Annotated in this window: 112 protein-coding genes, 3 tRNA genes and 4 pseudogenes (1 of these 119 cut by a window edge); 48 read left to right on the plus strand and 71 right to left on the minus strand. The window is 63.3% G+C overall.

What is annotated here, in order from left to right:
* Positions 1-634: 634 nt before the first annotated feature.
* The 15 genes from HNP00_RS18380 to HNP00_RS18450 form a co-directional block, all read right to left on the minus strand.
* Positions 635-2,083 carry an MDR family MFS transporter gene (locus HNP00_RS18380; RefSeq protein WP_184741172.1) on the minus strand — a complete coding sequence of 483 codons (1,449 nt, stop codon included), beginning with the start codon at positions 2,081-2,083 and terminating at the stop codon, positions 635-637.
* Between the two features lie 128 nt (positions 2,084-2,211).
* Positions 2,212-3,114 carry a pantoate--beta-alanine ligase gene (panC, locus tag HNP00_RS18385; protein WP_184741173.1) on the minus strand — a complete coding sequence of 301 codons (903 nt, stop codon included), beginning with the start codon at positions 3,112-3,114 and terminating at the stop codon, positions 2,212-2,214.
* A 2-nt stretch (positions 3,115-3,116) separates the two neighbouring features.
* Positions 3,117-4,067: a Rossmann-like and DUF2520 domain-containing protein gene (locus HNP00_RS18390; RefSeq protein WP_184741174.1), complete on the minus strand. Its 951-nt coding sequence runs from the start codon at positions 4,065-4,067 to the stop codon at positions 3,117-3,119.
* Entirely contained in the window at positions 4,060-5,562 is a 1,503-nt protein-coding gene (locus tag HNP00_RS18395) for a PH domain-containing protein (protein ID WP_184741175.1), read from the minus strand. The genes HNP00_RS18390 and HNP00_RS18395 overlap by 8 nt, the downstream gene beginning before the upstream one ends.
* On the minus strand, positions 5,559-6,071 hold the full coding sequence (locus tag HNP00_RS18400) for a PH domain-containing protein (protein WP_184741176.1): 513 nt from the start codon (positions 6,069-6,071) through the stop codon (positions 5,559-5,561). The genes HNP00_RS18395 and HNP00_RS18400 overlap by 4 nt, the downstream gene beginning before the upstream one ends.
* Positions 6,052-6,573 carry a DUF3180 domain-containing protein gene (locus HNP00_RS18405; protein WP_184741177.1) on the minus strand — a complete coding sequence of 174 codons (522 nt, stop codon included), beginning with the start codon at positions 6,571-6,573 and terminating at the stop codon, positions 6,052-6,054. Before HNP00_RS18405 ends, HNP00_RS18400 begins: the two co-directional genes overlap by 20 nt.
* Positions 6,574-6,576: 3 nt before the next feature.
* A complete protein-coding gene (folK, locus tag HNP00_RS18410) occupies positions 6,577-7,116 on the minus strand; it encodes a 2-amino-4-hydroxy-6-hydroxymethyldihydropteridine diphosphokinase (protein WP_184741178.1) in 540 nt (179 codons plus the stop codon).
* The gene (folB, locus tag HNP00_RS18415; protein ID WP_184741179.1) at positions 7,113-7,472 is read right to left on the minus strand and encodes a dihydroneopterin aldolase; all 360 of its coding nucleotides are present in this window, start codon (positions 7,470-7,472) and stop codon (positions 7,113-7,115) included. Before folB ends, folK begins: the two co-directional genes overlap by 4 nt.
* Positions 7,473-7,501: 29 nt before the next feature.
* The gene (folP, locus tag HNP00_RS18420) at positions 7,502-8,407 is read right to left on the minus strand and encodes a dihydropteroate synthase (RefSeq protein WP_184741180.1); all 906 of its coding nucleotides are present in this window, start codon (positions 8,405-8,407) and stop codon (positions 7,502-7,504) included.
* An 8-nt stretch (positions 8,408-8,415) separates the two neighbouring features.
* Positions 8,416-9,087: a GTP cyclohydrolase I FolE gene (gene folE, locus HNP00_RS18425; protein ID WP_184741181.1), complete on the minus strand. Its 672-nt coding sequence runs from the start codon at positions 9,085-9,087 to the stop codon at positions 8,416-8,418.
* A gap of 10 nt (positions 9,088-9,097) precedes the next feature.
* Positions 9,098-11,167, minus strand: a complete 2,070-nt coding sequence (ftsH, locus tag HNP00_RS18430) for an ATP-dependent zinc metalloprotease FtsH (RefSeq protein WP_184741182.1) — start codon at positions 11,165-11,167, stop codon at positions 9,098-9,100.
* Positions 11,168-11,335: 168 nt separating this feature from the next.
* Positions 11,336-11,884 (minus strand): hypothetical protein, encoded by a 549-nt coding sequence (locus HNP00_RS18435; RefSeq protein WP_184741183.1) that lies wholly within the window; start codon positions 11,882-11,884, stop codon positions 11,336-11,338.
* Positions 11,884-13,188 (minus strand): signal peptidase I, encoded by a 1,305-nt coding sequence (locus HNP00_RS18440; RefSeq protein ID WP_184741184.1) that lies wholly within the window; start codon positions 13,186-13,188, stop codon positions 11,884-11,886. Before HNP00_RS18440 ends, HNP00_RS18435 begins: the two co-directional genes overlap by 1 nt.
* Positions 13,185-13,820 (minus strand): SipW-dependent-type signal peptide-containing protein, encoded by a 636-nt coding sequence (locus HNP00_RS18445; RefSeq protein ID WP_184741185.1) that lies wholly within the window; start codon positions 13,818-13,820, stop codon positions 13,185-13,187. The genes HNP00_RS18440 and HNP00_RS18445 overlap by 4 nt, the downstream gene beginning before the upstream one ends.
* Positions 13,821-13,829: 9 nt before the next feature.
* Complete coding sequence (locus HNP00_RS18450) at positions 13,830-14,384, minus strand: SipW-dependent-type signal peptide-containing protein (protein ID WP_260405054.1); 555 nt, start codon at positions 14,382-14,384, stop codon at positions 13,830-13,832.
* A 163-nt stretch (positions 14,385-14,547) separates the two neighbouring features.
* Here HNP00_RS18450 and HNP00_RS23480 point away from each other — a divergent pair.
* Positions 14,548-15,193, plus strand: a pseudogene (locus tag HNP00_RS23480) (aldehyde dehydrogenase family protein).
* A 213-nt stretch (positions 15,194-15,406) separates the two neighbouring features.
* On the opposite strand, the gene HNP00_RS23485 reads toward HNP00_RS23480, so the two are convergent.
* The 3 genes from HNP00_RS23485 to HNP00_RS18470 all read right to left on the minus strand — a co-directional run bounded on the left by HNP00_RS23485 (position 15,407) and on the right by HNP00_RS18470 (position 18,011).
* The gene (locus HNP00_RS23485) at positions 15,407-15,667 is read right to left on the minus strand and encodes a hypothetical protein (protein ID WP_260405055.1); all 261 of its coding nucleotides are present in this window, start codon (positions 15,665-15,667) and stop codon (positions 15,407-15,409) included.
* A 198-nt stretch (positions 15,668-15,865) separates the two neighbouring features.
* Positions 15,866-16,654 carry an alpha/beta hydrolase gene (locus HNP00_RS18465; protein WP_184741187.1) on the minus strand — a complete coding sequence of 263 codons (789 nt, stop codon included), beginning with the start codon at positions 16,652-16,654 and terminating at the stop codon, positions 15,866-15,868.
* Positions 16,655-16,688: 34 nt separating this feature from the next.
* Complete coding sequence (locus tag HNP00_RS18470; protein ID WP_184741188.1) at positions 16,689-18,011, minus strand: MFS transporter; 1,323 nt, start codon at positions 18,009-18,011, stop codon at positions 16,689-16,691.
* A gap of 224 nt (positions 18,012-18,235) precedes the next feature.
* Here HNP00_RS18470 and HNP00_RS18475 point away from each other — a divergent pair, with 224 nt between their 5' ends.
* The 5 genes from HNP00_RS18475 to HNP00_RS23490 all read left to right on the plus strand — a co-directional run bounded on the left by HNP00_RS18475 (position 18,236) and on the right by HNP00_RS23490 (position 22,979).
* Positions 18,236-19,171: an SDR family NAD(P)-dependent oxidoreductase gene (locus HNP00_RS18475; protein ID WP_184741189.1), complete on the plus strand. Its 936-nt coding sequence runs from the start codon at positions 18,236-18,238 to the stop codon at positions 19,169-19,171.
* Between the two features lie 6 nt (positions 19,172-19,177).
* On the plus strand, positions 19,178-20,074 hold the full coding sequence (locus HNP00_RS18480) for an amidohydrolase family protein (protein WP_184741190.1): 897 nt from the start codon (positions 19,178-19,180) through the stop codon (positions 20,072-20,074).
* A gap of 40 nt (positions 20,075-20,114) precedes the next feature.
* Complete coding sequence (locus HNP00_RS18485; RefSeq protein WP_184741191.1) at positions 20,115-20,570, plus strand: MaoC family dehydratase; 456 nt, start codon at positions 20,115-20,117, stop codon at positions 20,568-20,570.
* Between the two features lie 81 nt (positions 20,571-20,651).
* Entirely contained in the window at positions 20,652-22,241 is a 1,590-nt protein-coding gene (locus tag HNP00_RS18490) for a long-chain fatty acid--CoA ligase (protein ID WP_184741192.1), read from the plus strand.
* 138 nt (positions 22,242-22,379) lie between these two features.
* Complete coding sequence (locus tag HNP00_RS23490) at positions 22,380-22,979, plus strand: hypothetical protein (protein WP_260405067.1); 600 nt, start codon at positions 22,380-22,382, stop codon at positions 22,977-22,979.
* An 18-nt stretch (positions 22,980-22,997) separates the two neighbouring features.
* Here HNP00_RS23490 and HNP00_RS23690 read toward each other — a convergent pair.
* From HNP00_RS23690 to HNP00_RS18510, 3 genes and pseudogenes are all read right to left on the minus strand, one after another.
* Positions 22,998-23,423 (minus strand): annotated as a pseudogene (locus HNP00_RS23690) (MarR family winged helix-turn-helix transcriptional regulator); the annotation flags it as partial.
* Positions 23,424-23,793: 370 nt separating this feature from the next.
* Positions 23,794-24,804 (minus strand): PDR/VanB family oxidoreductase, encoded by a 1,011-nt coding sequence (locus tag HNP00_RS18505; protein ID WP_184741195.1) that lies wholly within the window; start codon positions 24,802-24,804, stop codon positions 23,794-23,796.
* Positions 24,805-24,842: 38 nt separating this feature from the next.
* Entirely contained in the window at positions 24,843-25,937 is a 1,095-nt protein-coding gene (locus HNP00_RS18510) for an aromatic ring-hydroxylating dioxygenase subunit alpha (RefSeq protein WP_184741196.1), read from the minus strand.
* A gap of 132 nt (positions 25,938-26,069) precedes the next feature.
* Here HNP00_RS18510 and HNP00_RS18515 point away from each other — a divergent pair, with 132 nt between their 5' ends.
* The gene (locus HNP00_RS18515; protein ID WP_184741197.1) at positions 26,070-26,657 is read left to right on the plus strand and encodes a PadR family transcriptional regulator; all 588 of its coding nucleotides are present in this window, start codon (positions 26,070-26,072) and stop codon (positions 26,655-26,657) included.
* A 154-nt stretch (positions 26,658-26,811) separates the two neighbouring features.
* On the opposite strand, the gene HNP00_RS18520 is transcribed toward HNP00_RS18515, so the two are convergent.
* From HNP00_RS18520 to dacB, 5 genes are all read right to left on the minus strand, one after another.
* Positions 26,812-26,997, minus strand: a complete 186-nt coding sequence (locus tag HNP00_RS18520; RefSeq protein ID WP_184741198.1) for a hypothetical protein — start codon at positions 26,995-26,997, stop codon at positions 26,812-26,814.
* 252 nt (positions 26,998-27,249) lie between these two features.
* Positions 27,250-27,801, minus strand: coding sequence for a hypoxanthine phosphoribosyltransferase (gene hpt / locus HNP00_RS18525; protein ID WP_184741199.1), 552 nt, complete (start codon positions 27,799-27,801; stop codon positions 27,250-27,252).
* A 31-nt stretch (positions 27,802-27,832) separates the two neighbouring features.
* Positions 27,833-28,870 carry a tRNA lysidine(34) synthetase TilS gene (gene tilS, locus HNP00_RS18530; protein ID WP_184741200.1) on the minus strand — a complete coding sequence of 346 codons (1,038 nt, stop codon included), beginning with the start codon at positions 28,868-28,870 and terminating at the stop codon, positions 27,833-27,835.
* Between the two features lie 104 nt (positions 28,871-28,974).
* Positions 28,975-30,087 carry a zinc-dependent metalloprotease gene (locus HNP00_RS18535; RefSeq protein ID WP_184741201.1) on the minus strand — a complete coding sequence of 371 codons (1,113 nt, stop codon included), beginning with the start codon at positions 30,085-30,087 and terminating at the stop codon, positions 28,975-28,977.
* An 85-nt stretch (positions 30,088-30,172) separates the two neighbouring features.
* On the minus strand, positions 30,173-31,552 hold the full coding sequence (dacB, locus tag HNP00_RS18540; RefSeq protein ID WP_260405059.1) for a D-alanyl-D-alanine carboxypeptidase/D-alanyl-D-alanine-endopeptidase: 1,380 nt from the start codon (positions 31,550-31,552) through the stop codon (positions 30,173-30,175).
* A gap of 319 nt (positions 31,553-31,871) precedes the next feature.
* Between dacB and HNP00_RS18545 the strand changes: the two genes are divergently transcribed.
* The 6 genes from HNP00_RS18545 to HNP00_RS18570 all read left to right on the plus strand — a co-directional run bounded on the left by HNP00_RS18545 (position 31,872) and on the right by HNP00_RS18570 (position 36,274).
* Positions 31,872-32,360: an inorganic diphosphatase gene (locus HNP00_RS18545; RefSeq protein ID WP_059388921.1), complete on the plus strand. Its 489-nt coding sequence runs from the start codon at positions 31,872-31,874 to the stop codon at positions 32,358-32,360.
* Between the two features lie 150 nt (positions 32,361-32,510).
* Positions 32,511-33,488, plus strand: coding sequence for a hypothetical protein (locus HNP00_RS18550; protein ID WP_184741203.1), 978 nt, complete (start codon positions 32,511-32,513; stop codon positions 33,486-33,488).
* Positions 33,485-34,261: a hypothetical protein gene (locus tag HNP00_RS18555; protein ID WP_184741204.1), complete on the plus strand. Its 777-nt coding sequence runs from the start codon at positions 33,485-33,487 to the stop codon at positions 34,259-34,261. Before HNP00_RS18550 ends, HNP00_RS18555 begins: the two co-directional genes overlap by 4 nt.
* A 62-nt stretch (positions 34,262-34,323) precedes the next feature.
* The gene (locus tag HNP00_RS18560; protein WP_184741205.1) at positions 34,324-34,965 is read left to right on the plus strand and encodes an RDD family protein; all 642 of its coding nucleotides are present in this window, start codon (positions 34,324-34,326) and stop codon (positions 34,963-34,965) included.
* On the plus strand, positions 34,952-35,632 hold the full coding sequence (locus HNP00_RS18565) for a hypothetical protein (RefSeq protein ID WP_184741206.1): 681 nt from the start codon (positions 34,952-34,954) through the stop codon (positions 35,630-35,632). The genes HNP00_RS18560 and HNP00_RS18565 overlap by 14 nt, the downstream gene beginning before the upstream one ends.
* Before the next feature lie 42 nt (positions 35,633-35,674).
* Positions 35,675-36,274, plus strand: coding sequence for a MarR family transcriptional regulator (locus HNP00_RS18570; RefSeq protein WP_184741207.1), 600 nt, complete (start codon positions 35,675-35,677; stop codon positions 36,272-36,274).
* Positions 36,275-36,297: 23 nt separating this feature from the next.
* Here HNP00_RS18570 and HNP00_RS18575 read toward each other — a convergent pair whose 3' ends face one another.
* The 3 genes from HNP00_RS18575 to serS all read right to left on the minus strand — a co-directional run bounded on the left by HNP00_RS18575 (position 36,298) and on the right by serS (position 39,879).
* Positions 36,298-37,143, minus strand: a complete 846-nt coding sequence (locus HNP00_RS18575; protein ID WP_184741208.1) for an HAD family hydrolase — start codon at positions 37,141-37,143, stop codon at positions 36,298-36,300.
* Between the two features lie 218 nt (positions 37,144-37,361).
* On the minus strand, positions 37,362-38,390 hold the full coding sequence (locus HNP00_RS18580) for a hypothetical protein (protein ID WP_260405057.1): 1,029 nt from the start codon (positions 38,388-38,390) through the stop codon (positions 37,362-37,364).
* Positions 38,391-38,598: 208 nt separating this feature from the next.
* Positions 38,599-39,879: a serine--tRNA ligase gene (gene serS / locus HNP00_RS18585; protein WP_184741209.1), complete on the minus strand. Its 1,281-nt coding sequence runs from the start codon at positions 39,877-39,879 to the stop codon at positions 38,599-38,601.
* A gap of 111 nt (positions 39,880-39,990) precedes the next feature.
* Here serS and HNP00_RS18590 point away from each other — a divergent pair, with 111 nt between their 5' ends.
* Complete coding sequence (locus HNP00_RS18590; protein WP_184741210.1) at positions 39,991-41,037, plus strand: diacylglycerol kinase family protein; 1,047 nt, start codon at positions 39,991-39,993, stop codon at positions 41,035-41,037.
* A gap of 27 nt (positions 41,038-41,064) precedes the next feature.
* Here the strand turns inward: HNP00_RS18590 and HNP00_RS18595 are convergent, their stop codons facing one another.
* From HNP00_RS18595 to HNP00_RS18605, 3 genes are all read right to left on the minus strand, one after another.
* Entirely contained in the window at positions 41,065-41,283 is a 219-nt protein-coding gene (locus HNP00_RS18595) for a hypothetical protein (protein ID WP_184741211.1), read from the minus strand.
* Positions 41,284-41,378: 95 nt separating this feature from the next.
* On the minus strand, positions 41,379-42,338 hold the full coding sequence (gene pheA / locus HNP00_RS18600) for a prephenate dehydratase (RefSeq protein WP_184741212.1): 960 nt from the start codon (positions 42,336-42,338) through the stop codon (positions 41,379-41,381).
* 30 nt (positions 42,339-42,368) lie between these two features.
* Positions 42,369-42,695, minus strand: coding sequence for a rhodanese-like domain-containing protein (locus tag HNP00_RS18605; RefSeq protein WP_184741213.1), 327 nt, complete (start codon positions 42,693-42,695; stop codon positions 42,369-42,371).
* Between the two features lie 80 nt (positions 42,696-42,775).
* On the opposite strand from HNP00_RS18605, the gene HNP00_RS18610 reads away from it, so the two are divergent.
* The 3 genes from HNP00_RS18610 to HNP00_RS18620 all read left to right on the plus strand — a co-directional run bounded on the left by HNP00_RS18610 (position 42,776) and on the right by HNP00_RS18620 (position 46,497).
* The gene (locus tag HNP00_RS18610) at positions 42,776-43,519 is read left to right on the plus strand and encodes a peptidase E (protein ID WP_184741214.1); all 744 of its coding nucleotides are present in this window, start codon (positions 42,776-42,778) and stop codon (positions 43,517-43,519) included.
* Positions 43,512-44,966, plus strand: coding sequence for an amidase (locus HNP00_RS18615; RefSeq protein ID WP_184741215.1), 1,455 nt, complete (start codon positions 43,512-43,514; stop codon positions 44,964-44,966). Before HNP00_RS18610 ends, HNP00_RS18615 begins: the two co-directional genes overlap by 8 nt.
* A 61-nt stretch (positions 44,967-45,027) precedes the next feature.
* Positions 45,028-46,497 (plus strand): peptide MFS transporter, encoded by a 1,470-nt coding sequence (locus HNP00_RS18620; RefSeq protein ID WP_184741216.1) that lies wholly within the window; start codon positions 45,028-45,030, stop codon positions 46,495-46,497.
* Between the two features lie 83 nt (positions 46,498-46,580).
* On the opposite strand, the gene HNP00_RS18625 is transcribed toward HNP00_RS18620, so the two are convergent.
* The gene (locus HNP00_RS18625; RefSeq protein ID WP_184741217.1) at positions 46,581-47,201 is read right to left on the minus strand and encodes a DUF4190 domain-containing protein; all 621 of its coding nucleotides are present in this window, start codon (positions 47,199-47,201) and stop codon (positions 46,581-46,583) included.
* Between the two features lie 208 nt (positions 47,202-47,409).
* Between HNP00_RS18625 and pgm the strand changes: the two genes are divergently transcribed.
* A complete protein-coding gene (gene pgm / locus HNP00_RS18630) occupies positions 47,410-49,068 on the plus strand; it encodes a phosphoglucomutase (alpha-D-glucose-1,6-bisphosphate-dependent) (protein ID WP_184741218.1) in 1,659 nt (552 codons plus the stop codon).
* A gap of 15 nt (positions 49,069-49,083) precedes the next feature.
* Here pgm and HNP00_RS18635 read toward each other — a convergent pair whose 3' ends face one another.
* Positions 49,084-49,584, minus strand: a complete 501-nt coding sequence (locus HNP00_RS18635) for a 2'-5' RNA ligase family protein (RefSeq protein WP_184741219.1) — start codon at positions 49,582-49,584, stop codon at positions 49,084-49,086.
* 289 nt (positions 49,585-49,873) lie between these two features.
* The gene (locus HNP00_RS18640; protein ID WP_078107055.1) at positions 49,874-50,479 is read right to left on the minus strand and encodes a malonic semialdehyde reductase; all 606 of its coding nucleotides are present in this window, start codon (positions 50,477-50,479) and stop codon (positions 49,874-49,876) included.
* 188 nt (positions 50,480-50,667) lie between these two features.
* Between HNP00_RS18640 and HNP00_RS18645 the strand changes: the two genes are divergently transcribed.
* Positions 50,668-52,020 (plus strand): uracil-xanthine permease family protein, encoded by a 1,353-nt coding sequence (locus HNP00_RS18645; protein WP_184741220.1) that lies wholly within the window; start codon positions 50,668-50,670, stop codon positions 52,018-52,020.
* A 61-nt stretch (positions 52,021-52,081) separates the two neighbouring features.
* On the opposite strand, the gene HNP00_RS18650 is transcribed toward HNP00_RS18645, so the two are convergent.
* Both HNP00_RS18650 and HNP00_RS18655 read right to left on the minus strand, forming a co-directional pair.
* Positions 52,082-52,549, minus strand: a complete 468-nt coding sequence (locus tag HNP00_RS18650; RefSeq protein WP_311770614.1) for a GatB/YqeY domain-containing protein — start codon at positions 52,547-52,549, stop codon at positions 52,082-52,084.
* 259 nt (positions 52,550-52,808) lie between these two features.
* Positions 52,809-53,951 (minus strand): glycerate kinase, encoded by a 1,143-nt coding sequence (locus tag HNP00_RS18655; protein ID WP_184741221.1) that lies wholly within the window; start codon positions 53,949-53,951, stop codon positions 52,809-52,811.
* A 132-nt stretch (positions 53,952-54,083) separates the two neighbouring features.
* Here HNP00_RS18655 and HNP00_RS18660 point away from each other — a divergent pair, with 132 nt between their 5' ends.
* Together HNP00_RS18660 and HNP00_RS18665 are read left to right on the plus strand one after the other, a co-directional pair.
* On the plus strand, positions 54,084-54,434 hold the full coding sequence (locus tag HNP00_RS18660) for a YciI family protein (protein ID WP_184741222.1): 351 nt from the start codon (positions 54,084-54,086) through the stop codon (positions 54,432-54,434).
* Between the two features lie 7 nt (positions 54,435-54,441).
* Complete coding sequence (locus HNP00_RS18665) at positions 54,442-55,731, plus strand: RNA polymerase sigma factor (RefSeq protein ID WP_184741223.1); 1,290 nt, start codon at positions 54,442-54,444, stop codon at positions 55,729-55,731.
* On the opposite strand, the gene HNP00_RS18670 is transcribed toward HNP00_RS18665, so the two are convergent.
* The 4 genes from HNP00_RS18670 to hxlB all read right to left on the minus strand — a co-directional run bounded on the left by HNP00_RS18670 (position 55,673) and on the right by hxlB (position 58,301).
* Positions 55,673-56,452 carry a glycerophosphodiester phosphodiesterase family protein gene (locus HNP00_RS18670; RefSeq protein ID WP_184741312.1) on the minus strand — a complete coding sequence of 260 codons (780 nt, stop codon included), beginning with the start codon at positions 56,450-56,452 and terminating at the stop codon, positions 55,673-55,675. The two genes, HNP00_RS18665 and HNP00_RS18670, sit on opposite strands and share 59 nt — an antisense overlap.
* A 74-nt stretch (positions 56,453-56,526) precedes the next feature.
* On the minus strand, positions 56,527-56,775 hold the full coding sequence (locus tag HNP00_RS18675) for a hypothetical protein (RefSeq protein WP_184741224.1): 249 nt from the start codon (positions 56,773-56,775) through the stop codon (positions 56,527-56,529).
* Positions 56,776-56,960: 185 nt separating this feature from the next.
* The gene (gene hxlA, locus HNP00_RS18680; protein ID WP_184741225.1) at positions 56,961-57,584 is read right to left on the minus strand and encodes a 3-hexulose-6-phosphate synthase; all 624 of its coding nucleotides are present in this window, start codon (positions 57,582-57,584) and stop codon (positions 56,961-56,963) included.
* A gap of 63 nt (positions 57,585-57,647) precedes the next feature.
* Positions 57,648-58,301 carry a 6-phospho-3-hexuloisomerase gene (gene hxlB / locus HNP00_RS18685; protein ID WP_184741226.1) on the minus strand — a complete coding sequence of 218 codons (654 nt, stop codon included), beginning with the start codon at positions 58,299-58,301 and terminating at the stop codon, positions 57,648-57,650.
* Positions 58,302-58,440: 139 nt separating this feature from the next.
* Between hxlB and HNP00_RS18690 the strand changes: the two genes are divergently transcribed.
* Entirely contained in the window at positions 58,441-59,715 is a 1,275-nt protein-coding gene (locus tag HNP00_RS18690) for a response regulator transcription factor family protein (protein WP_184741227.1), read from the plus strand.
* Between the two features lie 30 nt (positions 59,716-59,745).
* Here HNP00_RS18690 and HNP00_RS18695 read toward each other — a convergent pair whose 3' ends face one another.
* From HNP00_RS18695 to HNP00_RS18710, 4 genes are all read right to left on the minus strand, one after another.
* Positions 59,746-60,633 (minus strand): HAD family hydrolase, encoded by an 888-nt coding sequence (locus HNP00_RS18695; RefSeq protein ID WP_184741228.1) that lies wholly within the window; start codon positions 60,631-60,633, stop codon positions 59,746-59,748.
* A 42-nt stretch (positions 60,634-60,675) separates the two neighbouring features.
* A complete protein-coding gene (locus HNP00_RS18700) occupies positions 60,676-61,200 on the minus strand; it encodes a YbhB/YbcL family Raf kinase inhibitor-like protein (RefSeq protein WP_184741229.1) in 525 nt (174 codons plus the stop codon).
* Complete coding sequence (locus HNP00_RS18705; RefSeq protein ID WP_184741230.1) at positions 61,197-62,168, minus strand: carbohydrate kinase; 972 nt, start codon at positions 62,166-62,168, stop codon at positions 61,197-61,199. The genes HNP00_RS18700 and HNP00_RS18705 overlap by 4 nt, the downstream gene beginning before the upstream one ends.
* Before the next feature lie 68 nt (positions 62,169-62,236).
* Positions 62,237-63,049, minus strand: a complete 813-nt coding sequence (locus tag HNP00_RS18710; protein WP_184741231.1) for an alpha/beta hydrolase — start codon at positions 63,047-63,049, stop codon at positions 62,237-62,239.
* 151 nt (positions 63,050-63,200) lie between these two features.
* Between HNP00_RS18710 and HNP00_RS18715 the strand changes: the two genes are divergently transcribed.
* The 3 genes and pseudogenes from HNP00_RS18715 (at position 63,201) to HNP00_RS18725 (ending at position 66,730) form a co-directional block, all read left to right on the plus strand.
* Positions 63,201-64,304 carry a GTP pyrophosphokinase family protein gene (locus HNP00_RS18715; protein WP_184741232.1) on the plus strand — a complete coding sequence of 368 codons (1,104 nt, stop codon included), beginning with the start codon at positions 63,201-63,203 and terminating at the stop codon, positions 64,302-64,304.
* Between the two features lie 6 nt (positions 64,305-64,310).
* Complete coding sequence (locus tag HNP00_RS18720) at positions 64,311-65,810, plus strand: SulP family inorganic anion transporter (RefSeq protein WP_184741233.1); 1,500 nt, start codon at positions 64,311-64,313, stop codon at positions 65,808-65,810.
* Positions 65,811-65,886: 76 nt separating this feature from the next.
* Positions 65,887-66,730 (plus strand): annotated as a pseudogene (locus HNP00_RS18725) (bile acid:sodium symporter family protein).
* A gap of 3 nt (positions 66,731-66,733) precedes the next feature.
* On the opposite strand, the gene HNP00_RS18730 reads toward HNP00_RS18725, so the two are convergent.
* Genes HNP00_RS18730 through HNP00_RS18755 form a run of 6 tightly spaced genes read right to left on the minus strand, consistent with a single transcriptional unit; the run spans position 66,734 to position 71,278 of the window.
* Positions 66,734-67,354: a LacI family DNA-binding transcriptional regulator gene (locus HNP00_RS18730; RefSeq protein WP_184741234.1), complete on the minus strand. Its 621-nt coding sequence runs from the start codon at positions 67,352-67,354 to the stop codon at positions 66,734-66,736.
* Between the two features lie 3 nt (positions 67,355-67,357).
* Entirely contained in the window at positions 67,358-68,104 is a 747-nt protein-coding gene (locus HNP00_RS18735; protein WP_395893837.1) for a LysR family transcriptional regulator substrate-binding protein, read from the minus strand.
* A 47-nt stretch (positions 68,105-68,151) separates the two neighbouring features.
* A complete protein-coding gene (locus HNP00_RS18740; RefSeq protein WP_184741235.1) occupies positions 68,152-69,234 on the minus strand; it encodes a sulfate/molybdate ABC transporter ATP-binding protein in 1,083 nt (360 codons plus the stop codon).
* The gene (locus HNP00_RS18745; RefSeq protein ID WP_184741236.1) at positions 69,231-70,034 is read right to left on the minus strand and encodes an ABC transporter permease; all 804 of its coding nucleotides are present in this window, start codon (positions 70,032-70,034) and stop codon (positions 69,231-69,233) included. The genes HNP00_RS18740 and HNP00_RS18745 overlap by 4 nt, the downstream gene beginning before the upstream one ends.
* Positions 70,035-70,040: 6 nt before the next feature.
* Positions 70,041-70,871: a molybdate ABC transporter substrate-binding protein gene (gene modA / locus HNP00_RS18750; protein ID WP_184741237.1), complete on the minus strand. Its 831-nt coding sequence runs from the start codon at positions 70,869-70,871 to the stop codon at positions 70,041-70,043.
* The gene (locus tag HNP00_RS18755) at positions 70,868-71,278 is read right to left on the minus strand and encodes a molybdopterin-binding protein (RefSeq protein ID WP_184741238.1); all 411 of its coding nucleotides are present in this window, start codon (positions 71,276-71,278) and stop codon (positions 70,868-70,870) included. The genes modA and HNP00_RS18755 overlap by 4 nt, the downstream gene beginning before the upstream one ends.
* A 168-nt stretch (positions 71,279-71,446) precedes the next feature.
* Between HNP00_RS18755 and HNP00_RS18760 the strand changes: the two genes are divergently transcribed.
* A complete protein-coding gene (locus tag HNP00_RS18760) occupies positions 71,447-71,896 on the plus strand; it encodes a DUF5997 family protein (protein ID WP_184741239.1) in 450 nt (149 codons plus the stop codon).
* 163 nt (positions 71,897-72,059) lie between these two features.
* Here the strand turns inward: HNP00_RS18760 and HNP00_RS18765 are convergent, their stop codons facing one another.
* Both HNP00_RS18765 and HNP00_RS18770 read right to left on the minus strand, forming a co-directional pair.
* Complete coding sequence (locus HNP00_RS18765; protein WP_184741240.1) at positions 72,060-72,596, minus strand: NUDIX hydrolase; 537 nt, start codon at positions 72,594-72,596, stop codon at positions 72,060-72,062.
* A complete protein-coding gene (locus tag HNP00_RS18770; protein WP_184741241.1) occupies positions 72,593-74,107 on the minus strand; it encodes a hypothetical protein in 1,515 nt (504 codons plus the stop codon). The genes HNP00_RS18765 and HNP00_RS18770 overlap by 4 nt, the downstream gene beginning before the upstream one ends.
* Positions 74,108-74,413: 306 nt before the next feature.
* Between HNP00_RS18770 and HNP00_RS18775 the strand changes: the two genes are divergently transcribed.
* Positions 74,414-75,055, plus strand: a complete 642-nt coding sequence (locus HNP00_RS18775) for a hypothetical protein (RefSeq protein WP_184741242.1) — start codon at positions 74,414-74,416, stop codon at positions 75,053-75,055.
* A 422-nt stretch (positions 75,056-75,477) separates the two neighbouring features.
* Here HNP00_RS18775 and HNP00_RS23500 read toward each other — a convergent pair whose 3' ends face one another.
* The 7 genes and pseudogenes from HNP00_RS23500 to HNP00_RS18805 form a co-directional block, all read right to left on the minus strand.
* Positions 75,478-75,723, minus strand: coding sequence for a transposase (locus HNP00_RS23500; protein WP_311770619.1), 246 nt, complete (start codon positions 75,721-75,723; stop codon positions 75,478-75,480).
* A gap of 334 nt (positions 75,724-76,057) precedes the next feature.
* A pseudogene (locus HNP00_RS23505) lies at positions 76,058-76,489 on the minus strand (transposase); the annotation flags it as partial.
* Positions 76,490-76,816: 327 nt separating this feature from the next.
* Positions 76,817-77,503 carry a GntR family transcriptional regulator gene (locus HNP00_RS18785; RefSeq protein ID WP_184741243.1) on the minus strand — a complete coding sequence of 229 codons (687 nt, stop codon included), beginning with the start codon at positions 77,501-77,503 and terminating at the stop codon, positions 76,817-76,819.
* A gap of 136 nt (positions 77,504-77,639) precedes the next feature.
* Positions 77,640-79,379 carry a biotin carboxylase N-terminal domain-containing protein gene (locus HNP00_RS18790; protein ID WP_184741244.1) on the minus strand — a complete coding sequence of 580 codons (1,740 nt, stop codon included), beginning with the start codon at positions 79,377-79,379 and terminating at the stop codon, positions 77,640-77,642.
* Complete coding sequence (locus HNP00_RS18795; protein ID WP_184741245.1) at positions 79,376-81,013, minus strand: 5-oxoprolinase/urea amidolyase family protein; 1,638 nt, start codon at positions 81,011-81,013, stop codon at positions 79,376-79,378. The genes HNP00_RS18790 and HNP00_RS18795 overlap by 4 nt, the downstream gene beginning before the upstream one ends.
* Positions 81,010-81,768 carry a LamB/YcsF family protein gene (locus tag HNP00_RS18800; RefSeq protein ID WP_184741246.1) on the minus strand — a complete coding sequence of 253 codons (759 nt, stop codon included), beginning with the start codon at positions 81,766-81,768 and terminating at the stop codon, positions 81,010-81,012. The genes HNP00_RS18795 and HNP00_RS18800 overlap by 4 nt, the downstream gene beginning before the upstream one ends.
* A 165-nt stretch (positions 81,769-81,933) precedes the next feature.
* Positions 81,934-83,325 carry an NAD(P)/FAD-dependent oxidoreductase gene (locus HNP00_RS18805; protein WP_184741247.1) on the minus strand — a complete coding sequence of 464 codons (1,392 nt, stop codon included), beginning with the start codon at positions 83,323-83,325 and terminating at the stop codon, positions 81,934-81,936.
* A gap of 139 nt (positions 83,326-83,464) precedes the next feature.
* On the opposite strand from HNP00_RS18805, the gene HNP00_RS18810 reads away from it, so the two are divergent.
* Positions 83,465-84,139, plus strand: coding sequence for a TetR/AcrR family transcriptional regulator (locus tag HNP00_RS18810; RefSeq protein WP_184741248.1), 675 nt, complete (start codon positions 83,465-83,467; stop codon positions 84,137-84,139).
* A gap of 185 nt (positions 84,140-84,324) precedes the next feature.
* Here the strand turns inward: HNP00_RS18810 and HNP00_RS18815 are convergent.
* Positions 84,325-84,407, minus strand: a tRNA-Leu gene (locus HNP00_RS18815).
* Between the two features lie 375 nt (positions 84,408-84,782).
* On the opposite strand from HNP00_RS18815, the gene HNP00_RS18820 reads away from it, so the two are divergent.
* The 7 genes from HNP00_RS18820 to pknB are packed head-to-tail and all read left to right on the plus strand — an operon-like array spanning position 84,783 to position 94,372.
* Positions 84,783-85,526 (plus strand): DUF3662 and FHA domain-containing protein, encoded by a 744-nt coding sequence (locus HNP00_RS18820; RefSeq protein WP_184741249.1) that lies wholly within the window; start codon positions 84,783-84,785, stop codon positions 85,524-85,526.
* A 5-nt stretch (positions 85,527-85,531) separates the two neighbouring features.
* The gene (locus tag HNP00_RS18825; RefSeq protein ID WP_184741314.1) at positions 85,532-86,014 is read left to right on the plus strand and encodes an FHA domain-containing protein; all 483 of its coding nucleotides are present in this window, start codon (positions 85,532-85,534) and stop codon (positions 86,012-86,014) included.
* A gap of 3 nt (positions 86,015-86,017) precedes the next feature.
* The gene (locus tag HNP00_RS18830; RefSeq protein ID WP_184741250.1) at positions 86,018-87,796 is read left to right on the plus strand and encodes a protein phosphatase 2C domain-containing protein; all 1,779 of its coding nucleotides are present in this window, start codon (positions 86,018-86,020) and stop codon (positions 87,794-87,796) included.
* Complete coding sequence (locus tag HNP00_RS18835; RefSeq protein ID WP_184741251.1) at positions 87,793-89,160, plus strand: FtsW/RodA/SpoVE family cell cycle protein; 1,368 nt, start codon at positions 87,793-87,795, stop codon at positions 89,158-89,160. The genes HNP00_RS18830 and HNP00_RS18835 overlap by 4 nt, the downstream gene beginning before the upstream one ends.
* On the plus strand, positions 89,157-90,614 hold the full coding sequence (locus HNP00_RS18840) for a penicillin-binding protein 2 (protein ID WP_184741252.1): 1,458 nt from the start codon (positions 89,157-89,159) through the stop codon (positions 90,612-90,614). Before HNP00_RS18835 ends, HNP00_RS18840 begins: the two co-directional genes overlap by 4 nt.
* Complete coding sequence (locus tag HNP00_RS18845; protein WP_184741253.1) at positions 90,611-92,407, plus strand: protein kinase domain-containing protein; 1,797 nt, start codon at positions 90,611-90,613, stop codon at positions 92,405-92,407. Before HNP00_RS18840 ends, HNP00_RS18845 begins: the two co-directional genes overlap by 4 nt.
* A 54-nt stretch (positions 92,408-92,461) precedes the next feature.
* Entirely contained in the window at positions 92,462-94,372 is a 1,911-nt protein-coding gene (pknB, locus tag HNP00_RS18850) for a Stk1 family PASTA domain-containing Ser/Thr kinase (RefSeq protein ID WP_184741254.1), read from the plus strand.
* 12 nt (positions 94,373-94,384) lie between these two features.
* On the opposite strand, the gene HNP00_RS18855 is transcribed toward pknB, so the two are convergent.
* Positions 94,385-95,026 (minus strand): aminodeoxychorismate/anthranilate synthase component II, encoded by a 642-nt coding sequence (locus HNP00_RS18855; RefSeq protein WP_184741255.1) that lies wholly within the window; start codon positions 95,024-95,026, stop codon positions 94,385-94,387.
* A 170-nt stretch (positions 95,027-95,196) separates the two neighbouring features.
* Positions 95,197-96,048, minus strand: a complete 852-nt coding sequence (locus HNP00_RS18860; protein ID WP_184741256.1) for a class E sortase — start codon at positions 96,046-96,048, stop codon at positions 95,197-95,199.
* A gap of 178 nt (positions 96,049-96,226) precedes the next feature.
* Here HNP00_RS18860 and HNP00_RS18865 point away from each other — a divergent pair, with 178 nt between their 5' ends.
* The 11 genes from HNP00_RS18865 (at position 96,227) to HNP00_RS18915 (ending at position 104,180) form a co-directional block, all read left to right on the plus strand.
* A complete protein-coding gene (locus HNP00_RS18865; RefSeq protein WP_184741257.1) occupies positions 96,227-96,478 on the plus strand; it encodes a cell division protein CrgA in 252 nt (83 codons plus the stop codon).
* 42 nt (positions 96,479-96,520) lie between these two features.
* Complete coding sequence (locus HNP00_RS18870) at positions 96,521-97,030, plus strand: methylated-DNA--[protein]-cysteine S-methyltransferase (RefSeq protein ID WP_184741258.1); 510 nt, start codon at positions 96,521-96,523, stop codon at positions 97,028-97,030.
* Entirely contained in the window at positions 97,030-97,536 is a 507-nt protein-coding gene (locus HNP00_RS18875; RefSeq protein ID WP_184741259.1) for an RNA polymerase sigma factor, read from the plus strand. Before HNP00_RS18870 ends, HNP00_RS18875 begins: the two co-directional genes overlap by 1 nt.
* Positions 97,533-98,147 carry a methylated-DNA--[protein]-cysteine S-methyltransferase gene (locus HNP00_RS18880; RefSeq protein WP_184741260.1) on the plus strand — a complete coding sequence of 205 codons (615 nt, stop codon included), beginning with the start codon at positions 97,533-97,535 and terminating at the stop codon, positions 98,145-98,147. Before HNP00_RS18875 ends, HNP00_RS18880 begins: the two co-directional genes overlap by 4 nt.
* Positions 98,144-98,839, plus strand: coding sequence for an alpha-ketoglutarate-dependent dioxygenase AlkB (locus HNP00_RS18885; RefSeq protein ID WP_184741261.1), 696 nt, complete (start codon positions 98,144-98,146; stop codon positions 98,837-98,839). The genes HNP00_RS18880 and HNP00_RS18885 overlap by 4 nt, the downstream gene beginning before the upstream one ends.
* A 56-nt stretch (positions 98,840-98,895) precedes the next feature.
* Positions 98,896-99,498, plus strand: a complete 603-nt coding sequence (locus HNP00_RS18890; RefSeq protein WP_184741262.1) for a DNA-3-methyladenine glycosylase I — start codon at positions 98,896-98,898, stop codon at positions 99,496-99,498.
* 310 nt (positions 99,499-99,808) lie between these two features.
* Positions 99,809-100,171 carry a metalloregulator ArsR/SmtB family transcription factor gene (locus tag HNP00_RS18895; RefSeq protein ID WP_184741263.1) on the plus strand — a complete coding sequence of 121 codons (363 nt, stop codon included), beginning with the start codon at positions 99,809-99,811 and terminating at the stop codon, positions 100,169-100,171.
* A complete protein-coding gene (locus HNP00_RS18900) occupies positions 100,168-101,190 on the plus strand; it encodes a cation diffusion facilitator family transporter (protein WP_184741264.1) in 1,023 nt (340 codons plus the stop codon). The genes HNP00_RS18895 and HNP00_RS18900 overlap by 4 nt, the downstream gene beginning before the upstream one ends.
* Before the next feature lie 118 nt (positions 101,191-101,308).
* Entirely contained in the window at positions 101,309-102,664 is a 1,356-nt protein-coding gene (locus HNP00_RS18905; RefSeq protein WP_184741265.1) for an FtsW/RodA/SpoVE family cell cycle protein, read from the plus strand.
* A gap of 623 nt (positions 102,665-103,287) precedes the next feature.
* Positions 103,288-103,665 (plus strand): helix-turn-helix transcriptional regulator, encoded by a 378-nt coding sequence (locus tag HNP00_RS18910; protein ID WP_184741266.1) that lies wholly within the window; start codon positions 103,288-103,290, stop codon positions 103,663-103,665.
* Between the two features lie 47 nt (positions 103,666-103,712).
* Entirely contained in the window at positions 103,713-104,180 is a 468-nt protein-coding gene (locus HNP00_RS18915; protein ID WP_184741267.1) for an SRPBCC family protein, read from the plus strand.
* Positions 104,181-104,198: 18 nt separating this feature from the next.
* Here HNP00_RS18915 and HNP00_RS18920 read toward each other — a convergent pair whose 3' ends face one another.
* Entirely contained in the window at positions 104,199-105,068 is an 870-nt protein-coding gene (locus HNP00_RS18920) for a rhomboid family intramembrane serine protease (protein WP_184741268.1), read from the minus strand.
* 21 nt (positions 105,069-105,089) lie between these two features.
* Positions 105,090-105,632, minus strand: coding sequence for a peptidylprolyl isomerase (locus HNP00_RS18925; RefSeq protein WP_184741269.1), 543 nt, complete (start codon positions 105,630-105,632; stop codon positions 105,090-105,092).
* Between the two features lie 153 nt (positions 105,633-105,785).
* Here HNP00_RS18925 and HNP00_RS18930 point away from each other — a divergent pair, with 153 nt between their 5' ends.
* On the plus strand, positions 105,786-106,733 hold the full coding sequence (locus HNP00_RS18930) for a hypothetical protein (RefSeq protein ID WP_184741270.1): 948 nt from the start codon (positions 105,786-105,788) through the stop codon (positions 106,731-106,733).
* 122 nt (positions 106,734-106,855) lie between these two features.
* Entirely contained in the window at positions 106,856-107,743 is an 888-nt protein-coding gene (locus HNP00_RS18935) for a glycosyltransferase family 2 protein (RefSeq protein ID WP_221451638.1), read from the plus strand.
* Positions 107,744-107,783: 40 nt separating this feature from the next.
* On the opposite strand, the gene HNP00_RS18940 is transcribed toward HNP00_RS18935, so the two are convergent.
* The 6 genes from HNP00_RS18940 to gyrA form a co-directional block, all read right to left on the minus strand.
* Positions 107,784-108,692, minus strand: a complete 909-nt coding sequence (locus HNP00_RS18940; protein ID WP_184741271.1) for a DMT family transporter — start codon at positions 108,690-108,692, stop codon at positions 107,784-107,786.
* A 66-nt stretch (positions 108,693-108,758) separates the two neighbouring features.
* Positions 108,759-108,834, minus strand: a tRNA-Ala gene (locus tag HNP00_RS18945).
* Between the two features lie 72 nt (positions 108,835-108,906).
* Positions 108,907-109,029: a DLW-39 family protein gene (locus HNP00_RS23020; protein ID WP_395893838.1), complete on the minus strand. Its 123-nt coding sequence runs from the start codon at positions 109,027-109,029 to the stop codon at positions 108,907-108,909.
* A gap of 51 nt (positions 109,030-109,080) precedes the next feature.
* Positions 109,081-109,154 (minus strand) — tRNA-Ile (locus tag HNP00_RS18950).
* Positions 109,155-109,267: 113 nt separating this feature from the next.
* Positions 109,268-109,963 (minus strand): DUF3566 domain-containing protein, encoded by a 696-nt coding sequence (locus tag HNP00_RS18955; protein ID WP_184741272.1) that lies wholly within the window; start codon positions 109,961-109,963, stop codon positions 109,268-109,270.
* Positions 109,960-111,220, minus strand: partial view of a DNA gyrase subunit A gene (gene gyrA, locus HNP00_RS18960; RefSeq protein ID WP_184741273.1) — the end only. The gene runs 1,481 nt beyond the window's last position; the window shows 1,261 of its 2,742 coding nt (coding positions 1,482-2,742); its start codon lies beyond the right edge, outside the window — the gene reads right to left on this strand; the stop codon is at positions 109,960-109,962. Before gyrA ends, HNP00_RS18955 begins: the two co-directional genes overlap by 4 nt.

Here is a 111,220-nt window from a genome sequence, read left to right on the forward strand (position 1 = left end):
GAGGTGACACAGGACCAGCCAAAACAACCAATTCATAAAAACAAATCGGTATCAACAAACTTGGCACACTATTGAGTTCTCAAACAACAGACACACCCGACACCACCCACACCCACAAAAGGTCCAGGATCGCTCCGGAGCAACTTTCCAAACTTACCAGACCAGCCCTCCCGGCACAACTCCCGAACCCGGGAACCACGCCGGACAAAACACCATCCGGGACCCCCGGAAACCGCACCGGAACACACAAAAGCGAACCAAGAACTGGTTTCCATTTGAAAGGGAGTCTGTCGCAATTTTTCCGCACCAGCGGCGGCGACTCGAACTACTCTACACACCACCAAGACCCCACGCAAATTCACCCAGATGTCACCTCCCGCGCCCCGAAACTCCGTAAAACACGCCGATTTCGGGCCCAGCGCTACCAGATTGAAGCCCTTTCGGACGGCAAACCACAAACATGCTGTGCGTCACATGAATCCCGGGCTTCACCGCCGCCACAGCGGCACAGGGCAGCGCACCAAACCGCCACCCGGCAAAACGGCGCCGCATCACGGAAAGTGATGCGGCGCCGTCGAACTCTAGCGGCCGTCGAACTCTAGCGAGCGTCGAACCCAGCAAATAGGCAAGCGATCTAATGCCCCGCTGCTCCGTCGGTCTTACGCATCATGGCAGAAAGCACCACGGCAACCACCGCAATAAAGGTGGCCGTCAGGAAGGCGGCCTGCATTCCGGCCACAAAACCGGACCCGGCGGACACCACGGCGAAGATCGAGACCAGGAGGGCTGTACCTGCGGCGCCGGCTACCTGCTGCAGCGTGCTCATGATGGCCGAGCCATGCGAGTAGAGGTGCGGCGGGAGCGGGTTGAGGCCCGTGGTGAACGCGGGCGTGAACAGCAAGGCCAGTCCCAAGCTGAGCACCGCGTAAAGGACGACGACCCACCACAACGGGCTGCCCGCCGTAAGCATCGAGAACTGCCAGAGAGCAAGGACCAGCAGCACGGAACCCGTCACGGTCAGAGGGAGCGGGCCGACTTTGTCGAACAGCCTGCCGACCACCGGGCCGAGCAAGCCCATCGCCAAGCCTCCCGGAAGGAGTGCCAGGCCCGTCTCCATCGGCTGCAAGTGGAGGACGTTCTGGAGGTAGAGCGGAAGCAGGATCACGCCGCCAAAGAGGGCCATCATGGCAACCACCATGAGGAGGACTGACACCGTGAACATGCGGAAGTTGAAAGCCCTCAGGTCAAGCAGAGGCGCGTCCGACTTCTGCAACTTGAGCTGGCGGAAAACGAACACCACCATGCACAAGACGCCCATCACCAGTGCAGCAATCGGCAAGGCCGTTGCACCGCTGTGGCCACCGATCTGGCTCAGTCCATAGACCAGACCACCGAAGGCCGGGACGGTCAGGACCACTGAGGCGAAGTCCAGCTTCACGTTGCCGCGTTCGCCCACGTTGGTCAGGAATCGGGCACCGATGGCCATCGCCAGCAAAGCGACGGGCAGCACGAAGACGAACATGAATCGCCACGAGAAGTGGTCCAGGATGATGCCGGAAACCGTGGGACCCAAAGCCGGCGCAACCGAGATCGCGATGGTTACGTTGCCCATCACCGCACCGCGGCGGGACAGGGGAACGAGCGTCAAGATGGTGGTCATCAGCAGCGGCAACATGATTGCCGTGCCACCCGCCTGGACGATTCGCGCCAAGAGGAGCACGCCGAACCCCGGGGCCAGGGCCGCGAGCAGTGTGCCACCGCTGAAGAGTCCGATCGCAAGGAGGAACGCAGCTCGAGTGGTGAGGCGCTGGAGGATGAAACCCGTGGTGGGTATGACCACGGCCATGGTCAGCATGAATCCCGTGGAGAGCCATTGGACCGTGGGTGCGTCAACGTTGAGGTCCGTCATGAGCCGCTGCAAGGCAACGTTCATGATGGTCTCGTTGAGGATCACCACGAAGGTGGCGACCAGAAGCGTGACGATAACGGTGACAGACTCCCGCGACATCTTGTCGCTGGCTTTTTGTGTCCCCGTTCCCGGCACGGGGTTGCCGTGCGCGTCTGACGTGACATCGGTAGACATGAGGATCCCTCAGCTTTGGGTGCGGTGGTATCCGGCGCTCGGCGCCGGTGAAGACTGCAACAGTCTAAGCCTCAACGGCATTCCCGTCAGCAGTTAATCCAAACGTTTGTGAGCCGACCACCGGAAGTTCAGGAATTCAGCGGCAAGTTGTCGATCAACCGCACAGGTCCTACCTTCGCCGCGATGATCGCGAGCCCTTCTCCCCGGAACGGAGTGTCCTGGCAGTTTTCGGCGAGCGGTTCCAGCGTGGCGGGATCGACGACGTCGAAATAGTCCAGCTTCACGAGGGGCTGCGATTCAACGAGTGCGACGGCGGAGTCAAGCCCCAGCGGTTCGTTCGCCAGCGCTCGGGACTCAAGAAGGCGAAGGGCGCGGGACAGCACCAAGGCCGCCTCCTGTTCTTCGTCGGAAAGGAAACGGTTCCGGCTGGAAAGCGCCAGTCCTTCCGCATTGCGCACGGTGGGCACTGCCACGATGTCCACCGGAAAACTGAGATCCGCCACCATCCGCTTCACGAGAGCCAACTGCTGGGCGTCTTTCTGGCCGAAGTACGCGCGGTACGCGGCAGCACCGCCGTCGACGGCTGGACCCCCGGGCAGGCCGTAGTGCAGCAGTTTGGCGACTACCGTGAGGGCGCCGTCGAAATGGCCGGGACGGGAAGCGCCCTCCCATTTCTCGCCGAGCGGCCCCGACGTCACACGGACCAGCGGCTCCCCGCCGGGGTAGACCTCGTCAACTGAAGGGGCGAAGACGAGGTCCACGCCCTCGGCGTCGAGGAGTGTCATATCCGCATCAAGGGTGCGCGGGTAGCGTTCAAGATCCGCGGCCTCTCCGAACTGCAAGGGATTCACGAAGATGGAGGCCACCACGACGTCGTTCTGTTCGACGGCGGCGCGGGCCAGCGCTGCATGCCCGGTGTGCAAAGCACCCATGGTAGGGACGAGGCCTTGCGAGTGGCCGCGCTTTTCTGCGAGCAACCGAGCGCTTTCGTTCCGCAGTTCCGATGCGGTGGTCACAAGTTTGATGGCCATTCTCAGTTTCCTTCCTGCATCCCGGCAGCGTCGCTGCCTGGACGGTCTTCGCCGTTGTCGGGCGTACTTGAGCCTTCCAAGGCGTTGTTGATCTCGCCGAGCTGGCCTTCCTTGAGCAGCCCACGGTTGACCGCTCGACGGGCAGTGGCCTGGGCCATGGCCTGGTAAGCGGCAAGGACATCGCCGCCGGCACCGGCGTCGTACTCCTTGAGGGCCTCGGTGTGAGCGGACACTGTTCCCACGTCTCCGCGGGCCACGGGCCCGGTCAACGCCGACTCGCCTGAGGCCAGCGCGTTCTCCAAGGTGGCGCGCAGCAAGGGGCCGAGCATTCGCTCGGGGGTATCGACGCCGATCTCGCGCAGCAGCTGGGAGGCCTGTGCAACGAGCGTGACCATATGGTTTGAACTGTGGGCAAGCGCTGCGTGGTAGAGCGTGCGATCGGCCTCGGCGATGGCCACCGGTTCGGCACCCATCTCCACCACGAGGGCCTGGGCGATGGGCAACATGGCGGCGTCGGCAGTAACGCCGAACGTGCAGTCCATGAGCCGGGTCAGGTCCAGGCTCATGCCCGTGAACGTCATGGCAGGGTGGAGGGCGAGTGGAATGGCACCGGCGGCGCGGACCGGCTTCAGTATTCCGACGCCGAAGCGGCCGGAAGTGTGCGCTACCAGTTGTCCGGGCTGCCACGCTCCGAGCTTCGCCAGTCCTTCCACGAGTTCGCCGAGGGCGTCGTCCGGGACGGCCAGCAGCACCAACTCTGCCCGTTCCACAATGTCCTGGATCTCCAGGACGGGGACCCCGGGAAGCAACGTTTCCGCCCGCTCCCGGCTCGCCTCCGAGACCGCGGAAACCCCGACGACGGCGTGTTCGGCTGCGCGCAAAGCCGCACCCAGGACGGCACCCACTTTGCCGGCGCCAATGATTCCAACGCCGAGTCGTCCTGGCCTAGCCATGGTGTGGTTCCTCCTGATTTGGTACGTGCTGTACTGAGACCGTGTTTGGCGGGGCTGGGAGCACCGGCAACGCCGCGGGCGGAAGCTGGGCCAGCCATTGCTCACTGCTCTGAAGCTTGCGAGCCGCCCGGGCACGGGCCGCCTGCTGGTCGAACAAGCCGACTGCTTCGTCGGTGGCTGCCTGGATGAGCCTGGGTGCCACCGGACCGGGGGTCGTGTGGAGTACGAGGTCGGCCACACCGAACAGCCGGGCCAACGGACCTTGGTGGAGGGCCATGGACTGTGTCCGCTGATGTGGAACCACTACCAACTTCCGCCACCAACGCCCGGAGCGCAGCAGCAAGGCCGTATCCGTGGCAAGGAAACCGTTTCGTCGCCAGCCCAACGGGGAAAGAATCCAGGCACGCCTTGGCGTGGTGATGAAACCGGCGTCGGAATCCAGGCCAGTCAAGCCGGCCGTGAACACGCGTTCCGGGTCGGTGATCCCGGGATCGGGCAGGACGAGCGAGAGCATCATCATCACTTCGAACTTCCGGCCGACGGGAAGCAGCATGGTGCGGTGCTCGGCTTCGCTGCGGTGGTGTTCACCGTAGCCGGCGACGTTGACGTGGATCCGATACCAGCCGAGGATGCGCCATAACGGGGGCTGCGTGACCTTGACCGCTTGGATCCGGCCCGGCGGCACAGTCTGGGCCTGGGTATCCAGGAGCCCGTAACGCAGGCGGATTCCGTCTGGGGAAATCGCCGCCGTGAAGTTGTAGCCCTTGTTGAACGAGCGCCAGTAAGCCGTACCCAGGCCGAGGATCGCCGGAATCAAGTAGAGGATGAACGCCCGGGACTCGGTCAGCACGGAAATCATCACGGACGCGATGGCGCTGAGCACGATGAAGAAGCTCTGCTCGCTCAGGATCAGCGAACCGACAAGCCTTCCGGGCGGGAGGTAAAGCACCACCTGTTCAGGAGCCTCAGGTACCTCGACCGTCTCGCTCCCGTCTGCAATGCCGGCCGCCCGGCCCAGAATCGTTGCACGGAGTTGCTTGGCCTGCGCGAGCTTGAGGTAAGAGAGCCGCACGGCCGAGTGGCCGGCGTCGGCGACCTCGAACTTCAGCTCGGCGAGGCCGAAAATACGGGCAAGCAGCGGCTGCACGATGTCGATGGCCTGGACCCGGTCCAGCCGGGCCTGGCGTTGCTGTTTGAACAGGAAACCGGTGTTGACCCTGACGTAGCCTTCCGCAAGCTGATAGCGCGTGAAGTACCAGCTGAGGACGAAGGATCCCAAGGCCAGCAACAGCACGAGGGCGCCCCCGGCCAAGAGCCAGAGCGTGCGCTCGTTGAAATTGTCGCCAATGGTTCCGCGGCCCTGGAGTGCCCGTTCGAAGGTGTCGCGGCCAAAGAAATAAACGATCGCGGCGAGTGCCACCCATCCCCGTACGAACGGCGACGCCGGGTGCACACGGTGCCAGTCGCCGTCGACGGCGGTCTGATCCTGGGTCACAGCCCGGCCAGCCTCGCTTCACCGCGGGCCGAAAGCTGCTCGCGCAGCCGTGCGCCTTCAGCGGCAGGGAGTCCGGGCAAATGGGCATTGGTTCCGGCCGCGGCGGTGTGGAGTTTGAGGGTGCACAGCCCGAGAAGGCGTTCGACGGGTCCAACGGCAACATCGACGTACTGCATCCGGCCGTAGGGAACCACCATGGTCCGCTGGAAGAAGATGCCGCGGCGGATCAAGAGGTCGTCGTCGCGTTCTGCATAGCCGATGGCTCTCACCTGCCGCGGAATCAACACGAGCCTCCACAGGGCAAGCAGCAGAAAGGCCGCTGGGACGGCGATGGCGAACCACAGCGGCGGCCACTTCCACCACCCCAGTTGCACGAAGAGCAAGGGCAGGCTGAAGACGGCGACCATGAGCACGTTGCCAAAGGCCCACTCGACGAGCCGCACGGTCACGTATCTGGGCGATACGCGCAGCCAGTGGATACCAGGAGGGTCAATCGCCGCGGTATGCATACTCGCCTTCGCCCTTGGCCTCGCCGCGGCGCTTATCCTGGACGCCGGCGCCGCCTTCGAGATCTTCCGGGGGGATCCGGCAGAACCGTTCCACCACGATCCCGACGATGGTCATGATAAGCCCGCCGCCGCCCATGATCAGCGCAAGCCAGAAGATGCCCTGATCACTGCGGAGGCTCCAGATCCGGAGTTGCTCCAACACGATTCCCACGTGCCAGCCGAGCAGCACGGTGCCCGCGTAAGCGCAGGCTTGGGCTAGGAGCAGGGTTCGCGCGGCCAGGATGGGGTTGAGCATCGTCTTCTTCTTGCCGCTGCGCCAGCGCAGGACGCGGATGCCCATGATCAACGTGAGCACGACGATGACACCCATGGTCACCAAGGCGGAAGGAGGAAGTACCGGCGTCGCCATGCTGTATCGGGTGGTGAGCACGGACGCCAGCCAGCCAACTGCGGCGAGAACGACGGTGATGATCGCCAACAAGAGCGGACGCATGGCCTTCATGGGCTATTCCACCGCTCCAGCGGCAGCGACGCTGCCGGACCCGTCGAAACCATCGAACGGTCGAAGCCCGGGAAAGTCCTCGGCTTTGGCGGCCAGTTCGGCGACACTCTCGCCGTTGAGCCGCGCGGCAGGGTCCAGGAGGGCCCATGGATACAGCACGAAGGCGCGCTCCGCAGCCCGAGGATGTGGCAGGGTCAGGGTTTCGTCGTCGCTGGTGAGGTCCCCGTAAACGATGATGTCCACGTCCAACGTGCGCGGACCCCAGCGAACTTCGCGGACCCGATGGTGCTTTTGCTCGACGTCGTGGCAGTGCTGCAGCAGGTCGAGCGGCGCAAGGGTGGTTTCAACGGCGATCACCATGTTGAGAAAGTCCGGCTGCCCCACGGGTCCGCCCACGGCCTTTGTCTGGACCACGGGAGAGACGCCAAGCATGCGGATTTCCGGGCGGTCCACAAGGTCTGCGACGGCGGTGGACAGGGTATCGTTCCGCTCGCCCAGATTGCTGCCGAGCGCCAGGATGGCTTTCGTGAAACGGGAGGTCATGCACGCTCCCTGTGGACACTGACGGTGACGTCGCCAAACGGCACTTCGATGGGAGCCTTGGGTTTGTGGACGGTTACATCGACGGCGGCGACGTTGAAGGCGGCCAAAATGCCTTCGGCGATGCGCACCGCGAGGGCCTCGATCAGGTTGAGTGGCTCGCCCGTAATGAGGGACGTAATGTACTCGGCCACTTCACCGTAGTGTGCCGTGTGCTGCAAGTCGTCGGTTTCCGCGGCCTTGCTGAAATCGGTATACAGCACCGCGTCAACGACGAACGGTTGTCCGTCCCGGCGCTCGAAGTCGAAGACGCCGTGATGCCCGACGGCGGTCACGCCGGTGAGTGTGATCTTGTCCAAACCGATTCCTCCCCCTTTGCTCACGAAGCTTAGTGTCTGACGCGCGCGGCAACCTTGACAGCGTCAAGGCTGGGGCCGACGTCGTGGACTCGCACGGCCCAGGCGCCGTTAGCAGCGCTGATTGCCGTGATGGCAGCCGTGGCATGGTCCCGTTCCTCCGGTGCCGCCGCCTTGCCGGCAACGGTCAGGAGCGTTCCGAGGAAGCGCTTGCGGGAAGCTCCTATCAGGACCCTGTGGCCAAGTTCATCAAGCTTGCCGATGTACTTGAGGAGTTGCCAGTTCTGGTCCTCGTCCTTGGAGAAGCCCAGGCCCGGATCCACAATGATCTGTTCCGGTGACACACCTGCCGCATAGAGCTTGTCGCGGACGCCCCTGAGCTCGTCGATGACCTCTTCCACTACATTGCCGTAGTCGGCAAGGCTGTTCATGGTCTCGGCGTCGCCCCGGCGATGCGTCAGGACATAGGGCACCTTGGAGCGTGCGACGAGCTCGGCCATCTCCGGTTCGATGCTCAACCCGGAAACGTCGTTGATGATCGCGGCCCCGGCGTCGACGGCCGCTGCGGCCGTCGACGCGTGCGTCGTGTCGATGCTGACGAGCGCTCCAGCCTTAACGAGGGCCTGGATCACCGGCAGGACGCGCCGCTGCTCTTCTTCGGGGGAGACAGGCTCGGCGCCCGGGCGGGTTGATTCGCCGCCGACGTCGATGATGTCCGCACCCGTGTACAACATGCGCAAGCCGTGCGCTATCGCCGTATCCGCCGTGGGGTGCTTACCGCCGTCGCTGAAGGAATCCGGAGTGACGTTGAGAATTCCCATGACAAGCGTACGGTCGGCCGGCAGGTCCGCAAAGCGGGCGGCTGGACGGGGTTTGCGGAGGATAGGCAGTGGGCTGGTTGCCGGGCCTGTTCCCGGTGCTGCTGCGAGGGAATCCATGGTCTTTGTTACCTTCCGAGTATGAGGCTCATGGCTTCGGCGCGGGTGGCCGGGTCATGAAGTTGCCCGCGCACTGCGCTGGTGACGGTCTTGGCGCCGGGCTTGCGGATGCCACGCATGGACATGCACATGTGTTCACATTCGATGACGACGATCGCTCCCCGGGGCTTGAGGTGGGTCACGAGCGCTTCGACGATCTGGGTGGTCAGGCGTTCCTGAACCTGGGGACGGCGGGCGTAAATGTCCACGAGGCGGGCCAGCTTGCTCAGGCCCGTCACCTTGCCATCGTGGGAAGGGATATACCCAACGTGCGCGACGCCGTGGAATGGTACCAAGTGGTGTTCGCACGTGGAGTAGAACGGGATGTCCTTGACCAACACGAGTTCCTCGTGGTCGAGGTCGAACGTCGTGGACAGAACATGCTCGGGATCCTGGTGCAGGCCCGCGAAGACCTCGGCATAAGCTTTGGCAACGCGCTTTGGCGTGTCCAGCAGTCCACCACGGTCCGGGTCCTCGCCCACCGCAATGAGGATCTCGCGGACAGCCGCCTCAATGCGCGGGCGGTCGACCTTGTGCGAGTGGTGTCCATGGCCGTGGCTGTCTGAGGATTTCCCCTCGCCCGAACCGCCGAAGGCATCACTTGCGGCACTGCTGAAGTCGTCGTCGTCGATGTGAGTCACAGCAGAAAGCTTAGCTGTGTTGCGAAACGTCGGTGCCCGCGTCAGGTCCGTGACCCGTGAATGACTCCTGGCTGCCGACGCCCTGCGGATGCGGCGGCTGTGCGTCCAGAGGTTCTTCGAGACGAGCATTCTTGGCTTGTTCTTGTGCCTCGCGCTCGGCCTTCTCCGCGCGGGACTCCACCGGCGGAATAGTCTGGACCGGACGGGATTCCTTGGAGAGCCATACCTCGCGGAAGTCCCGCTTCCGGATGTCCCGGAAGATGTAGGCGATCTCGGACTGATTCAGCGTTTCGCGCTCGAGCAGTTCGAGGGCCAACTGGTCCAGGACGTCGCGGTTCTCGGTCAGGATGGCATAGGCCTCGTCGTGGGCCTGGTCGATGAGGCGGCGCACTTCCTCGTCAACGATGTACGCCACGGAGTCCGAGTAGTTGCGTTCCTGTGCCATGTCCCGGCCGAGGAACGGCTCACCGCCACCAACACCAAGCTTCACGGCGCCGATGCGCTCACTCATGCCGAACTGGGTGACCATCTTGCGGGCTGTTCCGGTGGCTTTTTCGATGTCGTTCGAGGCGCCCGTGGAGGGGTCGTGGAAGACGATTTCCTCGGCGACGCGGCCACCCATCGCATAGGCCATCTGGTCAAGGAGTTCGTTACGGGTGATCGAGTACTTGTCGTCCTCGGGGACCACCATGGTGTAGCCGAGGGCGCGGCCGCGGGGCAGGATGGTGATCTTGGTGACCGGTGCGGAATTTCGAAGGGCTGCCGCCACCAAAGCGTGGCCACCTTCGTGGTAAGCGGTGATCTTCCGCTCCATTTCCTTCATGACGCGGCTGCGCTTCTGCGGACCGGCCATGACGCGGTCGATTGCCTCGTCCAGTGCACGGTCGTCAATCAGGTTGGCATTGGACCGGGCAGTGAGGAGGGCGGCCTCATTGAGCACGTTGGCGAGGTCTGCACCCGTGTAGCCAGGGGTCTTCTTGGCGACGCCCTTGAGGTCGACGCCGTGCGCCATCGGCTTGCCCTTGGCGTGGACATTCAGGATCTGTTCACGACCAACCAAGTCCGGGGCTTCCACGGTGATTTGCCGGTCAAAGCGGCCTGGCCGGAGCAAAGCGGGGTCCAAGACGTCCGGTCGGTTGGTCGCAGCGATCAAGATGACGTTGGTCTTGACGTCGAAGCCGTCCATTTCGACCAGGAGCTGGTTCAGGGTCTGCTCGCGTTCGTCGTTGCCGCCGCCAATGCCGGCACCGCGGTGACGGCCAACGGCGTCGATCTCGTCAACGAAAATGATGGCCGGCGCGTTGGCCTTCGCTTGCTCGAAGAGGTCCCGGACACGCGAAGCACCGACACCGACGAACATCTCCACGAAGTCCGAACCGGAGATGGAGAAGAATGGGACGCCGGCCTCACCAGCGACTGCGCGGGCCAGGAGGGTCTTGCCAGTGCCCGGAGGACCGTAGAGGAGCACGCCTTTGGGGATCTTTGCGCCGACTGCCTGGAACTTCGCTGGTTCCGCGAGGAATTCCTTGATTTCTTGGAGCTCTTCAACGGCTTCGTCCGCACCGGCGACATCCGAGAAGGTCACTTGTGGCATGTCCTTGTTGACGAGCTTGGCCTTGGACTTGCCGAACTGCATGACCTTGGAGCCGCCGCCCTGCATCCGCGAGAGCAGGAACCAGAAGAGGACGCCCAGAAGGAGCACCGGGACAAGGAGCGAGAACAGTCCGGAGAACCAGTTGTTCTCAACGGGCTGGTCAGTGAAGCCCTTGGCTGGCTGGGCGTTGGTGACAGCCTTGACGACGTCTCCGCCGCGAGGGGTGACATAGAAGAACTGGACGTTCTTGCCCTTATCCTGGCCGTCGATCACCAGGTTGTCTTTCAGCGTCAGATCAACGCGGTTCTCGGCGTCGTAGATCTTGGCTTGCTCCACTTTCCCGCTTTGTGCAAGAAGCGCAAGGCCCTTATCGGTGTCGATACGGGTTGATCCGCCGGGGGCAAGGGTTGCAAATGCCACCAGGAGCAAGCCGACTACGACAACAATCCAGATGCCCGGGCCCTTGAAGAAACTCTTAGCTTTCATCTGTTCGGGGGCTCCGCCCCGTCCCTCCTGGTAGTGCTGCACGGCGCAGCTTCTGCGCGCGTGTGGTGCTGCGTCAGTTTCTAGCTTTACACCGTTCGGAGTGATTCACGCATAGTAAGGGGCAAAAGTTCCCTCTAGGCGTACACAGACGTGTACTTGTGCAAGCTCCTAGCTCACCGTGCACACCGGATTGCTTCCGGCCAGTCCCATGGAAGCGTTTGCCGTGGCACGTGTGGAGACCCATCCCGTGCCGTCCTTCGTCTGCAGATAGACGCCGAATGTTCCGCCGAGCAATCCGCTCAGGACTCCCGATTTGAACTGCGTCGTGTACACCCCATTAACGGGGCCGGTGGTGGCCAGGCTGCTTCCCGGAGTCACGGCCGTCAGGTTTGAAAGCAATCCCCCGTTTGCTACGTAGTAATTGACGTTTGCCGGTACCCCATACCCTGTTCCCGCCGGGAATTGCCAGTTGACCGTGATCACCGGGTCGGTCCCGGCCGCGCCGGGGCTGAGTGTACAGGGGCTGATCATCACGGGAGGTGGAATGGTGGCCGCCGTCAGAGCGCCGGTGCCGAACTCTGAACTCGTCCAGCTCGCATCGCTTGCCGAGGTTCCGGCCGGAAGGCCCAGCAGGGCCGCCGCAACTCCGGCCACCGCGACGGCTGGCCTCAGGCCAGGAAAATGCGCGAACCCCCTTCGCCGTTCGGGTGTCTTCATCAGTCCTCACCCGGCCCACGGGCAGGCGTCGTGGCACCGGCTGCAACGGCTCGCGCACCGGCGAGCCTCGACGCGAAGGCTCCCGCCAGGACGGCACCCAGGCCAAGTAGCGCAAAAATGCCCAAGCGGAATCCCGTATCAGGGAGGCCGATCGTTGGAAACTCCTTCGCCGGTTCCGGCTCTCCGGCGGCATCCACCCGCGCGGCAATCCTCGTTGAAAGCCCTTGTACGCTGTTGCCGGCCGCAGGCGACAATGTGACGGTGAGCAGCAGCTCGACGCCGGCCGGGATTCCTCCGTCGGGATTTGCGAGACTGACCGTGCCCAAGTCACTGAGGGAAGAAAGCGTCGTCGCCGAAATGACGGTGTTTTCGCCAGACGGGCAGGCCCCCGACACCCACTCCGTGCGGCAACTGCGTACGTCCACGGTGACAAGTCGCGCCAAGGAGTCCGGTACGGCAAGTTGCCCAAGCGCGCCCTCAGCCCGCAGCCGCATCCGCAAATCGTGCAGCGTCACCGCCCTGCTCGTCACCCCGATGCTCCATCTGCTGGTGGACCCGGGTGCGAGGACTGCTGGCGGATTGTTGCCGCCGTGCCTCAATATCAAGTCCGGCCCGTCTGCCGTAGCGTATGCCGGTGCGGCGGTAAGCAGACCCAGCGACACCGCGACGGCTGCCGCGGCAGAGCGCCAGCGGCTCGCACGTCCAATCATGGACCCCCCCTTGTGCCGCGCCCGCCGGGCTCTCCCCGGCCGGGCGCCGTCCGGCCTGGCTCCCTCCGGCCTGGGCCACAGCGCCCAAGTCACCAATGCAGCGACGCCAAGCGTAGTGCCGCCCAGCACCCAAGGGTTCGATGCACCGGCAACAACGTAGGCAATTCCCGGCACCGAATAGAGCACTGTGCGGACTTTGGAGACGGTGTAGGGTGCAGGATCCTCCACATGGTTGGCGTCGCCCTTGAGCGTGAGGACGGCCATGCCGCCGGCGATCATGCGCGAAGAAGTGACCCGGTGGGTGACGGGCAGCTGCCCTGGACGGTCCACCGTGACGACGTCTCCAATCCGGACCTCCGACACCGGGACTTCCCGCACGACCGCGAGCGATCCAGTGGGGATGGTGGGCGACATCGAGCCGGTCTTGAACATGATGAGCGTGATGTGGAAAAAGACGGCGGCCAGCGTCAGGAGGATACAGATCGCGCCGCCGATCGCTGCGAGGTTAAGGAGCGTCTCCCGTACGACGTCGGCTGGGCGCCTGCTATTGCTGCGTTTCCTCTGCGGTCTTGCCGGCGCCAGGGTTACAGTCATGAGTCCGAGGTCCCCTTGATTTCCCACGTGACATTGACATTCGTGCCTTGCAGGGCGTTGTCTGCGGACGCTTTCATGGTGATTTCGAAGCATAGCTGCGTGGGGCTGGCCAAGCTCGCGGCCACCGCGGTTGCTGCCCCGGAGGTGGTTAGCGGCACCTTCGAAGCCGACGAACCCACGATGTAGCTTGCCCCGGCGGTGAATTGGCTGGAATCGCATGTTCCCGACGAGTAGCGCACCACCCTGTAATCCAAGGCAGCTGCCAAGGAGGCATTGCCGGTAGCGGTGGCGCCTTGGAGTGCCAAGGACCCGGAAAGCGATCCAGCCGTGGTGCGGACCCAGATAGGGGCGTAATTGACTGATGTTGGTGACATTCCCGCGGGATTGAAGGCCAGGATCGCGGCTGAGCCGGCAGCAGGGTGTGCCAGCCAAGTCCCCCCGGAATTGATGGAGGATTCGATCTGGAAGGAGCTGGCCGTGAAGGTTCCCGAAGCGAACTCGGAATCATTCCACGCAGCAAGGGTCAGACCACTTCCAACGCCCAGGACCAGTCCTCCGGCCAAGATGGCGCGCACACGGAGGAACGGCTGGCGGACCTTCCCTGGCTGACGAGCCGTCCTGCGTCCGGTCATGGTCGCTGATTAGGAAGTTGAAGCCCCGGCGAGCTGCCACGTGGCCGTGCCGCTTTGCCCCTGGACCAGCCCTGCCGCTGCGGTCACTTTGAAGCAAAGGAACACCGCGCCGCCGGGATTGCTCGTGGGGCTGCCGGCGTTGAGGTTGAAGGTGACACCGCTCAGTGCACCGTTGAGTGCGGTTCCCGCTGGCACCAGTTCGGTTCCCGTGGTGCCGCTAGAGCAGCCGAAGGACGTAGTTTCAAGGAGTTCGTAGCTCAGGTTAGCTACCGACCCGGTGGCAGTGGCGGTGTTCACCGTGACGGTGGACCCCGTGGTGGTATTGGCCGCCAGCCGCACCGCGAAGGGTGCGTAGACAGTGTCCCCAGGCGCCAGATTGGCTGGGTTGAGGGTGAATGGCAGGGTCGCTCCCGGAGAGGCCGCATGATCCGAGTAGGCCGTGCCGTCCGTGCTTCCCTGAAGATTGAAGGTACCCGCCGTGAAGGTTCCGGTGGCGAACTCGGAATCGTTCCAGGCAGCCAACACCACTGCGGCGCCGACCCCTAGAACCAAACCGCCAGCCAAAAGTGCCCGGACCTTCCCACGCCTTGACGATGAAACCGAATCCATATTCAAAATGCCCCCCCAGGTCAAGTCAAACGACTATTTGAGCTGAACGCTAACACGCAAATTGCCCCTTATCGACAGCCCTCCCCGAATGAGTTAAAAGAAGAAGTCGGCCTCCCCTTTGGGCGACCGACTTACCCGGACCACTCTCGAACTTGGCGGCAATGATGCTGCGATCTTCCTTGAGGACGCTGTCCTGGACGATGTCCGTTTAGCTCGGCTGTGTGTGGCAATCTTCGATTCCACGGGCCAGATCTGCATGAATGGCAAAAGAGTCTACGTGCACCGCTCGCGCCTGGATGAACTCGTTGCCGGGCTCTCTGCCCGGCTCGACAAGGTTGTCATCGGTTACGGTCTCGACGAAGGAACCACGATGGGTCCGTTGCACTCCCCCGCGCAAAAGGAATTTGTGGAAGAGCTGATCCCCGGAGCTGCGAGTGGTCACCCAGGAACAGTTCGGACCGGTTATTCCCCTCATCCCGTTCGACACCGAAGCCGAAGCGATCGCCGCCGCCAACAATTCCTGGGGCGGACTGGGAGGGTCCGTGTGGACCGCGGATGCAGACAGGGCGAACAGCGTTGGTGCACGGCTCGTCTGCGGCCATGTCTGGGTTAACGACCACGGCGCGACCCGCCTGGACCTCCGAGCACCCTTTGGCGGCATGAAACAGTCCGGGATGGGACGCGAACAGGGCATCGAAGGCATCCGGGCCTTCCAAGACAAGCGCTCGATCGCGCACCTGGACGAAGCGGCGGCCGCTCACTGAGATCAGGCGATCTTCGGGGATTGATTATCTCCCAAGGAGGGGGGCCACCTACCGAAAGATGGTAGGTGGCCCCTCCTTTTCGCTCGTCAGCTAATTTCCATGGTCACTATCGCCGGACCACTGGGGGAGGCCTCAGCAGCCAGGCCGGTCTTTGAGGTGACTGCCCCTGAGACGCAGCACGCCATTTTCTCCGTGGCGTTCTTCTGGCGTGAACTATAGAAGACGTCGCGATGGCCCCACAAGAACCTGTAGTCCCAGGCTCGGGACCTTGACGACGAATTCCTCCGGGTCATACCAACCGCTGTTGCCGAAAGTCTCAAAGCGGAGATTGGGATAGCTCAGCCCGCGCTCGGTCCAGCTGCGGCGGACGGCGTCCATGAGCCGGATGGTACCGCACATGTACAGCCCCGTGTCTTCCGTGGCGCCGGCCAACACGGGGGCGTCGCCGTCAACGTCGAGCACGTCGATGATCATGCCTTGCAGGAGAAACCCCGTGACTGCCTTCTCTCCCAAGGGCAGCGAACCGAACTCGACAAGTGACGAGTCGCTGCTCGCTGATGTACCGGGATTCGAACGGGGCGCACTCCGCCCGGTACGGATACTAGGCCGAGATGGCCCTCGAGACGGACACTCCGCTTTGTAGGGATAGGCCCTCCCCGCATCCCGTGTCCGTCATTCGCCCACCATCCGTGCCGCTTCCTGGCTGATGAAATCCACGGTGTGGGAGATCACCAGGTCACGTTGAGGGAACTGTGCCCAACCGTGGTCGGCGCCGTCCACGACGATCAGCTCGGCGCGGTCGCCATAGACCTGCAGGTAGCGCTCGGCGTAGGACAACGGAATGAAGTCCGCCGTTCCGTGAAGCAGACGGACCGGCCCGGCGTAGCCGGATGCGCGGCCGTAGACGTCGAACGATACTGCGTCCTCTCGCATCGCCGGACCCATCCGCATGCCGAGGAAGTCGAAGTATCCCTCGGAATCCAAGGTTTCCAACGATTGTCCCTGCAGGGTGCCGCCGCGGATCTCGTCCGCGAACATCGCCGCAGTCGACCACATAGTGACCGAGCGGAGCGGCAGCGCGGACTCCGCCGCGACGGTGGAAGCGATGACTGATCCCAGACTCATGCCGACCAGATGCAGATTGCCCGCATCGACGGCGTCGAGGTCAGCGATGGCCGCCAGGACCTGGTGCGCCTGACGGACGTCCAGAGAGACGGTGGTGTCGAAGAACTCTCCGTCGCTCTCGCCGTGGCCGGCGCGGTCATAGGCGATCACTCCGATGCCATTCGCTGCGAGTTGACGTGCAAGAGTGACGAACAGCCGGGTTGTTTCCACCCGCGAGTTCCCGAAACCGTGGAAGAGCACTGCGGTCGGGCCCGGCTGGTGGGGCGATGGTGAGTAGTGGGTGCCGCGCAAGCGGAGCCCGTCTACGGTGGTCTGAAACGGCCGAATCACGGTCATGATTGCTCCCTCGGAATGGATGGTCGCGCCGTGTTTAGGCGTTGACAGAATTAGGGGTGTCAGGTTCGGGTTCCACCTCCGGCGAGACAAGCGCCGACTCGAGGTCGAATTCGTTACGGGCGTTCCGGCGGAAACCGAGCCAGCCGATGAAGAACCCTGTTGCTGCGAGGACTGACACGCCGATGTAGAGTGCGCTCGGATTGAGCAAGACGAGCGCCGGCGTCACGATGTTCAGACCTGCGGTCGCGAACCGGGAGATTGCGTAGACAGTTCCTTGCGCCGTTGCCCGCAGCATTGTCGGAAACGATTCCTGGGTCCAGACCTTCATGATCGTCTCGAAGCAGAAGGCACTGAAGAACACTGTGGCCACCGTACTGACGATGAGCATGGGAAGGCTGAATCCGAAGACGACGGGAAGCAGGTTCGCGACGACAACTCCAAAGGAGCCCACCACGTAATAGGACATCCGAAGTTTCGTGTCCACGACGGCCATAAACCAGATCGCGGCGACGATTGCGGCGGGCATCGCGAGAGTGGTCCACGAGTTGTACTCCGCGATCGAGGCGCCTGTGACGTTGACCGCGACGAAGGTGCCGAAGCTTCCCGCTACGCTGGTGGCCATCGCGGCAAGCACGTAATAGCCGATCAGGGTCAAGAACGGACGACGGTACGGGGTCTGCCCGAAGTCGCGCAGACGGACAAGCTCAGCACGAACAGTGTGGATTCCAGCGCGGCGCTCGTTGCGCGCAGCTAGCCAGACCGCGGATTCAGGAATCGTCAGACGCAGCAGGAGTACACCGAGGGCCACCGCCGCGAAGGTACCGAAGATGACCAGTCCGCCTGTGGGGCCGGTGGCGCCGAAATTGATGGCCAGCAGCACAGCGAGGAGGATGCCGAAACCGCCCAGCAAGTTGGAGAAAACCAAGATCTTGCCGCGATTTCGGTCCGTCGCCGCCTCGGAGATCGTTGCCAGCGCGACCGGGAGATCCGCCCCCACGCCGATTCCGATCAAAGTGACGCCGATGAGGAGGGTCGGAAAGGTCGCATCGAGGAGAGGAATGGCGGCGCCGACGGCGGTGAGAGCCATTGTGGCGATGAAAACCGTGCGGCGGCCCCAGCGGTCGCCCAACCTGCCGCCCAACAGCGATCCGATCGCCACGCCCGCGGTGAGGGCGCCGGTGAGCAGACCGACGTCGTTTGGGGTGAGGCCCGGCATGTCGGGCTTGAGGGCCTGGAACAGCACCAGCGCGATCGGAATCCCGGTCGTGATGCCGGTGTCCACAAATGTCGCCAGGCCGCAGACGATACCGACCCACCATGCATTCGGTGCTGGCCTACCTTTGTCTGACTTGGACATGCGAATACTCCTTTGTAGTCGGATTGCCGAACGCGCAGAACGTACTGGTCGGCCTGTGTCGGCGTCCAGACATCGTGCTACATCGATTCTGTAACAGTCAAGATTAGAATAATTTTATTTCGAATGATTGACATGTTGAACTATATGGGCTGTCATTGAGGTCAGCCTGGTGCGCGACGGAGGTGTACGGAATCGCCGTGCACCGCAGAACCCCAAGGAGAGAGATGATCCTCGAAGGAAAAGTTGCAATCGTCACTGGCAGTGGCCGGGGATTGGGTTTGGCATATGCCCAGGAGCTTGCGCGGCAGGGCGCTGCCGTGGTGATTAATGATGTTGACGAGGCCGTTGCGGACGAAGCAGTGGCAAGTATTGTCGCTGCGGGCGGCAAGGCGGTTGCCGCCACGGGGGCCGTGGGCTCTGCGGCGACCGCCAAAGAGTTGGTGAGCACAGCCGTCGGGACTTTCGGACGCGTGGACATTCTGGTGACCAACGCAGGTGTGCTGCGGGACAAGTCTCTGCTGAAGATGACCGATGAAGACTTTGATCTGGTCATCAATGTTCACCTGCGCGGCACTTTTACCTGCGTCCGTGAGGCTTTCGGCTATTTCAAGGAAAAAGGTGTGGCGGGGCGCATTATTGCCATCGGGTCTCCCACCGGGCAGCGCGGCAACTTCGGCCAAACTAACTACGCCGCTGCCAAGGCGGGAATTGTGGGTATGGTGCGTACCTGGGCCCTTGAAATGAAGCGATCCAATGTGACCGCCAACGTGGTGATCCCCGTGGCAGCCACTGCGATGACGGAATCCATTCCCTTCTTTGAAAAGGCTGTCCAGGCTTCTGCCCGCGGCGAAGCGATGCCGGACTTTTTCCGGAAGGACCTCGGTTTTGGCACAGCGTCCGACGTCGCAGGGCTGGTGGCATTCCTCGCCTCCGACGCGGGCGGGAAGATTACCGGGCAGGCGATCGGCGTGGGCGGTGACCGTTTGCAGCTCTGGTCCCACCCCGAAGCCGTGGCTACCGAATACCACGACGGCGGCTGGAGCTGTGAGGAGCTCGCCTCCTCTTTTAACCGTCTTTTCGGCGATAGGCTTCAGGGTGTCGGCGAGACGTTCCCGGAGTTGCCCGCAGAGTTGCGTCCCGAACCGGCACCGGCTAGGTAAAGCGCCATGAGCTACGTATCCGCTTTGGACGTTGCTTCGCTGACGGCGATTGACATGCACGTCCACGTGGAAGTGGACGGCCGCGGGCACAACGCCCTGCCACAGGAACTCATCGACGCGGCAAGCAGGTACTTCAAGACGGACGGCCCCCGACCGGGTTTGGACGATATCGCCCGGATGTACCGTGAACGGAAGATGGCCGCCGTCGTCTTCACGGTGGATGCCCGCCGGGCATTGGGCCATTTGCCCAATAGCAGTGAAGAAATCGCGTTGGGCGCTGCCCGCAACAACGACGTGCTGATTCCTTTCGGTTCCGTGGATCCCACCACCGGCGCGGAAGCCCTTGAAAGGGCTCGGCTGCTGGCAAGGGATTACGGCGTACGCGGGTTTAAGTTCCACCCGACAGTGCAAAACTTCAATCCGTCGGATCAGCAGTTCTACCCGCTGTGGGAGCTATTGGAGTCCTTTGGTCTCCCAGCCGTCTTCCACACAGGCCAGGCAGGCATCGGTTCCGGGTTGCCAGGCGGATTCGGCTTCAAACTGGGTCTGTCCAATCCGATGCTGCTCGACGCCGTGGCGGCGGACTTTCCGGAGTTCCAGGTCATCATGGCGCACCCTTCAGTGCCATGGCAGGACGAGGCCATTGCCGTAGCCACACATAAGGCAAACGTGTGGATCGACCTTTCCGGCTGGTCACCGAAGTACTTCCCCGAGAAGCTGGTCCAACAGGCAAACTCAGTCCTGCAGAACAAGGTGCTGTTCGGTTCCGACTTCCCACTGATCACACCCGACCGCTGGATGAACGACTTCGCTTCCCTCGCGATCAAGGACGAGGTTCGGCCAAAGATCCTCAAGGACAACGCTGCGCGGCTGCTGGGATTAGACAAGCAATCCTCGCCATGACCGGCCCCTTCCCGGTCATCCCCAACACTCAAGGAGCATCATGAGCACCACAACTGTAACTTTCGAAGAACTGGCCGGCATGGAAGGCCACGACTTGGGCTATACCGGTTACATCGAAGTGACCCAGGAACAAATCGACACTTTCGCTGACGCCACGGGCGACCACCAGTGGATCCACACAGATCCGGAAAAGGCCAAGGACGGCCCTTTTGGCGCACCTATCGCGCACGGCTTCCTCACGCTATCCTTGGCCATCCCGTTCTGGACGGAGCTGCTGGACGTTACGGGAGTGAAGACCAAGGTCAACTATGGGTTGGAAAAGGTCCGCTTCCCGTCCCCGGTAAAAGTGGGCTCAAAGATCCGTATGGGCGCAACCATCGCGGATGTCAGCGAAATCGCCGGGTGCGTTCAGATCGGCGTGGACCAGATCATCGAAGTTGAAGGCGGCACCAAGCCAGCCGTCGTCGCACACTCGCTTTACCGCTTTTATGCCTAGGGAACGTTCGACGGCGGGCGTTCGGCAACGCCGGCCAACCGCCGTCGAACGATCCTCTCATCACAGGAAGGCCCGGTTCACATGGACAACCAAGGTGTGGGTTCGTGGATGCAACGACGCAGGCACAAATCCGCCACCAAGACCGCTTTAATCTTCTGCGACTCCGCCATCAGTTACGGTGAGCTGGCCGAACGGGTAGACCGGCTGGCCAATGCGTTGCGTTCCCGCGGCGTACAGCGCGGCGACCGCGTGGCCTATCTCGGCGAAAACCATCCCTCGTTCCTGGAGACTTTTTTCGCCGTAGGCACGCTCGGGGCCATTTTCGTACCCCTGAACACCAGGCTCGCTCTGCCGGAAATCCAGTTCGCACTGCAGGATTCGGGATCCGTCGCCCTGATCAACGCCGAAAACCTGGAGGGACTGGCCCGCACGGGCAGCACCGACACGGACGTTCGGCATCGATTTGTTGTCCGGGATACGGAATCAAGTCCGACCGGGAAAGGCGCGGAAGACTATTCGGAGGTGCTGGCAACTGCTTCCGCTGATCGCATCGACATCCAGGTAGCCCTGGACGACACCGCAATGATCCTCTACACCTCGGGCACTACGGGACGTCCTAAGGGTGCTGTGCTGACCCACGGCAACATCACTTGGAACTCCTACAATGTGCTGGTGGACTATGACGTGCTCAGCACTGACGTCGTGCTGGTGATCTCTCCGATGTTCCACGTTGCCTCATTGGGCATGGCGGTCCTGCCGGTGCTGCTCAAAGGCGGAACGGTCCTGCTTGAACCAGGGTTTGTCCCCGGCCGGGCGTTGTCCCTGATCGAGATATACCGTGCCACCATGATCGGCGGCGTCCCGACAACCTACCAGATGCTGGCCGGACACGAAGCGTGGGCATCTACTGACATCAGTTCATTGAACAAGCTCACTTGCGGCGGTTCCGCTGTACCGGTCCGCGTGATGGAAGCATACGAGAACCGTGGGTTGTCCTTCTCCGGCGGTTACGGCATGACCGAGACTGCGCCTGGTGCCACCAGCATGCAACCGGATAGGAGCAGGGAGAAAATGGGTTCGGTGGGTCTGCCGCATTTCTTCACCGATGTGCGCATCGCGGACCCGCTCGGCACCATTCAGGAACCCCATGCTATCGGGGAGATCCAGGTGAAAGGTCCAAATGTCATCCGTGAATACTGGTGCCGGCCGGAGTCCACAGAGAGCAGTTTTGTCGACGGCGGGTGGTTTCGCTCGGGCGATATGGGACACAAGGACGAGGAAGGCTTCGTGTACGTCTCGGACCGGCTCAAGGACATGATCATCTCCGGCGGGGAGAATATCTATCCGGCCGAAGTGGAACAGATCATCATCGAGCTCGAAGGAGTAAGCGGTGTTGCAGTCATCGGCATTCCGGACGAGAAGTGGGGCGAGGTCCCGCGGGCCGTCGTTACCGTGCGCGATGGTTTCACTATCACCGAAGACGACGTCCGGGCACACCTGGACGGGCGGGTAGCCCGTTACAAGATCCCCAAGTCTTTAGTGGTCGTGGAGGAATTGCCACGGACAGCCAGTGGAAAGATCCGCAAAGCGGCCTTGCGCGGCTCGTACACGGAAAGTAAAGGAACCGGACTCCACCCCACATCCCGTGCCGTCGAAGATGACGGCTCTTAAGGACAAGACATGGCCGTGGACGAAATGAAGGCAGGGACCCGTTTTGCTGTGCTGTGCTGTGCTGTGCTATCGGCGATGCCGTCCACTCGCCAGAGCGGCACGATACGACGAAGTATCTCTACGTGGACACCGAAGATCATGGCTGAGTCCGCAGGCAACAACCAGATCGGCGTTGCGGCCGGCATCCTTGTCAGTACGGGCGGCATTGTTGGTGCCCTTGGCTTCGGGATCTTTTCGACTTGGATCAAGAACCGCCTCCTGAACACCTTCTGCCTCGTTCTTGCCGGCATCGCCCATGTCGGCCTCGCCAGTTCCTTCGGCACTATCGGCCTCGCGTTGGCTCTGGCTGCTATCGCTTGCATGCTCACCAACGCGGGAGTGGCCGGCTACTACACGATTGTGCCTCCGCCGTATTCGGCAAAAGCGCGGGCTTCGGGATTCGGCTGGATGATCGGCGTCGGGCGCTTGGTCTCCATTGCCGCGCCCATCCTGGTGGGATATCTCATCGCAGCCGGCATGCCCCGGTCCTCACCTCTGCGCCGGCGACCGGTTCCCTCCCCGAGTGACCGGTCAATTGCTATTGGCTATTCGTCACGTCCAAAAGATGGTCCGTTAGTCCGTGGGAGTGAATGCAGTTCTTCGAAGGAGGCTGCGGAGTTGCTCGCGTTCTTCCGCACTCAGTTCCCGGAGCGAGATATCCTCGGCTTTTCGAACGATTTCAGACGCACGCTTGCATAAGCTCCTGCCCGAGCTGGTTGCGCGGATGGCTCTGGAGCGCCGGTCGCTCTGGTCGTTGAGTCTTTCCACAAGGCCGCGGCGCTCCAAGTCGTCCACCAGCGTGACGATCTGGCTCGGCGCCAGACATAGGAAGTCGGCCAGCTCACGTTGGGAAGGCGAGTTGGGCGTGCAAGCGAGGGCTAGGACCGAGTAGGACCGCACCTTCAACTCCAATGGCGCCAGCATGGCGTTGGCCCGTGCGGTTCCGATGCTGAGTGTCCGTGCCGCCAGGAACTCGGTTTCATGGACAAGGGCGCTGGCGAGCAAATCGCCGGCGATCTCCGTATTTACTCCGGTCACTGGTCCAGCATGCCTTTCGTCGGGAACCACCAAACATGGCTTTCTCAACGATACCCCGGGACCGATAAACAGAATTGTTTCATTTAGGATGATCTGTTTCCTCATGTGAATCCCTCCGGATGAGTAGTGCTGTTGTCCCGGTGAAGTAGGAAACGAAGAAGCTTGCGTAAGAGGCGAGGTGTCCGGCAACGCGGGAGTTCAGGCAGCACAATGCCGGCAGCACCGGTCCCGGCGACCACGACGTGCCGTTCCTTGACCGCCCCGACGATGGCGGGCTGGACCACGACCAGCGGATCCGCCCGTGGTATTCGAGCTCTGCAGGATAAAGTAGCGCCGCCCCCGTCGTTGGCGGCCGGCAGCTGCCGGTCCCGGTCGCTTCACCGGTGGATCATCAGCTCCCGATCAATCTCAACAACGACGGCGGTACTGGCTGTCGCCGTCGTCATTCTTCCGGAGTGGGTCGCCACAGCGGCGGTCACGAGACCTCGATGGTCACTATCGCCGGACCACTGGGGGAGGCTTCAGCAGTCAGGCCGGTCTTTGAGGTGACTGCCCGTGAGACGCAGCACGCCATTTTCTCCGTGGCGTTCTTCTGGCGTGAACTATAGAAGACGTCGCGATGGTCGATGGCGCCCTCTAGCTGGAGGATCCTGACCTCGCAGAGCCCGCACTCGCCCTTGCGGCAGTCGAACATCATGTCCGCCCCGGCGTCCTCAAGCGCTTCTAGCATGGAACGTCCAGGCCCCACAAGAACCTGCAGTCCCAGGCTCGGGACCTTGACGACGAATTCCTCCGGGTCATACCAACCGCTGTTGCCGAAAGTCTCAAAGCGGAGATTGGGATAGCTCAGCCCGCGCTCGGTCCAGCTGCGGCGGACGGCGTCCATGAGCCGGATGGGACCGCACATGTACAGCTCCGTGTCTTCCGTGGCGCCCGCCACAAGCGCGTCCACGTCCAGGGATGTGCCTTCGTCATCGATGTGGACCACGAGATTCTCTCCGTGCAGATCCTGCAATTCCTCCAGGTAGGCCATCGCTGCGCGGTTACGGCCTGCATAGACGAAGGTGTAATCCGCTTTGAGGTTTCTGAGCACCTGGGCCATGTTGATCATGGCGGTGATGCCAATCCCGCCGGCCAGCAGGATGTACCGCTGCGCGCCCACGCGGAGCGGGAAGTTCTGTAGCGGCTGGGTGATCTCCAGCTGGTCCCCAGGTTGGAGTGCGTGGATGAAAAGAGAGCCCCCGCGGGACAGCGGCGCCTTCAGCACGCTGATGACCAGCTGGGTGCCGTCTTCGGCGGATTCGACGATGGAGTAGGAGCGTTTGTCTTGGTGACCATCGATGCTGACCATGACGTCGATGTGCGAGCCCGGTTCGGCGGTTTTGGGCCGCGATGGCTCCAACACGACACGCTGGACATTGGCGGCTATGTTCCGGACCTCGACAACCGTGCCCAGCTGCCAGACCTCAATATTTGTTGCTGCCATTGCTTGTTTAGACCTGTCTCGTAGTTGGCTGTCCCCGGCTAGGCGCCGGGAACCAAGCGCCCTTCGGATTCGAGCTGGCGTTCGATGAGGCGCCGCACCCACATGCCTCCGGCGTCGATGTTGAGGTTGTAGAACTCGTAGTCCGGATTGGCGTCGATGGCCGCCTGCTGCGCGGCGAGCATGGCCTCGTCTTCCCCGAAGACGCCGTGCACACCGTCGCGCAGCTGGGTGGTGATGAGCTGGCTGTCCAGCCGGTAGTTGCGCATGAACGCCCAGAAGTAGTGGCAGGACTTGTCGCTTTCGGGAGTGATCGCGTTCATCACGAAACCGTTGACCCCCTGGCTGCGGTCACCCTCGTAGGCGCCCGTGCCGGCTTTGGTTACGCCGACGTCGATGTTGATAACAGACGGGGACCGGAAAGTGATGATCTGCCAGCGATCCACTTTCCCCTCGAACCCGGGGAACTTGTCCCGCATGTTCTTGAGCCAGAAGGGGGGAGCGTCGATGTTGAACATCCAACGGGACACTGTCACGGTCCCGTCGTCGTGTGTGACCACGAAGTCAGATTCACTCAGCTCTTCCTGTCCGATCGAGGAGGAGTGGATGAATTCCTCGTGTGTGAGGTCCATGAGATTGTCCAGCACCAACTGGAAGTTGCACGGCGCGTGAATGGTTTCGCCATCCCCGGCCCATTCCGGGGAGTCCAGCTGGTGCATGTCCGGAACCAGCTCCGGGTCAGCCTTGGTGGGGTCGCCGAGCCAGACCCACACATAGCGGTGGCGCTCCACAACGGGGAATGATGGCACTGTGGCACTGGGGTTGATGGTCTCCTGCGCAGGCATGGAGACGCAGCGGCCCGCGGAGTTGTAAACGATGCCATGGTACGGGCACTGGATCTGGTCCTTGCCGAGGGTCTTGCCCAAAGACAGCGGGGCCAGCCGGTGCCAGCACGCGTCAGCCAAGGCCACCGCCTTGCCGCCCTCCGTGCGGTACAGCGCTAGCGGGCGGCCAGCTACCTTGCGCGACATCGGCTTGCGCGTCACCTCCTTGTCCCAGGCAGCGACGTACCAGACGTCCAGCGGGTAGCCGAGGACCTTGTTGGTGGTGGAGCTCTGTGTCCGGACTTCAGTCACGGTTCTTCCTTCCAGTCGCCGGGCCGGCGTCGACAATGGCGCCGCCAGAATACCTATCTCCATAGTTAGTGCCTTGGATCACAAACTATCTATCGATATAGTTATTGGCAAGAGCAAAGATTGGAGTCATCCGTGAGTCTTCGGTACGCGTTGTTGGCACTGCTTTCCGTTGAGCCAATGACCGGTTACGACTTGTCCAAGCGCTTTGAGTCGTCGGTGGCCTACGTCTGGCACGCCCCCGATTCGCAGATCTATCCGGAGCTGCGGCGGATGGAAAAGGACGGGCTGCTAAACGGGGAAGAGGTCCCTTGGGGACCTCGCGGCAAGAAGACGCAATACCGGATCACGGCAGAAGGCACGGCAGCCTTCCGGGATTGGATGAACACGCCGCTGGAGTACTCCCGTGAGCGCGATCCCGTTCACCTCAAGGCGGCCTACCTGGAATGGGCAGACCCCGATGCCGCTCGAGCCCATATGCAGGCACACATCGACTACCACACTCTGCGCCGGGAGCAGTGGGCAGGGATGATCGAGGAGTTGAAGAACGGCACAAATGTGACGCTGACGAAACGCCTTGCCGTAACTCCCGAGGCAGACCGGCGCCGCACCTTGGAGTACAAAGTCTTCACCTATGAGGGCTTGGTTGCCCGCGCGGAGACGGAAATAGAATGGGGCCACCGCGGCTTGGAACTCATCGATTCACTCAGCGACAGTTCCTGAGGGAAAGCACAAAACGCAAAAGGGAACCGCCTGGCGGTTCCCTTCTTCTAAAAGGAGCGAGACGGACAACGTGATCCCGCCGAGCACCCAGGTTCTATCAACTCGGGCATACCGTAACCATAGCGATCTAGACCGGGAGCTCCTCTGTGTGATTTCACGCCTGCTTGGGATTCACCCACTTCGTCCCGTTCGCCTTCTGAATAGCTTCGATTCTGCGCAGCAGGCGATTTAGCCGGTCGACATCGTTCGCCGAAAGGTCGCCCAGAATGCTCTCCTGTCCGCGCATCGAGATCGGCAGCATGGCGTGGTGCATTTCCGCGCAGGCCTGGGTGAGGTACATGGGTCGGGAGCCACGCGGTACGTCGATCAGGAGCACGAGGTCACGCTCGAACAGCGTATTGACGCTTTTGGAGACTACTGCCTTGTTCAGGCCGAGGAAATCCGATACGTCAGTTGCAGATGCGCCGGTCCGTGGTGCCCTGCCGACGACGGAAAGGCCGAGCGCACACCTCCGCCGTCATCGCCGGGCACAGAAGCCTAAACCCGGAACACCCGCGCCCGCCTGGCCGCGGCAATACCGCGGTAAGAAAGGCTACTCGTAAACGTGCGGGGCGAGAGTTCCCACAAAGTCCAAGTTGCGGTACTTCTCGGCGTAATCCAGTCCGTAGCCGACCACGAATTCGTTGGGAATGTCATAGCCGACGTACTTGACGTCGATCTCCACCTTGGCGGCTGTGGGCTTTCGGAAAGCGGTGCAGATTTCCACTGAAGCGGTGCCGCGCGATTCGAGGTTGGTCTTGAGCCAGGAGAGCGTCAGCCCGGAATCGATAATGTCCTCGACGATCAGGACATCCTTGCCCATGAGGTCGGTGTCAAGGTCCTTGAGGATGCGCACGACGCCGGAGGACTGGGTACCGGAGCCGTAGGAAGAAACGGCCATCCAGTCCATGCTGACGTGACTGTGAAGTGCGCGCGCGAGGTCGGCCATGACCATGACGGCGCCCTTGAGCACGCCCACGATCAGCAGTTCACGGCCCTCGTAGTCCTTGTCGATCTGTGCAGCCAGTTCACCGATTCGTCGCTGGATCTGCTCCTTGGTGTAGAGAACGTGCTTGAGGTCTGCCTGGACGTCGTTTGAATCCACCAATGGCTCCTGTGTTGATGCGTGGGTGCGGCTAGTGTTGGGGCGATTTGTGTTGCCGGAATACTAGCTTCCCACAGCCGCCCCCTTCGCGGGGAACGGCATCTCCCTGCGCGGAGGCCTCGCGGTCCAATTCGCTGAGGGATACGCGATAGACGCTGACGCTGCCCGGAAGCTGCACGGGACCGGCCGATCCCTGCCTGCGCAGCAACGCTTCAGCCGCCTGGAGCCGCCCATAGCCGGGCTGCTGTCCCCCGACGTCGGCCGCTGCTTTGGCGATCACCCGGAACCTGAGCGCGGGGGCCAATTCCCGCAACGCGTCTTCGGGGAGCCAGACGCCGTCGTCAGCCCGGTTCACCAGTCCCGCATAACTCTCAGCCGCGAGCTGCTCCAGGAAGTCAGCGTCCTGTTGGAGGATCGCGGCGGTGCGGGCAAGCGATTCGGCGACGCCGGGTCCGAGTTTGGCCTCAAGCAACGGCATTACCTCGACCCGGGTTCGCGAACGGGCAAAGGCCGGATCCGCGTTACTGGGGTCGTGCCAGGTTTCGAGTTCCTCGACCTCGCAGATTTCCAGTGTTTCCGCGCGCCGCAGGCCGAGGAAGGGGCGAAGGAGCTTGCCGCGGGCAGGCCGCATTCCGGCGAGGGAGCGCGTTCCCGAGCCGCGGGCCAGGCCCAGCAGCACCTGTTCCGCTTGGTCATCCAAGGTGTGCCCGAGCAGGATCGCCCGGCAATCAAGCTCCGTGGCAGCCGCTTCAAGGGCTGCATGCCGGGCGTCGCGCGCCGCGGCTTCGGGCCCGAACCCAGTGGCCGCCACATCGACGGTCCTCAGCTGAACAGGCGAAAGGCCCAGCTCCTTCAGGATCGCGACTGTTCGTGCCGCGACCTCATCCGAGCCTTCCTGCAGCTGATGGTCAACCACGACCGCGGCGACGCTCACTGGGTGGCCGTGCACGTGGCCGCGACGAGCGAAGTACGCAGCCACGGAAGCGAGGGCCAGGGAGTCGGGACCGCCACTGCAAGCCACCAGGATTCGCTCTGGATAGCCTGCCGAGGCCAGTGCGTCCTGCAACATATTTCGTGCCTTGCCGACGACCGGCGCCAAGCGCCCGGGACGCCGTCGTCCGCTGCTTTGTGGGCTGCTGCCTGGCCCTGCTGGACCTGATTCGGTGCCCGCGGTCACAGACCCATCCGCTCAAGCCACAGCTTGGCCTCGTGGATTTCGGCTTCCGTGGGCAGTTGTTCGGCCGATTCCCAGACCCGGTTCAGGCCCTCCATGCCAGCCACCGCAACCACTTCGCGGACAAACTTGGCCCCATCGCTGTACTGGCGCATCTTGGCATCCAAGCCGAGGATGTTGCGGATGAATTTCTCGATCACTCCGCGGTCCTTGCCGCGTGCGCTGAAGCGCTGCCTGATGGTCTTCACCGAAGGGACCAGGGTGGAATCGACGGCGTCCATCACCACATTGGCGTGGCCTTCCAGCAAGCTCATGACTGCTGTGAGGTGCGAAAGCGAGGCCTTTTCCTCTGGGTTCTGCAGCAGATCCAAGATGGCGCCGCGGCCGGGGGTGGTGCCCGTGGAGCGGTCGCGCAGGGACCGCGCGGCGGCCGTGGCACGGTCCATGATGGAGTCCACATTGCCGAGCAGGTTGGTGCTGAGCCGCTCGATCTCCTCAAGCATGTGGGTCCGGAGCCAAGGCGCGGCGGCAAACTGCACGCGATGGGTCTGCTCGTGAAGGCAGACCCAGAGACGGAAATCGTCCGGATCCACGTTGAGCTCCCGCTCCACGGAGATGATGTTCGGGGCCACCAGTAGGAGCCGGCCGGCGGGTGGCGCTTTCGAGTCCGGGGCGAGTGCCGCGAAAGGGTCGTACTGGCCGAGGACTTTGCTCGACAAGAAGGCAAGCACAGCTCCGAGCTGGCTGCCCGTGATGGCGCCGCTCGCGGCCGCCGCAGCCGGTGTCATCGCCGGACCGCGTCGGGAATCCATCATTTGCTGAAGGGCCGGCTGGAGCATCACCGCAAAGCTCTGGGTGTTCGCCTTCGCCCACGATGCCCGGTCCACTACCAGGACATGGGAATCGCGGAGATCGCGTGCGGCTTCCAGACCGGTGATGTCATGCACATGCGGGACCGAGATGTCCGCGCTGAAACGCAGGCTATCCACGGCTTTGCCGATCTCGCCCGGGCTCATGGCCGGACCAGGGGGAGCGAGCCGGGCAGCCGTGGAGGCGGCCAGCTCCCAGTTGATGAGGGACTGGGCTTGCTGCTGAGACTCCATACGATCCATCAGAACACAGCAGGCTGAATCTGCGCCCTTAAGTTCGCTCACCGGCGAACGTCAGGCAGCAGCGAACGTCAGGCAGCGACGAACGTCAACCACCAGAGCAACCACACGCGGCGAGCGCGGTGGCGGACCTGTCCAGCGCCACTTTGTTCCCCGCGGCTCCCGGGGTCAGCCCGTTGCCGATAAAGGAGAAAACCAGGAGACGGCCGTCAGCGTCCACCACATAGCCGCTCAAGGCGATGACCGAATTCAGGGTTCCGGTCTTGGCCCGGACCAGACCTGCCCCCTGCGAAGTGCTGGCGTCGCCGTAGCGGTCTCCGAGTGTCCCTGTCAGTCCTGCCACCGGGAATCCCGCGAGCGCAGCACGGAGGCGGGTGTCCGGTCCGGAGGTAATGGCCCGGACCACGTCCGCGAACTGCCGGGCTGATACCTGGTTGCCCAAGGCAAGGCCGGACACGTCGGCCAAGTGCATGGAGTCCGTGGCTATCCCCAGTTCCGCCAACTGGGCGCTCACGGCCGCCGTGGCGCCGTCGTTGGTTCCCGGTTTTCCCACGGACAGTGCAGCCATCCGGCCAAACGTCTCCGCGAGGTAGTTGTCCGAGGTTTCCAGCATCAGGTCCACTTGCTCGCGGACGGTGGCGGACTCCACGCTCGCGAGGACGTCCTGCTTTCCTGCCGGAGCTTTGGCGCGTTCCACACCCGAGGCCACTGTGAATCCGGCAGCGTCACCCGCGGCCTGGAGCTTCCCTGCGAAAGCCTGCGCGGCCGTGAGGGCTGCATCCTGGGGTCGAGGGCCGGTGGTGGCCCCCGGGCTGGTCCGCGCCGAGTTCAACGCGAGCGGGAAGACCGGTGCTGTTTCGCCGGCAGCGACATCGTCGAGGCTCCACGCCGGGTTCAAGGCCGGTCCGGTGAAGATCGTGTCATCCAACTGCACGGTGACCGGACCTGTCACGCCGCGGTCCTTGAGCGCTCTGGCCGTGTCCGCCGCGAGCGTTTCGAGGCCGGCGTGGCCCATCACCTCGCCTGGCCGTGACGGTCCCGCGCCAAGCAGGACGTCCCCTCCGGCGCGCAGTACGATGGTCGACGCTGAGGGTCCTGTCAGGACCCGCGTGCCGAAGCGGGTCTCCGGGCCGATCGCCCGCAGCGCCGCGACGGCGGTGAGCAGCTTCATGTTGGACGCGGGCACCCGGTTCTTGCCGCCGTCGCGATCGTAAAGCGGAAGTCCGGTCAACGCATCCTGAACGACGCCGGTGAAGTCTCCCCCGCCGTCGGGCGTCAGTAAGGCGTTGAGCTGGCGGGTGACGTCGGCCGGTAGCGGGACCGGGGCTGAAGGGTCCAAGGGCGCGACCACCTGGGCACGGCTCAGCCCATCGGGAATCTGTTGCCAGGCCGGCGCCTTGGGGATGGGCGTGCGAGCAGCTCCCAGGAAGCCGGGGCCGAAGAACCCGGGTGCCACGCCCAGCCCCATCGGCACAGCAACGGCAGCGATGACCAAGATCAACAAGACCAGGGGCAGAAAGCGGACGAAGCCCTTCGACGCCGATTTCGCGGGTCTGGGGTTCCTGGGTCTGGGGTTCCTGGGTCTGAGAACGGGGTTCTCCTGCTTGTCCGAAGCCTGCTTTTCAGCCCCCGCCTGGTCAACGCCCTTCATACAGCTTTAGTCCTCAAAGTCTTGAATGTCCCCACCGTTTCAAGAAACTTGGGCCTCTCGCTATATCCTCAATAGTAGTCGGCGGCGTCGGCTGCTCTGTTGCCGCGCCCATGCCAATACCGTCAAGGAGCATTCCATGAAGCACGACGTCACGATCGAGATCCCCAAGGGGTCGCGCGTCAAGTACGAAGTTGACCACGAGACCGGCCGCGTTCGCCTGGACCGCGTCCTGTTCACGTCCATGCAGTACCCCACCCACTACGGGTTCTTCGAGAACACCCTGGGCGAGGACGGCGACCCCTTGGACGCACTGGTACTCCTGCAGGACTTCGACCTGTACCCCGGCGTCATCGTTGAGTCGCGCCCCATCGGCGTGTTCAACATGACCGACGACGGCGGTGGAGACGCCAAGGTCCTGTGCGTTCCGGCCGATCCGCGCTTCGACCACATCCAGGAAATCTCGGATGTCAGCGAATTCCTGATCAAGGAAATCGAGCACTTCTTCACCCGTTACAAGGACCTTGAGCCCGGCAAGTGGGTCAAGGCTGAAGGCTGGGCCGACCGCGCAGCCGCCGAAGCCGAGCTGGAAGCTTCCATCAAGCGTTACGTTCCGGTCTCCCACTAAGGGCCCACGCTTCGGGCGGCGGGTGTGGTTCCATACGAACCGCACCCGCCGCCGTCGTCGTTAATGGGTAGATGTCCCCATCGACCTCGCCTGTTTCGGAGCAATAGGCTAGGCGCGACATGACCAAAGACTAGGGACGGGGGATTCCGGATGGCTGGATTCTACGGCGCCGACGTCGCACAGCTGCGTTCATTGGCCGGTGTGATGGGCAAAGCCGCAACAACCCTGGAAATGCAGGGGATGCAGCTGAGCGGCCTCGTCAATAACACGACCGCATGGACCGGCAGCGACGCCCAAAGGTTCAAGAGCGATTGGAACTCCAGCCACCGTCCCCTGCTTCTCAAGGCGGCGACCATGCTGAAGGAAGGCGCCAAGCAGCTCAAGGCAAATGCCGAGGAACAGGATTACGCCAGCCAGCGGATGGGCACCAGCGCCCTAGCCGACCTCAAAGGCGTCTACGACTCCGGGATGGGGGCCAAGGATCTTGGCGCAACGCTCTGGAACGCTTGGAAACTCCACAAGCTCGGCTTCGAAGACTGGGCCAAGACCAAAGAGCTGCTGACGAATTGGGACGACGCCGGGCGATGGCTCAAGGGCGGCCTTGACCAGCTCAAGAACGGCGGCAAGCTCAGTGAGGTCCTGACAGACCTCAAAGCCGGGGTTCCGTATGCGCAGGCTTTCGAAGACGCCAGCAAGTTCTCCCAAGGCATGCGGATCGCCGGAGGGATCGCGGGACCCCTCAGCATTGCTGGCGGCATCCACGACATGATCTCCCCCTCCCACGATGGCTGGCGCGGAACAGGCGATCGGGTTGCTGGGGGATTGTCAGTGGTGGGCGGGGTTGGCGGCATGATGCTGATGACAGCGGGAGGCGCCGCGATGCTCGGCCCGATCGGCGCCCCGATCGTCATCGGCGCAGGGCTCGTCGCGGGCGCGTGGGCCTTGGGGAATCTGGTGGCGGACCATTGGGACAGCATCTCCAATTTCGCGCAGCACCCCGCCCAATACCTTGGCGACGGCCTGAAGCAAGCGGGAAACTTTGCAAAAGACGCCGGCACCAAAGTGGTTGACGGCGTAGGAAATGCGGCCAAATCGGTCGGAAAATTCGTGGGAGGTATTTTCGGATGAGCACCAACACGATCCAGTGGACCGAACGCGATGTGGAGTCCGCGGCGAAGGTCCTGTCGAAAGCCTCGGCGCAAGGGACGCCGCTGCCCACCCTCACAGACGAAGAAGTGGTTTCCCTGGACGGCGTCCAGCGCGAACAAGCTGTCCCCACCCCGTGGCTCTCGGCCCAGACGGCGGACCGGAACGTGCTCTGCGGCGTCGCCCTTCGGGGCCTTCTTGCCAAGGAGCTCGCCTATCCGGTGATCTTCGAAGGCGAGGCCGAGCCGTCCAGGCTGCACGCTACCGAGGAAATCACCGGTGCTTTGGCCCTGCGCCGTACCGGCCGTCAGGTTGCGTCAATCGAGCGGACAGTTTCGACCGGCAAGCGCTGGCTGTTCATCTACGTCCACGACGACGGCGCGCTGCTTGAGGAAGTCGACGAGGGCGGACTCCACGGCTTCACCGTAGTCACGGTTGACCAAGTCAGCCGACGCCTTGCGGCGTTTGCGGACCCCAATGGTGCCGCGGCGAAGGACTCTGAAGCGGTCAGCTACACCCCGGCCGAGTTCGAAGCCTCAGGCGGCGAGTTCCTTGCGGAGACGCAGGCAGTCAGCAACCTGGCAGTCTTCGAAACGAACGCCGAAGACCTCCGGACGCTGACGATCTACACGGCGCCCACCTCCGTGCATGTACTCAACCAGGTTGTCACCGAGGGCTCGCTGTCACTCGTGCTTCGGGAAGTGTCCGCAACAAACCTCGAGGGCACTCTCGCCACCATCGTTTCCGGAAAATAACCACCAGCAGCCGGGTCGTGCATTCAGAAGTGCGCCCCGCCGTCGTCATCCCCGAGGATTGCATGGCTAAGAAGAACAACTTCGACGGGCCAACCCGTCTGATCGACGCAAGCAGCCGCCGCCCCGTGAGGCAATACACGATGAGCGGCGAGTATTACGTCCGGGCCTCCGCGAGCCGGCACTTCTGGGGCCGCGTCCTCGACGGCGTCGTCTTCCTTGCCGCGTATTCAGTGCTGTGCCTGCTGGTTGTCGCCGTCCGCAAAGCAATGGAAAACAACCTGGCCACCCTGGAACTGGCATACAACGACGCCTTCTTTTACGCGCTGTTTGCCGGGCTGTGGTTCGTGGGCCTGTTCGTGTACGGCATGGTCTGGGGAACGTCGGGGCTCTTTGGCGACCGGGCGGCGCACATGCGGTCCGTGCGGATCCAGGATGGAACCACCTCCGGCGCCTGGACAGGGGGTTGGCGCGCTATCGCGTGGTCATTCATCCCGCTTTACATCTTCTTGATAGTCGGCAGCATGTTTGAGGTAGCCAACGTGGACCACTCCCCCGGCTACATTCCCCTCGACCTGGATTCCGGCCTGGCCCAGGGAAAGCCTCCGATCGAGGATCTTGCGCTCCTCGCCAAAGAAGAGGCCCAGGCCCGAGTTCACGGCGGACTTCCCAAGCTTTACGGGAGGAACCCGGATGCACGGCCGTAACTGGCTGGTCCGCCGGGCAGAACGCCGCCTGGCACCTGACCTGGGGAAACTTATCCACATCGCATCGTCGTCGAGGATCTTTTGGAGTTGGTTGCTGCCATGCCTAATCATCGGCTTCGTTTTCGGCACGATCGGGCAATTCGTCAGCCCCGCCAACTCGAGCGACCACACACCTGACAGATTCCAGAATATGCCGGTCTATCTGGTCACTTGCGTGCTGACAGGCCTGGTGCTGTGGTCGCTGACTTTCGGAATGGCCTTCCGAAAGCTTCTCGTGTTCGACGGCGGAATGGTCGCCTCGTATGCGCAGGAGCGAACCACGCGGATCTTCCGTTGGAGTCAGGTCGCTCCCGAATCCATCAAAGTGGTCACGAGCCACGATGGCTCTTCCCCTGCGGCGCTCCTGGTTGCCAAGGAGGTGACCCGCCTCGGCGTCACGGGAAAGTACGCGTTGGTGTTCTGCTCCGAAGGTCCGCCGGACCCGCATCCTGCCGGGGGTCGGGTGCCCAACCGACGTTTTTGGACCTTTGAAAGCAACCAGGATCCGGCTCCGCTGGTCCGGTCAATCCAGGACGGCATGGTAGCCGCACGTATTCCCGGCGCGGAATGGATCGCCTCACAATCGCTGCCACCCGCCGTCGTAACGAGCAAAACGGCTCTGGATTAACCGCTTGAAAGTCAGATACCTGCCGGTAATGTATGATCCACCATGTTCACGCTGACCATCAACCAACGCGACAGCCGCGGCAACGGAGACCTTGTTCCGCAGCTGCTGAAAGACTTGCGCCACATCCCTGCGCGCCTGGACTTTGACCGCTCGGTGGAAGATGAAGTCCAAGGCATCGTGGACTCCCCGCATCAGGCTGTGGACACGGCGCTCATCGCTTTGCGGAGCGGGCAATGGTACGTGGGAATCGGCGTCGGGCCTGTCAACGAACCCCTGCCCAACCAAATCAAAGACGCCTCCGGGCACGGACTGGTCTACGCCCGCCGCGCCGTAGATCGCCTACGGAACGGCAAGGAGCGCATCCCGGTGGCCGTTGAAGGCCCGATTGCTGCCCTCGCTACCGAGTCGGAGGCCGTGCTACGCCTTCTAGGACACATCGTGCAGCACCGGAGTTTTGCCGAGTGGCGCGTCCTGGATCTGCTGACGCCCGGCGTGCGTGGGCAACAGAAGGCCGTGGCCCAGGAACTGGGGATCAGTACCCAAGCCGTAAGCAAGGCCCTTGCCCGTGCCCAGTGGGTAGAGGAGCATGCTGCCCGGCCCGCAGCCGCCCGGCTCCTCGCGATGATCCTCGAGGTTTACTAGGGCGTACCCGTGTGCGCAGACCTTTAAAGCAGGCCGCGCAGAATGAGGGCCGCGCCGTCGTCGTACACCGAAGCGGTGACCTCATCCGCTACGGCGATGACTTCCTCGGGCGCTTGGCCCATGGCAACGCCACGGCCGGCCCAGCTGAGCATCTCGATGTCATTGCGGCCATCCCCCACCGCCACGGTGTGACGCGGGTGGGTGCCGAGCCGCTGGCGCAACTGTTCCAGGGCGCTGGCCTTGGTGACTCCGGCGGCGGCGATATCCAGCCAAGCCGTCCAGCCCACCGAGTAGGTGACCCCGGACAACCCTATCTTGCGGATGGCGGTGGAAAACTCCTCCGCAGTGTTCTCGCTGCTGAACACCACGACGCGTACCGCGGTGGCATCCAGCATGGTTTGGAAATCGACGCCGATTGCCTCGACGCCGAAGCTGGCGTCCTGGAATCGCTCGGTGGAGAGAAAGTTCCCGTCCTCGTCCTCAAGCGCGTACTTGGCGGACGGAAGCTGCTCGCGGAGAGCCATCAACGCCGGAGCGGGATCGAAAGTGGCCTTATGGATGATCTCGTAGCCAGCACCCAACTGCGGATCGAGCCTCAACGTCACGCCGCCGTTGCAGCACACCGCATAGCCCCGTTCCAGGCCGATCTGCTCGATGATGGGCAAGGTGGCGTTCAGCGAACGGCCGGTAGCGATCAGGACGTCGTGACCGCCGTCGACGACGGCCCTTGCGGCTTCGCGGACTCCCTGTGACATGTGGCCATCGTGGTCCACGAGGGTTCCGTCAACATCCAGTGCGACCATGAGTTTGTGATTGAAATTCCGCTGGTCATCGATGCCAGCGACTGAGGTACCAGTCAAAATAGTCATGCCTCCAGTGAAGCAGACCCCACCGACACCAGCTAGGACGCAGGCCACAGCAAGGGATTAACAGGGGGTGAATACTCCCACGTTGTCCACAGTGTGAGTATTTACTTGGGCTTTGGCGCTCCCGCTCCCCGGCCGGGCGAGCTCCCCGTCCAGCGTTGCAGGCCCACTACCCCGGGCCTTGTTTCCCGTTCCGGCACTTGTGGGCGGGATATCAGAATCTAGCGCCCTGGCCGAGGACGTAGCCCGGCGCGCAGGAGCTTCTGCCGCAGGCGGCCTGGCTGTTCCAGGTCTGCCCAATTCCATCTAGCGAGGGTGAACCCCAATCCTCGAATGCGGTCTTCACGTAGCTTTTCCCGATAGACGACTTCTTCGGCGCTTAGATCTCCCCGCAAGCCCTCGTCCAGATACTTTTGCTTGCCATCGAACTCGCCGGCGACCCGCTGTTCCGGCCACCAGAAATCGGTTCTGGCAACGAACTGCCCCGAGTCGACAATCGTGTGCTGTTGGACGGGCTGCTCGAGTCCCAACAATTCGATGGCCGCCCTGCTGAACGATTCCCCAGCCGATTCGGATTTCGTGTGGGCCAAGTTCGCGATGCGGATAGCACGGCGTTTGGCGGCATCGGTAGCGACTCCATCCAATGCCAAGGCCATGCCAGGATGATCTGACAGACGAGCATCTTGACCGAGTGAGCCCTGCTCCCAAAGCATGCGCGCGATTCCCTCAGCCACTACCAGAGCACTGCTGAATAGTGAGGTGCACATGACGTCGAGAGCCGTTTGCACCGGACCCGTACAAGCGACATCACCGGCAACCACCGCATCAGTTTCCCGTTGAAGCACATATCGCATGGGATGGTTGCCGACGCTCCGGGCCTGATTGGCAAGAGCGTTGTTTCCGTGGACCACAAAAGTTGCAGCGCGCCGGCCGGTGATTCGCTCCGAGGAAGTGGCTAGGTCAACGAACGTCGGGGGCCGAAGCGTCGGGACCCCGAGCACCACTGCCGCAGTCTCCCGACAAAAGACCGGCTGGTCGAACGCCAGACCCACCGCCGCCGCTGACCATTCGAACCGCTCGCTCGGAGTCGCATCCACCCACTCCGAGGTTTTCAGGTAGTAGCCGCGCCGGAGCCGGACAAGCCGGCCAGACCTGAAGTGGTGGTGAATCGCCGACGTGGATCCGGTGAGGGCCAAACGTTCGGCGGAGACAATGAGCTGCGAGGGGATGTCCATGGAAATACTGTCCATGGATCGTACCGTCGAGTCAGCCGTGCCGCGCCTCCATGTGGATAAGTCGAGCTGCATACGACAATTCGTCTAAGCATCCCGGGGCTTGTTTCCCACGATGGCACCTCAAGCAGCCGAATCGGAAACAGGCCCCGGAATCGCGATGCGGACGCCCCAAAGCGGGGCGCAGCCGCTAGCGGTGGACAAGAAGCCTCGCCCGACGGACTCGTTACAGGACCGGCAAGACCTCGAGGCCGCCGAGGTACTTCTGGAGCGCCTTGGGGACGTTGACCGAGCCGTCTGGGTTCTGGTGGTGCTCCAGGATGGCCACAATCCAGCGGGTGGTGGCCAGGGTGCCGTTCAGGGTGGCGACGGCTCGGGTGCCCTTCGCAACGCCGTCCTCGTTGACCGCGCGCTCACGGATGTTGAGGCGACGGGCCTGGAAGGTGGTGCAGTTGGACGTGGACGTGAGCTCGCGGTACGCATTCTGGGTGGGGACCCAGGCTTCGCAGTCGAACTTGCGGGCAGCGGACATGCCGAGGTCGCCGGCAGCGGTGTCGATCACGCGGTACGGGATCTCGACCTTGGCCAGCATTTCCTCTTCCCAGGCCAGGAGGCGCTCGTGCTCGGCAGCGGCTTCCTCAACCGTGGTGTAGATGAACATCTCCACCTTGTTGAACTGGTGGACACGGATGATGCCACGGGTGTCCTTGCCGTGCGAACCTGCTTCGCGGCGGTAGCAGGAGCTTTGCCCTGCGTAGCGAATGGGGCCGGCGGAAAGGTCAAGGATCTCGTCCGCGTGGTAGCCGGCGAGGGCCACTTCCGAGGTTCCCACGAGGTAAAGGTCGTCTTCAGCGAGACGGTAGATCTCGGCGTCGTGCTTTACGTCGAAACCGGTGCCCTGCATGGTCTCAGGACGCACCAAAGTGGGAGTGATCATGGGCACGAAGCCGGCCTCGATGGCTTGGTCCATGGCCATTTGCAACAGCGCCATCTCCAGGCGCGCACCCACGCCGCGGAGGAAGTAGAAGCGCGCACCGGATACCTTGGCGCCGCGTTCCATGTCGATCGCGCCAATGAGCTCGCCGATCTCCAGGTGGTCCTTCGGCTCGAAGTCCGGGAATTCGCGTGGTGTCCCGACGGTCTTGACCACCACGAAATCGTCCTCGCCGCCCTCTGGCACGCCGTCGACGATCAGGTTCGGGATGACACGGAGCAGCTCTTCCTGCTTGGCCTGGGCGGCGTCCGCTTCAGCAGAGGCAGCCTTGACCGCATTGGCGAGTTCCTTGACTTCGGCCAGCAGCGCCTGCTTTTCCTCGCCCTTGGCCTGTGCCACCTTCTTGCCGAAGACGTTCTGCTCCGCACGAAGGTTCTCGTAACGGATCAGGGCTGCGCGGCGGTCTGCATCGGCGGAAATGATCGCGTCCACCACGGACTCGTCGGCGCCGCGGGCGCGCTGGCTGGCACGGAACTTGTCCGGGTTTTCGCTGAGGTCTTTTACGTCGATCACCAGACAAGAGTATCGAATGAGGGCACAGCTCCGTGGCCAGCGTCCGACGGCGGCAGGCACCCGCTGCTGCATGCGCTGCTTCACCCCCCGGCGGGATAGGGTTGAAGTACCATGAGCGATTGGATCCTATACGTGATTCTCGCTGGGGGCGTGGTCTTCGCCGTCTCCAGTTGGTGGGGTGTGCGCCGGCTCAGGGCCAGGCACACCCGCAGCGCCGTCCGCGAAGACGCACACAAGCCCGATCCCGGTTTACAGAGGGTCGCCGTCATCCTCAATCCCGTCAAGGGCAAGGCCGAAGACGCCCGGAGGATCATCCGGGAAGCCTGTCATCTTGCCGGCTGGGACGAACCCCGCTTCTTCGATACGACTGCTGAGGACCCCGGCCATTCGCAGGCCAAGGCGGCGCTGGCCTACGGGCCCGACGTCGTGCTCGTGGGCGGCGGAGACGGCACCGTACGCGTCGTGGCAGAGACCCTCGCTCACACCGACGTCGCGATGGGCCTGATTCCCCTGGGCACCGGAAACCTCCTGGCACGCAACGTGAACCTGGACGTCAACAACCTGCGGGGCAACATCCAGACCGCCCTCTTCGGCCACCAGCGCTACATCGACACTGCCCGCATGGCCATCCACAATGAGCGGACGGGAGCCTCCTCGGAACATGCCTTCCTGGTGATCGCGGGCATGGGCCTGGATGCCGAAGTTGTGGGCGACACCAACGACGATCTCAAGAAGGCCGTCGGCTGGCTGGCCTACACGGAGGCCGGCGTCCGCCACCTGCCCGGACGGCGCAAGAAGGTCACCATCGCCATGGATGACGAGCCCGAGCAGTCCCGGAAGATCCGAAGCGTTCTGTTCGCCAATTGCGGCTTGATTCCAGGCGGCATCGATTTCATTCCCGAGGCAATGATCGACGACGGCGTCCTCGACGTTGTAGTGATGAGCCCCCGCAGCGCCATCGGCTGGCTCGCCGTGTACGCCAAGATCCTGTTCAAGCACAACCGAAACTTGCCGGTCATGAACTTCTACCGTTCGGGCAAGGTGGTCATCCGGAGCAACGAACCCATGGCCACGCAGCTTGATGGTGATCCTTCAGGTGAGGCCACGGAGGTCACCGTCAAAGTGGAGCCGCGTTCTCTTCTGGTTCGCGTGCAATAACTGGCGTGTTTGCAATTTGGCGAGACGCTACTTGGCGTTCTTCGCCGCTTCCGCTGCTTTGCGTTCTGCCAACGCTTTGGCGGCCGCGCGCGCTTCGGATTGCTCGCGGATCATGGCCTGCTCTTCCTCAAAGCGCAAGCGATCGGCCCGGTCGGCTTCGTCGCCGTCCCAGTCCTGGTTGTCCGCCTTGGGCTTCGGGTTGACGATCATTCCCTGGCCGCTCGTGTCATTGCTATTTCCCGACATGGCCCGCTCCCTCCGTTAGGGGCATGCGTCCATCAATTGTGGATCAAGCAAGCATACGCACAGTTTTAGCCACGCGATAGGGGTTGAAGAGTCAATTATCCAACGCTTTGCGGAGCAGATTCTCCGCCCAGAATGCCGCGAACCCACGCGTGCGCGGACGCGAATGCGGCGTCAGAAGTATGCGGAGCAACCGAGGTTTGCTGTGCGTCGGCCCGGGCGTAGGAACCCAGGAAGCGGGTGGCCGGACTGATCCGGTGCAGGCCTGCCAAAGCATCGGCCACCCGGGCGTCGGAGGCGTGGCCGTCGGCGTCAATGCTGAAAAAGTAGTGTCCCAGATACTGGCCGGTGGGCCGGGACTCGATCCTGCTGAGGTTGACGCCGCGGGTGGCGAACTGGTCCAGGATTTCCATCAGGGCGCCAGGGCGGTCTTCGGGGAGGGGCACCACGACGGTGGTCTTGTCCGAGCCCGTCCGCTCCGTCAGAGCGCCGGGCCGGCTGACCAGGACGAAGCGAGTGACCGCGCCGGGGTTATCCCCGATGTTCTCGGCGAGGATGTTCAGGCCAGGCCGTTCGGCGGCGACGAGAGGGGCGCAGATTGCCGCGTCATAGTGCGCGTCACCCTCGAGAAGCCCGACGGCGGCAGCCGCCGTCGAGGATCCCGGAACGTATTCCGCATTGGGGATATTATCATCAACCCACAATCTGCACTGGGCCCACGCGTGACCGTGGGTGGACACCCGGTGGATGTCCGCGATCTTCACCCCAGGCCGGGCAACCAGCACGAACGTGATGGGCACTAGGGCTTCGCGGATGATGCGAAGTTCGGTTCCGGTGGCAATGGCATCCAGCGTGGCGGTCACGCCACCTTCTACCGAGTTCTCGATCGGCACCATGGCCGCATCAGCCTCGCCCCGACGGACGCGCTCGAGTGCCGTGTTCACGTTGGAGCACGGCACCCTGTTGGCTTCTGCCGCGCCGGGGACCTGTAGGAGCGCAGCCTCGGTGAACGTACCTTCCGGGCCAAGGAAGGTGTAGGTGAGCGCGGAACCCGACATCAGATATTCCTTAGGTGTTATGCGTCGCGGCTAGAGGACGACCGGCTTGAGGCCGTTCTCCGAAACCATGGGGCGGCCGGACTCGAACCACATGTCCATGCCACCGGCGATGTTCGTGGCCGTATAACCCTGCCCCACGAGCCACTGAACAGCCCGGAACGAGCGCCCTCCGGTGCGGCAAATGACAAAGAAGTCATCGTCCGGATCAAGTTCGTCAAGCCGTGCCGGGATCTGGTCAAGCGGTATGTGAAGGGCGCCCTCAGCATGACCTGCCACCCATTCGTAATCCTCCCGGACATCCAGGATTTTCGCGTCAGCCGGAACATCGCCGACAGGCACGGTCTCGAAATCGCTCACGTGGGTTCCTTCCAGTTGATTCAGGTCTCCAATCCAGCCTACCGTTGCAGGGACCGCGACCACACGAGGCAGGAGGCCACATGGCTGCCGGCGAGCCCACCATCCTTGCCACCTCCGGCGGGTACAAGTCAGGTCATCGCACCAGGATGGAGTTCGATCTCCTGATGCGCCACGCGGTCGAACTCTCCGGCGTGAGCGGACGCGCCCCGCGAGTCGCGCACATCGGGACGGCGTCCGGCGACCAGCGTTGGTTCGCGGCGGAACTGGACCAGGCCGCCCGGGTTTCCGGTTTCGACTTCAGCCATTTGAACCTGTTCACGATGCCCAATTACAGCGACCCCGAGGCGTACCTTTTGGAACAGGACGTGGTGTGGGTCAATGGCGGTTCAGTAGTCAATCTGCTGGCTGTGTGGCGTGCGCACGGACTGGACGGCATTCTGAGGCGAGTCTGGGAAGACGGAGTGGTGCTGGCCGGTGTATCGGCGGGCTCGATTTGTTGGTTCCAGGGCGGCACCACCGATTCCTACGGCCCTGAACTGCGTGCCGTGATCAATGGGCTCGGCTTCCTCCCCTACGCCAACGGCGTCCACTTTGACTCCGAGCCGGGCCGCCGGCCGCTGGTCCATCGCCTTGTTGCCGAAGGGGTGCTGAGCGAAACGCACTGCACCGACGACGGCGTCGGGCTCGTCTACCGCGGCACGGAACTCGTAGACGTGGTTGCGGAAGTCAGGGGTAAGGCCGCTTATCGGGTCACCGCGGCGGCCGGAGATTCTGGCGGCGACGTTGCCGTTGAAGAGCGCTTGGAGTCCCGTTTCCTTGGGTGACATCCACGAACTCGGCGCCGTTGCGTTACGCGAAGCCCTGGCCACGGGACAGCTCTCCGCAGTTGAGGCCACGGGACATTTCCTTGCGAGGATCGCAAAGCACAATCACGCGCTGGGAGCTTTTGTCACGGTGACGGCCGACCAGGCCATGCTCGACGCCCGAACGGCCGACGCAACGTACGTCCGCCAGCAGCGGGAAGGGGCAGAACTTCCACTCCTGCACGGGGTACCGCTGGCATTCAAGGACCTCACCGATGTGGCAGGAGTCGCCACCACCCACGGCAGTGCAGCCCTGGACCGCAAATCCGCGCCCGAGGACGGAGTCCTCGCTGCCACGCTCAAAGGCGCCGGTGCCATCTCACTGGGCAAGACTCAAGTTCCGGAATTCGGACTGACGGCCTACAGCGAAAACCGCATCGCACCGCCGTCGCGCAATCCGCACGCATTGAGCCGCAGCTCTGGCGGATCGTCAGGAGGCAGCGCTGCCGCAGTTGCTGCCGGCTTGATTCCCTTCGCGCCCGGGAGCGACGGCGGCGGTTCCATACGTATTCCGGCTGCGGCATGTGGACTGTTGGGGTTGAAGCCGGGTCGCGGCTTAGTGCCGGCGGGCGAAAGCGTTGGCGACGCCGCTCACTTGGTAGTTGCCGGACCTTTGGCGCGTTCCGCAGCGGATGCCGCGCTCATGATGGACGCCCTGGTGCCACGCGAATACCAGCCTGAACGGGGCTACCTTGCGGCCATCGGAGAAGCGCCGGCGGCCTTGCGCATCGGCGTGAGCCTGGACAGCCCATGGTCCACCACCTTTCCCTTCACGCCGGAGCAAGAAGCCTTGGATGCCCTCGACACGGGCGTCGAGCTGCTGACTGACGCCGGCCATTCAGTGTTCGACGCCGAGATCCGCTACGACAATCGCTATCCGGAAGCGTTCACCGCGGCCTGGACCGCCGGCGTCGGGAGCGCGCGCATCCTGCCGCAGCGCGAAGCCCTGCTGACCCCGCTGACCCGGACCTTCCGGCGTCGGGCGCAACAACGCAGCGCAGCAAAGGTCAACGAAGCCATCGGCTTCCTGCGGCAATTCACCCACGACACCGTTGCCCAGTACGGGCAGTGGGATCTCGTGCTGACGCCGTCGCTGGCACAGACGCCACGGCCCGTGGGCTGGTTCACCGGGCAGGACCTCGGTGGAAAACAGTGGCCGGCCCCGGACTGGCCTGGCGACGCGGACGACGACTACCGCAAGCAATGCGAGTTTGCGCCCTGGTCCTCCATGGTGAATGTGTGCGGGCTGCCGGCGATCACCCTGCCCGTGCATTGGACCGGCCCAACCCCAGGAACGGGGCTTCCGATGGGCATCCAACTCATTGGAAAGCCGGGATCCGAACTCCTGCTCCTGCAACTCGCAGCGCAGCTCGAAGCTCCGGGAAAGACGGCCGATAAGCTCCTTTGAACGTTTGTCCAGAGCATCCAGAAATATGACATTATGTGACACGGATGCCAGCATGGGATAAATGAGCACACCTCTAGACACGGCGGCGCCCGCCAAAATCACGGGCGACACGTCATTTTTCGGCCACCCAAAGATGCTGGCCAGCCTCTTCTCCGTGGAAATGTGGGAGCGCTTCTCCTTCTACGGAATGCAGGGCATCCTGCTGTATTACATGTACTTCACCTCGGACCACGGCGGACTCGCGATCGACAAATCGCTCGCCGCCGGACTGGTTGGCGCGTACGGCGGAGGCGTATACCTCTCCACGATCCTGGGCGCTTGGTTGGCGGACCGGATTTTCGGCTCCGAACGGGTATTGTTCGGCTCCGCCATCATGATCATGGCCGGCCACATCGCGCTTGCGCTCCTCCCCGGCATACCGGGCCTGGTGGCGGGCCTGGTGCTCGTGGGCGTGGGCTCCGGTGGCCTCAAAGCGAACGCCACGGCGTTGGTCGGCACCCTCTACGGGGAGAAGGACGAACGCCGTGACGCCGGCTTCTCCATCTTCTACATGGGCATCAACATGGGCGGGCTGATCGGCCCGCTCGTCACCGGCTGGCTGCAGGAAAGCAGCGGCTTCCACTGGGGCTTCGGCGCAGCCGCAGTCGGCATGGCGATCGGCCTCGGCATCTACGCGCTGGGCCGCAACAAACTCCCGGAAGAAGCCCACCGCGTCCCGAACCCCCTTCCTTCAGCACAGCGGAGCCGCTACGGGCTCATCTTCCTGGGCATCGCCGTCGCGATCGCCGTGTTGCTCATCACCGGCGTGGTGAACCCGGGCAACCTGGCCCGCAGCATGGCTTACGCAGCGATCGCCGCCTCCGCTCTCTATTTCGCGCTGATCTTCAGAAGCAAGAAGGTCACGCCGCTCGAGCGCAAGCGGGTTACCGCGTTCATTCCGCTGTACATCGCCTCGGCGGCATTCTGGGCGCTCTTCCAGCAGCAGTTCACGTTCATTGCCGTGTACTCGGAGGAAAAGCTGGACCGCAACCTCTTCGGCTGGGAAATGCCGGCCGCCTGGGTTCAGTCCATCAACCCGGTATTCATCATCGTCTTCGCCGGTGTCATGGCTGCCCTGTGGACCAAACTTGGCCCGAAGCAGCCGGGTTCCCCCATCAAATTTGCCGCCGGACTCTTTATCATGGGCTTGGCGTTCCTGGCTTTCATCCCGCTGACTGGCGCGGGTAAGACCCCTCTGCTGGTGCTGGTGGGAATCCTGTTCCTCTTCACCTTGGCGGAGCTGTTCCTGTCCCCCATCGGCCTGTCCGTGAGCACCAAGCTGGCACCCAAAGCGTTCCACACGCAGATGGTGGCCCTGTTCTTCCTCTCAGTGTCCCTCGGGACCACGCTGGCGGGCATTCTGGCCGGACTGTACAACCCAGCTGACGAGCTGCCCTACTTCCTGGGCGTCGGTGGCACGGCCGTGGTGATCGCGGTGGCCCTGGCCGCCGGCTCGCCGGCTATCAAGAAGTTGATGGCCGGCGTCCGCTAGTCCCTTAACAACGTCGGCGTAAACAACGACGGCGGCCGGAGTGTTTGGCGGGATTCCCACCGGGCGCACCGGCCGACGTCGTTCTAGTAGTTGTAGTTGTAGCGCGAAGCGGTTGCGGCAACGATCACAATAAAGACCCAGAAGATGACCGCACCGGCAATGCCGAGGTATCCCATCACGAGGCCCGCGATGGCCATGCCCTTGCCAGCCGGCTCGTTCTTGAGGGCCATGTGCCCAAGGATCACGGCCGCGATCTGCGGCAGCATGAAGAAGCCGAAACCGATGAAGACTGAGATGCCACAGCACATGCTGGCAATGCTCAGGCCCTTTGGCTCGGCAGGCATGCCATAGTAAGAGGGCTGACCATAGAGGCTCGGCGGCTGCCCGTAAGCAGGCTGTCCTTGGGAAGGCTGCCCGTACGGCGAAGCGGGCTGGCCATAAGCCGGTTGCTGTCCGTAAGCGGGTTGACCGAACTGGGCCGGACCGCCTTGGGGCTGGCCATACGGTTCCTGCGGCTGCGGGGCCTGGGACTGCGTTCCGGGCTGACCGTAGGGGCCAGGAGCCGCCGGCGAGGCAAATGGCTGCTCGCCGTACGGGTTTTCATTTGCCTGGGGTGCCGGCGGAACATACGTCGGTGGTTCGTAACCCTTGGGCGGTTCGTCACCCTGGGGGGTGTTCTCGGGTTTAGCTGGCTGGTCGGTCATGGAAAATCCCCCTTGTGAGTCTTTCTGCCCAGCCTACCGCCGAGCCAAGGCGCACATAAGCTCCCGGAGCCCCAACTCGCCAACCCCGTGCCGCACTCCGGTGAACGGGCAGTGAATCTTCGTTGGTGGAGCGGAAATACGATGTCATAGGCACCGCAATAGTGTGTTTTCTCTTCATGGGCACCGGACCGTCTGGCATGCTGGGTCAATGGCTAGCCGCGCGGGCACAGTTGCCCTTCCACAGGACCTTGTAGACATCACCGCTCTTCTTGACGCGTACTACGACGTGACGCCGGATCTCAGCGATCCCGCCCAGCGCGTTGCATTCGGGACCTCCGGACACCGGGGTTCCAGCCTGAAGGCCTCGTTCAACGAAGGGCATATCCTCGCCATCACCCAGGCGATCGTGGAATACCGCGCAGGGCAGGGCATCACCGGCCCGCTTTTCCTCGCCAAGGACACCCACGGGCTGAGCGAACCTGCGCAAAATTCCGCCCTTGAAGTCCTCGCCGCCAACGGGGTCAACGTCCTGATCGACGCGCGGCACGGCTACACGCCCACCCCGGCGCTCAGCCACGCGATCCTCAAGTACAACAACGAGGCCGGGCCCGGGCAACCCCAGGCGGACGGCATCGTGGTCACCCCGAGCCATAACCCCCCAGCCGACGGTGGTTTCAAATACAACCCCCCGCATGGCGGCCCTGCCGACACCGATGCCACCGGCTGGATAGCCAACCGCGCCAACGAACTCCTGGAAAACGGCCTGCGCGGCGTCAAGCGGATTCCCTTGAACGATGCGCTCAAGGCGGAGGGCACCGGCAAGTTCGATTTCCTCAGCAGCTACGTGGACGATCTCCCGGCCGTCCTGGACCTCGACGCGATCCGCCAGGCCGGCGTCCGCATCGGCGCAGACCCCATGGGTGGCGCATCCGTGGACTACTGGGGTGAAATCGGCGAGCGTCACCAGCTGGACCTCACCGTGGTGAACCCCACCGTTGACCCACAGTGGGCATTCATGACCCTCGACTGGGACGAGAAGATCCGCATGGACTGCTCCTCGCCGTCGGCCATGGCTTCGCTGATCAACCGGATGTCTGACGCAGGCACGGGCAGCGCCTACGATATCGCCACAGGAAACGACGCCGACGCCGACCGTCACGGCATCGTGACCCCCGACGGCGGGTTGATGAACCCGAACCATTACCTCGCCGTCGCGATCGACTACCTGTACCGCAACCGCACCGGCTGGAACCCGGACTCCGTGGTCGGCAAGACCCTCGTGTCCTCTTCCATCATTGACCGCGTGGCCGTAGGGCTGGGCCGGAAGCTCGTGGAAGTTCCGGTGGGTTTCAAGTGGTTCGTGCCAGGCCTTCTCTCCGGCGAGGGCGCCTTCGGCGGCGAAGAGTCTGCTGGCGCCTCGTTCAACAAGCGCGACGGAAGCGTCTGGACCACTGACAAGGACGGCATCCTGCTGGCGCTGTTGGCATCCGAGATCACGGCAGTCACGGGCAAGTCGCCATCGCAGCTATACAAGGGCCTCACGGACCAGTTCGGCTCGCCCGTCTACGCCAGGATCGACGCCGCCGCCACGCGTGAGCAGAAGGCCGCGCTCGGCAAGCTCTCGTCGTCGGACGTCACCGCCACCACGCTGGCGGGCGAGGAAATCACCGCCAAGCTGACCGAGGCTCCGGGCAACGGTGCATCAATCGGCGGCCTCAAGGTGGTCACCGAGAACGCCTGGTTCGCGGCCCGCCCGTCCGGAACGGAGGACGTGTACAAGATCTACGCCGAGTCCTTCAAGGGCGTCGAGCACCTCAAGCAGGTCCAGGAAGAGGCCAAGGCGCTCGTGGACGGCGTGATTTCCTAGCCCTCCCCGGACCCCTTACTCGGACTCTGCCGGGAGGCGCCACAGTTTCAGGATCCGGCGGATCGTGTGGTTGCCTCCCGGCGCCATGTCCACCAGCGCGATCTGGTCGAGCACGACGGCGTCACCCGGCTCGGGGCGCTTGCCATCGTGATGTGAAATGTGCGGACGGTAGTGGTCCAGGACGTAGCGAGGAGTTGCCGCGCGCCCTCCGACGCTCTCCATGGCGTCGAACAGTTCCTCGTGCAAGCCCTGCAAAATGGGATGGTGTTCCACCAAGCTGACCGGTATGGAACCTTGGTGGCCAAATCCGGCGTCGGACCCCACCGTAAGCTCCGCCCCGAGGGCGCCCATCGCGGGCGCTGAAACAAGCTCGCTGAGACGAGCGGCGACGTCCTCACCGTCGGAGGGCTCGACGTCGAACCTCAGCAGGGTGATGTGCAGCGGCCAGTCACTGCGCGGGAAGACCAGCCCATCAGCCACTGCTTCGACGAATGCCACCAGAATCAGGTTCCGCATAAGGAAAGTTTCCCACCGGTCCCGCGCAACCCTCCATCACATATCCCGCCTTAAACACCGACCGTCGCTCACAAGACGTGAGCGACGGTCGGCGAAAAGGACGTCAAAGGAGAGCGAGCGCCGATCAAAGGGACGCTAAAGGTGAGTGAGGGTCCGTCGAGGAAAACGCTCGCTCACCTATCGGCACAAAAGCGCCGATCCTCCATCACATATACGGCCTTAAACGCCGATGCTCGCTCACAAGATGTGAGCGAGCATCGGCGAAAAGGACGTTAAAAGTGAGCGAGGGTTAGACGGTGCGGACGACGTCTTCGTAGGCGAACTTCGGCTTGGCTTCACCGAAGGCGTCCGGGCCCGGCTGGCCGATGTTGACCACGAGGAAGCTCTTCTGGTCGCCGGCCGGGAAGAACTCGGCGTCGATCGCAGCGAAGTCGGCACCGGTCATGGGGCCGGCAGCGAAGCCGAGGGAGCGGACGGCGAGGATGAAGTAGCCAGCCTGCAGGTGGGCGTTGTTGTTGCCCGTGGTTGCGGTGAATTCGGGGTTGGCGTCGTACATGGCCTTCGGGGCGGAGTAGACCGGGAGGAACTTGTCCCACTGCTCGTGCCAGGCGGTGTCGTAGGAAAGCACTGCGACCAATGGAGCAGAAGCGGTCTTGGCCTTGTTGCCCGGGGAGAGGGTCTCGACGAGCTTCGCCCGGGCTTCGTCCGAGCGGACGTAGGTGACGCGCAACGGCTGGGAATTGAACGCCGTCGGGCCGAACTTGGTCAGTTCATAGATGGCCTGGGCCTGCTCCTCGGAGACCTCGCCGGCAAAGGAGTTGGCTGTGCGGGCTTCGGCAAAGATGGCATCGACTGCTGCGGCGTCAATCACTGCTTCTTCGTGGGCGATCGTCATTCGCGTACCTTTCGCTGTGCCCGCAGCCGTGGACGGCCGGGCGCTTATGCTTTCCATGGTTGCAACTTCAACTTCCCCTCGCCTCTTCCCGTGAAGCCACGTGACGTTCCACACAGCGGAATCGGCAGGCCGTACGGACGGTAAGGTTGCACCCGGACAGTCACAACTTTCAGGGAAGGCTCCCGTAGATGAGCATGCTCGGAACCAAATGGAAGCTGCACGGCAACGGCAAGACGATCCGGCCCGGACACGTAGTGGCGCCCGAGGAGCGGCTGGCGTGGCCGTTGACCATCGGCGTCGGCATGCAGCACGTCGTCGCGATGTTCGGAGCCACCTTCTTGGTGCCCATCATCACGGGCATGCCACCGGCCACCACGCTCCTCTTTTCAGGCGTCGGCACCCTGTTGTTCCTGGTCATCACGAAGGGCCGCGTACCCAGCTACCTTGGTTCCAGCTTTGCATTCATCGCCCCCATCCTGGCGTCCCAGCAGCAGTTCGGCGTTCCCGGCGCGCTGGGCGGCGTGGTGCTTGCCGGCGTCGTACTGGCGCTTGTCGGCGCAGTGGTGCAGAAGTTCGGCGCTGAGTGGATCAACCGGACCATGCCGCCCATCGTGACGGGCGCGATCGTCGCCCTGATCGGCCTGAACTTGGCTCCGGCAGCAAAGGCGAACTTCGACAAGGCCCCGGTCACCGCCCTCGTGACGCTGGTGACGATCATCCTGGTGAGCGTCCTCTTCCGCGGCATTCTGGGCCGCTTGAGCATCCTCGTGGGCGTGGTGGTTGGCTACTTCACCGCCATGACGCGCGGCGAAGTGGACTACTCCAAGATGGACGCAGCCTCATGGATCGGGCTCCCGCACTTCCAAACACCCGAGTTCCACCTCGGCGTCGTTGGCTTATTCGTACCGGTTGTCCTGGTCCTTGTGGCTGAGAACGTGGGGCACGTGAAGTCCGTGGCCGCGATGACGGGGCGCAACCTCGACGACGTCTCCGGCCGCGCGTTGATTGCCGACGGCGTCGCGACGGTCCTCGCCGGGCTCGGCGGCGGCTCCGGCACCACCACTTATGCCGAAAACATCGGCGTCATGGCAGCCACAAAGGTTTATTCGACGGCGGCCTACTGGGTTGCCGGGACCTTCGCCATTCTGCTGAGTTTCTCGCCCAAGTTCGGCGAACTAATTGCTACAGTTCCCGCCGGCGTGCTGGGCGGTGCCGCAACCATGCTCTACGGGATGATCGGCGTCCTGGGCGTAAAGATCTGGGTGCAGAACAAGGTCAACTTCTCCAACCCCATCAACTTGACCACGGCAGCCGTCGCATTGATTATCGGGATCGCGGACTACACGTGGACCATCGGCGAACTGAAGTTCACGGGCATCGCACTGGGCTCGGCCGCTGCCTTGGCGGTCTACCACGGCATGAAGGCCCTGGCACGTTGGCGCCGGACGGTTGCCGAGCCGGAGATGGAGACGGCAGGGCTGCCGCCAGCGGCAAAGGCAGCGATGAATGCGGCGGCTAAGAGGAGCGGTAAGAAGCGGTAGCGTCCCCTCCCTGGGAAATTCATGTGTTCGGCGGGGAGAGTACCCTCCCCGCCGAACACACCTAGCTAAGACAGGCGCCTGCGGACGATCTCACTGACCACCTTGCCGTCGAAGCGGCCGGCGACCCTTTCGGTGACCGCTTCATGACATAGCCCATGTGCATCAGGCTTAACTCCACGCCGTTGGCCTTGAGGGAAGCGATGGTCCGGTCAACAATGGACTCGACTTCCTCGGAAGTCAGTGGTTCCGGGAGATAGGCTTCGATTACCTCGGCATCCGCGATCTCCGTGGCGGCACGCTCGGACTCTCCGGCCTCCTCGTAAAGGCGGGCGACCTCGTGATACTCCGCGGCCTCCTTCTGCAACATGGCCGTGATTTGGGCGTCGTCCAAATGGATCGGCACCTGTCCGGCCTTCTCACGGGTGTCAATCTCGCTCAGGACGTTGCGCGTGGCGTTCAGGGCGACGCGGTTGCCATCCTTCATATGGCTGACGACGTCTGCGTGCAGCCGCTCCTTCAAGGTGGACATGGTGTGCTCCTCGATTCGATTTGCCGTGCTGGCCGGCTGCCAGCCCGGCAGGCGGTGACGGCGTCCCGGGCGGGGTCGTCGCATCGTAGGTGCATGGCAGAAGTCAGAGCCATACTTGTACATTCATTATCTGCCAGGTGGCGACGCCGAGTAACCCCGCAATCCAACACTGAGCATGCCCCCTCTTGGCTTTGAGCATTGGACATATTCACACTATGTCCATTCCCCGCAGCCAACGGGGGGCATGTCCCTTGGGGGGCTAGACGCCTTCCAGCACTTGGCTCGTAGCCCACGCGAGGTACTTGGCGGCGTTCGCGACGGCGTCTGCCGCGTCGGGCACTCCATCGCGACGTTGGGCGACATCGAGTAACTGGGCCGCGGCCACCACGCCGTGGCCTGCGAGTTCCTCGGGCGTCACCAAGATCCTGCCGGCTACGACAATCACCGGAATGCCCTGCACATGGGCCGAATCGGCCAGGGCGATGGGTGCCTTGCCGGTCAGCGACTGAGAATCCATGGAGCCTTCCCCGGTGATCACCAGATCCGCGCCCTCGAGTTGTTCGGGAAGCCCTGTCAGTCCCGCCACGAGGGCGAACCCGCCTTCAAGCGTCGCCCGGGTGAAGGCCAAGAACGACGCCGGGAATCCGCCAGCCGCCCCGGCGCCAGGCACGTTGACGTCCTGTCCGCCCGCTTCCCGCAGCAGGGATGCCCAGTTGCGCAGGCCGGCGTCGAGCAGCTCCACGGCATCTGCATCCGCCCCCTTCTGCGCACCGAAAACGTGCGCTGCACCGTCGTCGCCAAAGAGCGGGTTCCGGACGTCGACGGCGATCCGGAACCGTACCGCGGTCAGCCGCGGATCCAGCCCGGAGACGTCGAGGGACACGACGTCGGCGAGCGAGCCTCCACCAAGCGGAACCACGTTCCCTGCAAAATCCAGGGGCTTGAGCCCGAGTGCGCGCAAGGCGCCGCTTCCGCCGTCGGACATTGCGGAGCCTCCCAGGCCGAGCACAATCTCTGTAGCTCCGGCGTCGAGGGCCGCGGCGATGAGTTGGCCGCAGCCATAGCTGTGGGCGCGCAAGGCGTTTTCCGGTGTCGGCTCCATGTGCGCCAACCCTGACGCTTGCGCTGTTTCAATCACTGCCGTGGCTCCGCCGAAGGCGTTTTGCCGGATGGCCCATGCGGCACCCACCGGCTTGAGAATCGGGCCGACGACGGCGTTGATCCGCTCCTCGTAGCCTGCCGCCACGGCCGCTTCCAGTGTTCCTTCGCCACCGTCGGCGATGGGAAACTGCGTCACCACGGCATCCGGATAGACACGCAATGCGCCCTCGGCCATGGCCGATGCAGCCTCGGCAGCGGTGAGGGAACCTTTGAACTTGTCCGGGGCAATCAGGATACGCATGATCCCATCCTGCCAGCGGCGCTAAGCTTTTCGCAGATTCGTGCGTGGAGATGTCGAAAACAGCACACGCCGTTCGTATAGAGGGTGAGACGCAGGCAAGGTGCCGGCGCCACATCCCAAGGAGGACCAGCTATGTCACGCTATCTGCTCAGCATCTACCAGCCCGACGGCCCCATCCCGGAACCCGAAATCCTGAACAAAGTCATGGCCGATCTTGACGTCCTGAACCAGGAAATGCGCGACGCCGGCGCCTGGGTTTTCACGGGCGGCCTGCACCCCGCCAGCACCGCGACAGTGGTGCGGGTGAACGACGGCGAAGTACTCACCACGGACGGGCCCTTCGCCGAGGCAAAGGAACACGTGGGAGGGCTGTGGGTCATCGAGGCTCCGGACCTGGACGTGGCGCTCGAGTGGGGACGCAAAGCCGCCCAAGCCACCACCTTGCCTATCGAAGTCCGGCCCTTCGCGGGCTACCGGGAATAGTTTCCCCATGGTGCATATTTCGGAGATCGGACAAATATTCCGCGAAGAGTATGGACGCTCCGTGGCCGTCCTGGTCCGCGTTTTGGGCAGCATCGATGCCGCCGAAGACGCGGTCCAGGACGCCTTCACCGAGGCCGTGGCCCGATGGCCCGACGCCGGGTTGCCGCCAAGCCCCGCCGGCTGGATCATCATCACCGCCCGCAACCGCGGCATCGACCGGCTCCGCCGCGAGGCAACCGGCCGGGAGAAACTCGCCCAGTCCGCCCTGCTGAACGGTGATCTGCACGGCGAGCTGCATGGCGATCAAGCCGAAGCAATCGAGGTGGACACGGTGGAGGACAACCAGCTCCGGCTGATCTTTACGTGCTGCCACCCGGCCCTCAACCGGGCCGCACAAGTGGCACTGACACTCAAGCTCCTGGGTGGGCTCAGCACCGCCGAAATCGCCCACGCTTTCCTGGTCCCCGAGCCAACTATGGCCCAGCGCCTTGTTCGGGCGAAAGGAAAGATCCGCGACGCCCACATCCCCTACCGTGTGCCGAGCGGGGCCGAGCTGCCGGAGCGGTTGAAATCGGTGCTCGCCGTGGTCTACCTGGTCTTCAACGAGGGCTACGCCGCGAGTTCAGGGGCCGGGCTGGTGCGCGAAGACCTCTGCCGCGAGGCTATACGCCTCGGCCGGCTGATCATGGAACTCATGCCTGACGAGCCCGAGGCCAAGGGGCTCTTGGCCCTCATGCTTCTCCTCGATTCCCGCCGTGCCGCCCGGACAACTCCCGACGGCGGCCTAGTACTGCTCGCGGACCAGGACCGCAGCCTCTGGAACAAGGATCTAATTGCCGAAGGGCAACTGTTGGTGCGGCAGTGCTTGAAGCGGAACCAGCCAGGTCCTTACCAATTGCAGGCAGCCATCAATGCCGTGCACAGCAGCGCTTCAAAGCCCGCGGACACCGATTGGCGGCAAATCCTGGCGCTTTACGGGCAACTCCTGGCCTTGGAGCCGACGCCGGTGGTTGCCTTGAACCGGGCCGTTGCCCTCGCGGAGGTGGAAGGACCCGCCGCGGGGCTCGCCGCCGTCGAACTCCTTGAACTAGGCAACTACTATTTGTTCCACGCCGTGAGGGCGGACCTGCTCCGCCGGCTCGGCCGCAACGACGAAGCGATTGCCGCCTACCGCGCTGCGCAAGAGCGCACCGGGAACGACGCCGAGCGGGCTTTCCTGGACGCGCGGACCCAGGCGCTCACCACCATCCCCCGCGGTCCTGCAACACCGACTTCAGACGGTCCGCACGGTCGGTGACGATCCCGTCCACGCCCATATCCAGCAGCCTGGCCATCTCTGCGGGGTCGTTGACCGTCCAGACGTGGACCTGCAGCCCAAGCCGATGCGCCCGCCGCAGGAAACCGGGCGTCACTACCGTCAAGGGGCCGTAGCGGACGGGTACCTGGAGGGCATCGACGTCGTGCAGGATCTTCCGTAGCCATCCTTCCGGAAGAAGCGGTCCCAGAAGGGTAAAGGCGGCGTTGCACACGATGCCCGCCGAAGATGCCGTTCGACGGCGGAGCAACCGCAGGACTGCGCGACGCCGGCGATCGGAAAAACTCGCGATCAACACCCGATCATGCGCGTCCAGCCGTTCAATGACTCCGGCGAGGGCCTTGACGGTATGCCAATCCTTGACGTCGACGTTCAGCCGCGTCTCGGGGAATGCGGCCAGGATGTCCGCCAAGAGGGGAATTGCTTCGCGGCCGCCGATCCGAGCCTTGGCAACCTCGGCCGCGCTGAGGCTGGAGATCTGGCCGTGGCTGTCCGTGACGCGGTCCAGAGTCTCGTCGTGGAAAAGGAGAACCACGCCATCAGCAGTGGTGCGGGCATCGGTTTCAAGATGCGTGAAGCCAAGCCCAAGCGCGGCACTGAAGGCCGCCGCCGAGTTCTCGAGTCCGTCCGGCGAAAACCCGCGGTGTGCGAAGGCGAGCGGTGCGTTTTGTCCGTCGGGGCGGCTAAAGAAGGGCAGGTTCAGGCTCACACGGGTAGCGTAACCCGCGGCGAGGCGACCCGCGGTAGCGTGGCCAGGCCGTGCGGCCAGCGAATGCCTCAGGATTCCTGCGGCACGATCTCCACGCCGTCGCCGCAGTGCACCAGCGTGCGTCCGCGGCCGCCGTCGAGGTTTACCCAGACCACACTATGGTCACTCGAAATGGCGTCCACCTGGCCGGGGTTCTCAAACCCCGCCGCGAGCTTGACGCGCACGCGATCTCCGCGGCGCAACTGCTTCCAATGTTCGGCCGGCACTGCCCGGCGAACCGGGGCCTCGGGCCACCCGGTCGTCTTCCTCTTTGCCATCTTGTCCCCATATTTGTTCGGTATCGAATGGCAAAAGACTATGGGGGCAAGTTGAACGGCAGTTGGACTGAATCTGTGTAATACGTGAGCGGACCCAACTGACTCGCAGTTGTTGTCGTTTTGGCAGCTCATAACGACAACAAATGCGAGTCAGTTGGGCCCGGCCCGGCTGAAAAAAGGGGGTACTAGATGATCGCTGCGCGGAGTTGCTTCGCGGCGAGCGCGGGGTCGTCTGCGCCGTAGATGGAACCGCCGACGACGGCGACATCCGCTCCGGCTCGCTGGACGGCTCCGATGGTGGACAGGTTCACACCACCAGCCACGGAGAACGGTACCCGGGCTTCCTCGCCGGCGCTCAACAGGACGTCCAGGTTGTAGCCCGGCTTTGCCTGCTCGTCGAGGCCAGCGTGGAACTCGATGAACTTGGCACCAAGGGCCCTGGCTTCCTTGGCGCGGGTGACCTTGTCCCCGACGCCGATCAGGTCCACCACGATGCCCTTGTTGTGTGCCTTGGCCGCCTTGACCGCACCGGCGATCGTGGAATCGTCTGCGCCGCCGAGTACGGAGACGAGGTCGGCTCCAGCCTTGAAGGCGATATCGGCTTCGAGTTCGCCAGCGTCCATGGTCTTGAGGTCTGCGAACACGATCTTGTCCGGGTGGGCCTTCTTGATGGCGGTCACGGCGGACAGGCCTTCGCTTTTCACGAGGGGGGTGCCGAGTTCGATGATGTCCACGTATTCGGACACCTTGCCCGCGATCTCAAGGGCAGCTTCGGTGGTGAGGACGTCGATGGCGACTTGCAGCTTCATGGGGAATCTCTTTTCGTCTTTTGTTGAGTGGTTGTTGTGGTGTTGGTGCGGTGGAACCAGGTGCTATTCGAGGTTGGCGTGGCGGAGCCACAGTTCCTCGGCCGGGGTTGCGTCGTTGTCCCACAAAGCCTGGAAGACCGCTTCTGTGGCGAGGAAGAGCACCTGCTCGAACAGGCTGCCGGAGTACTGACGGGACACTGTTGATCCGTGGTCGGTCTTCTGCGCAGCGGGAATGATGACGACGACGTCGGCCAGTTCCGCGAGCGGGGACGTTGCGTTCGTGGTGTAGGCCGCGATCCTGGCGCCGGCTTTTGAGGCTGTCTCGGCGGCCCGCACGACGCCGGAGGTCGTCCCGGAGCCCGAGGCAAGCAGCAGGAGGTCGCCCGAGCGGATTGCCGGCGTCGTGGTGTCCCCCGCGATGTGGACGTCGAAACCGAGGTGCATCAGCCGCATCGCAGCCATCCTCAGGACAAGGCCGCTTCGGCCAGCTCCTGCGACAAAGATCCGGCCGGTGGCCGAGTTCCCCGCGGACTGGACTTCCTTGGCCAGGCGGGACAGCTGCAGCAAATCTACTTCAGCGGCCGTCTCCGCGATTTCGCTACCCACGAGGGCCAGGCTGAGGTCGATGTCCTGGCTTAGGTCGACGTCCTGGGCGCCGCAAGCGAGGATGCGATTTTCGTCCGATGCGGCGTGGACAGCCTCTGCGGTGGTGGTCATGCGTTACCTCCTGCTCAGTTGAATGCTCCGTTTGAATCAATCGTTCAGGATTGAACGGATAGGCAGAACGATGAGGATGGACAGTCCTAACTATCCATTCGGGTAGTAGGCGCGGAACGGAAGCCGCTAAAGTGGCGGGATGACTCCAAACACGTGGACCCTCTTGGAGGCGGTGGCCGCACTAGCGAACGCCCCGTTGATGAGTATCGCCGAACGCCTTCGTGAAGCAGTGTCGCCCTATGTGGGCAGTAGCGCGTTGATCATTTTCACTGAGGACTGCACTGGTCGGCCCCAGAAGAAGGCCGGGGCGGAGGGGATCATCAGCCGCGTCTCCATTCCTGAACTGGACCAGTTGCGCTCCCATATCGCGGAAGGCGAGGCCTGGCAGGGAGAAGCGACCATCGCCGGAGGGCTGCGGCCCGTTCTTGCATTGACGTCCCAGACCAATGCGCTGCTGACCCTCACTGCGCCGGTCCTGGCCGAAGAGCCCTTGGAGCGTGAATCAGCGCTGCGGATGCTCGACTACCTGTGGCAACTGACAGCCCGGCGCATCCAAGAGAAGGTGGCGGACGCGCCGCCGTCGTACCTCTTGGAATCCCGGGCGGCATCCGCCGAGCGGCTCCGAGTCACGGCCGAACTCGTGGACAAGCATTCCACCACCCTTGAGACGATGTTGGCGGCGCTGCGATCAGGCTCCCTCGACGACGCCGCGGCGCGCAAGGCCGTCACGGACCTTGCCGCCACCTCCCTCGTGAATTTGCGGACGTTGAGCGACCGCACATCGGATCTCGTGGAAGAGCCCGTGGCTACCGCGTTTGAAAGGCTGCGGGAGGACCTGCGGCCACTCACGCACTTCAGCGGGCTCGACATCCAGTTCATCGAGCCACCGATCAACGGCCGCGCCTTGCCCGGCGAGGTAGCCCATGCTGCCCGGGCGATCGTGCGGGGCCTGGTACTCGCCATCGTGGAGCAGCCTGAGGTCAAGCGTGTGCGCGTGCAGTGGGACTGCGACGGCGTGAACCTCCTCATCAATGTGCGCGACGACGGCCTGGGCGAACTGACTGCGGATTCGCCCAACATTGCGCGGCTCAACAGCCGGGTGGCGGCACTGGACGGCCGCATGAACATCGAGGTCATGGCCGGCTGGGGAGCGGATGTGCAGGTGGTCCTGCCGCTGGACCCACCATCGGCCCCCGTCGGCGACATCGGCGGATGGGGCCTGGCGGAGCGCGAAATGGAAGTCCTTCAGCTGTTGGCCGCCGGGCAGCGGAACAGGGCCATTTCCGCCAAGCTGCACATCAGCGAAAACACGGTTAAATTCCATGTCAGGAATATCTTCAGGAAACTCGGCGTGGGTTCACGAACTGAGGCCATTGCCTTGGCACACAGCCACGGGCTGCGGACGCCGGGCTAGCGGCCGGTGCGCGCCCCGGTACAGGGCTGGCTAGTCCCCACCGCCACCCTCGCCTCGCAAGTCCCCGTCGGCGGCGGGGCCCCACGGCCAGGGAACCCTGGCGGCGTGGGCCCCCGGCAGGGAAGCGAGCTTCGCCTCGAGAATCTGGGCCACGCCGTCGTCGTCGAAATGCGGTGCTTGCTGACCCGCGGCGCTGATGGCCTCTGGGTGGCCGCTGGCCATCGCGTAACCGTCGCCGGCCCAGCGCAGCATCTCGACGTCATTGGGCATGTCACCGAAAGCCACCACATCCGCGGCCTCGACGCCCCTGGACGCCGCATATTCAGCCAGCGTGACGGCCTTGTTGATTCCGGGAGCGGACATCTCCAGGAGGGCGGTCCGCGGTGCTGAGTGCGTGGTCTCCACGAGATGCGCGACGGCGGGCTGTACCTCTGCCAGGAAATCATCCGGGGTGCCGGTGCGGGTCACGGCAAGGAACTTCACGACGGCGTCATCCGCGGTGAGCGTCTCATCCAGCCGCGCGGGGGTGAACTCGGCCAGGAGCTCACTGGTTTCGTTCTCGATGAAACCAGGCTCAAGGTGGAATCCGGTGAGGGTTTCGGCCGCGAACAAGGCGTCGGGGCGGAGCTGCTTGATAATCCTGCGGGCCTCCAGCACGGACTCGATGCTCAATGCATTGGCGGAAATCAGCTTGTCAGCCTCAAGATCCCACACCACGGCTCCGTTGGAACAAATGACGGTGCCGGTGTGCCCGATCTGCTCGCGTAACGGGTAGAGCCAGCGTGGCGGCCGACCCGTCACGAACACCACCTCGACGCCCGCGTCACGGCAGGCATGGAAAGCGCGGATAGTGCGGCTGCTGATCTTGCCGTCATGGCCAAGGATGGTGCCATCGATGTCACTTGCTACGAGCCGCATCATGTCAGTCTAGTGGGGCCGGCCGCGGAGGGCGGCTACGAGCTACCGGCGCTCGAAATGGCCCGTGATGACGGCCCGGGCCAGGGTGTGTGGCACCAGCTTACGGACAAGCGCACCCGTGGAGGCACCGGCGTCGAGACCCAGTTCTTCGACGTCAACGGCATGCACGGCCACGATGTACCGGTGCGGTCCATGTCCTGGCGGAGGGGCGGCCCCCAGATAACCGGGGAACCCGGCGTCGTTTTTCAACTGGAAAGCGCCGGGCGGCAAGTGCGAACCACCTTGAACCCCGGCGCCGGCCGGCAAGGAGCTCACACCGGCAGGGATGTTGATGACGGCCCAGTGCCAGTAGCCATCGGCCTTCGGGGCATCGGGATCGAAAACCGTGACGACGTAACCCTTGGTTCCCGCCGGGGCTCCGTCCCAGCTCAAGTGTGGCGACTCGTCTTTGCCTCCGGCCACGCCGAAGCGCTTGCTGGTCTGTGCCGGTTTGAGCGCGTCACCGTCCTTGACCGATTCGCTGGTGAGATCAAAGGCCGGGACGCGGGGAAGGGCGGCGTAGCTCATGGCTTCCTTTCAGTGGTTGCCTCAGCCTCTGGGGCGCCTAGGGCGTTGAGCTCGGCTCGCGTCGGCGGGTTCGCGCCTGGCCGGGAGACAGTGATAGCCGCAGCACGCGCTGCATGGTTGAGGATCCCTTCGAGCACTTCGGCGGGCATGGCATGCAGCTCGTCCCGGTTTTGCGCCCCTGCCAGTCTTTGATCGACAATCCCTGAGAGGAGCGCGGCCATGAAAGAGTCACCCGCGCCCACCGTGTCCGCCACGTCGATCTTGGGGGCGTCCACTTGGGCCTCGCCAGCGGCAGTGACTCCCCAAGGTCCGTCCGCTCCCCGCGTGACCACCACGAGGGCCGGTCCCGCACTACCGCCCAGGCGCAGCCAGCGCCGGGCCGATTCCAGGACGTCGACGCCGGGGTAGAGCCACTCAAGGTCCTCGTCGGAAGCCTTGACCACGTCGGAGAGCGCCACGAAGTGCTCCACTTGGGCGCGAGCGTAGTCCCGGTCTGTGATGATGCTGGGCCGGCAGTTGGGATCGAAGCTGATGGTCGCGTTCGGGTGGGCGTGCTCGACGGCGGCAAGGACTTCCGCTGCTCCCGGCTCCAACATGGTGGCGATGGAGCCGGTGTGCAGGAGGGACGTTCCCTGAAGCATGAAGGGCAGTCGAGTTGCGAGGCCGGGAAGTTCCCAGATGAGGTCGAAGGTGTAGCTGGCCGCGCCGTCGTCGTCGTCGATTAAGGCGGTAGCTACGCTAGTGGGATTCTCGTCCGGGGGCAGCGGAACCATGACGGAACTGGAGCGCAGATGGGCCGCGATCGAGTCGCCGTAGGCATCCTTACCGAAGCGTCCGATGAACTGGACGGCGTGGTCCAGCCTGGCCAGCCCCACGGCAACGTTGAGCGGGCTGCCGCCCACGTGGGCATCGACTCCCGAGGAGCGCTGGACCACATCAACCAGCGCTTCACCAATGACTGTCAGCATGGGACAACTCTGCCACGCAGATGTGGTGCGCGTCTCTCAATGACAGTGGGTGACTTGTCAGCAAACCGTCACACCAGAAGCCGCTGCACCAGCTCCCGGCATTTCTTGTACGCAACCGCCCTGGGATCGATCAGGTCGAAATGGTCCCCGGGTACCTTGAGGAGCTGTGCGGCGCCTCCGGAAGCAGTGGCAGCGGCAACGTATGCCTCAGATTGGCTACACGGAACATCTTCGTCAGAAGCAGCGTGGACGGCAAAAACCGGAACACTGATGGGGAGTGACCTCATGGGGTCCGCATAAATATGCCGTTTGGGGTATCTTATGGAGTCGCCGCCCATCAGGTTATCGACGGCACCATTGCTCAGGTTGAGGCGTTCGGCATCTGCCAGGTTCAGGAGCCCTGATTGGCTCACCACGCCGGTCAGCCGCACGGCTGTGCCATTGTCGTGCCGATGGAGCTGCCGATCGGCGTCGGGGGCACCAATTTTGGAGAGCTTTTCCCGGCCGGCTGCCCACACCGCAAGGTGGCCTCCTGCGGAGTGTCCCAGGGCCACCACTTTGTCCAGGTTGAGTCCGTGCGTGCCGGCAATCTCGCCCAGATGGTCGATTCCATCGAGGACGTCTTCGAACGTATGCGGCCACCCGCCACCGTTTCCTGCCCTGCGGTACTCAAGGTTCCAGGCGGCGATTCCGTGTGCCGCGAGGTCCCGCGCAATCGGCTCACCGAGCTCGGCGCCGTATTGCGAGCGCCAATAGCCGCCGTGGATCACCACCACCACTCCGTCATGCCGACTGCGGTGTGCCTCCAGTGAGTTGTCTGGTACGAACAGCTCGCCCCATTGGCTGGAGTGATCGCCGTAGTAGTACTTGTGCCGCTTCATCGTGTCCTCCTTTGTGCCGAGCCTATCGCGGCGGGGCGACGCGGAGGGGGAGCCGTCGCGGTTTCCGCGCGGACACAGGCAAAGGAGCGCGGTCCGGCTCCAACGCGGTCCGGCTCCGAAAACTGTCGGCCCTCCGCCGTAAGCTGGAGGCATGGCTAGCAATTGGGACAGCTTGGATCCTCAGCTGCGCGAATCAGTACAGGCGAGCGTGGAGCTCTACGAACGCGTCCGGCCTGCCCTGAAGCTCGTCACCCGCGACGTCCTGTTGACCTTGCGGGACATGCTCAAGGACAGCGAGTCCGTGCCCCTTTTCGTCACGGGACGCACCAAGACGGTCGAATCCTTCCGGGAGAAGATCTCCCGCACCGAAGTGCCCCTGGAGGGCGGCCCCCGGGTGCTGAAGTTCCCGGACCCGTTCCGCACCCTGAACGACATGGTGGGGCTGCGCGTCATCACCAAGCTTCCGGCCGAGAACGCCGCCGTTGCCAATTTGATCAAGCGCCAGCGCCAGCTTTTCGATTGCCGTGGCGACCTCGAGAAGGACATCGGCTCCATCGAGTCCGGCACCTACGGATATTCGAGCCGCCACCTCATCCTGCGCACCATCCAGAACGAGACCGTGAAGGCCTACCAGCAGGTGTTCAATCCGGACATTCCGCCGAATGGCAGCTATTTCTTCGAATGCCAGATCCGTACGGTTTTTGCCCATGCCTGGAGCGAGATCGAACACGACATCCGCTTCAAGGCTGAGGATCCGCGCGCCTGGACGCCACATTTCGACCGCCAGTTCACGGCCACCGCAGCCATGCTGGAAACCGTGGAAAGCGCCTTCGCGGACCTCCACGAACGCTACGAGGAGGTCCGCGGTTACTGGGATCTGGACGGCGAAGGGTCCATGCCCCTCACGCCCAACCGTGTACGTGACGTCTGGCGGACGCTCCTTCCGCACGTTGACCGTAAAGTTGATGACGACTGGGGCTGGGCTGCGGAGCTTCTGGCGGCCCACGGACTGAACAAGACCGTGGAACTCGCCGGGCTCCTCAGCGCCAACCGGATCACCGAGGTCCGCAAGGCCTTGGACCACCGTTACTCCCCCGGACCGGACCGCCTCCTGGATGATCTCCTGCTGTGGCAGTACGGCACCGAACACATCGACCTCACCGCCGAGGCTCCCGACGTCGTCCCCCACCCTCGGCGGGACAGCCTCCAGCGGCGGCTCAAGCAGATTGAGCGGTACCGCCTGACCAACAGCTAAGGACCCATGACACCCGAGCAGCTCCAGTCCCTCCGTTTCACGCTGCGCTCGCCCCGCAGGCTCAAAACGGAAGCCCTGGCCGGCTTGGTGGTGGCCCTTGCGCTGATTCCAGAGGCCATCGCGTTCTCTGTGATCGCCGGCGTGGATCCTCGGATCGGGCTCTTCGCGTCCTTCACCATGGGAGTGACCACTGCGATCGTGGGTGGCCGGCCGGCCATGATCTCCGCGGCTACTGGCGCCGTCGCGCTCGTGATCGCCCCCGTCATGAAGGATCACGGGCTCAACTATCTGATTGCCACGGTCATCCTGGCGGGGATCTTCCAAATCGTCTTGGCGGTCCTGGGCGTCACGCGGCTCATGCGCTTCATTCCCCGTTCCGTCATGATCGGATTCGTGAACGCCTTGGCCATTCTGGTGTTCATGGCCCAGTTGCCCGAGCTGATCGGCGTCCCCTGGATGGTCTACCCGATTGTGGCCATTGGGCTTTTGATCGTCTTCAGCCTGCCCAGGATCACGACGGCGGTGCCCGCGCCTTTGGTGGCGGTCGTCGCCCTCACCATTGTCACGGTGATGGCAGGAATCAGGGTTCCCACGGTGCACGATAAGGGCGAACTCCCCAACAGCCTTCCCGGCTTCTTCTTGCCGAATGTGCCTTTGACCTGGGAGACCTTCCAGACCATTGCACCGTTCGCCTTGTCCATGGCGCTAGTGGGCCTGCTGGAGTCGCTCCTGACCGCGAAACTCGTGGACGACATCACGGACACCCGTTCCAACAAGACCCGGGTCTCCTGGGGCCAAGGCATCGCGAACATCGTCACCGGTTTCCTGGGTGGCTTGGGCGGCTGCGCCGTCATCGGACAGACCATGATCAACGTCAAGGGTTCGGGTGCCCGCAGCCGGCTATCGACCTTCCTAGCCGGAGCATTCCTGCTGGTGCTTGTTGTGGCCCTTGGGGACGTGGTGGGCATGATCCCCATGGCCGCCTTGGTTGCTGTGATGATCTTCGTTTCCCTCATCACGTTTGACTGGCATTCGATCCGGCCCGCAACGCTCAAGCGCCTCCCGAAATCCGAGACCGGCGTCATGCTGGTGACCGTGGGCGTGGTGGTGGCGACCCACAACCTGGCCATCGGAGTTGGCGCCGGCGTCCTCGCGGCCATGGTGCTGTTTGCCCGCCGTGTGGCCCATTTCGCCACGGTGGAACGGAGCGAGCTCGAACTCAATGGCAGGACCGTGGCGAGCTACACGGTGGACGGTGAGTTGTTCTTCGCTTCATCCAACGACCTCTACACGCAATTCGACTACGCGAAAGACTCCTCGGAGGGAATCGACCACGTGGTCATCGACCTGCACGCTTCGCACATCTGGGACGCCTCCACCGTTGCCGTGCTGGATTCCGTCACAGACAAATATCGCAGGCACGGCCGCGAGGTGGAGCTTATAGGGCTCAACGCGGCCAGCGTCCGGATGCGCGAGCGGCTCGCGGGCAAGCTCAACGCGGGCTAACGTCCCTGGCCCCAACTAGCTCGCAGTTGTTGTCGTTATGAGCCGCCAAAACGACACTTAATGCGAGTTAGTTGGGATCGCCCGGATTGCTGTCACGGTCTTCCCCCTGCTCGTCATTCTCGCCGGAGTTGCCGGTTTCCTGCTTCCGGACGCCTTCAAACCACTGGGTCCCAGCGTGCCGTACCTGCTCGGCATCATCATGTTCTGCATGGGCCTAACACTTACCCCGCCCGACTTCGCATCAGTAGCCAAACAACCCTGGTCCGTGGTGCTGGGCATCATGGCGCACTACGTCATCATGCCGAGTGCCGTCCGGCACGGCTTCCAAGGTCATGGCGTTCCTCGCCAAGGGTGACGTTGCCTTGTCCGTGGCTGTCGCGTCAGTCTCTACCCTCATCGCCCCCATCGTGACCCCCGTTCTGGTCTTCTTCCTGGCGGGATCGTTCCTGGACATCGATGCCGGCTCCATGGTCCTGGACATCGTCAAGACAGTCCTCCTCCCGGTCGTCGGAGGCCTGGCGGCACGCCTCTTCCTCAAGAAGCTCGTCGGCAAGGTGCTACCGGCACTTCCCTGGGCATCCGCCGTCGTGATCTCACTGATCGTCGCGGTGGTGGTGGCCGGTAGCGCCAGCAAGATCGTTGCCGCGGGCGGCATCGTGTTCCTCGCCGTGGTGCTCCAGAAGGGTTTCGGCCTCGGCTTGGGCTACCTGGCGGGCGAGCTGGGCCGGCTTGACGATAAGGCACGCCGGGCATTGGCCTTCGAGGTCGGCATGCAGAATTCCGGCCTTGCCGCCACCTTGGCCACGGCGCATTTCACGCCGCTGGCAGCGTTGCCGTCGGCCGTTTTCTCGCTGTGGCACAACGTTTCCGGTGCAATTGTCGCGGCGTGGCTGGCCCGGACGCCGCTCAAGGAGAGCTGACAGCTACGGAGCCTTGAACTCCCACGGCGCGGCCTTGGTGGTTCCCGCGCCAATAGTGCGTCCGGCGAGCCGGTCCAGAAGGAGGGTGATGGCACCTTCGAGGGCTTCCGGTTCCGGGGTCCCACTGGCGGATCCAGGTGCCAGGACATCGAACCCGGCAGGCTGCATGGTGTCCGAAATGATGACCTGGGCCACTCCCCGCCGGGCGAGTTCGCCCACCGTGAGATCGAGAAGCGTGCCAGGCGGAAGGGCGCCAATGATGGCCCCGTCGGCACCGCCGGAGAGCATGAACCGACGCCATCCTTCGCCGATGAGGATCACCGGCTGGTAGCCGTGCTCGGGCAAGATGCGTGCTGCAGCTGTGGCCAAAGCACGGTCCCAGGGCCATTCGAGATCACCGATGGCAATCGCAACCAGATCTGTCTTGCCACGGCGCATTCCGCGGGCTGCCTGGTTAGGCACGTAACCCAGCTCCTTGGCAGCCGCCTGCACGCGCGCTTGTGTTGACTCGCTGATGCGGGTGGTGCCGCCGTGGCGCCCGGACAGGACATAAGACACAGTGGTGAGGGAGACGCCAGCGCTCTTGGCGACGTCCCGGATGGTCGGCTTCGCTCCAAGTCCCATAGCCTAGCGCTTTCCTTTCTTGCGGGAGCCCTTGCCGCGTCCCTTGTCAGGGTTCGGAGCATAGCGCTGTGCCACCGCCGGCTTCTTGGCGCCGGTGCCGCGCCTGTCCGGCTTGGGGGCCTTCTTGGGTTTCTCCTGCTGCGCCGAGGGCTGCCGGGAGCTCTGGGCCGTGCGGCCGCGGACAATTCCGATGAACTCCTCAATGACCTCACTGGTGGAATCGCTCGGCCACGCCAAGGCGATCTGCGTCCCTTCCGCCCCAGTCAGGCGACGCGCCACCGTGTCCTTGACGTTGAAATGCCGAGCCACGGACATCGGCAGGATCACCAGACCGGCACCGGAGGCCACCACCTGCATGGCCATCTCCGGCCCACCCATCTCGGCGACATCCAGGAAGTTCTCCTCCGCGAGATCCACCAATGCCACCTCTTCGAAGACGGAAATTTCGTGCCCTTTCGGAGCAACCACCACGGGTTGCTCTTCGTAGAGGGGGATAACGTGGAGTCCATCGCGGTCCACCGGTAAGCGCACAAAGCTAAGGTCCGCGGAACCGTCGCGCAAGACCGCAAGTTGCGCATCGTCGTCGGACATGAACGAGTGCAACGGGACATCGGGCATCCGCTCTTCCCAGCGCCGGATCCATTTCCCGGGCGTTACGCCGGCCACGTAAGCGAAGCGCAACTCCCGGGGACCGCTGGTTTCGGCATCGGGGGTCCCGGAGGCGGGCAGGGATTCTTCATCGTCAGGCACCAGTTCACAGTACCGCGCACCATCCGGCAACGCAGCGCCAGCCCAAGCTACGCCGCGTACACCTGGACTGCCGTGGCCTTGACCACAAAGTAGACGCGCGACCCCGGTTCCAATCCCAGCTCCGCGGACGCAGCCGGTGTGATGTCCGCTGCGAGGTCGCCGGCGCGGACGCGGATGTGGTCACCGTGCGGTTCGAGATCCGTGATCGCAACCGGGAATGAGTTGCGTGGGCTGCCGTGCGCGGCGTCCAGGAAGACGGAAACGGCCGACGGCGGGAAGGCGGCGACGCCGGGCTGGCCCGGTTCGGCTTCGTCGTCGAGATGTCCCGCGACATGCAGGCTCGCGCCGCCCGCAAGGCTGGCGCCGCCCGCAGTGGCGAACGTCCTCAGTCCATCCTCCGTGACCGTGCCCGCGAGGAGATTCAACCCGGCCAGTCCCGCGGCGAATTGGCTGCGGGGCCGCCGGAACACCTCCCGGGTGGCGCCTTCCTCCACAATCGTGCCCTTTTCCATGACAATCACCCGGTCCGCGAGCATGAGGGCATCCAGGACGTCATGGGTGATGATCAGGGCGCGATGTCCGGACAGAACCCTCTTGAGGAGCCTGCGCAAATGTGGAGCGGCATGGATGTCCAGGGCGGACATCGGTTCGTCGAGGAGCAGCAACTCGGGGCTTGCCGCCAGCGCGCGGGCCACGGCAACGCGCTGCGCTTGCCCTCCAGACAACTGGCCAGGCTTCCGTTCGGCCAACTGCGCGACGTCCACTTCGGCAAGCCAGTGCCGTGCCGTTTCGCGTGATTGCGCCCGGGAAGCACCTGCGCTGCGCGGGCCGAAGGCCACGTTGTCCAAGACGCTCAGGTGCGGGAAAAGCAACGGCTCCTGGGCCAGCAGGGCCGTACCGCGAAGGTGCGGCGGGGTCCAAACCCGGCTACCGCCGTCGAGGTTGAACAGGACCCGCTCCCCTAGGCGGGCAGAGCCGGCGTCGGGCCTCAAAAGCCCTGCGGCGACGGACAGCAGCGTTGATTTTCCTGCCCCATTGGGCCCGAGGATCGCCACGGTTTCCGCCGGTCCAAGGCTCAATGACACGTCCAGGTTGCGGGCACGGACGGTGGCGTCGATGTGGAAACTCATGCGGCCGCCTCCGCCGGAATATCCGCACGGTGCGGACGCCGGTAGGAGAGCCCGACGACGATCACCGCCACCGCCACCAGCACCAGCGAAAGAGCGACGGCGGCATCGGCGTCTGTCTCCCGCTGAAGGTAGATTTCCAACGGCAAAGTCCGGGTGACGCCCTGCAGGCTGCCCGCAAAAGTGAGCGTGGCCCCGAATTCCCCCAGGCTGCGGGCAAAGGACAGCACCGCTCCGGAGGCGAGCCCGGGGAGGACCATGGGCACGGTCACGCGCCGGAGGATGGTGGTGGGACGGGCGCCGAGCGTCGCGGCAACGGCTTCGTAGCGGTTGCCGGCCGTCCGCAGGGCGCCTTCGAGGCTGACCACCAGGAAGGGCAAACCGACGAAGGTCTGCGCCAGGACCACTGCCGTCGTCGAAAAGGCGATCTGGATCCCCGCGAGTTCAAGGCTCTTGCCCAGAAGCCCCTGGCGCCCAAAGGTATAGAGCAGCGCAATGCCGCCCACCACCGGCGGCAACACCAAGGGCAGGAGGACGAAGGCGCGAAGGAGTCGCTGCCCGCGGAACGGCCGTCGGGCAAGGACCAGAGCCAAGGGAATGCCGAAGACGACGCAAAGGGCAGTGCTCGCGGCGGAGGTGCGAATGCTGAGCCCCAGCGCCGTGAGCGAGGACTCGGAGGTTACCAACGGGATGAATTGGGCCCAATTGATTTTGGCGACCATGGCAGCCAAGGGCAGCAGGACGAACAAGCCGCCCACTGCCGCAAGGCCATAGACCCAACGCGGTATCCCGCTGTAGTTCATCAACGCCTACGGTACGCCAAAGCCTGCGTCAGCCAGGACTTTCTTGCCCTCGCTGCCAGTGACCAGGCTGATGAAGGCCGCAGCAAGGTCCTTGTGCTTGCTGGTGGTGACGGTGGCGATCGGGTAGGTGTTGAAGGCGTTGCTGGACTCGGGGAACGGAACGCCCTTGACCTTGTCTCCAGCGCCCTTGACGTCGGTGACGTAGACCAGGCCGGCGTCGGCCTCGCCCGAGCTGACTTTGCCCAGGACATCGGTCACCGAGGACTCTTCGCTCACGGGTTTCAGGGTGGTGCCGGTGGCCTTTTCCACGCTCTGGGCGGAAGCCCCGCACGGCACTTGGCTCGCGCAGACAACCACCTTCACGCCGGGCTTGGCGAGGTCAGCAAAAGAAGAGATCGACGCCGGGTTGGCCGGCGGGACGGCGATGGTCAGGACGTTCGTCGCAAAGTTCGTTGCCTTGCCGTCCACGAGGGAAGCATCGGAGAGCTTGCCCATGTTTTTCGTGTCGGCGGAAGCGAAGACATCCGCCGGGGCTCCCTGGGTGATCTGAGTGACCAAGTCCGAGGACCCCGCAAAGCTGAGGACCACTTTGGTGGCGGGATTCTTGGCTTCGAACTCGGAAGCAAGCTTGGTGAATGTTGCCTTGAGGGAAGCGGCGGCATAAACCGTGACGGTGCCGGAGAGTTGGGGCGAGGTGCTCGCGGAACCCGCGCTTCCCGCGCTGCTGCTGCCGGCGCTGCTGCTCCCGGCGCCGGGCGAGCCTGCACAGCCCGCGAGTCCGGCAATCAAGCTCCCCGCTGCCAACAAGATACCAACGTTCCTGCGTGCGATCTTCACGTAATGCTCTTCCCCTGCGCTGTTTCAACAATGACGGTGGTGGCCTTGACGACGGCCGTGGCAACGGATCCCAGCTCAAGGCCAAGTTCCCGGACAGCCTCGCTGCTCATGAGGGAAACCACCCGGAAGGGGCCGCATTGCAGCTCTACCTGGGCCATCACCTTGTCAGTGGTAATGCCGGTAACCAGGCCTACAAAACGGTTGCGCGCAGAGCGGCCCACTTTGCTGGGGTCCTCGGGCAGCGCTGCCTGCTCACGGGCCAGATGGGCAAGCTCGAGTCCGTCCACCACCAGGCGGCCGGACTCGTCCTTCGTTCCAGTAAGGGCGCCGTGATCAATCCAACGGCGGACGGTATCGTCGCTCACTCCGAGGAAACGGGCGGCCTCGGAAACTCGTATATGCGGCATGAATTCATCCTAGAACCTCATATGAGCTTTTGATGAGAACTATTGACCGCAAAACCATATGTGACCCGTGCTTAGCCGCCCCTTCCGCCGCCGAGCGCGCGAAGCATCGCCCGGACGATCCGGTCAGCCGCTGTGCCACTTCCCTGCGGTGGCGGATACCCTTGAACCATGACCTCTGCAAACTCCCAGTCCATGAAGCCGGCCACCGTTGCCAAGAAACTTGGCATCTACCTGCCCGCAACACCCCAGGAGTTCCAGGATTCGGAAATCACCCGCGCCGATTTCGCCGAGCTCCAGGCCAACGCACCGGAGTGGCTCGCCGAACTCCGCCGGACGGGTCCGCACCCGCGTCCCGTGGTTGCCCAGAAGCTGAACGTCTCCATCAGCGGCCTCGCGCGCGGCGGCATCACCGAACCCCTGACGACGGCGGAAATCACCGAACTGCTGGCGGCACCGCCGCAGTGGCTCGTCGTCGAGCGAGCCACCCACGCGGCCGTCCGCTCCGAGGCGAAGCGCATTAAGGATGAAGCTGCCAAGAAGGAAGCCACCAAGGAAGCGAAGACGAACGCCTCGGCCAAGCGGGACGCACCCAAGGCATCCAAGCGGGACCACGCTTAGGCTCCACCCGGATTTCGACAGGAAGGCCTCCACCGGCTTTCAGCCGGAAGGCAGAGCACCCAAGTCCCCGTGACCGGCTTCCCGCGTTTGCTCGAATTTGCCGAAGCGGCACCTACTACGGGAACGGCCATCGGTTCTTGCCCGCTGAGTTCCGCTGGTTTTCCTAAGTCTCTCGAAGCCTCAGTAGCGCATAAGCGGCAAGAGAGAAACCGTCTTCGATTTCGCCACAACGGATCATCCGCTCGAATTCGCGAGGTTCGACCCACATTGTGGACTCGACCTCCACAGTGTCTTCCGAACCTGATCCCGCGTCTGCTATCCAAGCCGCGACAACCGCTACTCTGGCTGTCTGAACTCCGGAGTCGGGGTACATAAAACCCAAGATCTCGGTCTTGGCTTCCTTGACTCCTAGCTCTTCCCGGAGCTCGTTGAGAGCAGTATCCTCAATGCTCTCACCATGCGAAAAACCACGGGGAAGCTCCCAAACCAACGCATCGAGCGCATATCGAAAGACGCGGACTATACCGATTTTTCCGTCGTAGATGGGCGCCAGGACGACTCCAGACCCCGGTTCCGTGGCGGCTAGCCTCGTGTAGCGCCCGTTGCTTCCGTCAGGGAACCGGACATCGTCGTCGTACAAAGTGAAGAACCTGTTTGCGTATACTTTCCGCTCTTCCACACGCCTAATCTCATGACTCACTGCACCTGCCCCCTCGCGGTTACGATCTCTCCTAGTGACCTCTTGAGAACCCGCTGATTGCGGTGTGCATTGAAAGTGCTCATGACGCCCGGCATTCCCGTGCCCAGGCTGCTCGCTAGTTCAGTGGCGTTATATTTGTGCCCATCGTGTATCGATCCCCAGACATCGTAAATTGCGCCGGCGGCTGGGATCCCCTTAACCATGGCTTGGAGCCTGCCTCCTCTTGTGTCGACCTCACAGATTTCCGAGAGACCGAGCGCAACAACGTCCCTGTGCCTCTGCAGAGCCCGTTCGAAAGCACGAGAGTCTTTCGCGACGCGAGCCCGGTTGAGCTGGAGGAGGGACGTCTGCCACGTAGGCTCATCTCGCATCTCGAGAACCCTTCTGAAAGCAGCCTGACGCTGGGTCCTCCCGATGACGTCGACGACGGCAGTACGGGTCTTCTCCGATGTGGCCTCGATTTGCACGTCCACTTGGGGCGCTCCGACGCCTACCGCATGACGCCAAAGTCCGCCTCCCGTCACCTTGTCATAGGCGAGGCCAGCGAGGGCCTGCGCCGTGAACTGATCTTCCAAACGGGCCGGGTCAACCATTTCCGTAGTGAATGAAGCGTCAACAATGCCGATTGAGTCCTTGCACACCATGTTGTACATCGTGTTTATCAGCTCCCGCACCGAGAACAGGCGGCCAATGCCAATGAGCTGTTCCGCTGTCGCTCCGGATTCAAACCAATGCTGATTGCCATAAAGGCGGCTTCGGTAGGTAAAGGGATCCTCCGCCGCGGTGCCCGCATGGTCCCTTAGCGTCCGAAGTGACTCGACTATCCCCCCAACCAAATCAAGATCCGCTATTCCAGACACCTTCAGGTCCGCCGACAGCCAAGCAGAGTGGTTCAGAAACGGTTCAACCATATCTTTGATGCCTTGCGCCGCAGTCGCTCTTGCGTCGACAATTTTGTGCGTCTCAATTGGTGAACCAGCCGCCTTTGCAGAACCGAACCATTTCCAGAGACGTTCAAAGAGGAGCGCTCTTTCCGGATCGAGCAGAGCCTGAAAGAGTTCAGGCCTTCCCGTCTCGATTCTGCTCGCAACGGCACTAAGTCCAGGCTGATCGTGAAGATCGGGATACATAGAGCTCTGGAACGGAGCAGTCACGCGAGATGAATCTGAGGCGCCTCCACGGGCGCCAGATATGCGCCAAACGGTTTCAGCTACTGCATGTCGGAATGAAGGCGCCCCGTTGAGATGCAGCAAGACTGGGGCCGAGCGATTCGCATCGATGAGTGCCGATTTATCAAACGATTCGTATGCCTCCACGAGATCGCTCAAGACTCTCTGGAAAGCGAGGGAATCGAAGGCGAACGAACGTTGCACAACGATGTTCCGCCCCATGGCCAAATTTAGTAGGGACTCAACGAAGGCTTGCGCGTAGGCAGCGGCCTTGACGTCGTCTCCAGACGACCATGTCGCACGGACCGAATCCATGGATTCGAGATAGATCAGCTCAGCCACCGCAACACTCCTAGTTCAACGTCGCCCGGAATGCCCTGGGTCGGACTTGAATGAGAACAAAATGTCTCGCGAAGCCCGATTAAAAGGGCGAAGTCGCCCGCCTGGTGGTGCCCATCCAAGCACTTGACATAATGCCGAAGGCTACCACGCGAGCCAGCCGGATCTCTTCAAGAACAGACCACCATCGTCCCAGCCGGGATGATCCGCCTTCCTTGCGTTGGTGCTCAAATCAGGCTCTCGCCTCCAAGCTTTCCTCGGCGCATACTGAATTTGAAAGCGGTGCGCGTTCGCTTGGAGGTGGTCCGATTGCCCGCCACAACTGGAGTCCAGCTGACGGTCTGGGAGATCGGACTGTGGGCAATTCTGCTCATGTGCGCCGTGGCCTTGACGGTCCATGCCGTCCGCAAGAGCGTGGCGCAAGGAGTGCACGACGGACAGGTCACCTTGCAGGGGCCGCGTTCCCACCGGGATCTGGACCTCATCAAAGAGCCCGACTCCGTCTTTTGGAACATCTTCGCCGGACTTGTGGTGGTTGTCCCGGCAGTCGTCATCCCCGCCCTGGCCTCGCCCGCCGTCGGGCTCTTGATGCTCTTCCTCGGCATGGGGGCCGCTGCTGGTGCCTTCACCGTCGGCCGGAAAATGGAGCAGAAGCGCCAGAGCAAGCCCGAAAACCGCCCAGGCTATTCTGAAGCATCCGCACGTCACGACGCTCTTTTGGCTCGTTGGCAACGGTATGAACTGGACCCCGCCAAGGGCATCGACTTCCCCGGCATGAGCGACGTCAACGTTCCCCAAACCGCCGCCTTGGTCCGTGCAATCCAAGAAGCCCAACTCTGCCGCATGACCGCCGGGACGGACTATCCCCGCGCCGTCGAGCGGTTGGACGTTGCGATGGCCGAGGCGGAAGCAGCTGCTGGCGTTTCCGCCCCGCAGCTAACAAGCGACTAACATGTAGTGGATTCTGTCAAGAGGACAGGGGGAAGTGGTCCCGGGCTTGAAAGCCGCGGACCACTTTTCTGATGTGTGCCGTGGGCGGGTTGGTCCGTGGTCGCATCTTGGATGGTCCGGGGCGTCTGGTGGGGGTGGTCAGCGTGTCGTTGGCGACGTGGTTTTGTCAGACTAATATGCGCGGGTTGGTTACCGCAGGACGAGGTGTTCGGCTGGGGCGGATCGCTTGTCTAGTGTCGAGCGTGGCCTTTTCGGGTTACTCATAGTCGCGACGCGAGTTCACTCCACGCGCTGCCGTGTGCCTACCTGCGCGCAGGCGTCCCGGACGTTTCAGGACCGCTGGTGATCGCCGCTTTTCTGTGCTTCGCTGGCAAGCGACCAGCACCAGCCTGCCAGTTCCCGTGCGACGGCGACGTTGGCGATCACGGGCCGTTTCCGGTGTTCCAAGTAGACCAACCACCGCTCGTGCGACGGTTGCCGGCCTGTCCGCGGGTCCGGGCTGCGGGGGTTGCTGCTTCCCAGCGGGAGCGCATCAACACGGAAGGGTGCGTGTACGCTCTGCGGTGGTGCCAGGCTGCCTCGATCAGGAGCCTGCGGGCGTGGGTGTTGCCGGTCTTGGTGATGCCGCCCTGGGACCGGTGCTGGCCTGAGGAATTCTCGGTGGGCACCAGCCCCAGGTAGGCGCCGATGGTGCGGCCGGTGAAGCGATTCCAGTCCCCGATCTCCCACGGCCAGGCCGAACGCGGTGAGCGTGGAAATCCCGCGCAGGCACCCGAGTGCCCTGACGACGGGGGTGTATTGGCTGTCGTAGGCGATTTTCGTGATGGCTTTGTCGCGGCGGTCGCGGCGGTCCAGGGTCTCGGTGACTGCCTCCAGGGCGAGGTCGTAAGTCAACTGGGGGGCCGGGGAATCGAAATGCTGGCGGCACAGCCAAGTCATGTGGGCTTGGGTCCAGGTGTGCCCGCCGGTGTAATGGATGCCTTGGCGCAGCAGGGGTTTGGAGACCCGGTGCCGGGCCCTCATCAGGTCCCCGAGGGTGTCTTCCCTGGCGCGGACCAGGTCCCGGGCCGCTTCCTGGCCGGGATCCGGGACGATGACTTCGGTGATCTGGTCCAGTTTCAGCAGCCGGGCCAAATGCAGAGCATCGTTGCGGTCCGTTTTGACCCGGTCACCGGACGGTCGCTGGAGCCTGGACGGGGCCGCGACCAGACAATCGATGCCGGCGTCCCGCGGCACCCTGGCCAGCGGGAACCCGGTGGGTCCGGCCTCGTAGACCACTTTCGACGGGCCTGGCAGTGCCTGGATCCCGGCCAGAATCTCACCATGGGCCGGTGTCAGCCGGGCCCGGAATATCTCACCCGTCGTGCTGTCGATCGCGCAGGCGATGACTGTCAGGGCATGGACATCCAGGCCCACGTGAGTACGCTCGTGCATAGCTGGAACCTCCAAACTTCAAATGTGGCTCTGCCCCAATGGATTAAGTCTGGGGACAACCCACGTCATATTGAAGAGAAGGTTCCAGCCCCCGGCCTGCACCACCTGGTCCTTCTGGTAGAGGCCATCACCGCCCCGGTTAAAGGATCCGGAACGCCCCTTGCCCTGCCAACCGGAACAACGCGGACACACGCGGCGGTCCGGATCCGCCGGGGCGAGAATGGACTTCAGGAGGACCAGGGGCCGCCCAAGGGAAGCCCCTCTCTCCCTCATATCGTCTTGTCAGCTGATGACGCTCGCCTCGCCGGGGGCGAGCTCACGGAAGCCTTAGGGAATAGCTCCGATGTGCACCAGGAGCTCGTGCTCCGCACCGTCCAGGTAACGGCGCAACTCGGTCGCGGCCTCTTCGCGCTGACCGTTACGGATCTGGGCAACCAAGGCGGCATTGCGTTCCACATAATGGCCGTGGAAGTCGGGCGTGGTTGCCATGGCGTGGAATACCAATCGCATCTCGGCCAGCACTTTCTCCATCAATGCGTCCAGGGAAGCACTTCCGGACAACGACACCAGGGCCTTGTGGAGCTCCTGGTTGGCGTCCGCCATCCCAGCAACTGATCCCTCGGCGAGGGCAGCCCGGGCTTTGTCGATGATGACGTCCATGGCGTCAAGGGCTCCAGCCGGGACATCGCCCCATAGGACGGCGGCCGGCTCGATGAGGCGACGCACCCGGTAGATTTCCCGGACGTCGTCGGCTCCGGGGGCAGCAACGAACACCCCGCGGTTAGGGATGCGCTGGACCACTGATTCACCGGCAAGCACGGTGAAAGCCTCCCGCAGGGTGTTCCGGGAAACTCCGAGGGCCTCGGACAGGGCTTGCTCGGAAAGTTTCGTGCCGGGCGGCAACAAACCGTCCGAAATGCGCTGGCGAAGCTGGGCGGCAACCCACGCTCCAGTATGGGCATGGGTGGCGTGGCCGGCGTCGGCGATTCCTTGAAGCGCAGCGTTCATGGGCATGCCTCCAAATCTACCGAACCATCACCTCGACACATTCTGCTGGATCATTCCGTCCAAGCCTCGGACAAGGCCCGGAAATCCGCGGCAAAAGCCGGTTCCGCCGCTGATGATCCAGCAGAATGTGCGCGCGAACGCCTCAGCCGATGCTCGCCAGCACCTCTCCGCGCCCGACGGCGGCCCCTGGCTCTTGCGGACCACGTGCCACGGTGCCGGAACGGTGGGCTGGGACAGTAGTTTCCATCTTCATGGCCTCCAACACCGCCACTGGTTGGCCAGCTTCCACGGCCACCCCGTCCTCGACCAGCCATTTCACCAGCGAGCCGGACATCGGGGAGGCCAGCCCGGCGTCGTCGGCCACCACGGGAGCCGCAGCCGAAGCCGCGGAACCACCACCGCCACCGCCGCTCATCAGCGCTTCAAACAAACGGACGGGAAGTCCAAGCTGCACTGCCTTGCCGTCCAACTCCACCGTGAACGTGCTGCGTTCGAAACCGGGTGCCACACGGGTGATCTCCGGCGACGCGGCCAGCGCTTCGGCGAACTCGGTCTCAATCCACGTGGTGTAAACACCGAGCTTGTCCTCCGAGGCGAAGGCCTCGTGCCGGACCACGGCCCGGTGGAACGGCAGCACGGTGGGCAAACCCTTGATCTGCATCTCGTCCAGGGCAGCCTTGGCACGGCGTAAGGCCTGCTGCCGGTTTTCGCCACGGACAATCAGCTTCGCCAGAAGGGAATCGTACTCTCCGGGAACCACCGAGCCGGAGCGAACCCCGGAGTCCACCCGGATGCCCGGTCCGGTGGGTGCTTCGAACACGTCTACAGTGCCGGGGCCGGGCAGGAAGCCGCGGGCTGGATCCTCGGCGTTGAGGCGGAACTCGAAGGCGTGCCCTGTCGGTTCGGGGTCCTCGGTCAAGGTGAGGGTGCCGCCCGCGGCGATCCGGAATTGTTCGCGGACCAGGTCCACCCCGGAGGTTTCCTCGGTAACGGGATGCTCAACCTGCAGGCGCGTGTTGACCTCCAGGAAAGAGATGGTGCCATCCACGGCCACGAGGTATTCGACGGTTCCGGCACCGTAGTATCCGGCCTCGCGGCAAATGGCCTTGGCCGACTCGTGGATGAGCGTGCGCTGTTCAGGGCTCAGGAAGGGTGCGGGGGCCTCTTCCACGAGCTTCTGGTTTCGGCGCTGCAGGGAGCAGTCGCGGGTTCCGAGGACCACAACGTTGCCGTGCATATCGGCGAGGACCTGGGCTTCGACGTGCCTTGGCTGGTCCAGGAAGCGCTCCACGAAGCATTCGTCGCGTCCGAACGCCACCTTGGATTCGCGCACTGCCGATTCGAAGGCGTCCTCGATGTCTTCCAGGCGTCGCGCAATCTTGAGCCCGCGCCCACCCCCGCCAAAAGCAGCCTTAATCGCCACGGGCATGCCGTATTCCAAGGCAAAAGCAAGGACCTCCGCCGCGTTGGCTACGGGCCCATCGCTGCCGGGAACCAGTGGAGCCCCGGCGCGGACGGCGATCTCGCGGGCCGTCACCTTATTGCCTAGCTCCCGGATCGACTGCGGCGCAGGGCCGATCCATGTGAGTCCCGCGTCGATCACGGCCTGTGCAAAATCAGCGTTCTCGGACAGGAAGCCATATCCGGGATGCACGGCGTCCGCCCCGGCGCGGCGTGCGACATCGATCAGCTTTGCAATGTCCAGATAGGTCTCGGCGCCGGCGGACCCTCCCAGCGCGTAGGCCTCGTCGGCAAACCGTACGTGGAGGGCATCGGCGTCGGGATCCGAATACACGGCAACAGACTGCAAGCCCTCGTCGGAGCAGGCACGCGCAATCCGCACGGCGATTTCGCCGCGGTTGGCGATCAGGACCTTTTTCATGGCTGGGTTCCTTCGGATACAGCGCCAGCAACGGCACCTTCAAGTGGTTCGAGGGTTGCGGGGTCCACGATCGTGAACCGCACGCTGTGACCGGGCGGCAGCTGCGCCGCCGTCGGTAGGTCTTCGGGTACGACGACGGCAATCACCGGATATCCGCCGGTCACTGGGTGGTCGGCCAGGAAGAGGACGGGATGGCCGCTGGGCGGCACTTGGAGTGCGCCGGCAACGGCGCCTTCGCTGGGGAGCTCGTCAACGCCGCGCCCGGGAGCACAGTTTCGTTCGAGGCGCCGGCCTGGGCTGCCGGGCATAAGCCTGACACCGATCCTGTTGGACTGCTCGGTGGTGATCCAGCCCTGCTCCGTGAGCGCTTTGAGGGCTCCAGCGTCAAACCAGTCGTCCCGCGGGCCCAAGGTGACGCGGAGTTCCGCCGCGCCCGCTCTGAGCCGCAGAGTGGATTCCTCCGGGGTGCCGACCATCTGGAACAGCGGCGCTCTTCCAACTGGGAGGCGAGTCCCGACCGACAACGGCGCGGGACCAATCCCGGACATCGCGTCGCTCGAGCGGCTGCCAAGAACCGGCTGCACGTCGAGCCCGCCCCGGACGGCAAGGTAGCTGCGGGCTCCTCGGGTAGCTGCGCCCAGGCTGAGGGTTTCGCCATCCAGCAGGGCGAACGGCGCGCACATGGCGGCCCGGCGTACTGAAACGCCCGAGGCGTCGAGGATTTCAAGCGGCGCAACGGCTCCGACGATTGCGAGGACCTGATCGCCGTCGGCCTGGACGGAGAGTCCGCCCAGCACGTTTTCGATCACGGCGGCACCGGGTTCGTTGCCTACCAAACGGTTGGCCTGTCGGGCCGATTGCTGGTCCGCGGCACCCGCGGCGGACACTCCCAAGTCCCCCAGACCGGGGCGGCCGAGGTCCTGGATCAGGGATTGCAGGCCAGGTGAGCCAACCACCAAGGCGGGACCGGTGACTTCATCGGCAACCACCCGTGGCGAGGGCGTCACCTCAACCGCCTCCCGGACCGCCACATATCGGACCCTATCTCCCGGACGGACGAGCGCCGGCAACTCCCGCTCGAGGTCCCAGAGGACCGCCGTCGTGCGTCCAATCAACTGCCAGCCGCCCGGGGACTGCCGCGGGTAAACCGCGGAGAACGTGCCGCCGAGCGCCACGGACCCGGCCGGAACGGAGGTGCGGGGTGAGGTTCGACGAGGAACGTCGAGGCTGTGGTTCTCGCCGAGCAGATAGGTGAAGCCCGGCGCGAATCCGCCAAACGCGGCCGTCCAGAGCTGTCCAGTGTGGGCGGCCACGACCCCTTCCTCCCCCAGCCCGGTGAGCATGCCCACCTCGGCGAGGTCCTCGCCGTCGTACACCACCTCAATGGTGACCTCGCGGGAACTGTCTTGCGGCACCGCGCTCATGTCAACATGCCCGACGGCGGTGCGCGCAGCAAGTGCCTCGGCGTGCGTGCCGAACTTGAGTAGTACTGTCGCTGCCGCGGCGATCGCGTCGAGCTGGCCCGGAAGCGGCTCGGCGAGCAGCCGGGAATGGAACGCCAGCACGGAAGCGAGGTCGGAGAGTTCAACCAGCAGGGCGCGCGGACCAGACCAGCGTATTCCCGTGACGCTCACGCGAAGCTCCGCACGGTGACTCCAGCGGCTTCGAGCCCGGAGCGGACGGCGGCTGCCATGGCGACCGCGCCGGGAGTGTCTCCGTGGACGCAGATGCTTTCGGCGTGGACGTCCAGCACGGAACCGTCGCGGGCCACGATTTTGCCCTCTGTTGCCAGGCGGACCATGTTCTCCGTGATGGCAGCGTGATCGTGCAGAACGGCGCCCTCTTCGCGGCGGGATACCAAGGTGCCGTCCGGGTTGTAGGCGCGGTCAGCGAAGGCTTCGGCGACGGCTCGGAGGCCCTTGGCTTCGGCTTTGGCGAGGGCTACCGAACCCGGCAGGAGAAGGAGTGGGAGTCCGGGACTAAAGGCATGGACGGCGTCGGCTACTGCCTGGGCGTGGACCTCGTGGTGGACGATCGTGTTGTAAAGGGCACCGTGCGGTTTGACGTACTTGACCTCGGCACCGGCAGCACCTGCCAGGGCCTGAAGCGCGCCGAGTTGGTAGAGAACGTCGTCGGCCAGTTCCGTGGCGGAGCAGTCCAGGAAGCGTCGGCCAAAGCCTGCGAGGTCCCGGTAGCCTACGTGCGCACCGATCGTCACTCCGGCAGCGACTGCTTCACGGCACGTGCTGGCGATGGTGCTGGGGTCCCCGGCGTGGAATCCGCAAGCCACGTTGGCGCTCGACACGTAGCGGAAGACTGGGGCGTCGTTGCCCATGGTCCAGTTGCCGAAGGATTCTCCGACGTCGCTGTTGAGGTCGATATAAGGCATTGTGATCCCCGTCTCAGGTTGAATACCTCACTATCATGCCTGAAACGCCAAGATTGTTCAACAATCTTGAAGGGGAAGTCGGGGGTTGGGATTCGGTGCGTGAGATCTCGGCCCTTTCGGAGTGCGAAAGGGCCGAGATCTCACGGGTGGATTTAGTAACGCTTCCTAAGCGACCGGAACCGCGGCGACGAGGTTGTTGGCGTTGACGATCCGGGCGGCGGTTGCCTGGCCCATCCGGACTGCGCCGTCCACGTGCTGGTAGCCTTCCGCAGCCAGATCGGAGGAGGACCAGTAGATAGGTCCGACGTTGGCGTGCTGGTCCTTGCCGTAGCGGTGCAAGCCGCCAAGGTCGTAACTAGACGCGTAGGCTCCTCGGGTCCATTCCTCGGAACCCCAATCGGATTCGTAGTAGACCTCGGCGTCCAGGGCCTTCTCGCCAAGGAAGCCCGCGATCGACTCAAGGACGGCCTTCTTGCGGTCTTCTGCGCTCAGTTCGAAGACGGCGTCTGCCTTTTCGTCCGAGATGAAGCCCACCAGGGTGCCACGAGTGTCTCCGTGGTTGGTGTTGTCGTAGACCTCCTGGACCAGGGCGTCGGCGCCGAAACCCGTGCCGGACAGCCCGTCTTCACGCCAGAACGGCGTGCTGTAGACGGCGTGGACCTTGATGACCAAGCCGAGGGACTGGTGCTGGTGCATCTGGTGCTGGCGGCGAGGGAGCGGCGGGTTGAAGGACACGCGGGAGTACAGGTTCGGCGGGACGGCCATGATGACGAACCGTGCATTGACGGTTGCGCGCTCGGACTCAACGGTGACGCGGTGGCCTTCACCGGCCGGCTCCCAATTGATGGTGCGGACCGGGCTGTTAAGTACGACGTCGTCGCCCAACTCTGCGGCGATCAGCAGGGAAACCTGCTGCATGCCGCCGATAACACGCTTGTCCAGGATGAAGTCTTCGTCTGTGAGGTTGGAGAAGGAACCTGCCGAAGCCGCCATCAGCACTGCCTGCAGTGCCGAGAAAGCGTGTGCCGGCTTGGTGAGCATTCCGCCGGCGATGAAGAGGCCGATGTTGTTGCAGGCTTCCTCGTCCGTCGAGTTCTGGCGCAGCCAGTGGTGGAAGGAGATGGTGTCCAATTCGCGCGCCTTCGGGTGGGCCCAGGGTTCTTCGGCGCCAATCTCGGCGGCAAGGCTGTCCAGGATGGCGGTGAGCTTGTCCATTTCGGCTGCGGTGGTCTCGCTGACCGGGAAGGAAGCCCCGGTGTAGCGGGTGCGGCTTCCGTCCGGTGCCAAGTACACCGATTCGCCGTCGCGATAGCGGGAGTACATCTTCAGGCCCAGCTCGTCCAAGAGCCCCATGAGCGCGGTCTGGTCCGGGGACACCCATTGTCCACCGATTTCCAGCATGGCCCCGTCAATGGTGTCGGTCCAGGTGCGGCCACCGACGCGGTCACGGGCTTCAAGCACCGCAACGCTGAGTCCGGCCTTCTTCAGTTCGCGTGCGGCCGTCAACCCCGACGGACCGGCACCGACAATTACGACGTCGCGATCAAGATTCAACATGATGTCCTTTCTGTGGCCGTCCCCGTTGGCTGACCAATAAATGAATGCCGTTCATTTATCCCAACTGTAGCTGGATTGGCCGCGGCTGTGAAGACCCCAGTGGAATAATGCTGGTGACAAGCCTCCAGAAAGGTCAGCGATGCCTGCACCCACCCCCGCTCCCGGCGAGACCAAAGCGCGCCGCAGGGCGGGCCGGCCAATGGCGGCGGTCCTGGGCCAGGACGGAATTACTGCCGCGGCGCTCGAACTGGTCATCAAGAAGGGCTACGACGGCCTCACCATGGCCGCACTCGCCCGATCCCTGGGCGTGGCGCCGTCGGCCCTCTACAACCACGTGTCCTCGAAAGACGACGTCCTCAAGCTAGTGGAAGAGGATCTGATGTCCAAGGTGGACTTCGGCGGATTCAGCACGCTGCCCTGGGAGGACGCCGTCCGGCAGTGGGCCTATTCCTACCGCGGTATTTTCGCAAGGCACACCCCCTTGATCTCGGTGATCGCGGTCCTTCCGGTGACGGACGCCCCACAGACCCTCGCCATGTACGAGGCCGTCACCGAGGGGTTCCTGCGCGCAGGGTTCCCTGAGCAGCAAATCATCCCGTGCATCGTGGCCCTTGAGGCCTACATTTTCGGAGCCGCTTTCGACGCGAACGCTCCGGCGGACATTTTCGATTCTGGCAAGCTGGCCGACTCTACTCCGCATTTCACCTCGGCGGTCCGGAGCCTGGGTCCCGAGCGGAACAACTACCCTTCGGACCTCGCGTTCAGCATGGGCTTGGATGCCCTGATCGCCGGGCTCGGGGCGCTGCGGGATTAGCGCCCTATAGTCGACGGGCCGCGCCGTCCTGACCCCTTTTGAATTCAGAAAGCGCTTGCGACGCGGCGAGCCGCATCATTTCGACGCCGGAGCGCGGCAATCAGGGCCAGGAGGGCACGGGCTCCGCAGTTGTCGGGTTAAACTAAGGAACCCCGATCCAAAGACCGGGGTTCCTTTAAATTGCGTGCGCGAGGGGGGATTTGAACCCCCACACCCTTTCGGATACTGGCACCTGAAGCCAGCGCGTCTGCCGTTCCGCCACTCGCGCGCAACTTCTTTCGCCCGGGACACACCAGGTTTCCCCGGCCTCACCCCTGCGAAAGCAGCGAGATCAAGCATAACGGACAATCACTTGAAAACACCAATCGACCAAGGATGGGGCCGTAAGAACCTCCCAGATCCGCGGATTGTTGGATCCGCGCAGGATGCAGAAATCATGCGGCAAGTGAACCGAAACAGGGAGCGCAAGCGAACTTTTCTGGTCTTCCGGGCGTTGTGGAATAAGGCCATTCACAGTCTTGCCCAGTAGTATCTGGATTGTGGACAGCCTCTTCGCGTGCGCTCCGGCAACTGCATGGAGCGCCTGCAGGGATTCGTCCTGACCACTCATACTGCAGCGCAACGAAACGGAAGGAGAAGGACCTTGGGTTTGCTTGACAGAGTTGAACGCGGCATCGAAAAGGCCGTCCGGGGCGTCTTCTCCACCGGGTCGCGTGCGCGTGTGGAGCCAGTGGAGATAGCCAGCAGACTTCGCCGTGAACTGGACAATAAGTCCATCACGATCGCCGCCGGCCGGACCTTGGCTCCCAACGTCTTCGAGGTCCTCTTGAGCAATGAAGACTTCGGTCGCGCCCAAGAATGGGGAACTCCCCTGGCCGAAGAATTGTGCGACGTCGTGATACAGCACGTGCGCAGCCAAGGCTACGTCCTTCAGGGACCGGTTCGGATTTCCTTCCGCCACGACGAAGTCCAGCGCGAGGGCCACTTCGAAATCACCTCCAGCACTGAAAAGTCCAACGGCTCCGCGGCGCCTGCTGCTCCGAGACCCAATGTCCCTGCAGCCCCGAGTCGCGAACCCACACGGCTCCAGCCTGTCCTGGACATTGGTGGACAGCGCTATTCCCTTAACGCTCCTTCCGTCGTGCTGGGCAGGTCCTCCGAGGCCGACATCCTGGTGGACGATACCGGTGTTTCGCGCAAGCACCTCGAAATCCAGACGGCGGCCGGGGTTGTCCGCGCTGTGGACCTCGGTTCCACCAACGGAAGTTATGTCAACGGCCACAAAGTGGACGGTAGTGTGGAACTTACGGACGGATCCACCATCACCATGGGACGGACCAAGATCATTTTCAGACTTCTTTCCCTGCCTTCTGGTGGGCGCCCGTGAGCGACATCAGCGAACTGACCATCACCGCACTCCGTTTCGGCTTCCTCCTGCTGCTGTGGGTGTTGATCTTCAGCATCGTTTCGACGATGCGTCGAGATCTCGTGATCGGCCGCAAAGCTGCCATGGGAACGCCGACGGCGCGCGAAGTACGGAAGCATCCGGAGCTCGCTCCAGCGCCGCCCCAGCCCGTGAAGCAGCAGGCGCGTCAGCTCGTCGTCGTCGAGGGTCCCCTCAAGGGGACCACGGTTCCTTTGGCTGCGAGCCCCATCCTGCTGGGCCGCGCGCAAGAAGCCACGCTGGTCCTTGAGGATGACTACGCCTCGGGCCGGCATGCGCGTCTGTTCCCCCAGGGCAGCCGATGGTTCATCGAAGACCTCGGCTCCACCAACGGCACCTACCTTGCCGACCAACAGTTGACCCGCGCCCTGCCGGTGGAGCTTGGCGTCCCCGTGAGGATCGGCAAGACGGTCATCGAATTGAGGGCGTAGCCCATGGCTTCCCCCCAGACTTCCGAGGGTAAGGCACTGCCTCCGGAACGCCCCCTGATCATGCGCTACGCGGCGCGGTCCGACGTCGGGCGTGTCCGCTCGAAGAACGACGACTCCGCCTATGTGGGCCGCCATCTCGCGGTCGTCGCGGACGGCATGGGCGGCCATGCGGGAGGCGACGTCGCCTCGGCATCCACGGTGCTGGACATGATTCACCTTGATCACGATTCCTACCCGGACGGCGCAGAGACTGTCCTGGCAGACGAAATCCAAACGGCCAATTCCCTGCTTTCCGAGCTCGTCCACGTAGATCCGAAGCTCGCAGGGATGGGCACCACGGTCACGGCCCTGCTCCTTGAAAGCAGGCGGCTGCACTTCGCCCACATCGGCGATTCCCGCGCCTACCGCTTGCGCAATGGCAAGTTCGAGCAAATCAGCGTGGACCACACTTTCGTCCAGAGGCTGATCGATGAAGGGCGTCTGCGCCCGGAGGAAGCTGAAACCCACCCGCACAAAAACGTCCTCATGCGCGTTCTGGGCGACGTGGACGCGAGCCCTGAACTGGACCTGGACGCGCTCGACGTCGAACCCGGCGAACGCTGGCTCCTCTGCTCGGACGGCCTGAACTACGTCCAAGGGGCAGTGGTAGAGCAGGTGGTCCGCGAAACCAAGGACCTCGCCGAATGCGCCGAGCTCCTCATTGAGCTCACACTGGCCAATGGGGCTCCGGACAACGTCACCGTGGTGCTCCTGGAAATCGTGGAAGAGACCGGCGAAGACCTCAGCACGGCCGCCGTCGAGGTCGTCAACCCTGAAGCAGTAGGCGCACCCAACCTGACCGCAGCAACCGCGCCAAAGACAGCCGACGACGGCAAGACTGCCGGAAAAGCCGATCCGAGCAAGGAAACCGCGCTCAACGGCGGCGCGAAAGCCCCTGCCAAAGACCCCTCAGCCGGTGGACCTGCGGCGAGCCCGGCCTTGCCGACGGGGATGTCGGTGGCCAAGCCGGCGGAAACAAACCCCGACGTCGGAGCGTCTGCCGCTGCGACGGAGCCCGCTGCCGCCGGTCCCGCGAAGCCCACCGGAACCACTGAGCCTCCGACGGCGACAGACCCCCACTTGGGTGAACACCTGTCGGCGGAGATCCTCCGCGAAGAACTCTCAAGCCGGCCGCACGAATTGGTGGGCGCTGCCGCTACCGCAGCAGAAACCGGTTCGATCCCCACTGTGGCCGGACGCAGCGTCGCGCGCCGTGCTGCCACGGTGCTGACCCACAAGGCTGAACAGGACCGCCCGGAGGCACAACCGCTTGTCGCCCGGAAGCGGCGCTGGTTGACGCCTGCCATCGCCGCTGTCTTGGCCATTTTTGTGATCGCCGGGTTGTGGCTCGGTTATGCGTGGACCCAGACGCGGTATTACGTCGGTGAATTCAACCAGCACGTAGCAATTTTCAACGGCATTTCACAGAGCCTTGGCCCGCTCCAGCTCTCGAAAGTGGAGGCCGAGACGACCATTCGCATGGACTCCCTGCCTGAATACACACAACAAGCCGTTCGCCAGACCGTCCCGGCACGCGATCTCGCCGACGCCCAGCAGATCGTGAAGAGCCTGCAGGACAAGGGCACTACCGGCCTGCCCGCCACTTGCCCCACCGGCACACCCAAGCCAACGGCAATCCCCACCGCAACCGCAAGCCCCACGCCGGCGAGCCCAAGCCCTACGAATGCGCCCACATCGTCACCCACGTCCACGCCGTTCCCCACATGCGCGGTGTCGCCATGACCCAGGCCCTCGTTACGCCCAAACCGCGCCGCAACGTGGAGCTCATCCTCCTGGTCCTTGCCCTTGCGGTCGGAATCGGTGCCAGCGCGATGGTCGGACTCAACAGCGCAGCCGCTTTCGATAGCGATTTCTGGTTCCAGTCGAGCCTCTTGGTCGTGGCCGCATTCGCGTTCCACATGGTCCTCAGGTTCCGCGCTAAATATGCCGATCCGATCATGCTTCCGATCGTCGTCGCGCTCAACGGCTTGGGACTTGCCCTCATCCATCGCATGGATCAGCCAGGAGAAGACACCGGCAACAACCAACTGCGCTGGACCCTCCTGGCCATGGCTGTGTCAATCGCCGTCATCTGGTTGCTCAAGGACCACCGGCTCCTCCGTCGTTTCACCTTCATCTCGCTGGCGGCCAGTGCGGTTCTCTTGGTGCTCCCGCTCGTTCCCGGTATCTCCGCCGGCGAAGTGCTGGGCGCCAGCGTCTGGATCCGGTTGGGTCCCATGACTTTCCAGCCGGGCGAAATCGCCAAAATCACCTTGGCCATATTTTTCGCGGGCTATCTTTCCTCCAATCGGGACCTCATCCTGCTAGCCGGCCGCAAGATCGGCCCTATGCAACTGCCCCGTTTCAAAGACCTTGGCCCAATGATCACGGCATGGCTCGTGAGCATCGGCATCCTCGTCTTCCAGCGGGATCTCGGCACCTCGGTTCTTTTCTTCGGTTTGTTCATCGTCATGATCTACGTGGCAACAAGCCGAATCAGCTGGGTGGTCATCGGCATCGTGCTCATCCTGGGCGGCGGATTCCTGGCATCGAAATTCTTCTCGCACGTCGCTTTCCGCCTGGACAGCTGGTGGAACGCCTTCACGCCGGAAGTGTTCGACCGTTTTCCGGGCGGCAGCGAGCAGATTGTCCAGGGGCTCTTCGGCATGGCTGACGGCGGCCTTGCCGGCACGGGCCTAGGCCAAGGCAGGCCCGATCTGGTCCCGTTCGCCAACAGCGACATGATCATCGCCCTCATCGGTGAGGAACTGGGCCTGATTGGACTCTTCGCAGTAGTACTGCTCTACCTGCTGCTCTTCACCCGCGGGTTCCGCGCAGCTCTTGGCACGCGGGACGCCTTCGGCAAGCTCCTGGCTTGCGGCCTGTCCTTCGCCATCGCTCTGCAGTGCTTCGTGGTGATCGGCGGCGTCTCAAGGCTGATCCCGCTGACAGGCCTTACCACTCCGTTCCTTGCGGCAGGCGGATCCTCCTTGCTTGCCAACTGGATCATCGTGGGCTTGTTGCTCATGATTTCCCACACCGCGCGCGGCCCGGTGGACACTACGCCCATTACCCATGCCCCCGCAGAGGCGGTGAAGACCCCATGAACCATTCCATACGCAACTCGTGGATGGCAGCCGTTGCCATGTTCGCCCTCCTCTTCGGCGCGATCAGCTATGTCCAGGTCATCGGCGCCGGCGACCTCAATGACAATCCGTGGAACCAGCGCGCCGTCCTGGCGAACTACTGCAACGACCGCGGTGCCATCATTGTGGGCGGCAAGCCAATCGCCGAATCCGTTGCCGGAGATGAAACCTGCAAGTACCAGCGCAGTTACCCCCAACCGGAGCTTTATGCTGGCATCACCGGATACTTCTCTAGGACCTACGGATCCACTGGGCTTGAGCAGCAGCTCCGCGACGAGCTGGCCGGCAGTTCCGATCAGCTCTTCCTGGACCGCGTCAGCCAGATTTTCCTCGGCAGCCAGCCGAAGGGGGCATCGGTGGAATTGACCATCGACCCCGCGATCCAGAAGCTCGCCTACGACCTCATTCCCGACGGCCAGCGTGGCTCGATCGTAGTCACCAACCCGAAGACCGGTGCCATCATCGCCATGGTCTCCAAACCGTCCTACGATCCCAACCTGATCGCCACGCATGATGCTGCGAAGGAAAAGGCCAGTTACGAGCAGCTCAACCAGGTTCCCGGCATCAACCTGAACCAATCCGTGAGCGGACCCACCGGCGCACTGCTGGCCCCCGGTTCAGTGTTCAAACTCGTCGATACCGCGGCCGCCCTGAGCTCCGGAAAGTACAACAAGGACAGTGTGCTGCCGAACCCGGACAGCTTGCCCTTGCCGGGTTCCAGTGCATCGCTCCCCAACTATGCCGGTGGCAACTGCTCAACTCGCAACACTGCCGACTTCGCCTTCGCCTTGGAGCAGTCCTGCAACACGCCGTTTGCCAGCATCGCCCTGGACCTCGGGCAGAAGGCCATCGCAGACCAGGCCAACAAGTTTGGCTTCGGACAAGATTTCGGCGACCTCCTCAAGCTCCAGTCCGCCGTCAGTGTCTTCCCCAAGAACTTGGACCAGGCGCAGCTCGCCCAGTCCGCCGTTGGTCAGCGTGACGTCAGGGCCACTCCGCTGCAGATCGCGCTGATGACCGCGGCAATTGCCAATCATGGCGTCCAGATGAAACCGAACCTCATCAAGACGGTGCGCGCCCCTGATCTCCGTGTCATCAGCGAACCCAAAGCCGAGACATTGCGCACCTCCACCACGCCCGAGATCGCCAGCCAGATCACATCGTGGATGACCGACGTTGTATCAAAGGGCATTGCAAGTGGCGCTGCAGTCCCCGGAGTCCAGGTGGCCGGCAAGACCGGCACCGCGCAGTTGGGCGACACGGGCCTGAACAACTCATGGTTTACCGGGTTTGCCCCGGCCAATGACCCGCAGGTGGCCGTCACCATTGTCATGGAAGGTGTTGACGTGTCTACCGGCGCAAAGCTAACCAGTCCGAACGCGAAGAAGATTTTTGAGGCGGTGTTGAATAAGTGAGGCCTACGTCAGGAATCACCCTCGGCGGCAGATTCCAGCTGACCAGTCGCATTGCGATTGGCGGCATGGGAGAGGTCTGGAGGGCCAAGGACCAGATCCTTGGCCGGATCGTCGCGATCAAGGTACTCAAAGAGGAATATACGGGTGACCCCGGGTTCCTTCAGCGTTTCCGTGCCGAGGCCCGCCACACCGCGTTGCTTAACCACGTGGGGATAGCCAACGTCTTCGACTATGGCGAAGAAGACGGATCTGCATACCTGGTGATGGAGCTCGTACCTGGACAACCGTTGAGCAGCATCCTGGAACGCGAGCAGGTCCTCTCGCCGGACCGCACGCTGTCCATCATTTCCCAGACCGCCCGTGCGCTCGCCCCTGCGCACGCACAGGGCCTGGTACACCGGGATATCAAGCCGGGCAACCTGCTCATCACGCCGGACTTCCGCGTCAAGGTTACCGATTTCGGCATTGCACGCCTCGCCGACCAGGTCCCCCTCACGCAGACCGGCCAGGTCATGGGAACTGCGCAGTACCTGGCTCCGGAACAAGCAACGGGACAGACGGCCACGGGGGCCTCGGACATATATTCCCTCGGGGTTATTGGCTACGAATGCCTCACCGGGCATCGTCCGTTCTCCGGTGAATCTCAAATCGCCATTGCGCTGGCCCAGGTCAACGACGCCCCGCCGCCGCTGCCCGAGAGCCTCCCCACTCCGGTGCGCGCCCTGCTGATGTCCATGCTCGCCAAGGACCCGAAGAACCGTCCTGCCGACGCCATCAAGCTGGCTGAAGCAGCAGACGCTATCCGCGCAGGCGACATTTCCGCGGCACACGCCGCCGTGCCGGGAATGTTGCTGTTCGAATCCGCCACCGGCCCCATCACCGCACCGACTGACATCGCTACCGCCCCCACAGGCATTGTCACCTCACCGTACGGCAAGGAAACGCGTTCGACGTCGACGTCGGCCCTCCCGGTGATCGGCGCCGCTGCAGCCGGAGCCGCCGCCGCAGGTGCAGCTGAGGGTGGAAATGCACTCTCCCGCGCCCATGCCCTGGCCGCCGAACGCAGTTTGGAGCAGGCTGACGAGCAGGACCAGTACTTCCATGAGGAAGAGGAGTACCAGGCAGAGCCGCAGCGCAAGAAGCGCAGCCCGTGGACGTGGCCCCTCGTCGCGCTGATCGTGCTCCTGCTCTTCGCCCTGGTTGGTGTGATCCTGTCCCAGTCGGGGCTGTTCTCGCCAAGCAATCCGGCACCGGCCTCAAGCTCTCCGGTCCGGGCCTCAAGCGCGCCACCAAGTTCGGCGAGTCCGAGCGCCACGGAGACTTCGGCCAGCCCGACGCCCACCACATCCACTGCGGAGACTGTCAACCTGATCCCTGAGCAGTACAAGGGACAGCCGTACGACAAGGTGCGCGCTGACCTCATCGCTCTCGGCATGAGCGTCAACGGTGTCCAGGTCTTCGATCCCTCGACGCCGGGCACGGTCACCGACATCAACCCGTCGGGCCCCCAGCCCAAGGGGACCACGATCACCGTGAGCTACTCCAAGGGACCCCAGACGGTTTCGGTGCCGACCATCCCCAAGGGCGCCGCGGAATCGCAGGTGCAGGCTGCAATCGAAGGCGCCGGCCTGCGCTGGGTCGCGGGAACGCCCGTTGCCGGAGCTACCGGCCAGACGCCCGGAACGTTCGTCAGCTCCGATCCTGCCGGCGGTCAGAAGGTGCCCGCAGGATCCGTGGTCACCTACCACCTGTCCAAGTCGACCCCGTCTTCGTCGGCCACTCCCGGTCAGTAGGACACCATGCCAGCCGGACGCTCCACCCCTGCCCACAGAGAGGACAGCACTCCAATGACAACCCAGCGCGTCCTCAACGGGCGGTACGAACTCGGTGAATTGCTCGGCCGTGGCGGTATGGCGGATGTCTACAAGGGCACCGACACGCTGCTCGGGCGAACCGTGGCAGTGAAGCTGCTCCGCGCCGATCTTGCCCGCGATCCGCAGTTCCATGCTCGTTTCAAGCGGGAGGCCCAGGCAGTGGCCGCCCTGAACCACTCCTCGATCGTGGCCATCTATGACACCGGCGAGTACACCGTGTCCGGTGGTCCAGGCGAGAACGTCCGGGTTCCCTACATCGTCATGGAATACGTGTCCGGCCGGACTATCCGCGATCTGATCCGCGCCAAGGAATTGGACATCGATCAAGCCATCGAGTTCATCCTTGGAGTCCTGTCCGCCCTGGAATACAGCCATAAAGCCGGGATCGTCCACCGCGACATCAAGCCCGCCAACGTCATGGTGTCCGGGGATTCCAACGACGTCAAGGTCATGGACTTCGGCATCGCCCGGGCCATGGCCGACTCCGCGGCTACCATGACCCAGACCCAGGCCGTGGTTGGAACAGCCCAGTACCTCTCGCCCGAGCAAGCCCGAGGCGAGACGGTGGATGCCCGTAGTGACCTGTACTCTGCAGCGTGCCTGCTGTTTGAAATGCTCACGTCGCGGCCCCCGTTCACCGGAGATAGTCCTGTCTCTGTGGCCTACCAGCACGTCCGCGAGATCCCCGAGCCCGCCAGCACGTTCAATCCGGCAGTTTCGGAAGCGCTGGACAGCGTCCTGGCGAAGGGCCTGCAGAAGGACCGCGCCGACCGTTTCCAGGATGCGGCGGCCTTCCGCCGTGCCTTGCGAGCGGCCAAGAACGGCGTGGCAGTCCCAGCGTTCGTTGCCGGAACACCCACAGACCCTCAGACCGTCATACCGTCGACGCAAGAGCTTCCCGAAGATGGCTTGGCGCGCCGCCTGACGGGTGCCGAATTCCTGGACAGCACCCTGACCGGACGGCTCGACAACACGCCGGACTTCGGCGACCAGGAAACGATGCTGGCGCTTCACGCCAGCGAACCCGTACCGGAGCCAGATCACGACGGCGCGATGCCGCTAGATTTCGCCCCTGAACGCGAGCGGACCCCCCGGCAGAAGTCCCGCCGTCGTGCGTGGGCCGCGGTTGTGGTCATCTTTACGCTGCTGGTCCTAGCTGGTGGTGGATTCTGGCTTTACAACACGGTGAACCAGAAGCCGGCTCCGCCGGCGTTGATCCAAGTGCCACAGGTGGCTGGCATGAGCGAGGTCATGGCCTTGCAAGCGCTCTACGGCGCCAATCTCAGCCCGGAGTCGCGCACGGTCCCGCACGATACGGTCGCCAAGGGCACGGTCATCAGCACCGACCCGAGCGTGGGATCTCAAGTGGCACCGAACTCACACGTAGTCCTGTTCGTTTCAGCCGGACCGGTCTCCGTGACCGTTCCCGCGGGCTTGAGCGGACTCACCGAAGCCGCCGCACGCGACCTCCTGCGCCAAGCCGGACTTGTGGGCGGAGCCAGCACCTTAGCCAATAGTCCTACGGTTCCCGCAGGCTCCGTCATCAGCACCAAGCCCGCTTCCGGGGCGGTTGTCGGCGCGGGCAGTACCGTTGATTTGGTGGTGTCCACGGGAAAGGTGTCCGTGCCTCAACTCGTGGGTCTGAGCGTGGCGGATGCAGAGGCCCTGCTCAAAGAGAACGGCCTGGCCATCTCCGTCACCGAGCAGGAGAATTCGCAGGTAACCCCTGGAAAGGTCACGAGCCAGGGGGACGCCTTCAAGTCCCTTGTGGAACAAGGCAAAACCATCAGTGTGATCGTTGCGAAGGCTCCCGCCCCGTCAGCCAGTCCCAGCCCGACACCCAGCCCCAGCGATACCCGGAGCCATGGGGGCTCTGGCGGTTAGGGCCGGGCGCGGTTAGCGCTGGATCAGGGGGCTAAGAGTGGCCGCGCGGGCTGCCGCACCGGACATCCCGAGTGATTCAAGCCAGTTGCCGAGCATGAGGTAACCACCCTCGGTGAGCACCGATTCCGGGTGGAACTGCACTCCACACAGCGGCGCCGTGCGATGCTGCAAGCCCATGACCACGCCGTTGGCGGTTTCAGCGGTGATTTCCAGAACGTCGGGGATGCTCTCCCGGACAGCTGCGAGGGAGTGGTAACGCGTGGCCGTCACTGGCGACGGCAGCCCTGCGAAAACACTCTTGCCCTGGTGATGCACGGGCGAGGTCTTGCCGTGCATCAGCTCTGGAGCGTGCGTGACAATGCCGCCATAGGCCTCTGCCAGCGCTTGGTGGCCAAGGCAGACCCCGAACATCGGCTTGTTGCTGCTGCCGCACCACTTGATCAACTCGATGCAGACGCCGGCTTCGGCCGGGGTGCCGGGACCGGGGGAGATCAGCACGCCGTCCCGTGCGTCCGCAAGTTCGATCGCCTCGGCGAGGGTGACGTCGTCATTGCGGACCACTGTGGTTTCCGCGCCGAGTTCCTGCAAGTAGCCGACGAGGGTGTAGACGAAGCTGTCGTAGTTATCCACGACGAGGATTTTTGTAGTGCTCATGGCTGCTTTGCTGAACCAATCGTTGAGTCGGTGAATGTTGTGAACTGTGACATCCAGGGGAAGAGGAACTCGACCATCAGGACCAGAGCGCATGCCACGAGGGCCACTGATGTCAGGATACGCACCCACAGGGGTCCCGGAAGGTGGCGGAAGATCCATCCGTACATGACTTAGCCCTTTCCGCGTGTCTGGGCGACTTGTCTGGCGATGTCCTGTGGTGGCCCGGCGGATGCAGGTTGCCAGCTTGCCAACAGGGAGTACGCGATGATGCGTTCTTCCGCGCCGAAGCGCGGATTGCAGCTGGTCATGGTCAGGTAGCTTTCGGTAGGCGTCGCACCGGGCCGTGTGGGGACCGGAAGAAGGACGTCCGTCCGCGAGGGAAGCACGATCTGGTTGTTCCGGAAGACGTACGTGTAGTAGCCGTCCTTGGTCTGCACATAGATCTTGTCGCCCGGTGCCAAAAGATGGATGTTGTCCAGGACGGCGCCATGGGTCTGGCGGTGTCCCGCGACGGCGAAATTGCCGGGCGCCCCGGGCATGCTGGTGCTTCCGTAGTGGCCCAGGCCCAAGGTGTCCAGGATGTCGGCACCGGTTCCTTCGATGATGGGCCGCGAATAATCCGGGCCGAATCGCGGAATATACATGATGCCGATCATGCCGCCGTGCTCGGGAGCCTGGGCAACTACGGGTTTACCGTAGTTCGGCGCTTTGGCAGGGTCGGCAGGGACAACCGGTCCCGCAAAGTCCTTGGCGAATCCCTGGATGGCCTGGCTTTGCTTCGCGTCGGCTTCGACATTGGTCCACCACAGCTCCCAGGCCACAAAGAGCAACAGGATGACACCTGCCGTGAGGAGGAGTTCGCCGATGATCTGGACGATCTTGCGCACAACGTCACCCGCGCTTGGCCGTCCCTCGCGTTTCCCCGAGCGGGGCTTGTGTCCCCCGGGGCGGGGACCCCCCGCCCCGGTTCCTGTGCCGTCATCGGGTACGGCAGCGGCTTGCCGCGTCTGCTGCTGCGCCACTGGATCTCCTCTTCACAGGCGCGGATGCCCCACGACGAGCAGCCTCCGAAATCCGGCTAGACTTGTTTGCTAGTACGAACCCCGGAATTGCCGCGTGCGCGTTGACCGCTGGAATTTTCCTTCCTGCAGGATATCAAGACGGCGCGTGGCCATTCATTCAGCCGGCCAAGGAGGATCCGTGCCCGAGTCCAAGCCCCGCAAGAGGGCCGCCCGCCCCACCGAGGCGGCTACCGCACAGCACTACAAGCCGAACCCCGTTTGGTACAAGCCAGTGATGTTCGGCCTCATGATTGTCGGCTTGCTGTGGATCATCACTTTCTATATCACCAGCGGCCAACTTCCCGTGCCGGCGTGGGAGTCCTGGAACATCGTGGCAGGTTTCGGCATCGCGATCATCGGCTTCCTCATGACCACGCGCTGGCGTTCCTGAGCGGCGACCTCACATTTCGGCTGCCTGTACCGTCTACTAGATATGACCACCAGGCACACCACCATTGAGTCCCCCTTGGGCCAGCTCACGCTGACCGCCCGGGGAGGGCTGCTGACGGGCATCTTCTTCGAAGGTCACTGGCATATGCCGCCACCGGAATTCTTCGGTGAAGCCGCCCCGGCTGGCGACCCCCTGTTCCAGCAAATTGCCGCAGAGCTCGGCGAATACCTGGCGGGCGAACTGACGGTGTTCGACGTCCCCTTCAAGGCTTCCGGGAATCTCTTCCAAGAGCGGGTCTGGGCCAGGCTCCAACAAATTCCGTACGGGGAAACCGTCAGCTATGGGGAGTTGGCCACCGAACTGGGCGATCGCAACCTTTCCCAGGCCGTCGGTTCGGCGGTTGGCCGCAATCCGCTGAGTATCGTCATTCCGTGCCACCGGGTAGTGGGGCACGATGGGAGGCTCACCGGATACGCTGGCGGACTCGACAACAAGCGGTTCCTCCTGGAACTCGAGGAACCGGCGGCGGCGAAGGAAAGCAAGCTCTTCTGATGGAGCCCAAGAAGCCGTTCGAGCTGATCGTCCGGGAGCACGGACCCACGGTGCTCCGTGTATGCCGGGCCGTTCTTGGCCCCCACGACGCGGAAGACGGCTGGTCCGAAACCTTCCTCTCGGCCCTGAAGGCCTACCCCGAACTCCCAGCAGACGCCAACGTCCAGGCGTGGCTCGTCACCATCGCGCACCGCAAGTCCATCGACATCGTCCGCGCGCGGAATCGCCAGCCAGTTCCTGTCGATGTGCTGCCTGTGAGGCATTCCGGGCTCGGCATCCCCGGCGACGGTCATGCGGAGGTGCTCGACGCCGTCGGGCACCTTCCGCCGAAACAGCGCCAGGCGGTGGCGTACCACTACCTCGCCGGGCTCCCGTACAAAGACGTCGCCGTGCTTCTCGGCGGAACCCCCGACGCCGCGCGTCGAGCAGGTGCCGACGGCGTCAAGGCCCTGCGCACCATTCTCGTCGATAGCTCCATGAGCTTCGTGAAAGAAGAGAACCCATGACCATCAATCACAACGAACCGGACATCGCCGAGCTCCTCGCAACCTCCGTGGAACCAGAGGTTTTGCAGCGGCTCCACCGCCGTCTCGCGGCGGCGGCCGCGGAACAACACACGCTCGATATCGCCTACCGCACCTTTGATTCTCCGATCGGCAAACTGTTGCTCGCGGCCACGGAGCGAGGCATAGTGCGCGTTGCCTTTGAAGTGGAAGACCACGACGCCGTGCTGCAACTGCTCGCTGAAAAGCTCAGTCCGCGGATTCTCCACTCAGCTGGCCGCCTGGATCCAGCAGCCCGCGAACTGGACGAATACTTCGCGGGGACGCGGCACCATTTCGACCTGCCCTTGGATTTCAGCCTTTCGCGCGGATTCCGGCTTAGCGTCCTGGAGCATCTGCCGCAGATCGCCTACGGGCACACGGAAAGCTACGCGCAAGTGGCGTTGGCCGCCGGAAGTCCGCGAGCCGTGCGCGCGGTTGGCACTGCCTGCGCCACCAACCCGCTGCCGGTGATTGTTCCTTGCCACCGGGTAGTGAAATCCGATGGATCGTTTGGCAACTACCTCGGCGGCACGGAGGCCAAGCGAACCTTGCTGTCCCTCGAGGCAGCATGAGCCCAGGGTGGACGGAACCGCTGTTTCCGCTGGAGTTGCCGGACGCGTCCGACGCCGGCCCGCGGGAGATCGCACCCGGTGCGGTGCACGTTCCGGGCTGGCTGAGCCTGGAGCAGCAGCGGTGGATCACGGCCCGTTTCGGTGAGTGGACGCGTGGTCCCGTCCCCTTGCGTGCCGCGGTTCTTCCCCGAGGACACCCGATGTCCGTCCGGACGGTCTGCCTCGGCTGGCACTGGCAGCCCTACAAATACACGCGCGAAGCTTTCGACGTCAACGGGCGGCGGGTCCTGGCATTTCCCGATTGGATGGTGCGGCTGGGCCGCAAAGCACTGTTCGAGGCATACGGTGACGCCGCCGAAGCCGCGGACTACACGCCGGACACCGCGCTGGTGAATTTCTACGACGACGCCGCCAAGATGGGGATGCACCAAGACAAGGACGAGAAGTCCCGCGCTCCTGTGGTGTCCCTCAGTATCGGGGATAGTTGCGTGTTCCGCTTCGGGAACACGGAGACGCGCACCAAGCCGTATACCGACGTCGAACTGTCCTCCGGCGATCTGTTCGTATTCGGCGGTGCATCGCGTTTTGCGTACCACGGCATCACCAAAGTGCTCCCCGGAACGGCTCCCGCAGGCTGTGGGCTGCCCAGCGGGCGGATCAATATCACCATGCGCGTCATTGGAATGTCGTAGGACCGGGGCACAATGTCAACAACGGCTTCTGCACGGCTTCCAGTGGAGGAATTCCTATGACCCCGCCCGAGAACGGCACCATCATTGGCGACGACGGCCTCGCCCGGCCGCCGTGGGCATCCGTTGACCCGCTTATGCGCGAGTACTACGACCACGAGTGGGGCATGCCCGTGCGGGACGAGCAGGGCCTGTACGAGCGCATCAGCCTTGAGGGATTCCAGGCGGGCCTCTCTTGGGCCACCATCTTGCGCAAGCGTGACGCGTTCAGATCCGCTTTCTTGAACTTTCACCCGGAAAGCGTCGCGGCCTTCACAGAGGCGGATGTCGAACGGCTGATGCAGGATCCGGGGATCGTGCGCAACCGGCTCAAGATCCGTGCCGCCATCACGAATGCCAAGGCCACCATCGCCTTGCGGAGCGAAGGCGGACTGGTGGACTTCGTGTGGTCCTTCCAACCCCAGTCGACGCCCGAACCGCGTACCTTTGCCGACGTCGCCACCCAGTCGCCGGAATCGATCGCCTTGTCCAAAGCACTGCGTAAGAAGGGCTTCGCCTTCGTCGGGCCCACTACCATGTACGCGTTGATGGAGGCCATCGGCATCATCGATACCCATCTCGTGGACAGCCATCGTCGTGGCAGTTCCGGAATTTGGCTCTGATACCCCCGTTTCTTTCCACAGAAGTGCGTAACTTTATCCACAGCTGTGGACAATTCATGTGGACATCCATGTACACGGGGCGAAAATCCCCGGGAATCAGGTGCGTAACGGGCATCCACGCCTTCCACATGAGGTTTTACCCAGTGTGAACAACGCTGTGGATAGTGTTCCCGGGTTCATTGAGAGTTCACCACGGAGGCATTGAGAACTTCATTCAGGCCCGTCCTGCCCCGGTAGCCGCCTGGGCTTTCGCTTCGCCTTTTCGACTCGCCGGAAGGGCACTGGTCGAGAAGTGTGAAAGAATCTGCGTATGAATGCAGATAAGAGCGGTTGCTCGCTGGGTGTCGACAGTCAGTATGTTGAATTGGCGGTGGAAGTGTTCGCGATGTTGGCCGATGCCACGAGGGTCCGGATCATCCTGGCGCTCCGGGACGGCGAAATGGCCGTCGGTGCCCTAGCTGAGCTGGTGGGGAAGTCCCCGGCAGCTGTATCCCAGCACCTCGCCAAAATGCGCCTGGCGAGAATGGTTTCAACACGGCAGGACGGAACCAAGGTCATGTACAGGCTGGAGAACGAACACGCCCGCCAACTGGTGGCAGATGCCATCTTCCAAGCGGAACACGCCCTCGGCGGCAGCCCTGCACACCACCGCCCAGAACAGGAAACGGCATGAACAGTCACCAGCAAGTTGGTCATCACGCGGGCCATGTGCACGCCAACGACCACGCGCATGACCATGACCACGAACATCACAAGGGCTTCAAGGGGTGGCTGTATGAGCTTTTTGTCCCGCACACCCACGATGCCGCAGACTCCATCGACGATGCCCTCGAGTCCAGTACGCAGGGCATCCGGGCTCTGAAGATCAGCCTCTTCATCCTCCTTGGCACCACCGTGCTGCAGTTTCTTGTAGTCCTTGTCAGCGGCTCCGTCGCGTTGCTGGCCGACACCGTCCACAACTTCTCGGACGCGCTCACCGCCGTGCCCTTGTGGATTGCGTTCATCTTGGGACGTCGAGCGGCAACTCGCCGCTACAACTATGGATACGGACGGGCGGAGGATCTTGCGGGACTGTTCATCGTCGTCGTGGTTGCCCTTTCTGCTGTGGTCGCCGCATGGCAGTCCATTGACCGGCTGTTCCATCCACAACCCCTCCACAACCTGTGGTGGGTTCTCGCAGCCGGGCTCATCGGCTTTGCGGGCAATGAATTCGTAGCTGTCTACCGAATCCGGGTTGGCCGGCAGATCGGGTCCGCTGCGCTGGTCGCCGACGGCGTTCATGCGCGGATCGACGGATTCACCTCGCTCGCCGTGGTACTCGGTGCCGGCGGCGTGCTGCTCGGATTCCCTTTGGCCGACCCTATCGTCGGACTGCTGATTTCGGCGGCCATCATCGTCCTGCTCTGGGGCACTATACGCAGCGTAGGACGGCGCCTGATGGACGGAATAGAGCCCGAACTGCTCGATCACGCCCAATCGGCGTTGGAGAGGACCCCCGGCGTGCTTTCCGTGCCGAAGCTGCGGCTTCGCTGGGTTGGCCATCGTCTTCTGGGGGCGGCTACCATCGTCGTTGCCAACACGGCCCTCTCCGCCGTGGAAGAAACGGTCGACGACGCGCGGCATCAGCTTGGGCGCGCGCTCCCAAAGCTCGACGACATCGTGATACAGCCTGTGACAGGACCGGGCCGCTGAAAGGCCGGATTCCATTCCCAACAGGCGCCCAGCTGCTGGGGCTATGATGACCCACTGAACACCGACCCGCTGAGAAGGGACCGCCCGGCCCGCTCGAAATCCACGAAAGAAGATGCCCATGAGCCAGCAAGCGGTTCTGGCGAAGCCTCGCCGGAACGTCGAAATGGTGCTGCTGGTACTCGCCCTTGGCGTCGGCGTCGGGGCCATCGCAATGACCAGCGTGGACAAGAAGGAAGCCCTCGATTTTGGATTCTGGCTCCAAGCCGGAACCTTGACTGCGCTGGCCGGGGTCTTCCACGTCGTCCTCCGGTTCAGGGCACGGTATGCGGATCCAGTGATCCTCCCCATTGTCGTGGCTTTGAACGGCTTGGGCATCGCCATGATCCGACGCTTGGACGCGTCAACCGGGAGCACTGCGGGGACCAATCAGCTCAACTGGACGATCGTCTCGGTCCTGGTCGCGGCCGCCGTGCTGTGGCTATTAAAGGACCACCGGCTGTTACGCCGGTACACTTTCATTGCCCTTTCTGTCAGCGCTGCCCTTCTCATCCTTCCCCTCGTCCCGGGCATTTCAGCCGGCGATATCAACGGCGCAAATGTCTGGATACGCCTAGGGTCCCTGCAGTTCCAGCCTGGGGAAATCGTGAAGATCACCCTCGCCGTCTTCTTCGCGGGATACTTGTCCTCCAACCGGGACTTGATCTTGTTGGCGGGCAGGAAATTCGGGCGCCTGCAGTTCCCCAGGATCAAGGACACTGGGCCGATGGTCACCGCTTGGGCCGCGAGTGTGGGCGTACTGGTCTTCCAGCACGATCTCGGCATGTCCATATTGCTCTTCGGGCTGTTCATGGTGATGATCTACGTTGCCACGAGCCGAGCCAGCTGGCTGGTTCTCGGCCTGATACTCATGGGGGTGGGAGGATACGCCGCGGCAAAGATCTTTTCCCACGTCGGCTTACGCATCGACGCCTGGGTCAACGCCTTTGACCCCCAGGTGTACACCCGCTTTCCCGGAGGTAGTGCCCAGATTGTCCAAGGCCTCTTCGGAATGGCCGACGGCGGCCTGATCGGAAAAGGCCTCGGGCTCGGAAGCCCGGACCTTGTGCCCTTCGCCAACAGCGACATGATCGTCGCCTCCCTTGGTGAAGAACTCGGCCTGATAGGGCTGTTCGCCATCGTGCTCCTCTATTTGCTGCTTTTCACGAGGGGATTCCGGGCGGCGTTGGGCATCCGAGATGCGTTCGGGAAGCTCCTCGCGTGCGGACTGTCCTTCACCATGGCGCTTCAATGCTTCATCATCATCGGCGGCGTCACCCGCCTTATTCCCCTCACAGGACTGACGACGCCGTTCCTCTCCGCGGGCGGGTCCTCCCTCCTTGCCAACTGGATCATCGTTGCACTGCTGCTGCGGATCAGTGACGCAGCCCGCAGGCCCCAAGCGGTCGCTTCCCAGGCCGAGCACGTCCCGGCCTGACGCCCACCAGACACGCTGAACCCACGTAGCGAACAAGCCTGTCCAGGCCGCCACCACCGGAGTTACACACTTAACAACAGGCAGGTACCCACAAGTTATCCACAGTTGGGGAAAAGCTGTGGCGACAAAGTGGAAAACTCCCGTAACGGCGCGCTTACAGGCCGCCCATGAATCGTCGAACTACAACCATGTGAGTTATTAACAATGTTGATAACCCTGTTGATACAACACTCCCGCCGCCGCCAATGGTGAGGTTGTCCACACATCCCGAAATAGGGCGCTTCTTATCCACATAACCACAGGCGTGTGGGCAAAAGTTATCCACAGTTGTGGACGTTAATCCCCAGGAGAATCCGCCACCCCCGCCGTCTCGCCCCAGACGGCCAATCCATCACCGAACTACATGCTTGTAAGTTACACACATTGTGGATAACCCCTGTGGAAAACTTCGCCGAGGTATTGACGGGCCCAGTTCAAGGTTCTACGCTATTTCTATTCAATGAACTAGTTGATCAACCAGAAGCTTGAATAAACCAATTATTTGAATAACCAAGGGCGCTTGGGCACTGTGGAAAACTCCGAAGTCCACGATGCTTGAGCTTTGAGCCAGGCAGGGGAGACGCATGCCGGAGACTGCGGGAACAGCAGCGCTGGATCAGAAACAGCTGGATCCTGAAGACCAGCTGAATAGGGCCTTCATGGCTCTCGCCGATCCTGTCCGTCGCAGGATACTGGCGCGATTGGCCTTGGGCGATGCCACCGTCAATGAGATCGCCCAGCCATTCACCGTCACCCTCCAAGCCATTTCAAAGCATCTACAGGTGTTGGAAGGTGCTGGGCTCATCACGAGGAGCAAGGAAGCGCAGCGCCGTCCTTGCCACCTGAACACCACGGCGCTGGGTCCCTTGGCGGCGTGGATCGAAAACTACCGCCTTCAAGCCGAGGAACGCTTCGCCCGGTTGGATGAGCTGTTGGCTAACGAAACCCCGCTGGCCGGATAGACCGCTGATCGGGTCGAAGAGAAACATCTGGAAAAGGAGAAAGAAAAATGAGCGCCAACGCAACAACCATTGACGTCACGGCCGGCACGCCGTTCATCGACACAAGCCGCGACTTCGACGCCGCACCAGATCGTGTGTTCCGAGCGTTCACGGACCCCGAACTCGTGGTCAAGTGGATGGGTCCGCGTCGCCTGGATATACGTCTTGAGTCCTACGATGCGAGGACCGGAGGCAGTTACCGCTACATCCACTCGGACGGCCAAGGCAACGAGTTCGGCTTCCGCGGGGTGCTCCACGAAGTCCAGGAACCATTGAGGATCATCCAGACCTTCGAATTCGACGGCGCCCCCGGTCAGGTCACGCTGGACACCACCAGGTTTGAGGACCTCGGAGGCCGCACCCGCGTGGTGCAGCACTCGGTGTTCCCGTCGGTCGAGGCGAGGGACATGGCAGTGGCAAGCGGCATGGAATCGGGCATCAAAGAATCGATGGATCGCTTGGAGGCGCTCCTGTAGTAAAAGCGCGAGGAGCGGCTAGCCCGCCGTGGCCCGCAGGACGGTAGCCAGGACCAGAACCCCGGCCACCGCTGCCATGCCGGCAGTCTGCAACAATGCCTGGCGCGGTCCACGCGGAGCAAAGGCGATCACAGCGGCACACAGCCCACCGGTGATGAGGCCGCCCAAGTGTGCCTGCCACGCGATTCCGGGGACAACGAAGCCGATCACGCCGTTGATGGCAATGAGGATCCAGAGCTGCCTTGTGTCGCCGCCGCGCCGGCTTTGGACCACCAAGAGTGCGCCAAAGAGGCCGAAGATCGCACCGGACGCACCTTCAACTCCGGTTGGAGGCAATACGGGGGTGAGGAGCAGAAAGCCAACGGAGCCGCCGACGGCGGACAGCAGGTAAACAGCCAGGAAGCGGATACGCCCCAGAACGGGCTCAAGCACCTGGCCAAAGATCCAGAGCATGTACATGTTGAGCACGATGTGCAAGACAAAGCCCTGGGAATGGACAAAGGCGGAGGTCAGCATCCGCCAGGGTTCGAAGGCGCCAAAATGCGGGGTGGCGTAAACAGATGCGAAGGCGAGTTGGTCCTCCACCACATTGCCGGGAATCAGCCACTGCAGGACGTACACCAGGGCGCACAGCCCAATAAGCAGGTACGTCGCCAAGGGCCGACCGGTCGAAATGGCGCCGCCATAGGCGGAACGCACGGCCGGCGTCGAACGCTTCATTTCATTGACGCAGTCAATGCATTGGAACCCGACGGCGGCCGCCCGCTGGCATTCGGGGCATGCAGGACGCCCGCAACGCTGGCACCGCACATAGGAAGGCCTGTCCGGGTGCCTGGGACACACCGGAATGTCTGCGGACGGCTCTGCCGCCGGGATTCCGTAACTCATCTGCTGCTCAGACTCCGGGGATCAGAGCTGGACGACGTCAATGCTGTTGATGACGACGTCTTCAACCGGGCGGTCGCCCATGCCGGTGCGGACGGCCTCGATGGCGTCGACAACCTTCTTGGACTCTTCGTCCGCAACCTCACCGAAGATGGAGTGCTTGCCGTAGAGCCAGTCGGTGTTGACGGTGGTGATGAAGAACTGGGAACCGTTGGTGCCCTTGCCCATCTGGACGCCGGCGTTGGCCATGGCCAGCTTGTACGGGGCGTTGAAGTTCAGTTCCGGGTGGATCTCGTCGTCGAACTTGTAGCCCGGTCCGCCGATGCCGCGGCCGAGGGGATCGCCGCCTTGGATCATGAAGTCTTTGATGATCCGGTGAAAAATGGTGCCGTTGTAAAGGGGGGTACCGGACTTGTCTTCGCCGGTCTCCGGGTGCGTCCAGGACTTTTCGCCGGTGGCCAGGCCTACGAAGTTGGCGACCGTCTTGGGCGCGTGGTTGCCGAAGAGGTCAACCACGATATCGCCGAGGCTCGTGTGGAAAGTTGCTTTTGCGGTTGCGATGGTCATAGCGCCATTCTTTCATGCAGGGTCAACGGCGAGGCGGCTAGGAACGCGGTTCCGCGCTCGGTGAAATCTTCCACGAATCCGCTGGAGCAATAGCCGGTGCCGGTCAAGCGACGTAGGCTAACAACAAACGAGCATGTTGATCGGGAGGTAGTTGTGAAGAAATCGGACCGGATTGCCCGCGAACTTGAACACACCGTTGTGAATGGTGTCGAGAATGCCAAGGACTGGGCGACGCCCCGCGTCGAAGCAGCTGTGAGCTGGGCGGTTCCCCGTATCCAGCACGGTATCGACACCGCTTCGCCGAAACTCCAGGAAGGCCTGAAATCGGCTGCGCACAACCTCGCCGACGGCGTTGCCACCGTCACGCCGAAACTCCAGGAAGGCCTGGCGAACCTCGCGCCGAAGATCCACGACGCCGTCGAGGACGCCTCGCCAAAGATCCAAGAAGCACTCAACAAGGCCACGCCGGCCCTCAGCCACGCCCGGGACAAGGTTGTCGAGGAGTACTTGCCGAAGCTCTCCGAGCAGCTCGGTCAAGCCTCCGAAGTTGTCCACCACGCCCTCGAGAATGCACCCGCCCAGGTGGATGCCGTCGCCCAGAAACTCGTGGACTCGGGAGTGGTGCACAATCTCCAGGAGCAGGCACAGGCCACCAAGGCCCAGCTGAAAACCGCAGCGGAGGAAGCATCAAAGGCAGTCTCCAACGAACTCGCCAAGAACAAGAAGCCCAAGAAGCGCGGCCTCTTGATTTTCACTGTTCTTGCAGCAGCTGCGGCAGCAGGAGTTGCCGTATGGAAGGCAAGCCGCCCCGTAGAAGACCCGTGGAAGACTCCGGTCCCCGTGACCCCTTCACCGGTTCCGGCTGCCGCCGCAGCAGAGAAGGTTGCCGAAAAGGTTGACGACGTCGCCGCAAAAGTAGCTGACAAAGCCGAGACTGCAACGGAGAAGGCGAAGGAGGCCGTCGAGGACGCTAAGGATGCTGCTGCAAAAGTGGCGACCGACGCCAAGACCGCGGTGAAGAACATCGCCGCCAGCCTGCATAAGGACGAGGCCGGCAAACACGAGGCAGCCACGGACGAAGCAGGCAAGCACGACGCCTAGGAGAAAGCCACACTCGCTCCACGTTGAGGGGATTCCGGTTCGCCGGGGTCCCTTCAATTGTTTGGCCACATGTCACCATAGGCTTCCTCAGCGGACACCAGCCTGATGCTAGATTTATGGGGATGCTAGCCGATAGATCTTCCGCAGATGCAGCCAGTAACGCACTCGTCGCGCCCGTGAAGCCGAGCGTTTCAATCGTCATTCCGGCCTTCAACGAGGAAAGCGTCATACGGCAATGCCTTATCGCGGCCGTTTATCAGTCAGTGCCTGCGGACGAGATCATCGTCGTGGACAACATGTCCAAGGACCGCACTGCCCAGATCGTCCAGCAGATGCAGCAGGAATACCCGGAGAGCCCCATCATCCTGCTGAGCCAGGACAAGACACAAGGACTCATTCCCACCCGCAACTTCGGCCTCAATAGCGCCACTTCGGAGATTCTGGGCCGGATCGATGCCGACTCCGTCCTGGAACCGGACTGGGTTGAGCAGGTCCAGAAGGCCTTCGCGGATCCCTCTGCACAGGCCGCCACAGGTCCCGTGGTCTACTACGACATGCCCATGCGTCGATTCGGGCTCAAGGCCGACGACAAAATGCGCCAGCTCATGCTTCGGCTTGCGAAGCACCAGTTCCATTTCCTTTTTGGCTCCAACATGGCGCTCCGGCGTTCCGCGTGGGAAACCATCCGTGACGAGACTTGCCTGGACGAGAAGGACGAGATGCATGAGGATATCGATCTTTCCTTGCACCTTGCCGACCACGATCTCAGGGTTCAGTACTGGCCGCAGATGGTCTCCGGAATGTCCGCCCGCAGGCTCGAGGATTCACCTCGCGACTACCGCTATTACGTGACCCGCTTCGACCGCACCTACAAGGCCCACAACGTCAAGAAAATGGCGCTGAAGGCCCCTATGGTGGTGTTCTTCTCGGTCTATTTTCCAGCGAAGCTGCTCCGGGCAATCCACACGGCCAACTCAAGCACCCAGGGCGTCCGCCGCGGCGGCCTGTAGCCACACGCTCGGCAACCTCCCGCGCCAGCCATACCGGGGCTCAGTCAGTGCCGAGCTCGGCGATCTTGCCCTCGGGGCCGGCCTTGCCGCGCCGCTGACCAGCTACGACGACGGCGAGTCCGGCCAGGATCAAGGCTAACCCCGCATAAGTCCCGGCAGGCAGGGTCTCATGCAGGAAGATCGCGGCAAGAAGGGCTGCGCCGGGAATCTCCAGCAGGATGATCATGGAGACAAGCAGCGGGCTGATCGTGGCGAGAAGGTGGTTGAAGGCGGTGTGGCCCACCAGTTGTGCGCACACGGTGATGGCCACAATCCCCACCCAGCCTCCGGCGTCGAACCCTACAAGCGGCTCGCCGCTGGCGAGAGCCAGAACGGCAACAATGGCCGCACAGATCCCATAGCAAAGCGTCGTGTAGGTCCCGGTCCCCATGCTCTGGCGTGCCTTGCCTCCGGCCAATGTATACAGTCCGGCCAAAGCGCCTCCAGCGAGGGCCAGGACGTCACCAAGGAAAGCTTTGGGCGAAGATCCCATATCGAAGCCCGTAATGGCCGCGACGCCGCCCAGAGCGATGCCCAAGCCGACCAGGACCGGCCAACGGTGCCGAGTGCCGCGAAGGAGCTGGAAAACCGCGATCCACGCCGACTGCAAGCACACCAGGGCGGTCGCGGCGGCAACGGACGTCAACTGAAGCGCCGTGATGAAGCACGCGAAGTGGAAGGCCAACGCGACGGCGGCGACGGCGGACCACGTGAACTCGTAACGTGTGACATTCCGGAACTGGCGGGGTTCGCGGATCAGGACCGGCGAAGCCATGACGACGGCGGCGATTGCGTTCCGCCAGAAGGCGATAGCCAGTGCCGTGACAGACGTGGCGCCAAGCGTTCCCGCGATGAGGGGTCCGGAAGATGCGACACCGAGCACGCCCAAAGCGGCAACAATGAAATTCACATTTCAACCTTAGTGAAGTGGTTAAAGCAAAGAGTCCCGGTCATTTCTGACCGGGACTCTTTCTTATGGTGGAGGCACGGGGACTCGAACCCCGAACCCCCTGCTTGCAAAGCAGGTGCGCTACCAATTGCGCCATGCCCCCATAAGAAGCAACCCATCCATACTACCGCAGATCATTCCATGGTTTTCACCATGTCCAGACCGGGCGTCCTGGCTAGTCAACCGTGTCGGTTGCCTTGCTCCAGACTGTTTTCCGGGCTTCGGATTCCTGCACTTTTTTATAGAGCAGGACGCCTGCGATCGCAGCTGCAACTATGAGCAACTTCTTCACACGCACCCCGTTCCGGTTCAGCTTCCCGAACCTTGAGCAAAACCTGTGCAGGTTCCGTGGGCGTACCAGGACTTGAACCTGGGACCTCTTCGTTATCAGCGAAGCGCTCTAACCGCCTGAGCTATACGCCCCGATACCTCTTCGGGCCGAGACATGACTTTACAGCACATCCCGGCCCGATCTCAAATCGAGGTATTTTCACCACTGTTTTCCAGCAGTTTCCCCCTCTTTGCGAGGATTTGGGCTAGTCGTCGGTGAGGGTCACTCCAATGCCACCGACGAGTGTTGCCGAAATGTTATACAGCACCGCGCTCAGCATGGAGAGGGCGGTCAGCAAGACCACATTCACGACGGCAATGATGGTGGCGAAGGAGGCAACCTGTCCGAGCGATGCGACCTTCTTGAGTTCAAAGCCGCCGCTTTCGGAACCTGCCAGCGTGCCCAGGAGGCTGTCCACCTGGTTGAAAATACCGGTGAGGTCCAGAACGGTCCAGAGAACGATCGCGGCAATCACCGTCACGATGCCCAGGGCAACGGACAGCAGGAATGCCATCTTGAGCACTGACCACGGATCAACTTTGCTGACCAGAAGGCGGGCGCGGCGGACCTTTGCCTTCGGTGCCGGCTTCACAAGACCCGGAGTCCCGGCGGCCGGACGCTGCTGAGCTTGTGCGGGCCGCTGGCCGGGTGCAGGCCGCTGGCCGGGAACGGCCGGGCGCTGCCCTGCGGGGCGCTGCTGACCCTGTGCAGGCCGCTGGCCGGGAACGGCCGGGCGCTGACCTGGGACCCTTTCGGCGCCAGCTCCCGCCGCATTCGATGCGGCTGCCGCGGGGCCCTGCTGGGGACGGGCCGGTGCGTCTACCCGCGGAGTAGCCGACGGCTGCCGGAATCCTCCGGGGACACCCGTACTCGGCTTGGGATATGAGTCCGAATTGCTCACTCGTTACCTCCGGTGTTGTCTTCGTTCAGCTCGACGCCGGACCCATTACCGGATCCCGCGGCCGATCCCGATTCGGCCGTTGCGGTCGCCTCATCGGCGCCGCCGTTTGCAGCCAACGTTACGTCATTGGCCGCCTCGGACGGTCCTCCAAGAGGATTTTCGACACTATTGACGGCTGAGTCGCTGTCAGCGCCATCGCCTTGTTCGTCGTCGGTTTCCTCGCCATCAAGGCCGCGTTCGCTGTTGCGTGCCACTTCGATGATGCGGTCATTCTTGTCCGGCTTCGCGAAAATGACGCCCATGGTGTCGCGACCCTTGGCAGGAACACCGGCCACGGCGGAGCGGACAATCTTGCCGCCCTCCATGACTACCAGGACTTCGTCTTCTTCGTTGACGATCAGCGCGCCGACAAGATCGCCACGCTCTTCCTGAAGCTTGGCCACCTTGATGCCCAGGCCGCCACGGCCCTGGAGCCGGTATTCCTCGACGGCGGTGCGCTTGGCGTACCCGCCTTCGGTCACCACGAAAACGAAAGAGCCATCCTGGACGACGTCGGCCGCGAGGAGTTCGTCGTCTTCGCGGAACTTCATGCCGGTCACACCCGAGGTGGCCCGCCCCATGGGGCGCAGTGCCTCGTCGGTGGCCGTGAAGCGGATCGACTGGCCCTTGCGGGAAACCAAGAGTAGATCGTCTGTCTCGGACACAAGCTGCGCCGAGACGAGCTCGTCCTCATCCCGAAGGTTGATGGCAATCACGCCCGCGGTGCGGTTGGTGTCGTAATCTTCAAGGCGCGTCTTTTTCACAAGGCCGTTCTTGGTGGCGAGCACCAGGTACGGGGCTTGCTCATAGTCGCGCAAGTCAAGGACCTGGGCGATGTGCTCGTCCGGCTGGAAGGCCAACAGGTTTGCCACATGCTGTCCCTTGGCGTCACGGCCGGCCTCAGCGAGTTCGTACGCTTTGGCCCGGTACACACGGCCCAGGTTGGTGAAGAACAGCAACCAGTGGTGCGTGGTGGTGACGAAGAAGTGTTCCACGACATCGTCGCCGCGAAGCTGGGCACCTTTAACGCCCTTGCCGCCGCGCTGCTGCGAACGATAGTTGTCGCTTCGGGTGCGCTTGACGTATCCGCCGCGGGTGATGGTGACCACCACTTCTTCCTCGGGGATGAGGTCTTCCATGGACATGTCACCGTCGAAGCCCATGAGGATGTGGGTCCGGCGGTCATCACCATGCTTGGCCACGATCTCAGCCAGTTCC

The organism is Arthrobacter sp. AZCC_0090, from assembly GCF_014207375.1.
Classification (GTDB): Bacteria; Actinomycetota; Actinomycetes; order Actinomycetales; family Micrococcaceae; genus Arthrobacter.

What these genes read in the sequence shown, in the direction of transcription:
- HNP00_RS18840 (WP_184741252.1), top strand. Translation starts at nt 89,157, where the DNA reads ATGAACCATTCCATACGCAACTCGTGGATGGCAGCCGTTGCCATGTTC.
- HNP00_RS18660 (WP_184741222.1), top strand. Translation starts at nt 54,084, where the DNA reads ATGTCACGCTATCTGCTCAGCATCTACCAGCCCGACGGCCCCATCCCG.
- HNP00_RS18480 (WP_184741190.1), top strand. Translation starts at nt 19,178, where the DNA reads ATGAGCTACGTATCCGCTTTGGACGTTGCTTCGCTGACGGCGATTGAC.
- HNP00_RS18900 (WP_184741264.1), top strand. Translation starts at nt 100,168, where the DNA reads ATGAACAGTCACCAGCAAGTTGGTCATCACGCGGGCCATGTGCACGCC.
- HNP00_RS18890 (WP_184741262.1), top strand. Translation starts at nt 98,896, where the DNA reads ATGACCCCGCCCGAGAACGGCACCATCATTGGCGACGACGGCCTCGCC.
- HNP00_RS18555 (WP_184741204.1), top strand. Translation starts at nt 33,485, where the DNA reads ATGAGCACCAACACGATCCAGTGGACCGAACGCGATGTGGAGTCCGCG.
- HNP00_RS18635 (WP_184741219.1), bottom strand. Translation starts at nt 49,584, where the DNA reads ATGCGGAACCTGATTCTGGTGGCATTCGTCGAAGCAGTGGCTGATGGG.
- HNP00_RS18740 (WP_184741235.1), bottom strand. Translation starts at nt 69,234, where the DNA reads ATGAGTTTCCACATCGACGCCACCGTCCGTGCCCGCAACCTGGACGTG.
- HNP00_RS18445 (WP_184741185.1), bottom strand. Translation starts at nt 13,820, where the DNA reads ATGACCGGACGCAGGACGGCTCGTCAGCCAGGGAAGGTCCGCCAGCCG.
- hxlA (WP_184741225.1), bottom strand. Translation starts at nt 57,584, where the DNA reads ATGAAGCTGCAAGTCGCCATCGACGTCCTCACCACCGAAGCTGCCCTT.
- HNP00_RS18390 (WP_184741174.1), bottom strand. Translation starts at nt 4,067, where the DNA reads ATGGCTAGGCCAGGACGACTCGGCGTTGGAATCATTGGCGCCGGCAAA.
- HNP00_RS18870 (WP_184741258.1), top strand. Translation starts at nt 96,521, where the DNA reads ATGACCACCAGGCACACCACCATTGAGTCCCCCTTGGGCCAGCTCACG.
- HNP00_RS18485 (WP_184741191.1), top strand. Translation starts at nt 20,115, where the DNA reads ATGAGCACCACAACTGTAACTTTCGAAGAACTGGCCGGCATGGAAGGC.
- dacB (WP_260405059.1), bottom strand. Translation starts at nt 31,552, where the DNA reads ATGGGGCTGGGCGTGGCACCCGGGTTCTTCGGCCCCGGCTTCCTGGGA.
- HNP00_RS18440 (WP_184741184.1), bottom strand. Translation starts at nt 13,188, where the DNA reads ATGACTGTAACCCTGGCGCCGGCAAGACCGCAGAGGAAACGCAGCAAT.
- HNP00_RS18925 (WP_184741269.1), bottom strand. Translation starts at nt 105,632, where the DNA reads ATGACCATCGCAACCGCAAAAGCAACTTTCCACACGAGCCTCGGCGAT.
- HNP00_RS18610 (WP_184741214.1), top strand. Translation starts at nt 42,776, where the DNA reads ATGGCTGCCGGCGAGCCCACCATCCTTGCCACCTCCGGCGGGTACAAG.
- HNP00_RS18920 (WP_184741268.1), bottom strand. Translation starts at nt 105,068, where the DNA reads ATGAGTTACGGAATCCCGGCGGCAGAGCCGTCCGCAGACATTCCGGTG.
- HNP00_RS18875 (WP_184741259.1), top strand. Translation starts at nt 97,030, where the DNA reads ATGGAGCCCAAGAAGCCGTTCGAGCTGATCGTCCGGGAGCACGGACCC.
- HNP00_RS18790 (WP_184741244.1), bottom strand. Translation starts at nt 79,379, where the DNA reads ATGAAAAAGGTCCTGATCGCCAACCGCGGCGAAATCGCCGTGCGGATT.
- HNP00_RS18640 (WP_078107055.1), bottom strand. Translation starts at nt 50,479, where the DNA reads ATGACGATCGCCCACGAAGAAGCAGTGATTGACGCCGCAGCAGTCGAT.
- panC (WP_184741173.1), bottom strand. Translation starts at nt 3,114, where the DNA reads ATGGCCATCAAACTTGTGACCACCGCATCGGAACTGCGGAACGAAAGC.
- pknB (WP_184741254.1), top strand. Translation starts at nt 92,462, where the DNA reads ATGACAACCCAGCGCGTCCTCAACGGGCGGTACGAACTCGGTGAATTG.
- HNP00_RS18560 (WP_184741205.1), top strand. Translation starts at nt 34,324, where the DNA reads ATGGCTAAGAAGAACAACTTCGACGGGCCAACCCGTCTGATCGACGCA.
- HNP00_RS18720 (WP_184741233.1), top strand. Translation starts at nt 64,311, where the DNA reads ATGACACCCGAGCAGCTCCAGTCCCTCCGTTTCACGCTGCGCTCGCCC.
- HNP00_RS18915 (WP_184741267.1), top strand. Translation starts at nt 103,713, where the DNA reads ATGAGCGCCAACGCAACAACCATTGACGTCACGGCCGGCACGCCGTTC.
- HNP00_RS18810 (WP_184741248.1), top strand. Translation starts at nt 83,465, where the DNA reads ATGCCTGCACCCACCCCCGCTCCCGGCGAGACCAAAGCGCGCCGCAGG.
- HNP00_RS18760 (WP_184741239.1), top strand. Translation starts at nt 71,447, where the DNA reads ATGACCTCTGCAAACTCCCAGTCCATGAAGCCGGCCACCGTTGCCAAG.
- HNP00_RS18490 (WP_184741192.1), top strand. Translation starts at nt 20,652, where the DNA reads ATGGACAACCAAGGTGTGGGTTCGTGGATGCAACGACGCAGGCACAAA.
- HNP00_RS18590 (WP_184741210.1), top strand. Translation starts at nt 39,991, where the DNA reads ATGAGCGATTGGATCCTATACGTGATTCTCGCTGGGGGCGTGGTCTTC.
- HNP00_RS18465 (WP_184741187.1), bottom strand. Translation starts at nt 16,654, where the DNA reads ATGACCGTGATTCGGCCGTTTCAGACCACCGTAGACGGGCTCCGCTTG.
- folK (WP_184741178.1), bottom strand. Translation starts at nt 7,116, where the DNA reads ATGACCTCCCGTTTCACGAAAGCCATCCTGGCGCTCGGCAGCAATCTG.
- HNP00_RS18800 (WP_184741246.1), bottom strand. Translation starts at nt 81,768, where the DNA reads ATGCCTTATATCGACCTCAACAGCGACGTCGGAGAATCCTTCGGCAAC.
- HNP00_RS18535 (WP_184741201.1), bottom strand. Translation starts at nt 30,087, where the DNA reads ATGGATCGTATGGAGTCTCAGCAGCAAGCCCAGTCCCTCATCAACTGG.
- HNP00_RS18830 (WP_184741250.1), top strand. Translation starts at nt 86,018, where the DNA reads ATGGCTTCCCCCCAGACTTCCGAGGGTAAGGCACTGCCTCCGGAACGC.
- HNP00_RS18620 (WP_184741216.1), top strand. Translation starts at nt 45,028, where the DNA reads ATGAGCACACCTCTAGACACGGCGGCGCCCGCCAAAATCACGGGCGAC.
- HNP00_RS18550 (WP_184741203.1), top strand. Translation starts at nt 32,511, where the DNA reads ATGGCTGGATTCTACGGCGCCGACGTCGCACAGCTGCGTTCATTGGCC.
- HNP00_RS18520 (WP_184741198.1), bottom strand. Translation starts at nt 26,997, where the DNA reads ATGTACCTCACCCAGGCCTGCGCGGAAATGCACCACGCCATGCTGCCG.
- HNP00_RS18575 (WP_184741208.1), bottom strand. Translation starts at nt 37,143, where the DNA reads ATGACTATTTTGACTGGTACCTCAGTCGCTGGCATCGATGACCAGCGG.
- HNP00_RS18505 (WP_184741195.1), bottom strand. Translation starts at nt 24,804, where the DNA reads ATGGCAGCAACAAATATTGAGGTCTGGCAGCTGGGCACGGTTGTCGAG.
- HNP00_RS23485 (WP_260405055.1), bottom strand. Translation starts at nt 15,667, where the DNA reads ATGATCATCGACGTGCTCGACGTTGACGGCGACGCCCCCGTGTTGGCC.
- pgm (WP_184741218.1), top strand. Translation starts at nt 47,410, where the DNA reads ATGGCTAGCCGCGCGGGCACAGTTGCCCTTCCACAGGACCTTGTAGAC.
- HNP00_RS18595 (WP_184741211.1), bottom strand. Translation starts at nt 41,283, where the DNA reads ATGTCGGGAAATAGCAATGACACGAGCGGCCAGGGAATGATCGTCAAC.
- HNP00_RS18665 (WP_184741223.1), top strand. Translation starts at nt 54,442, where the DNA reads ATGGTGCATATTTCGGAGATCGGACAAATATTCCGCGAAGAGTATGGA.
- HNP00_RS23490 (WP_260405067.1), top strand. Translation starts at nt 22,380, where the DNA reads ATGGCTGAGTCCGCAGGCAACAACCAGATCGGCGTTGCGGCCGGCATC.
- HNP00_RS18895 (WP_184741263.1), top strand. Translation starts at nt 99,809, where the DNA reads ATGAATGCAGATAAGAGCGGTTGCTCGCTGGGTGTCGACAGTCAGTAT.
- HNP00_RS18855 (WP_184741255.1), bottom strand. Translation starts at nt 95,026, where the DNA reads ATGAGCACTACAAAAATCCTCGTCGTGGATAACTACGACAGCTTCGTC.
- folP (WP_184741180.1), bottom strand. Translation starts at nt 8,407, where the DNA reads ATGGATTCCCTCGCAGCAGCACCGGGAACAGGCCCGGCAACCAGCCCA.
- HNP00_RS18885 (WP_184741261.1), top strand. Translation starts at nt 98,144, where the DNA reads ATGAGCCCAGGGTGGACGGAACCGCTGTTTCCGCTGGAGTTGCCGGAC.
- HNP00_RS18745 (WP_184741236.1), bottom strand. Translation starts at nt 70,034, where the DNA reads ATGAACTACAGCGGGATACCGCGTTGGGTCTATGGCCTTGCGGCAGTG.
- HNP00_RS18580 (WP_260405057.1), bottom strand. Translation starts at nt 38,390, where the DNA reads ATGGACAGTATTTCCATGGACATCCCCTCGCAGCTCATTGTCTCCGCC.
- HNP00_RS18645 (WP_184741220.1), top strand. Translation starts at nt 50,668, where the DNA reads ATGAGCATGCTCGGAACCAAATGGAAGCTGCACGGCAACGGCAAGACG.
- HNP00_RS18715 (WP_184741232.1), top strand. Translation starts at nt 63,201, where the DNA reads ATGGCTAGCAATTGGGACAGCTTGGATCCTCAGCTGCGCGAATCAGTA.
- HNP00_RS18625 (WP_184741217.1), bottom strand. Translation starts at nt 47,201, where the DNA reads ATGACCGACCAGCCAGCTAAACCCGAGAACACCCCCCAGGGTGACGAA.
- HNP00_RS18475 (WP_184741189.1), top strand. Translation starts at nt 18,236, where the DNA reads ATGATCCTCGAAGGAAAAGTTGCAATCGTCACTGGCAGTGGCCGGGGA.
- HNP00_RS18650 (WP_311770614.1), bottom strand. Translation starts at nt 52,549, where the DNA reads ATGTCCACCTTGAAGGAGCGGCTGCACGCAGACGTCGTCAGCCATATG.
- hxlB (WP_184741226.1), bottom strand. Translation starts at nt 58,301, where the DNA reads ATGACCACCACCGCAGAGGCTGTCCACGCCGCATCGGACGAAAATCGC.
- HNP00_RS18675 (WP_184741224.1), bottom strand. Translation starts at nt 56,775, where the DNA reads ATGGCAAAGAGGAAGACGACCGGGTGGCCCGAGGCCCCGGTTCGCCGG.
- HNP00_RS18690 (WP_184741227.1), top strand. Translation starts at nt 58,441, where the DNA reads ATGACTCCAAACACGTGGACCCTCTTGGAGGCGGTGGCCGCACTAGCG.
- HNP00_RS18700 (WP_184741229.1), bottom strand. Translation starts at nt 61,200, where the DNA reads ATGAGCTACGCCGCCCTTCCCCGCGTCCCGGCCTTTGATCTCACCAGC.
- HNP00_RS18705 (WP_184741230.1), bottom strand. Translation starts at nt 62,168, where the DNA reads ATGCTGACAGTCATTGGTGAAGCGCTGGTTGATGTGGTCCAGCGCTCC.
- HNP00_RS18880 (WP_184741260.1), top strand. Translation starts at nt 97,533, where the DNA reads ATGACCATCAATCACAACGAACCGGACATCGCCGAGCTCCTCGCAACC.
- HNP00_RS18435 (WP_184741183.1), bottom strand. Translation starts at nt 11,884, where the DNA reads ATGAAGACACCCGAACGGCGAAGGGGGTTCGCGCATTTTCCTGGCCTG.
- HNP00_RS18835 (WP_184741251.1), top strand. Translation starts at nt 87,793, where the DNA reads ATGACCCAGGCCCTCGTTACGCCCAAACCGCGCCGCAACGTGGAGCTC.
- HNP00_RS18400 (WP_184741176.1), bottom strand. Translation starts at nt 6,071, where the DNA reads ATGCATACCGCGGCGATTGACCCTCCTGGTATCCACTGGCTGCGCGTA.
- HNP00_RS18710 (WP_184741231.1), bottom strand. Translation starts at nt 63,049, where the DNA reads ATGAAGCGGCACAAGTACTACTACGGCGATCACTCCAGCCAATGGGGC.
- HNP00_RS18935 (WP_221451638.1), top strand. Translation starts at nt 106,856, where the DNA reads ATGCTAGCCGATAGATCTTCCGCAGATGCAGCCAGTAACGCACTCGTC.
- ftsH (WP_184741182.1), bottom strand. Translation starts at nt 11,167, where the DNA reads ATGAAAGCTAAGAGTTTCTTCAAGGGCCCGGGCATCTGGATTGTTGTC.
- HNP00_RS18470 (WP_184741188.1), bottom strand. Translation starts at nt 18,011, where the DNA reads ATGTCCAAGTCAGACAAAGGTAGGCCAGCACCGAATGCATGGTGGGTC.
- HNP00_RS18785 (WP_184741243.1), bottom strand. Translation starts at nt 77,503, where the DNA reads ATGCCCATGAACGCTGCGCTTCAAGGAATCGCCGACGCCGGCCACGCC.
- HNP00_RS18655 (WP_184741221.1), bottom strand. Translation starts at nt 53,951, where the DNA reads ATGCGTATCCTGATTGCCCCGGACAAGTTCAAAGGTTCCCTCACCGCT.
- HNP00_RS18405 (WP_184741177.1), bottom strand. Translation starts at nt 6,573, where the DNA reads ATGAAGGCCATGCGTCCGCTCTTGTTGGCGATCATCACCGTCGTTCTC.
- pheA (WP_184741212.1), bottom strand. Translation starts at nt 42,338, where the DNA reads ATGTCGGGTTCCGCGCTCACCTACACCTTCCTTGGCCCGGAAGGTACG.
- HNP00_RS18755 (WP_184741238.1), bottom strand. Translation starts at nt 71,278, where the DNA reads ATGCCGCATATACGAGTTTCCGAGGCCGCCCGTTTCCTCGGAGTGAGC.
- HNP00_RS18910 (WP_184741266.1), top strand. Translation starts at nt 103,288, where the DNA reads ATGCCGGAGACTGCGGGAACAGCAGCGCTGGATCAGAAACAGCTGGAT.
- HNP00_RS18545 (WP_059388921.1), top strand. Translation starts at nt 31,872, where the DNA reads ATGAAGCACGACGTCACGATCGAGATCCCCAAGGGGTCGCGCGTCAAG.
- HNP00_RS18695 (WP_184741228.1), bottom strand. Translation starts at nt 60,633, where the DNA reads ATGCGGCTCGTAGCAAGTGACATCGATGGCACCATCCTTGGCCATGAC.
- tilS (WP_184741200.1), bottom strand. Translation starts at nt 28,870, where the DNA reads ATGTTGCAGGACGCACTGGCCTCGGCAGGCTATCCAGAGCGAATCCTG.
- HNP00_RS18565 (WP_184741206.1), top strand. Translation starts at nt 34,952, where the DNA reads ATGCACGGCCGTAACTGGCTGGTCCGCCGGGCAGAACGCCGCCTGGCA.
- HNP00_RS18730 (WP_184741234.1), bottom strand. Translation starts at nt 67,354, where the DNA reads ATGGGACTTGGAGCGAAGCCGACCATCCGGGACGTCGCCAAGAGCGCT.
- HNP00_RS18805 (WP_184741247.1), bottom strand. Translation starts at nt 83,325, where the DNA reads ATGTTGAATCTTGATCGCGACGTCGTAATTGTCGGTGCCGGTCCGTCG.
- HNP00_RS18570 (WP_184741207.1), top strand. Translation starts at nt 35,675, where the DNA reads ATGTTCACGCTGACCATCAACCAACGCGACAGCCGCGGCAACGGAGAC.
- HNP00_RS18905 (WP_184741265.1), top strand. Translation starts at nt 101,309, where the DNA reads ATGAGCCAGCAAGCGGTTCTGGCGAAGCCTCGCCGGAACGTCGAAATG.
- HNP00_RS18380 (WP_184741172.1), bottom strand. Translation starts at nt 2,083, where the DNA reads ATGTCTACCGATGTCACGTCAGACGCGCACGGCAACCCCGTGCCGGGA.